We start from the raw sequence: 115,343 nt of genomic DNA, 5'->3' as shown, positions 1-115,343 counted from the left end.
GACGAGCGGGCCGTGATGGAGAGCCAAGCATTGCTATTTTGTTATGTAGCCCGCTTGATCATGATTTGCCGCTCTCCATTATTGAAGAAGAATTACCAAATGAACAACAAATTCGTTTTTTATTTTCCTTATTACGGGAAACAACGTTACAAAACAAAGTGTTATCGTTAGAAGATGTAGAAGAAATTTGCTATAATGCAGCGGGATTGAATGAACAATACTGGAGATTTATTCGATATCATTTCGAAAAGATGAAAATCATACAACGTAGGAAATTGATAATTGAATCCTTGTCAGATGAAGCGGAGCAGAAATTAATTACAGAAGTAAGAACGCGGCTTTGTAATAAATACGGTCAACTAGAAACGATGAAAGAATGGATATGGCGAACAGATTGTAAAAGAGAAGCAATTCTTTCTGAATTTGGATATACAAAGGAAATGCAACCGGAAAATTGTTGTACTTATTGTGGGATTCATATGGAAGATTATAAAAAAAAGAAAGCGAGACAATCTGTTTTCGACTATAATTGGGAAACAGAGTTACAATTGCTCTTCGGATTTAGAGGGAAGGAATGATGGATATACGCAAGAAAAGTATTGAAGACATGAACCCAAAAGAAATCCGATTGAATTTATATATTACACAAGTAATCGTTATATGTATGGGAATACTATTAGCGTATATATTCTTTCCAAGCATGGATACATTTCTATCTTTGTGGAACTGGGATTTTTCATCTATTTTTTTTATAGGTGGCGGAGTAGCTTGTATGATTGTTCTATTGGATTATATTGCGATGCATCTCTTTCCTGAATCATGGTTTGATGATGGTGGGATAAATAATCGTATGTTTCAAGGCATGTCTGTTATTCATGTGTTGGTTGTTACTGTTTTAATAGGAACAGCAGAAGAATTTCTATTTCGTGGTGTGATACAAACGTATTTTGGTCTAATTTTTGCGAGTGTGGTATTTGCGATTTTACATATTCGCTATATTACTAAGCCGTTTTTATTTTGTTTTGTATTGCTAATTAGTATTGTATTTGGTTATGTGTTTCAATATACAGGGAATTTATTAATTACAATTTTTGCGCATTTTTTAGTCGATTTCATAATGGGATTACAATTAAGAAATCAAATGAAAGATGGTGGTGACCGAGATGACGACGAGGCAGACAACAGAGTTTGAAGAGAATATGGAAGAGTCAACGCAAACAGAAGAGGGTTTACCGCCACGTAGTGAAGTTCATAAAGACAAACAAAAGAAAAAATCAAAATTTAAAATAAAGCACTTTTTTGTTCGAATTTTAACCGTATTATTTATCCTTCTTCCTGTTGGGGTTTTATGGTATACTGAGCATTACATTGTGGAAAAAAACAAGAAATCTGCTGCCGATTCTGAACAAAGTGCATTTGAAGTTATTTTTTTTAATTCAAAAAAGAAAACAAATCATGAACCAAAATCATCCTCATCAAAGACATTTCAGTTTCATACAGTGAAAGAAGGAGAAACTTTGGGAGAGATTGCAAAGAATTATTTTCCGGACGAAGATGGAATAGCGATTATAAAGAAATATAATGAGGTAGCAGAAGTATTAGAACCAGGACAGGTATTGAAAATTCCGAAGAAGACAGGATCAGAAACGAAAAAATAAAGTAAAGAGAAATTTTTATTCTGCAATTCGCTGACGGTAAGCCCCCTATCTTAAGATTGTGAGGAATTTGTGGAATAACTGCTGGCTCACATTAATCTTATTTTTACAGAGAGTAATTCCTCTCTCTTTATAAATTTGATGTAGGTCTTACTGCACGCAAATAACTTGATGAAGAAAAACCTTCTACTGATTGTAGAAGGTTTTTCTTCAAGATGTGTTATGATGTGATTATATAAATTCATTTTAATTTTTCGACATATAAGTTGCTGCTATGCAGAATACAACATGACCTGTACTTGCTTGCTCCCTTTAAACCTCGTATGTGGCAGGAAAGGGCCCTGACCGCTTCTATGCACGGCCAGATGCTCTTGTCCTCTCCTAAAAAGAAAGGGGTTTTTATGTCGTTTTTTTAACTTGTATATATAGATAGATTCTGTTAAGAAGAAAGTTGGGAAAAGTGTATGTCATGGGGAGTTTTAGGCTGTTTTATTTTATGTATTGTAATTGTTTGTTTTATTATGATGTATAGAGAAGCGATGCATGATACATTGTTAGAGCACACCATATCATTTGCGAATTTTCCAATTAGTTTTGGAGAAGTTCGAATTTTTTTTATTTCAGATATTCACAGAAGAACGGTCTCTCGATCTTTAATACAGCAAGTGAAAGGTAAAGTAGATCTTGTTATTATAGGTGGGGATCTAGCGGAACAAGGAGTACCTCTATCACGAGTAGCTGATAATATTAAACGGTTAAATGAAATTGGGCAAGTATATTTTGTTTGGGGAAATAATGATTATGAAATTGATTTTCACGAATTAGACGCGTTACTTCTTCAAAATGGTGTGAAAATTTTGGATAATACGGCGACTTTATTTGAATCGGAGCTTGGAGAAAAAATATGGTTACTAGGTGTTGACGATGTAGGTTTGAAGCGTGATCGATTAGATTTAGCATTAGCAGATTGTAAAGAAGAGGGTTTTCGCATCCTTGTGAGCCATAATCCTGATATTTTATATAAATTAAATGGAACCGAGCACATCTCCTGTATATTAAGTGGTCATACGCATGGTGGACAAATTCGATTGTTTCATGCTACACGTTTTTTGAAAGGTGGAATTTATGAATATCCACATACGACTTTGTTTGTAAGTAATGGTTATGGAACAACATTTGTACCATTGCGTTTTCGTGCGCCTGCACAAACGCATTTGATTACATTTCGAAGAAAAGATTGACGTTGTTTTTTTAAGGTGGGAAGATATATGCCAAGATCAACAGGTAAATATAATATTAAAGCAATTTCAAATATGCTCGGTATACATCCGGGAACATTGCGAGCTTGGGAAAGACGATATCAAATCATTACACCGAAACGTAATGATGCTGGACATCGTTTATATACGGAAGAACATGTTCAAATCTTTAAATGGCTTATTAACAAACTGGACCAAGGATTTACCATTGGACAAGCAGTTAGTTTATTAGAAAATAATCAATTACGAAATCACAATTTATTGGAAAAAGAATATAATAAAGTAGAACTTTTAGTAGACGATATCTTGTATTCTTTGTTAAAATTTGATGAAATACAAGCTCTTGAATTATTGGATGAAGCGTTTAGTATTTTTTCTATAGATAAAGTAATTGCAGATATATTCATAAAATTGTTGGTCAAGTTAAGAGAGAAACGCTTGAATGAAAAAATAACAAGCGCAGAGGAACAATATGCAATGTCCCTTTTACGATCACGTATGGGAGCGATTTACTATAGTATACCCACCAATACAGGAACATCAAAGGTGCTTTCAATATGTGTTCCAGGAGAATTACATGAACTCGAATTATTTATTTTTACAACATATTTACGACGAAAAGGTTATCCAACAATCTATATTGGGACAGGCATAGAAGAGGACAGCATTTATGATATAATCACACGAGTAAATCCTAAAATTTTGTTTATTTCTTGCACAATGCAGGAAAATATAATGGCAAGTGTTCAGCTTGCAAAGAGATTACGTGAGCAATATAAGAATCTTACTATCGGACTTTCTGGTGTTGCTTTTAGATTTGCTTCTAATGAAGAAAAAGAAGAGATTCATAACTTGTTTGTTGGCGATACGAGAGAAGAGTGGGATGAATGGTTAAAAATGTCAGAATAGTTGTTCGGAAAGAACCATCTATATTCTGTTTCATATAATAAAAATTAGATACAACGGTTGCGTAAGGAGGTTACGGGATGAGGCTGGAACGTTTAAATTATAATAAAATAAAAATCTTTCTAACGTTCGATGATTTGTCAGAACGTGGACTTACGAAGGAAGATTTATGGAAAAATGCTCCTAAAGTACAACAACTATTTCGAGATATGATGCAAGAAGCAAATAAAGAGCTCGGCTTTGAAGCTGATGGCCCAATTGCAGTAGAAGTGTTTTCATTGCAAGCACAAGGTATGGTTGTTATTGTTACAAAAGAAAATCAAGAGTTAGATACGGAAGAAGAATTTCAAGATGAATTTATTGAAATGCAAGTTACTCTTGACGAGAGTGAGCATATATTATACGAATTTACTTCATTAGACGATATAATTGCATTAGCTGGTCGTTTATATGGCCTAGGAATAACAGGTGGAAAGCTTTATGGATGGCAAGATCGTTTTTATTTATGGTTAGAAGAGGAAACGACTACGTTATTGAAAGAAGATATGATTGCTATTTTAGCGGAATTTGGTAACTCTTCCACAATTACAATTTATCGAATGATGGAATATGGAAAAGAACTGATGGCAAATGACGCAATTAAACAAATCTACAATTACTTTATCACAAAAGAAAACCTCAGCTAAGTGATATAGTTGAGGTTTTTCTTTATATAAAGCATTTAAACATTATATTATATAAAAAACGTTAATTTTTTAATCATTTTGCTTTTCTAAAAACAACAAAAAGACTATAATAACATTGAAAACGTTTGCAAAAATAAAAAAGGTTTGCATATATTTGTTAGCGTTTTCTCTTGCATTCCTATTTTAAGAGTGTATACTAGGCAATGAAGGTTTACTAAACAAGTGAAATTACAGGGGGTTTACTTACTATGGTAGCCGAAAAGGGAGCTCAAACACAAACACAACAAAGAGAACAACATTTTGAACTGTTGAATTCGACGCAAATTGTTATTAAAGAAGCCTTAGAAAAATTGGGTTATCCAAACGAAGTATATGAATTACTTAAAGAACCGATTCGTATGATGACAGTAAAGATTCCAGTTCGTATGGATGATGGAACTGTTAAAATATTTACAGGATATCGTGCTCAGCATAATGATGCTGTTGGCCCAACAAAGGGTGGTATTCGCTTCCATCCAAATGTAACGGAAAATGAAGTGAAAGCACTTTCGATTTGGATGAGCTTAAAATGTGGTATTGTTGATTTACCATACGGTGGAGGTAAAGGTGGTATCGTTTGTGACCCACGTGAAATGTCTTTCCGTGAGTTAGAAAGATTAAGTCGTGGCTATGTAAGAGCAATTAGCCAAATCGTAGGGCCGACAAAAGATATTCCAGCTCCAGACGTATTTACAAATTCACAAATTATGGCATGGATGATGGATGAATATAGCCGCATTGACGAATTTAACTCACCTGGATTTATTACAGGGAAGCCTCTTGTATTAGGTGGATCTCATGGTCGTGAAACAGCGACTGCAAAAGGTGTAACAATTTGTATTCGTGAAGCAGCGAAAAAGCGTAATATTGATATTAAAGGTGCGCGTGTTGTTGTACAAGGATTTGGAAATGCAGGTAGCTTCTTAGCTAAGTTTATGCACGATGCAGGAGCGAAGGTAATTGCGATTTCGGATGCTTACGGTGCACTTCATGATCCAAATGGTTTAGACATTGATTATTTATTAGACCGTCGTGATAGCTTCGGAACAGTAACAAAATTGTTCAATAATACGATTTCAAATAAAGAATTATTAGAACTAGATTGTGATATTTTAGTGCCAGCTGCCATTGAAAATCAAATTACAGAAGAAAATGCAGCAAATATTAAAGCGAAAATTGTTGTAGAGGCAGCAAACGGTCCTACAACATTAGAAGCAACGAAAATTTTAACAGAACGTGGCATTTTACTTGTTCCAGACGTATTAGCAAGTGCTGGCGGCGTAACAGTTTCTTACTTTGAGTGGGTACAAAACAACCAAGGTTACTATTGGACAGAAGAAGAAGTAGAAGCTCGTTTAGAAAAAGTAATGGTAAGCTCGTTTGATTCTATTTACGAAACATCGCAAGTTCGTAAAGTGGATATGCGTTTAGCAGCTTATATGGTTGGGGTTCGTAAAATGGCAGAAGCAAGTCGCTTCAGAGGCTGGGTATAAACCGATTATTGATTATGAAAACCGCAATTTCCTTGAAGGAAGTTGCGGTTTTTTGTCGTAATTAGATTGAAAGATTAAGTGGAGTTTCCATTCGTATTTTTACTGATGGTAAGTTGAAGGAATATATATAAGTTACAAAACTGACATAAAACCCCTTTCTTTTTTATGTGAGGACGAGAGCGTCTGGTCGTGCATAGTAGCGATCAGGGCCTTTTTCTGCCACATGCTTGGTTTAAAACAAAGGGAGCAAGCAAGTGTAGGTCGTGATGTATTCTGCATAGCAGCGACTTATAAAGAACAGCGGAGCCGACTGTTTAAGCCCGTTGGATAAGCTTCTTTCACACAGAAGGTGTTTTTTACCTTCTCGTGTGGAAGGTTCTTAGACATGAGGGCTTAGGAGGCAGAGCTAGACAAAGATGTCGGAACATTAAAACAGATTTATACAGAAAAGTGCTGAAGGAAAGGCGGAGAAACATGCAAATAGATTTAATGAAACGAGTGATTGAATTAGAACAACGAATTATGAATTTAGAAAAGAAATTAGAGGAAAAACAACCGAGAAAAATACCACCTATTCGGTTGTTAGGAATATGTATTATTGGTCCACTCATTACAGGTGTATGTGCATTAGTTGTATTGCTTATGAGTTACATGAATTTATAAAAAGTAAAAAAAGAACAGTTGTTCTGGTAGAACGTTTGTACTATACTCTCCTTAGATAGAAAAACAGAAATAAAGTGAAATTTCCATGGTGAGGAGTTTAGTCGGCATTCATTGATGGAAAGCATTCGCTAATTATAAAGGAGAGATTTTAATGAAAACGACTGCAGAACAACGTTTTATGATGCCAGCACATGTAATGGAGCGAGTTGGAGTTTTATGTAAGAAGAACGTGAAAGGTTCTTCCTTCCTGCGTACAGTGAGTCGTTTTTTTGGTTTAGAAACGAAACAAGATGAGATTTGGTTTTATGGCTTTTATACGGTGGCGGTAAGTGTACTATTGTTTATGGTGTTTGTTTCGAATAGGATGGATTTTCTGTTTTTATAATAATGTTTGCGATAGGGACACATCATCTGAATACATATAAGATTAGAGAGATTATTCTATAAGAGCGGAGATGATGTTAATGGCGAAGTTTCCTATACAGCGAAATTACATTAAACATGGAAGCTCAAGGTCTGGCCTTCCACTTTCAAAAGTTCGTTTTATTGTCAGTCATGACACAGGGAATCCAGGTAGTAATGCAATTGGAAATCGAGACTATTTCAATGAAGTGCAACCGAAAGCCTCAGCTCATACATTTATTGATGATACAACCATACTCGAGATTATTCCAATCAATGAGGTAGCCTACCATGTTCGGTACAACGTTCCAACAGATAATGATATGTATGGTTACAATGCTAATAGCGCAGCGATTGGCGTTGAACTTTGCTATGGTGGGAATGTGAATTTTTGGGATGCATATACACGTTTTACTTGGTATCATGCCTATTTGTGTCATAATTTTGGGTTGAATCCAAGGTCGGATATTGTTTCACATAAAAAGCTTGATCCTGCTCGTAAAATTGATCCAGAACGCGTATTAAATAATCAAGGTATACCTTTTAAACAGTTTTTAGCGGACGTCTATCGCATGTACGTATCGTATAGATGACAAATATATGAAAAATGAATACAATAAAGATAGGTGCCTACTGCTGAAAGTAGGTTTTTTCTTGTTTTTAATTGTTTATTTGGATAGAGAGTAGAAGACTAGGAGTTGAGCCTTACATGGAAAAGGAAACAGCAATTATCATCGGAGGCGGGCCGTGTGGATTAGCGGCAGCGATTGCGATGCAAAATGTTGGAATTAATCCACTTGTGATTGAAAAAGGGAATATTGTTAATGCAATCTATAATTATCCAACACACCAAACGTTTTTTTCATCTAGTGAAAAACTAGAAATTGGTGGAGTGGCCTTTATTACAGAAAACCGTAAGCCTGTTCGGAATCAAGCATTAGCATATTATCGGGAAGTAGTGAAACGGAAACATGTACGTGTGAACGCGTTTGAACGAGTAGAAGAAGTAAGGAAAGAAGAAGATATCTTCCTTGTTCAAACAATAAAAGATGATGGAGAACAAAAGAAGTACAATGCAAGATATGTTATTATCGCAACTGGATATTATGACAATCCTAATTATATGAATGTTCCTGGAGAAGAGTTAGAAAAAGTAGCGCATTATTTTAAAGAAGGGCATCCCTATTTTAATCGGGACGTTATCGTCATAGGTGGAAAGAATTCAAGTGTAGACGCGGCGTTAGAGCTTGTAAAATGCGGAGCACGTGTGACAGTTTTATATCGTGGTCAAGTATATTCTCCAAGTATTAAGCCGTGGATTTTACCAGAATTTGAAGCGTTAGTTCGGCAGGGAACGATAAAAATGGAATTTGGTGCACATGTAAAAGAAATTACAGAACATACAGTCACATATACAGTGGGAAACGAAGAATATACGGTTTCAAATGATTTTGTCTTTGCCATGACAGGTTATCATCCAGATCATAGTTTTTTAACAAAAATGGGTGTAGAAATTGACTCTGAAACAGGAAGACCGCTGTATAAAGAAGAGACGATGGAAACGAATGTGGAAGGGATTTTTATTGCAGGTGTAATTGCTGCTGGTAATAACGCAAATGAAATTTTTATAGAAAATGGTCGATTCCATGGAGATGCAATTGCGAAAATTATTGCAGCTCGAGAACAGAAAAATGAATAATGGAATAGTGACAAATGAAAAACACCTCCGTCTAATTCGTAAGTTTAAGAATTAGACGGAGGTGTTTTTGTTACAATCAAATTTTAATGTCTAAACATAGCCTGAATTTCTGTTTGTTCTTTTGTTCCTTCTAGTGCAACAAGTAGCTTAATACGAGCCTTTTGAGCATTTAAACCATATGTGAAGATAATGCCCATATTTTTCAATTGTTTGCCGCCGCCCTCGTAAGAATATACATCTTGGACAATTCCGTTAAAACAACGAGAAACAAGAACAACTGGAATATCTTTATCTATCAAACGTTGCAGAGCAGGAAGTGTACGCGGTGGTAAGTTTCCTTGTCCGAGTGCTTCGATAATGATTCCATCAATTGGCAATTGTTCAATTGCCGCCAATAATGTTTCATCCATACCAGCATACGCTTTTAATATGACAACATTTTTTGTAATTTGTGTGACAGCATATTTTTCATGATGTACTAATGCGTGATGGAAGACGACACCGCGCTTTGTTACCATTCCAATTGGTCCGTATTGTGGACTTTGGAATGTTGCTACGTTACTTGTATGTGTTTTTGTCACATTCGTTGCACAGTGAATTTCATCGTTTAATACGACAAGAACGCCTTTTCCTTTTGCCTCTTCACTACTCGCAACTTTTACTGCTGACAAAAAGTTATATAAACCATCCGCCCCTAACTCATTACTTGAACGCATTGCTCCTGTAACGACAATTGGAACATCAGCTTGTACAGTTAAGTCAAGAAAATAAGCTGTTTCTTCCAGTGTGTCTGTTCCGTGTGTAATGACAACACCTTGCATGTTATCGTTCTTAACCTTCTCGTTAATCATGACTTGCAATTGCAACATTTCATTTGGTGTCATGTGAGGAGATGGAAGATGAAAGACATCTTCAACAATTAAATCGATATCTTCTTCTAAATTTGGAATGAATTTTAAAAGTGGATTTTGTGCGCCTGGTTGAACAACTCCAGTTTCTTTATCTTCCTCCATCGCAATTGTTCCACCTGTGTGTAAAACAAGAATTTTTTTCAATGCCTTTACCCCTCTCCAATCAATGAAAATACATTAAAAACATAACATGATTTGATTGAATTCGACAATGAAAAAAGTATAAAACTTATAAGCGAATATCACAATGAAAATAAAGTGAAAATTCTATCAGAAGGGAGAGCTTTATTCTGCCTGTTAACAGTTATCTATTTTGTAATTTAAAGGCGGACGTTTTAGCGTCTGCTAGAGCGAAATGATGAGTAAAAGGAGATGTAGGTTTTGAAAACGATAGAGAAAATTTTAATTTGGTTACTTATTGGACAATGCCTTTGTTTGTGTATTGTTCAATTGCTTTTAACAGAAGAGAACATAGCGAAATATGTATCAAAAGTTGTCTATTATGAGGGAGTCACAAAAGGGGTTATAACAAATATTTTAGAGGTCAATCAATAGTTTTTTCGTTTGCTTCTAAGAAAGAGTGTGCTACAATAGTTGAGGACTTGAAACGGGGTAAAGTGAAACGGTTATTAGTGTAAAAATCCAATCGTTAATGGAATCAATCGGATTTTTACTTCCTGTTAATGTAAAATGAAACAATGATGAGGGAAGCAGGGAATACCTGCTTTTCCTTCTGTTCTTATAAGTGAAAAATGGGGTGTTACAATGGAGAAACGAATTTCAATTGCAATTGATGGCCCGGCAGCTGCAGGGAAAAGTACGGTTGCTAAAATTATTGCTAAAAAATTATCTTATGTTTATATTGATACGGGTGCAATGTATCGTACTGTAACATATGCGGCACTAGAGCAAGGTATTGATATTGAAAATGAAGAAAAGTTAATGAAAATAATTAGGGATATAGACATTTCATTTCAGCATGGAGAAAATGCGCAGCTTGTCTTTTTAAACGGAAAAGATGTATCGGAAGTGATTCGTACACCAGAAGTAACAAATCGCGTATCAATTGTGGCAAGACATCGCCTTGTACGTGAAGAAATGGTACGTCGTCAGGAAGCTTTAGCGGAAAAAGGCGGCGTTGTTATGGATGGTCGTGATATTGGGACGCATGTATTGCCGAATGCGGAAGTGAAAATTTTTATGCTAGCTTCCGTTGAAGAACGAGCGGAAAGAAGACATTTAGAAAACACACAAAAAGGATTTCCTTCTAACTTAGAACAACTAAAAGAAGAAATTGCGCGCCGTGATAAATTAGATTCGGAACGTGAAGTGTCTCCATTAAAGAAAGCTGAGGATGCAATTGAATTAGATACAACGTCTTTATCTATTGAAGAGGTAGTTCAAAAGATAATGGATATTGTATCTGCAACATTCGTAAAATAAAGGAAGGGGGTAACCTCTTCCTTTATTTTTGTTTCTGTTTGTTAATAAGGAGACAATTTCCTTGACAAATTCATCAATTTGTTAGAAGTTAGTAAAAGAGGGTATTTTCTAAATATTTTACATACATGCAAATGGAAGCTATTGTTTCCATTTCGTATATACATAAAGATGCTTTGCCATTTCAGTAGGGAGGTATTTCCATGGTAGAAAAAATGAATGAAGAAGTTGTAAACACAAAGGCATTACAAGTAGGTGATATTGTTACAGGTACAGTAACAAAAGTTGAAGAAAAGCAAGTATTTGTAAATGTCGGGTACAAAACTGACGGTGTCATTCCAATTAGTGAATTGGCAAATGTTCATATTGAAAAAGCAAGCGATGTTGTAGAAGTAGAACAAACTCTTGAATTGAAAGTAATTAAATTGGAAGATGATGATTTAGTGTTGTCTAAGCGTGCAGTAGATGCAGAAAAAGCATGGGAAGTATTGCAAGGGCAGTTTACATCAGGTGAAGTATTTGATGTAACAATTAAAGATATCGTTAACGGAGGTCTAGTTGTTGACCTTGGTGTTCGTGGCTTTATTCCGGCTTCGCTTGTAGAGATGCATTATGTAGAAGATTTTACTGATTATAAAGGAAAAACATTGGCAGTAAAAATTGTAGAATTAGACCGTGAGAAAAATCGCGTTATTCTTTCTCATAAGGCAGTTGTAGAGCAAGAGCTAGACAAGAAGAAAAAAGAAGCGGTTTCTTCTTTACAAGCAGGTGATGTTGTAGAGGGAACGGTTCAACGTTTAACTGACTTCGGAGCATTTGTAAATGTTGGCGGTGTGGATGGCTTAGTTCATATTTCTCAAATTTCTCATGATCGTGTAGAACAACCATCTGATGTATTAACAGAGGGACAAACTGTAAAAGTAAAAGTGTTATCTGTTGATGCTGATACGCAGCGTATTTCTTTATCTATGAAAGCGGTGCAGCCAGGTCCATGGTCGAATGTATCAAATCAAGTAAAAGTAGGCGATATATTAGATGGGAAAGTAAAACGCCTTGTTACTTTTGGAGCGTTCGTTGAGATTTTTCCAAGTGTAGAAGGACTTGTTCACGTTTCACAAATTGCAAACCGTCATGTGAAAAATCCGAATGAAGTATTAAACATCGGGCAAGATGTGAAAGTAAAAGTATTAGAAGTTCATTCAGAAGAAAAACGTATTTCTTTAAGTATAAAAGAAGCACTTGAAGAAAATAATGAAACAGAAGATTATAGTAAATATGAACCAACTGCTGATTCTGCAACATTCCAATTAGGTGATATTATTGGAGAACAGCTAAAAAATTTAAAGAAATAATGAGGGATGTGTGTGGTAAGAGCAAAACGTAAATTAGAACACATTGAGTATGCTCTTTCTACTGGACAGTCTCGTACACATGGCTTTTGTGACGTTGCTTTTGTTCATCAAAGCTTACCGAATATAAGTTATGAAAGTATATCATTTCAAACAGAAATCGGCGAACTTGCTTTAAGTTCGCCGATTTTTATCAATGCGATGACTGGTGGTGGCGGAGAGCACACACTACATATTAATGCACAACTAGCACAAGCTGCACAGCAGTATCAGCTTGCGATGGCTGTCGGTTCACAAATGGCGGCGTTAAAAGACTCTAATGAAGCTGCATCTTATAAAATTGTGAGAAAAGTGAATCCGAATGGAATTGTTATTGCAAACTTAGGAAGTGAAGCAACAGTAGAACAAGCGAAGCGAGCTGTTGATATGATTGAAGCGAATGCATTACAAATTCATTTGAATGTCATTCAAGAATTGACAATGCCAGAAGGTGATCGAGATTTTACTGGTGCATTAAAGAGAATTGAACAAATTGTCAAGCATTCTTCTGTTCCTGTTATAGTAAAAGAAGTTGGTTTTGGTATGAGTAAAGAGGCAGCGGAGGATTTAGCTAGTGTTGGGGTTTCGACTATAGATATTGGTGGATATGGCGGTACAAACTTTGCGGTGGTTGAAAATGAAAGAAGACAGCGAGTACTTTCCTATTTCAATGAGTGGGGCATTTCGACTACTTCCTCTTTAATTGAAGTATCCTCTACACAAAACCCTCTCTCTATTATTGCATCAGGTGGTATTCAAACAGCACATGATGTAGCGAAAGCATTGGCCTTAGGAGCGTCAGCGGCTGCATTTGCCGGGCATTTTTTGCGAATTTTGATGCAAGAAGGTATAGAGAAACTGATGGAAGAAATTGGATTACTACATACAGATTTACAGTTTATCATGACGGCGCTTGGAGTGCGAACAATCACCGAGCTTAGGCAAGTACCACTTGTTATTAAAGGTGATACATACCATTGGCTTAATGAGCGCGGGATTGATACAACAATATATAGTAGGCGTTAAATAAAATGCATCTTAGGAAACATTTTGGTGGAGTTAATGTAAAGTGAATCCTAAACGCTGCATTTTTTATTTCACACTGGTTACAATCCTTTATTATTTGTTTAGGCTAGGATATAGTAAAACTTCCATTAGTGGGGTTTTACTGTAAACGAATAGCGAGATAAAAATCAACCATTCGGTTGATTTTTTTTATTTATAAAATCTATACAATGAAGGAGAAAGGAGAGGATGATATGAAACAGCTAATTGAAGTGAGAGCATTAGAAAAATGTTACGGCCATTATAAAGCGTTAAAAGGCATTTCGTTTGATGTGAGAGAAGGGGAAATTTTATGTTTTCTTGGTCCAAATGGTGCTGGGAAAAGTACGACTATTCATATTTTGTCGACCGTTTTACAGTACGACGGGGGAAAAATTTTATTTGAAGGGAAAGATGTAAAAAAACATGCACGATATGTAAAGCGTAACCTCGGTATTGTGCCGCAGGATTTAGCAATTTATGAAGATGTATCAGCGGAAAAAAATGTAGCGTTTTTTGCTGCTCTTTACGGTTTGAAAGGAGCGCAATTGCAGCAATCTGTAAAAGAAGCGTTGCAATTTGTTGGACTGCTTGATAAGAAAAATGAAAAACCAAAAACTTTTTCAGGCGGAATGAAAAGAAGGCTGAATATAGCATGTGCGATTGCACATAAACCAAAAGTTATTATTATGGATGAACCGACAGTTGGGATTGATCCGCAATCTCGAAATCATATTTTACAGTCGATTCAACAATTACAAGAACAAGGATCTACGATTATTTATACAACTCATTATATGGAGGAGGTGGAAGAAATATCAACAAGGATTATCATCATGGATCATGGTGAGATTATTACAGAAGGAACGAAAGAAGAACTTAAGAAGCATATTGCGGATGAAAAACGTTATTTTATAGAGTGTGAACATATAACAGCAGGTGTAGAAGAAAGCTTTTTTAAAATTGAAGGGATGAAAGAAGTAACAATAAAAGACGGAGTAATAGAAGTTGTCGTATTAAAAGGTGTGGAAAATTTAGATAAAATCATTACACTCCTTGTAAATGAAGGAATGAAAGTAAAAAATATTATGAGCGAAAGTGCGAGTTTAGAAACAGTATTTTTACAGTTAACAGGAAGGAAATTAAGAGATTGAAGGTGAAAATGATGGGTTTCTTTGTGTTATATAAACGTGATGTAGTTAATATTGTTATGAATCCAGTGCTTTTACTAACAAATACAATTTCTCCAATTTTATTTATATTAATTTTTGGTTATTTGAGCAATGGTAGATACGGAGAAAGTGAGATTACCTCCTATGATTATTATGGCGTTACAATTTTGATATATGGCATTTTGAATGTATCTATGACAGCTTCTAATAGTTTTATGGAGAAAAGGTTGAAAAATAGTAATTTACGAGTTATGTATAGCCCAATTCGTGTTTCTTATCTGTATTTGTCGAAAATATTAGCTACATTTACTTTTACATCTGTTTGTTATTTATTTGTCATGTATGTAGCTCATATAGGCCTGCATGTAGCATTCGGAGGAAGGAATGTTGGCTATATCATTATCATTATGTTGTTGTTTAATTTTTTATCAGCGGTTATTGGTGTATTGTTTTGCTGTATGTTTAAAAGTGAAGAGGTAACGAATAAAATATTAAGTTTGTTAAATAATGCTTTAGCAATTTTAGGAGGAGTATTCTTTTCTCTTGATGGATTGGGGGACACTGTTCGGACAATATCATATATTTCACCAGTAAAGTGGATTGTAGAATGTGTGATGAAGATCATATATGATCAAGATTTTAGCCTTTTCCTTACAACAGGCAGTGTGTTAGTTTTGTTAACTTGTTTTGGGTTAGTTGGTTGTAAATTTCTATTTAAGGTGGAGGATTATATATGAACGAGATTTTAATTGTTTTTCGTCATAATATCCGGCGAGCTATTAGTAAAAAGAATTATATACTGTTAACGATTCTCCTTACGTTTATTTCTATATCACTTGCCATCTACTTTACTTCCAAATTTGAAATGAAAGGGAATATCGCTTATGTAACACAAGAGGGTAAGAATGATATACATGTAGACGGGTTTCATATTAAAAGCATAAATAAAATTCCAAGTATGTCTGAATTTGTAATGAAAAAATACGATGCAGCAGTTATTCCGAAAGAAAACGGACAAATAGAGGTAAAGACAATTAAAGAACATGATTTCAAGGAAAAAATCGAGAGGGCATTTCAACAAAAAAGTATTGGTTCGTTTCATCAAAATGAAGTTAGGAAGGTAGGTACGAATATTTTGGGTTATCTCTGTATGTTTGTATTACTAGAGAGTATCATGTTTATGAGTTTTTTTACAGAAGATAAGGAAAATCGTACCTTTACTCGTATTGTATCTTCTCCTATACGTATTCATCATTATTTATTTGCACATTTCCTTTTTACATTCCTTATTGTATATATTCCAATATTGCTTATTTTAATCGTCGAGAAGATCATGTTTCAGGTAAATATAGGGTTCAGTTATTTAGAATATAGTTATTTATTGGCTATCCTTGTTATGATTGCAACATCTTTTTCGTTATTTATGAGTACGATTATAGAAACTACTGACAATACAATGATGTTGTCTTCTTCCATTATTGTTTTTACTTCTATTCTGTCAGGGTCCTTCTTTGCTTTAAAGCAAAATGACGGGATAGTTGATTGGTTTGTGCAAATTTTGCCGCAAAAGCAGTATCTTTCGATTATTGATGGTGTTGAAAATGGTTATAATATAGCACGGTATGGAGGCGCAATTACGTATATAAGCTTTATTATCTTGTTATTCTTTATGCTCAGTATAATTATTTGTAAAAAAAGAGTACAGGAAGGTCGATATTGATATTTGCTATGTTAACCATATAAAATGGTTCATCAGCGTAACATGGGGTTGATTTTTTGAAAATAAATTATTTTTCATACACGGAACGGAGAGTGGCGACTCCTGCGGGAATAGCGAGGAAAGTGAGACCCCGCAGGCTTGCCGAGGAGGCCCGCTCTCGCCTGCGGAAAGCGTCCACTCGGAGTGGAGTGTACATCTCTATATGTCCCCCGTCTTTTGGTGATGAACCAATAAAACGCATAAAGAAAATAATAAGGTGATGAAATGAAGAGAGAAGTTCAAATCATTTCTACAAAATTAATGACTCCAACGCCAAGGAAAAATTATGTACGTAGAGAAAAACTATTAAAAAAATTAGAAACATTGTGCGATTATAAGCTTGTAGTTGTGAAAGGATCGGCCGGTAGTGGAAAAACGACTATATGCTCTTCTTTTGTCAAAGAAAACCCAGAATTTGCAATTACCTGGATTACTCTAGATAAAGAGAATAATAATGTATTTTCTTTTTGGTACTATATGTTAGAAAGTATGCGTGTATATATTGAAGAAATAGAAGACATTATTTCTTTATTTCAAATGATTATGCATAAAGATGATATGAAACGTATTATTGTATCTTTGATTAATCTACTAAATAAAAAAGATGATATTACGATTATTATTGATGATTTTCACTATATAACGGATGTTGATGTTAATAAGACAATAGAATATTTTTTAAAGTATTCCTCAGAAAATGTTCGCATTGTTTTATTAACGAGAGAAGAACCTAAATTTTATGTAGGTGATTTTCTCATTTCAGGAAGATTATTAGAAATTGGAGAAGAAGAACTAAAGCTATCAGCAGACGAAGGTTTTCAGTTTATTAGACATACATTGCAGATGGATATAAAACATGAAATAGTTCATGGCATGAATATGCTGGCAGAAGGATGGATTGGTGGTCTTCAGTTAATCGCTCTTGCACGTTCTTATCATAAATATGATTGTATGCAACATGTGAAAGTATTGAATAAATATATGATTGCTTATTTGTCAAAAGAAATTTTAGAGGCATTGGAAGAAGAAGAGAAAGATTTCCTCGTAAAGACATCTATTTTGAGTTATTTTAATGAGGAGATTTGTAATGAATTGTTGGGAAAACAAGATACAAAAGAGATGATTATACGTCTATTTCAAAAACATTTATTTATAATTAATCTTGATGAAGATCGTGGAATATATCGTTATCACGCTATTTTTCAACAGTTTTTACAACATTCTTTTGAGCGGTTAGAAGTGGAGATGCAAAAGAAGTTACGTTTACGAGCGGCAGAAGTATACGAACAATGCGGTGATTTTGAGGAATGTATAAAGCAATTATTAGAGATGCAATGTTATGAGGCTGCTTTGAGAAAAATTGAAATACACGGGCAAAACCCGCAAGGCTGGAGCTATTTGCGACATATTCCGTTAACGTGTATTGTGCAAAATAAAGAGATGGCATTTCAACTCATTTTTTACCATTATTGTAATATGGAGTTTGAGCAGTGCACAGAAATATTAAATACCGTGTACGAAGGGGAAGGTGGTCATCATCCTTGGGAGGTATTCGTATTTTGCAAGGCTTTAATTGAGGAAGAAAATTTACAATTAGATGTTTTGTTTATAGATGAAATTGAAGACATGGATATAAGTGATGTAACCAAGGCAATTATTTATGTAGAATTATCATTTTTTCTGTGGTTTCAGGAGCGAATCAAGGATGCACTATATGTGCTTGATAAAGCGTCTATGCTTGAGAAGAGAATGAAAAATCCATATGTCAAAATGGGCATTTTAAGTTCTTTATGCCAGATTAAAGAGGATTTAGGAGATTTAAAAGAGTGTGAGCGATTATATAATCAGCTTTTTCAGGTGGTTGAACAACATCCATTTTTATCAGCTCTCAAAGTAACTTGTCATATTGGAATTACGGGTATTTATTTAAAGCGTTTACAATTAGATGAGGCTGAAAAATCATTACAACATGTACAAAATGACGAAGCTGCATTAGGAAAACCTTATTTATATAATTTAATGGAACTTCAATTTCTGAAAGGTAATAAACAGCAAGCGAAAGAAACGATCCAGAAATTACAAACATTTGATACATATCAAAATGAAGCATTTCTATCTTCTTTGTTAAAATATGCAATACATGTTGATGAAGAGTATGTACAGCAATTAGATCAATTTGTTCCCATATATCAACAAAAAAACGAAAAAAAGAAATTACGAACTGAAGATAAATTGTTATATGCTCAGATTTTATTGCGGAAAGGGCATATACAAGAATCATTACAATTACTTGATGACATTGCGGAATTTACAAGGAAATATAAAATGAAGATATTATTAATAGAAGCACTGTTATTAAAAGTGACTATTTTAGGAAATGAGTTGCAAAAATATAAACGAGAGCTTTTAAATTTATTAAGAGAAGCAATACATTATAGTTATGAAAATCATATTTTATTACCTTATAAAAGGCTAGATAAACAGACGCAAGTATTATTGATGTTATTGAAAGAAGAACGATTACAAGATTTAAATGAGGGAGAGAGGGAATTTTTATATGTGTTATTACAGTTAGGAAATCATGATAAAGAGAATGTTCTTTTAAGTAATAGAGAATTAGAAGTATTGAAGGTTCTTGCGACTGGGGCATCAAATAAAAAGATTGGTGAACAATTGTGCATATCTCTTTCGACAGTTAAGACACACATTATTAACATATATTCGAAGCTTCATGTATCTAACCGTGTTGAAGCAATAAAGAAAGCCACAGAAGAAGGGATTATACAGTAAGTATTTATATGTATGAATATAAATTAAAAAACGAACACAAACTCCTTTTTTTAGGCGGACGAGAGTATCTTGCCATGCATAGAAGCGGCCTAGGCTTTTTCCTGCCACATGCAAGGTTTAAAACAAAGGGATAAAGCGAGTGTAGGTCACTTTTTGCTCTGCATAACAGCGATTTACATGTTGAAAAATAAAAATGGATTTATATATAAACAAAGAAACAGCCAACGATATGTTGACTGTTTCTTTGTTTTAATGTTGATTTTGTCTTCTTGCTTGCTCCGGTGTATCGAGTCCTGTTGCACCTGGATATTGTAATGATTGGCTGCGGTCAGATTCTACGCGTCGCGATTGTTTCAATTTCTTTTCTTGACGATCTTTACCCATGGTGTTCCCACCTCCTTAGTACAAAGTGTTGCTGTTATTTTTAAAAATATGCAGTGATAGAAGACGATTATTTTTCATGAAATATCCCCATAATGGAAATAATAGGAGGTGTTAACTTGGAAGGTGGTTATTTTTATTTTTTGGCGTGGATGGGCTGGGTTGTTACGACGTTTTTTTGGAGAAAAGATACAGTTAGACTCAGGCTTAGTGCGGTCATTTTATTATTGATTATTTGTTCGCAAACAGTGATTTCAGTTGCTTCTATTACAATATCGGTAAATGCCCTTTTGTTAGGCGGAATCTCTTTTATTGGGATTGCGGCATATTCAGTATGGAAAAAGATCTACACTTTACTATGTGCACTTATAATCGCGATGTTATATGCAAGTTTTTCCTTAATTGAATTATATGATCCGATTTGGATTGTAGTAGATCGTACATTGATGTTAAGTAGTATTCTCGTTTATACATCTGTTTTATTACATAGGGACCGTCTATTACGTATATGGGGCTTATATGTAGGGGCGTTGCAAGGTGAGTTGTTTGTAGCTTTTATTTTAAAGACATTCAATTTTCCGTATCAATTAGGGAGTTTACAATTTTTTAATATGATTGCTGTGTCTACAATGTTCTTTAGTCTTTTGTACGGAATTGGAAAAATAATTACATATACAGGGCAATTTAAGCAAAAGCAAGTGAAGGAGGGGCAAGGTTAATTTATGAACTCGTATACATCAGCTATGTTGCTTGGAGTAACTGTTGGAACTGTCACACGAATTTTAATGCTTCAAACTGATACAAGGCAGTATCCAACTCGTTTACATGGCAAGATTATTCATATTGCCATGGGAATTATTGCGGCTGCTCTTGGGGCGGTTGCCATTCCAGCTATTTTGAAAAAGGATTTCTCTGCTATTACATTTTTGACATTAGCAGCATCACAGTTTCGTGATGTACGTAATATGGAGCGGAATACACTGCAGCAATTAGACGGGTATGAACTTGTCCCTAGAGGGAACACATATATTGAGGGAATTGCAATTGTATTTGAGAGTCGTAATTATTTAGCTATGTTAACATCTTTCGTAGCTACTTTTGCTTATTTAGGATTTAAATCATGGTATGCCGGTATTTTAGCTGGAATCATAAGTTTCTTTTTCGCGAAAAAGTTGATGTCTGGTAAACGGCTGCGCGATCTTGTTGAAGTTGAGCATGCTCCATTGCATTTTGAAGGAGCAGGTCTTTATGTTGATAATATTTATATTATGAATATTGGTTTACCGGCAAGGCAAAAAGAAATTATGAAATATGGTATGGGATTTATTTTAAAACCAAAATCAATTGATGCAAGGGTGACATTGGCAAACCTTGGTCAAAGACAAGCGATTTTGCATGATATATCTGTTGCGCTTGGTGTATATCGAGATTCTGGAACACCAGCACTTGTACCTCTTGCGAAACGTGACTTAAATGATGGAAGAATAGGCATATTTGTTTTGCCGCAAGATCAAGATGTAAATAAAGCTATTCAGGTCATTGGAAATGTTCCAACATTAGAAAGTGCGATTCATATGTCTTCTGAGGCCCCAAAAGGAAGGGGAGATAAAGGATGATATTAGAAAAATGTATTCTTGCTGTTATTACAACAATTCCGGAAAAGTTTGCTGGCGGGGCGCCGTTATTTGTATGTGAGACAGTAGAGGAAATGGAGTTTGTTGCTAGCAATTTAGAGGCGATTTTAGATGGAATTGCACACCGCTTGCAAGAGAATTTATATATTATTGTGAAACATTCTTGAAATGTGTTATAATATGAGATGTTTTGATATGAAGAGAAATATTCTGGAATGCAAATCCCTTCTTGCACAAAGAAGGGTTTTTTACATAATAACAGAAGCAAATAGAAAGGATGAAAGTATATGCCAAAACCGGTAGTGGCAATAGTAGGGCGCCCAAATGTGGGGAAATCTACGATTTTCAATAGAATTGTTGGAGAAAGAGTGTCGATTGTTGAAGATATCCCTGGTGTAACAAGGGATCGTATTTATAGTGCAGGAGAATGGTTAAATCATGAGTTTAACATTATTGATACGGGTGGAATTGATATTGGAGACGAGCCATTTTTGACACAAATTCGTCAACAAGCAGAAGTTGCGATTGATGAGGCTGATGTTATCATCTTTATGACAAATGGTCGCGACGGTGTAACAGCTGCGGATGAAGAAGTTGCAAAGATTTTATATCGTTCTAAAAAGCCAGTTGTATTAGCTGTGAATAAAGTAGATAATCCAGAGATGCGCAGCGAAATTTATGATTTTTATGCGTTAGGATTTGGGGAGCCGTTTCCTATATCTGGAACACACGGCTTAGGTTTAGGGGACTTATTAGATGAAGTAGCAAAACATTTTCCACAAATTGAAGAAGAACCATACGATGATGAAACGATTAAATTCTGTTTAATTGGTCGCCCGAACGTTGGAAAATCATCAATGGTAAATGCGTTGCTTGGACAAGAACGTGTAATCGTTAGTAATGTAGCAGGTACTACACGTGATGCGGTTGATACGCCGTACAGTAAAGATGGACAAGATTACGTTATCATTGATACAGCAGGAATGCGCAAAAAAGGAAAAGTATATGAAAGCACAGAAAAATATAGTGTACTTCGTGCACTTCGAGCAATTGAACGCTCTGATGTTGTTTTAGTTGTTTTAGATGGTGAAGAAGGAATCATTGAACAAGATAAAAAAATTGCTGGATATGCCCATGATTCAGGTCGTGCTGTTATTATTGTTGTGAATAAATGGGATGCGGTTGAGAAAGATGAGAAAACGATGAAGGAATTCGAAGAGAATATTCGTGCTCATTTCCAATTTTTGGATTACGCACCAATCGTATTCTTATCTGCAAAAACGAGAAAACGTACACACACACTGCTTCCTGTTATTAATGAGGTAAATGCAAGTCATAGTATTCGTGTACAAACAAATGTATTAAACGATGTAATTATGGATGCTGTTGCAATGAATCCAACACCAACGCATAATGGACAACGTTTGAAAATTTTCTATGCAACACAAGTCGCGGTGAAACCACCGACATTTGTTGTGTTCGTAAACGATCCAGAATTACTGCACTTCTCTTATGAGCGTTTCTTGAAAAATCGTCTGCGCGATTCGTTTGGTTTCGTAGGAACACCGATTAAAGTTATTGCAAGAGCACGAGACTAATGGAGAGGGTGTGATTTTATGAAAAAAATCACAGTAGTAGGAGCAGGTAGCTGGGGAACGGCGTTAGCGATGGTATTAGCTGACAACGGCCATGATGTACGTCTTTGGGGTAACCGAGCAGAACTTATGGATGAAATAAATGAAAAACATGAGAATAGTCGTTATCTTCCGGGAATTACACTGCCAACCGGTATCGTTGCTTACTCTTCCTTAGAAGAGGCATTAGTAGGAGTAGATACAGTACTTCTCGTTGTACCTACAAAAGCATATCGAGAAGTATTGCAAAATATGAAAAAAATTGTTTCGCAGCCAATTACATGGATTCATGCGAGTAAAGGGATTGAACCAGGAACTTCAAAGCGTATTTCAGAAGTGATTGAAGAAGAAATTCCGGCACATCTCATTCGAGATGTGGTTGTCTTATCAGGACCGAGTCATGCAGAAGAAGTTGGGTTGCGTCAAGCTACAACAGTTACATCAGCTGCAAAGCGTATGGAAGCAGCTGAAGAGGTTCAGGACTTATTTATGAATAGCTATTTCCGTGTATATACAAACCCAGATATTATTGGAGTTGAACTTGGCGGGGCGTTAAAAAATATTATTGCCCTTGCGGCGGGGATTACTGATGGACTTGGTTTAGGTGATAATGCAAAGGCAGCGCTTATGACGCGAGGATTAACAGAAATTGCTCGTTTAGGAAGTGAAATGGGTGGGAACCCATTAACGTTTGCTGGTCTGACAGGTATGGGTGACCTAATTGTAACATGTACGAGCGTTCATAGCCGAAATTGGCGTGCTGGTAACATGCTTGGTAAAGGTTGCTCATTAGAAGAAGTATTAGATAATATGGGAATGGTTGTTGAAGGTGTGCGGACAACGAAAGCAGCATATGAGATGGCTAGGAAAATGGATGTAGAAATGCCAATTACAACCGTTTTATATGATGTATTATTTAATGAGAAAAACGTAAAGGATGCTGTTGGAACGTTGATGGGACGTGTGCGTAAACACGAAGTAGAAGCGATTCCAGACTTGCTGTAAAAAAAGCTGTACAAATGTGAAAAGACATTTGTGCAGCTTTTTCTTTTGGGTTTTTTCACCATTCTTTATTTTCTGCATACAATGAAGTGTAGCTTACATGAGAGGGTGAACAAGGTGGATAACAATTTATTCAACAATATTGAAAAGGAAGCGAAAGTAAATAAAGATGATATTTTTAAATTAGCCTCTTCGGTTCAAAATGCAAATTTACGAGATGAGAAAGTATTACGTCAGTTAATTCATCAGGTTGCAACAATGGCGGGAAGAGATGTATCAAAAGAAAAAGAAGATCAAATTATAAATGCAATTATTAATAATAACATGCCAGCTGATTTTAGTTCATTGAGTAAAATGTTTAAAAAATAAAGTACGAGAAACCACTGTTATATATATTGCATACGATACTATGAAGGAATGAATATGAGCTGTTTGTGGGAGTGTTTGGTCAAACGAAGCGAAGAAGTCCCGTTCGCTTCGTTTTTTATTCGTTTTCATATAAGTGAATGTATACCGCTCAGTATTTTAAGATGAAGTATCATCTTATTGTTAAATATATATCCATTTTAATTTTTCGACCTCTTTGTCTAGCTCTGCCCCCTCTTGTTCTGAGCGAGCCGCTTCCGCTTTTCTTTATAAGTCGTTGTTATGCAGAATACAACATGACCGCTACTTGCTTTCTCTTTTTGTTTTAAACTTTGCATGTGGTAGGAAAAGGCCCTGACCGTTTCTATGCGCAGCTAGATGCTCTTGTCCACCCTAAAAGAAAAGGGGTTTTTAACTTGTATATATAAATGGAATATTTCTATTTGTTTAAAAGTTATAATTTGTTAAAATAATAGAAAAATATATTAAGATAAAGGGGGGTATATATGTCTGTTGGACTTATAAAGATGTGGTTTGCTTTGGGCGCAATGGTTCTTATGTTTATTTCTGTTGTTTTCATTTTGCTAAGTCGCCATAAAATAAAGAATGCATTTTTGAAAGGGTTTACAGCTTTGTTTGCATATGCATGTATGATTGTATCAGGACTTATTATTTTTCTTGTTGTATTTAGCGGACCGATTGAACAATAGAAACTAAAGGACGGATTTTTGATGAAGAAAACGCTACTGATTTTCGCATTGTGTTGTACGAGTATATTATCTGGGTGTCTATACCCGAAAGAAAAGATGCAACAACACGTCATACCATATGAAGACCAATTACAAGCGGTGCAAACAGCAGTTAATACATATAGAGAACAAAATGGTCATATATTGCCTATTAAAACACGTGATATGAATACACCAATCTATCAAAAATATCCGATTGATTTTCAAAAAATTACCCCTAGATTGATGCAAGAACCTCCTGGAAATGCTTTTGAAAGCGGAGGCATTTATCAATATGTATTAGTTGATGTAGAAACAAATCCCACTGTGAAATTAATTGATGTTCGAACAGCTGAGCGAGTTCAAGATTTAAAGTTAAAACTAAAAATCTATCGTGATGAGCATCAATATCCACCGTTTAAAAAAGTAATTACAGATGGTGTGTATGAGCTTGATTATACTAAAATGGGATATAAAGAAATTCCTCAAGTGGAAAGCCCCTATTCTGGTAAAAACTTACCTTTTGTTGTTGATGAGAAAGGTGAGGTGTATATTGATTATCGTATTGATTTATACGATATGTTACAAAAATATGGTGATGAAGTAAAAGAAGGAGAAGATATTCGTCAGTTGCTTGTGAAACATACTCCATTTGTACCGGCGTATTCTTTGCCGTATACAGTGAAGAATAAAGAACCAATTTTTTTTAAGTGATAAGTCATGAACCTTTCTTTTAGCGAATAAGTTCTAGAAGAAGGGTTTTTTACTTCTTGAAATATTTGCATCGCAAATAAAAAGTTTTTTTAAAATAGTCATATGAAATTGGGACAAAATCATATGCTGTATTGTCCAAACTACAAGAATAATCATGATTTATTCCCAAAAATTTTGAGGGAGGGAATCACTTGGAAAAGGTTGATATTTTTAAAGATATTGCTGAGCGCACAGGCGGTGATATTTATCTTGGGGTTGTAGGGGCTGTTCGGACAGGGAAATCCACTTTTATTAAGAAATTTATGGAGCTAGTTGTTATTCCAAACATTGAAAATGACTCGGATCGCCAGCGCGCACAAGATGAACTGCCGCAAAGCGCAGCAGGGCGTACAATTATGACGACAGAACCAAAGTTTGTTCCAAACCAAGCGGTTTCTATCCATGTTGAAGAAGGGCTTGATGTAAATATTCGCTTAGTAGATTGTGTGGGCTATACTGTTCCAGGAGCGAAAGGGTATGAAGATGAAAATGGGCCACGCATGATTAATACACCGTGGTATGAAGAGCCGATTCCATTTCATGAAGCAGCGGAAATTGGAACGCGCAAAGTAATTCAAGAGCATTCTACAATTGGGGTAGTTATTACAACTGATGGAACAATTGGAGAAATTCCACGCCGCGATTATATTGAAGCAGAGGGACGGGTTGTAAATGAATTAAAAGAAGTAGGAAAACCATTTATTATGATCATTAATACAGTACAGCCATATCATCCTGATGCAGAACAACTTCGTCAAAGTTTAGTAGAAGAATATGATATTCCAGTGTTGGCAATGAGTGTAGAAGGGTTAAGAGAAGGTGATGTATATAACGTATTACGAGAGGCGTTATATGAATTTCCGGTTCTCGAAGTAAATGTAAATCTCCCAAGTTGGGTAATGGTGTTACATGACAACCACTGGCTTCGTCAAAGCTATCAAGAGGCTGTTCAAGAAACAGTGAAAGATATTAAACGTCTTCGTGATGTTGATCGCGTTGTATGGCAATTTAGTCAATATGAATTCATCGATCGTGCAAGTCTTGCAGGAATTGATATGGGGCAAGGTGTTGCTGAGATTGATTTATATGCACCGGATGAATTGTACGATCAAATTTTAAAAGAAGTGGTAGGTGTTGAAATTCGGGGCCGAGATCATTTGTTAAAATTAATGCTCGACTTTGCTCATGCGAAAACGGAATATGATCAAGTTGCGGATGCACTAAAAATGGTAAAACAAACAGGATACGGTGTTGCAGCACCAGCCCTAGCAGATATGAGCTTGGATGAACCGGAAATTATCCGTCATGGGTCACGATTTGGTGTGAAATTGAAAGCTGTCGCCCCGTCAATTCATATGATTAAAGTTGATGTAGAATCAACATTTGAACCGATTATTGGAACGGAAAAGCAAAGTGAGGAGCTTGTTCGCTATTTAATGCAAGATTTTGAAGACGATCCACTTTCTATTTGGAATTCCGATATTTTTGGGCGGTCACTTAGCTCTATCGTTCGAGAAGGAATTCAGGCAAAATTATCATTAATGCCAGAAAATGCCCGCTATAAATTAAAAGAAACGTTAGAACGAATTATAAATGAAGGATCAGGCGGCTTAATAGCAATTATTTTATAATCAAAAGACTCCTTATTTTGGGGTCTTTTTTCATTTTTCATAGAAAAACAAAATGCCATTATCTAATACTTTATAGTCGATTGTCAAGTTTTATCAGTTTTTCGTATTTTCATGGCAACATTTTCTTTAAAAATATTGAATTATAAAGGAGAATCGTATAATATAGGCCTTGATAATGATTTATCTACATCTTTGTAGTATAGAATTTGTAAAAATTGCCTACAAATGAAGGTAAGACTCATTTTATGATCATTATACAGTCGTATCTTTGGGAGGAGGTGAATGGCATGAACAAAACAGATTTAATCAATGCTGTTGCAGAAGCAAGTTCCCTTTCTAAAAAGGACGCAACAAAAGCAGTTGACGCTGTTTTTGATTCCATCTTAGAAGCTTTAAAGCAAGGTGATAAAGTACAACTTATCGGATTTGGTAACTTCGAAGTTCGTGAGCGTGCGGCTCGTAAAGGACGTAACCCACAAACTGGTGAGGAAATTGAAATCGCGGCAAGCAAAGTACCTGCATTCAAACCTGGTAAAGCGCTAAAAGATGCGGTTAAATAATCCTTACATATTACGGGGAAGAAGAGTTTCCTTACTTGGAAACTCTTCTTTTTGCTTTTAAAAACATATATATGCTAGAATGTGTTCGTAGCATTTTTAGGTTTTATTCGGGAGGGCTAGTGGATGGCAAATGTAAACTTAGAGCAAATCGAACATGCAGTACGCCTTATTTTAGAAGCAATTGGGGACGATCCAAAGCGCGAAGGCGTATTAGATACACCAAAACGTGTTGCGAAGATGTATGCAGAAGTATTTTCTGGTATGCATGAAGATCCGAAAGAACATTTACATAAAGTGTTTGGTGAAGATCATGAAGAACTTGTATTGGTAAAGGACATTCCGTTCTTTTCTATGTGTGAGCATCATCTCGTTCCATTTTATGGCGTTGCTCATGTTGCATATATTCCACGTGGTGGAAAAGTAACTGGATTAAGTAAATTGGCACGTACAGTAGATACAGTCGCACGTCGACCACAACTACAAGAACGAATTACATCAACAGTAGCGGATTCTATTATGGAAGTGTTAGAGCCGCATGGTGTAATGGTTGTTGTAGAAGCGGAACATATGTGTATGACAATGCGCGGTGTGAAAAAACCTGGTGCAAAAACTGTAACAACTGCAGTGCGTGGTACGCTCGAAGCAGACGCAGCAGCACGTGCGGAAATTTTATCTTTTATTAAAATGAATTAGTAGGAAAGCAGGAAACTGCTTTTCTTTTTTTATCTCGCTACTTTAAGAGTAGCAAGACCTCCACTGGTGGAAGTTTCACTTTGTAACGATTTTATGCTCAAGATAAGGTGAATGAAAGGTCAATTTTTTGCTTTGGTTTGTTTCGTCAAGTTTTTTTTATAGAAAAATGAATGAATGTGTTATAATAGGTTTTATGAATTAGAAAACAAGGGTGATTTTTGTGGGTGAAATCTACGGAGGGTTTACGGATATAAAAGAGCAGCTATATAAAAAACTACGCCATCCTTATTTTATAAAATATATTGAAGAACCAGTTGTTGATGAAAAAAAAATAGCGTTCTTATATTCCATTTTAAAAAGTGCAAACTTACATAGAAAAGAAATTGAACATTACGTAGTAACGATTATGCTTGTACAAATTGCTTTGGACACGCATGAAAAAGTATCAAATAAAGAGGAGACCGATGCGTTTCATAAGCGGCGCCAATTAACAGTATTGGCAGGGGATTATTACAGCGGATTATATTATTATTTACTTTCAATGAATCATGATATCACATTGATTCGTGCCCTAGCAGAAGGCATTAAAGAGATTAATGAACAAAAAATTATGCTATATCAGCAAACGTATGAAACGATAGAAGAAATGTTAAACAGTGTAGGAATGATTGAATCGGCTCTTTTACAGAAAACGTGTGACCATTTTCAAGTGACACATGTAAAGTCTGCAATTACTAACATGTTAACAATAGATCGTTTGCAAACTGAGTATCAAATATACATGAAGAAAGAATTGTCACCTGTGTTTGCTGCATTTCAAAAGATTTTATCTTATGATGAAATAAAAGTAGAAAACGTATACAGTGAATTGATAAGGAAAATGAGAAGTCAGATCAATACTTTGGTCCAAAATAATACAGGAATTGAAACGTTTTTTTCCACATTGAAAGAAGCCACTTGAACATTTTGAATTTACAGTTGGAAGAAGGGTAAAGCATGCAACAATCAAAAGAAGAAAGAGTACATGACGTATTTGAGAAGATATATAATAAATACGATGTAATGAATTCGGTTATTAGCTTTCAAAGACATAAAGCATGGCGCAAAGAAACAATGCGAATTATGGATGTTCAACCGGGCAGCATAGCGCTTGATGTATGTTGTGGAACGGCTGACTGGACGATTGGGCTTGCTGATGCAGTCGGTTCTAGCGGGAAGGTATATGGATTAGATTTTAGTAAAAATATGCTTTCTGTTGGAAAAGAGAAAGTGGCTGCTTTACAATTAAATCAAGTAGAATTACTTCATGGTAATGCGATGGAATTGCCATTTGAGGATAATATGTTTGATTATGTCACAATTGGATTTGGGCTCCGGAACGTACCAGATTATATGCAGGTTTTAAAGGAAATGACGCGTGTTGTAAAACCAGGTGGAAAGGTTATTTGTTTAGAAACATCTCAACCGACAATGATTGGAATCCGCCAAGGCTATTTGTTATATTTTAAATTTATCATGCCGTTATTTGGAAAGTTATTTGCCAAAAGTTACAAAGAATATTCATGGCTACAAGAATCTGCAAGTACATTTCCAGGGATGAAAGAATTGGCTCGTATGTTTGAAGAAGCTGGATTAGAAAAAGTACAAGTAAAGCCGTTTACTTTTGGAGTAGCAGCAATGCATTTAGGATATAAACCGAAGTAAACGAGGGAATGTATTCTTTGTTGATGGAAAGCCTTCAGCAATCGGGAGCATATTAGAAGTTATCTCCCACCTTCCTTTTTTATTTTCTAATAATTTTAAGATGGAAGTTTTGTTATTGATTAGAGCGGGATAAAATAGAAAAGAAGTTTTAGGTTAAGGTGAACGATATGAAGTTACAACTTATGTATTCTTTTTTACGATCGGATATTGGTAAAATTGAGAAAGAACTAAAAATGGTTGTTGCTTCTGAGCAACAATTGCTGGAAGAAGCAGCGTTGCAATTGATTGAGGCCGGTGGAAAACGAATCCGACCTGTTTTCGTTTTGCTTGCAGGGAAATTCGGCGATTATAAGCTTGATGTGATTAAACATGTTGCGGTTGCATTAGAGCTTATCCATATGGCTTCTCTTGTGCATGATGATGTAATTGATGCCGCTCTTTTAAGAAGAGGAAGTGCGACTGTAAATGCCAATTGGGGTGATCGCATTGCAATGTATACAGGTGACTATTTATTTGCAAAGTCTCTGGAATGTATTACAAATTTAGAAAATCCAGAAGTGCATAAAGCATTATCAAATACAATTCTTGAAGTGTGTAAAGGTGAAATTGAGCAAATTAAAGATAAGTATGATTTTGGGCAAAATTTACGAACATATTTACGCCGTATAAAGCGGAAAACAGCATTGTTAATTGCAGCTAGCTGTCAATTGGGTGCAATTGCATCTGGAGCTTGTCGTGATACTGTAAATCGTTTGTTTTGGTATGGGTACTTTGTCGGTATGTCATATCAAATTATTGATGATATTTTAGATTTTGTGTCCACAGAAGAAAAGCTTGGAAAGCCAGCGGGTGGAGATTTATTACAAGGTAATATCACACTTCCTGCTTTATATGCAATGGAAGATCGTAAACTTCGTGAGAGAATTATTTGCGTAAATGAAAATACGTCTTCAGATGAAATGAAAGAAATTATTGAAGCAGTCAAAAATAGTGATGCAATTGATCGAGCTTTTGCATTTAGCGAAAGATATTTACATAAGGCATTAGAAGTTATTAAGCCGTTGCCTCGTGGACAGGCAAAACTGGCGTTGCAAAATGTTGCGAAGTATATTGGAAAACGTAAATTTTAAATGTTTTTCGAAAAAAATAATAATCTCTCCATTTCAAAACTATTGCACAATTCTGATAAGGGTGATACTATGTGTTTGGGGATATACAATCATATACATAATGAGAAGTGGAGAGATTTATTATGGAAAAAACGTTCTTAATGGTAAAACCAGATGGTGTACAGCGTGCAATCATTGGGGAGGTTGTTGCTAGATTTGAAAGAAAGGGCTTTCAATTAGTTGGTGCTAAGCTTATGCAAATCACACCAGAGATTGCTGGAGAGCACTACGCTGAACATAAAGAAAAACCATTCTTCGGCGAATTAGTAGATTTCATTACATCTGGACCTGTTTTTGCAATGGTATGGCAAGGTGAAGGTGTTGTTGAAACAGCTCGTAATATGATGGGGAAAACAAAACCAAGTGAAGCTGCACCTGGTACAATTCGCGGTGATTTTGGACTAACAGTTGGAAAAAATATTATTCACGGTTCAGATTCTCTTGAAAGTGCAGAACGTGAAATTGGTATTTTCTTTAAAAAAGAAGAGCTAGTTGAATACTCTAGAGTAATGAATGAGTGGATTTACTAATTATTTTGAAATAATTTGTAATCGCTTTAAAAATAGTAGATATAATGGAAAAGGCGCAAGAAAGGATGGTCACATTCCTTCTTGCGCTTTTTTATTTCATTTTGATGTTTCAATATCTTTGTCTAGCTCTGCCTCCTAAGCCCTCATGTCTAAGAACCTTCCACACGAGAAGATAAAAAGCACCTTCTGTGTGAAAGAACCTTAGCCAACGGGCCTAAACAGTCGGCTCTGCTTCTCTTTATAAGTCACTGCCATGCAGAACAAAAAGGAACTTGCACTTGTTTTTTCTCTTTTTTTTAACCTCGCATGTGGCAGAAAAAGGTCCTGACCGCTTCTATGCATGGCCAGATGCTCTTGTCCCCCCTAAGAAGAAAGGGTTTTTTATGTCGGTTTTCAATTTGTATATATATAAATCCATTTTGATTTTTCAACATATAAGTCGCTGCTATGCAGAATACAACATGACCGCTACTTGCTTTCTCTCTTTGTTTTAACCTCGCATGTGGCAGGAAAAGGCCCTGATCGCTTCTATGCACGGCCAGATGCTCTCGTCCTCCCTACGAAGAAAGAGGATTTTTAGGTCGTTTCTTCAATTCGTACTTATATAGTTACGAAACAATAAAGGTTATGATATAGTGTTACATAAATACTGAAGTAAAGGGGAGTAACCGATGCGATATATAACAGCTGGTGAATCTCACGGACCGCAACTAACGACAATATTAGAGGGGATTCCGGCAGGTTTATCTTTAGTAGCAAATGATATTAATACGGAGTTAGAAAGAAGACAAAAAGGCTACGGACGTGGACGCCGCATGCAAATTGAAAAAGATCAAGTTCAAATTTTAAGCGGTGTTCGCCATGGATATACAATTGGTGCACCCATTACGCTTGTTGTCGAAAATCGTGATTTTGCACATTGGACAAAAATTATGGGTGCAGAACCGTTAACAGATGAAGAATCAAAAGAAATAAAACGGCAAATTACACGACCACGTCCAGGACATGCAGATTTAAACGGGGCAATTAAATATGGACATCGTGATATGCGAAATGTATTAGAGCGATCTTCTGCTAGAGAAACGACGGTTCGTGTTGCTGCTGGAGCTGTTGCAAAGCGTATTTTAGAAGAATTAGGGATAAAAGTAGCAGGACATGTCATTGAAATTGGAGGAGTAAAAGCAGAAAAGCAGTCGTATACCTCTATTGAAGAACTACAAACGATTACAGAGGCATCTCCTGTTCGTTGTTTAGATGAAGATGCAGGAAAGAAAATGATGCAAGCAATTGATGATGCGAAAGCAAACGGGGATTCTATCGGAGGAATCGTTGAAGTTGTTGTCGAAGGGATGCCGATTGGTGTCGGAAGTTATGTGCATTACGACTGTAAATTAGATGCAAAACTTGCAGCTGCGATCATGAGTATTAATGCATTTAAAGGTGTGGAGATTGGAATTGGTTTTGAAGCAGCTCATAAGCCTGGAAGCCTTGTTCATGACGAGATTTTATGGGACAAGGATCTTGGGTATACAAGACGTACAAATAACGCAGGTGGATTAGAGGGCGGTATGACGACTGGGATGCCAGTTATTGTTCGCGGGGTTATGAAACCAATTCCAACTTTGTATAAACCGTTGCAAAGTATAGATATTGATACGAAAGAAGTGTTTCAAGCAAGTATTGAACGTTCAGATAGCTGTGCAGTGCCAGCAGCTAGTGTTGTAGCAGAGGCCGTTGTAGCTTGGGAACTTGCTGCAGCTGTAATCAAACAATTTGGAACAGATCGCATCGATTTAATTCGTGAAAATATAAAGAAACATAACGAATATGCGAGGGAGTTTTAATGGAGACAATACAGATTCAAACAAGTTCTAAACAATATAATGTGTATGTCGGAAATGATGCATTATCACAACTAGCAACGCTTATAGAAAATATGAAACCAGCTGTTTCGAATATTTTACTGATTTCTGATGAAACGGTAGCATCATTTCATTTAGACGAAGTGATAAATACTTTGCAGTTAGAAAAAGACGTATTTTCATTTGTGGTTCCAAGTGGTGAGAAAGAAAAGTCGTTTGAAAATTATTATGCTGCTCAAACGTTTGCGCTTGAAAAAGGTTTAGATCGTCATTCGCTTATTCTTGCGCTTGGCGGTGGGATGATTGGGGATTTAGCAGGGTTTGTTGCAGCGACGTTTATGAGAGGGATTCGATTTATCCAAATACCAACAACTTTACTTGCGCATGATAGTGCAGTTGGAGGGAAAGTGGCAATTAATCATCCACTTGGGAAAAATATGATTGGCGCATTTCATCAGCCAGAAGCGGTGATTTATCATACCCCGTTTTTAAATTCGCTTTCAGAAAAAGAATGGCGCTCTGGTTTTGGGGAGGTCATTAAACATTCGCTTATTGGAGATGTAGAATTATATCATTGGCTTCGTAAAGAAGTGAAACAGCTGACTGATTTAAGAGATGATAGATTAATTTATACACTGCAACGAGCGATTCCAGTAAAGGCAAAAATTGTAGCAGAGGATGAAACTGAAAAAGGTATTCGTGCTCACTTAAATTTTGGGCATACACTTGGACATGCACTTGAAAAAGAGATGGGATATGGAAACATAACACATGGTGATGGCGTTGCGATTGGCATGTTATTTGCTATCTTTTTAAGTGAACAAATATATGGAAAAGACCTTCAATATAAGGAAATCAAGCGTTGGTTTACGGCATATGGCTATCCAAGTATGCCAAATACACTTGATGTGAACCGCCTTGTTCAAGTAATGAAACAAGACAAAAAAGCGAACGGTGGAACAATTCGTATGGTTATTATGCAGGAGATTGGGGTAGTAGATGTCGTATCTATTTCAGATGAGACCGTCCGAACGGCTTTAGAAGCATTTCAAAGAGAGGGGGAGTCTATTTGATTCGCGCAATTCGCGGCGCGATTACAGTCAATTGTAATGAAAGCGAACAAATATTGACTGCAACAGAGCGTTTAGTGAAAGAAATAGCAAAGAATAATAGAATTTCGCCTAGTGATATTGTATCTGTACTCATTTCAACAACAGCAGATATAAATGCATGTTTCCCAGCGGCTGCATTAAGACGTATTGAAGGCTGGTCATATGTACCGGTTATGTGCATGCAAGAAATAGAAGTACCAGATGCTCTTGAGAAATGCATTCGTGTTATGATGACGGTTATGACAAATAAACGACAGCATGAAATTCAGCATGTCTATTTAGAGAAAGCGGTACAACTAAGGCCCGATTTATAAAAATGACAGGGGGAATTCGAATGAAAGTAAAAGAGCAATTATTGTCGCTTAAAGCGTATGTGCCAGGGAGAAATATTGAAGAAGTAAAGAGACAATATGGACTATCTAAAATTGTGAAACTAGCGTCAAATGAAAATCCATTTGGATGTTCAAAACGTGTAGATGAAGCGTTGGCATCGTTAGCTGGGCAATATGCGCTCTATCCGGATGGCGGGGCGTATGCTCTTCGTGAAAAATTAGCAGCACATCTTCGTGTAAAAGGAGAACAAATTTTATTTGGTAGCGGCTTAGATGAAGTAATTCAAATGATTAGCCGTGCTCTTTTACAAGAAGGAACAAATGTTGTTATGGCAAAGCCGACATTTTCACAATATCGTCATCATGCCGTAATTGAAAAAGCGGAAGTACGTGAAGTGCCTTTAAAAGATGGTACACATGATTTAGAGGCAATGCTTGCGCAAGTTGATGAGCATACGCGAATTGTATGGATTTGTAACCCAAATAATCCGACCGGAACATATGTAGCAGAAAAACAATTACTTTCATTCTTAGAGGCAGTTCCGAAAACAACACTTGTTATTATGGATGAAGCATACTATGAGTATGCTGGAGCGCGAGATTATCCGCAAACATTACCATTCCTAGAGACATATGAAAATCTTATGGTATTGCGCACATTTTCAAAAGCATACGGATTAGCGTCATTCCGCATTGGTTATGCAGTCGGAAATGAAAAGTTAATGCGTTCGTTAGAAATTGCTAGATTACCATTTAATACGTCATCAATTGCACAGGTAGTTGCGCAAGCTGCTATTGAAGATCGAGCGTTTTTACAAGAGTGTGTGACAGTGAATAATGAAGGATTACAGCAATATTATGATTTTTGTGAGAATTATCAAGTATTTTACTATCCATCACAGACGAATTTTATCTTTTTAGATCTTGGACTCTCAGGTGATGAAGTATTTGAAAGGTTATTGCAAAAAGGATACATCGTTCGTTCTGGTGGACCACTTGGTTTACCGAATGGTATTCGTATTACAGTTGGAACGAAAGAAGAGAATGCAGAAATTATAGAAGTGCTTACTGAACTTATAGAGGAGAACGTGAAAAAAGAAGAAACATATTCATAAGAAAAGAAACGGCTCCATGACTAGGAGTCGTTTCTTTCATCTTATTTGCGTAAAGAAGAAGGAAAGAAGTACAATAAAGAAACAAATACATAATTCTACATGATATAGAGGTGATAGAGGTGAAACGATTAACAAAGCTTAAGAATGGATTAAACGGAACGATTTTTGTTCCTGGAGATAAGTCTATTTCGCATCGTGCTGTCATGTTTGGGGCGATTGCAGAAGGGGTAACAAGGATTACAAATTTTCTTCAAGGTGAAGATTGCTTAAGTACAATTGCTTGTTTTCAAAAGTTAGGCATCACGATTGAACAAAATGGTACCGATGTCACTGTATATGGAAAAGGATTACAAGGATTAGTAGAACCAACAGAAGTACTAGATGTTGGGAATTCAGGAACGACAATTCGGTTAATGCTTGGTATACTTGCAAATGCACCGTTTCATTGTACAGTTATTGGAGATGCTTCAATTGGAAAACGTCCGATGAAACGTGTTACAGAACCCCTTCGTCAAATGGGTGCTAAAATCGATGGAAGAGAAGATGGACAGTTTACTCCTCTTTCGATTCGAGGAGGGAATATAAAAGGTATGCATTATTCTTCTCCTGTAGCAAGTGCGCAAGTGAAATCAGCTGTTCTCCTTGCAGGACTACAAGGGAAAGGCGTGACAACTGTGACAGAACCATTACAATCTCGTGATCATACAGAGCGTATGTTACGTGCATTTGGTTGCGATGTTACTGTTGACGGATTAACTGTATCATTACAGGGTGAACAAACGCTCTCTAGCGCAAATGTTGAGGTGCCAGGAGATATTTCTTCAGCTGCCTTTTTCTTAGCGGCAGGTGCGATTGTACCAAATAGTAAAATTGTCCTGAAAAATGTAGGATTAAATCCAACAAGAACGGGGATTCTTGATGTACTATCCCAAATGGGTGCCAATTTGTTAATAGATAATATTCGGAATGAAGAGTTTGAACCATGCGGTGATATTACAGTTGAAACCTCACAGCTAAGAGGGATAGAGATTGGTGGTACGCTTATCCCAAGACTCATTGATGAAATTCCAATTATAGCATTGTTAGCAACGCAAGCTGAAGGGATAACTGTAATTAAGGATGCAGAGGAATTAAAAGTAAAAGAAACGAATCGTATTGATACAGTTGTTAATGAATTGAAGAAATTAGGAGCAAATATTGAAGCGACAGAAGATGGTATGATTGTGCGTGGTAAAATGCAATTACACGGAAATGTGGTAAATAGTTATGGGGACCATCGGATTGGTATGATGTTAGGAATTGCAGCGTGTATAGCAGATGGAGAAGTTATCATTGAAAATAGTGAGGCGGTAGCTGTGTCATATCCAAATTTCTTTCAACAGTTACACATGCTACAAAGCTAAAAGAATCTTTTCTTTTTGAGAAGGTTCTTTTCGTCATCATTACGGTTGATTACACAGAAGCAGTTGTTTATTATGGAATTTACATAAGTATTTATTTAAAGGAGCGAGTTATGCAAAAGTTTGAACAAGCTGTTACATATATTGAAAATGGGGAAGTAGAGAAAGGGTTACAACTATTAGCAGAACAAGTAAAACAAAGTACGGATGAAGAAAAGTACGATATTGCTCGTTATTACTATACACTAGGATTTATAGATCAAGCGCTAGAAATAACAGAAGATCTACGTTTGCTATATCCAGAAGAAAGTGAATTTACGCTATTTTTAGCAGAGTTATATATTGATTTAGATAAAGAGGATGAAGCGATTGAAGTACTTCACGATATTCCAGAGAATGATGAATTATATGTTCAATCTCTATTACTTGCATCTGATTTATATCAAATGCAAGGTTTTGATGAAGTAGCGGAACAAAAATTATTAAAAGCGAAAACGATGATGCCAGATGAGCCAGTAGTTGCTTTCGGACTTGGCGAATTGTATAGCAGTAAAGGAGAAGATAGTAAAGCAATTCCATATTATGAATCATTACTTCCAGAACACAAAGTGATGGGCGGTGTCGTTGTTCCGCTTCGTTTAGCTGAAAATTTAAGTGCACTTGGGCAATGGGATGAAGCGATTTTTTACTATGAGGAAGGTTTAGAAGAACAGAAGGACATTCATTCCTTATTTGGATTTGCGTTTACGCTATATCAAGGAGAACAGTATCAAAGAGCAATCAGTGTATGGGAAGAATTAAAAGAGTTAGATCCAGAGTATGCCTCTTTATATATGTATTTGGCGAAATGCTATGAAAAAGAAGGAATGCTTCAGGAGAGTTATGAAACGCTTCAAGAAGGAATAAAAATTGATGAATTATCGATACCGTTTTATGTAGAATTTGCTAACATCGCAGTGAAACTAGGGAGAAGAAATGAAGCGGAAGATGCGCTAAAAAAAGCGTTAGAGCTTGATCCTGCACATCTAGGTGCTACATTAAAATATTCATACATCTTAAAGGAAGAAGAAAGGTATGAAGAGATTATTACTGTTGTAGAAAAAGCTATTGATAACGGAGAAATGGACACGCAATTACTTTGGGATATTGCTTATGCGAAAAAACAATTAGAATTGTATTCAGATGCATTAAAACATTACCAAAGTGCATATACTTCTTTTAAGAATCATCCAGACTTCTTAGAGGAGTACGGCTACTTCTTGTTAGAAGAGGGATTGCGAAAAGAGGCGAAAGAAGTATTTATACGTTTATTACAACTAGATCCAACGCAAACGCATATCGAAGAATTATTATATAATTTAGAAGATTTTTCTTAAGTTGGAAGGAAACTTAATGCTGCTTCTTGAATGTAAAAAGAAAAAAGAAGGGCAGAGGAGGGATTAAGTGCGATGAATACCCCTGTTTCTGTGAACGAAAAGAAAGATTTCGTAAAATGGTTTTTAAATAATTATCAACTGAAACAGCGAGAATGTGTTTGGATTTTAAATTATTTAATGAGTCACGATCAATTAATGGATAAGGTGCATTTTGTAGAGCATGCGAAATATTGTCCGCGTGGGCTGGTGATGTCAGCAAATTGTGTGAAAGATTTACCGTTTCATTTTTATAAACAAAATGTAATGACGACTGATGCGGAAAAATCCTTTCATGATATTCGCTTAAACAGAGATGAAGATATTTATATTCAGCTTAACTTCAAGTCATCTTTTCAAAATGCGAACTATGTTGCGGTGTTAGAAGAAAATCCATATTTACCGAAGAATATCGAAGTAAATGAAAAAGATCGTTTATTAGCAGAGCGATTCTTAGAGGAAAGTGTATATTCATTTCGGAAAGAACGACTTTTGAAACGAATTGACGAGGCACTTGATACTCAAGATGAAGAAGCATTTCGCAGGTTAACAGGCGAGTTAAAACGCTTATAAACTTCTCTGTGAAAGTTAATTTTGACAATTTTTAGACTATTCCAAAGAAAAACCGTCTTTTATAGATGGTTTTTCTTTTTTTACCTTTATCTGTATGGTTTAATAGAAATAAAGTAAACTGTTTTGTAATCATATGTTTTCATTTCAATTTTTTAACATATAAGTCATATAGTTTGTTAGAGTAGGAATAAGAGGAAAAGGGGGCTATTGAGTGTGCAATGGGCTGTAGCAGATGTAGTACAATACGAAAAAACAAGAGAATATATTGATACAGGAATTATACCGCTGCTTTCAATTTCATTTGAAAAGGAAATGAAAGCAGCTGCTGTAGAAGGAGAATTTATTTCAGCTTTAACTAGAGAGCTAGAGAGGGAGTATAAAGGTAGAGTATTCTTATTACCAGCATTTACGTATGTAGAAGGAGCGTGTGCAAATGAGAGGCAACGTCTACTTGATTGGACGAACTATTTAAAAGAGAGAGGTTTGCAGCATATTGCGTTAATTACGGGTGACTTTTCTTGGAAAGAATTTGAATACGACTTAACAGAACAATTATTTTGTCTACCAGCACTACCGCTAGAACAGCTCAGTGATCAAGCGAAAAGAGAAATAATTCATACGCAAATAAAAAATATTATGGAAATATTAACTGAAAAATGGGAAAATAAATAATTAATAGAAGGTTTTAATAATTGGGATTAGTATGATATTGACCAATGTAGTAGGGTATTATATCATGATAGTGTCCTAGTCTTTATCTTTTATTTCAATTTTTCACGGGGGACAATTTCTGATAGAGGGGGGAAATTTTCGTGAGTGAGAGAGAACATAGGGTGTCAAGAAGACAGTTTTTAAACTACACTCTTACCGGTGTAGGAGGATTTATGGCGGCAGGGATTTTAATGCCGATGACGCGTTTTGCGCTTGACCCAGTTCTAAGGAAAGAAGCAGGGGGGGAGATGGTTGCAGTCGCGCAAGTGAAAGATATTACGGCTGAACCGAAACGCTTCGATTTTAAGGTAAAACAAGTTGACGGTTGGTATAAATCAGAAGAACCAAAGTCAGCGTGGGTACACAAAGAGGAAAGCGGAGACATTGTAGCATTCTCTCCAATTTGTAAGCATTTAGGATGTACAGTAAACTGGAATTCGGACAAGTCACATCCAAATCAATTTTATTGTCCGTGTCACGGGGGGCGTTATACGAAAGACGGAAAGAACGTAAAGGGAACACCACCACTTGCGCCGCTTGATGTGTATGAGTCAAAGGTGAAAGATGGAACGCTTTATTTAGGTAAAGCGAAGCCACAAGGGGGTGCAAAGTAGATGTTAAATAAAATTTATGATTGGGTAGATGAACGGCTTGATATTACGCCTTTGTGGCGCGATATTGCAGACCATGAAGTGCCGGAACATGTAAACCCAGCGCATCACTTTTCTGCCTTTGTTTACTGTTTTGGTGGTCTTACATTTTTTGTAACTGTCATTCAAATTTTATCAGGAATGTTTTTGACAATGTATTATGTACCAGATATTAAAAATGCGTGGGAATCTGTCTATTACTTACAAAATGAAGTGGCATATGGACAAATTGTTCGCGGTATGCATCACTGGGGAGCGAGTCTCGTTATCGTGATGATGTTTTTACATACACTTCGAGTTTTCTTTCAAGGTGCTTATAAAAAGCCTCGTGAATTAAACTGGATTGTCGGAGTTCTTATTTTCTTTGTTATGTTAGGATTAGGTTTTACAGGATATTTATTACCATGGGATATGAAGGCATTATTTGCAACAAAAGTAGGGATTCAAATTGCAGAACAAACACCACTTATTGGACCTTATGTAAAAACGTTGCTTGCCGGCCACTCCGAAATTGTCGGTGCCCAAACATTAACTCGCTTCTTTGCTATTCACGTATTCTTCTTGCCAGCTGCACTTCTAGGATTAATGGCAGTTCACTTCATCATGATTCGCAAACAAGGTATTTCTGGTCCACTATAAGATGTTATTTGATTTAAAGGGAGAACAGAACATAATTAAAGGAGGGAGACTATGCATCGCGGCAAAGGGATGAAGTTTGTCGGAGATTCTCGAGTACCTGCTGTTAGAAAACCGAATATTCCGAAAGATTATTCAGAATATCCAGGCAAAACAGAAGCATTTTGGCCAAACTTTTTATTAAAAGAGTGGATGGTTGGTGCCGTCTTTTTAATTGGTTATCTTTGTTTGACGGTAGCGCATCCATCGCCACTAGAAAGAATTGCAGATCCTACAGATACAGGATATATACCACTTCCAGATTGGTATTTCTTATTTCTGTATCAATTGTTAAAGTATTCTTATGCATCTGGTCCGTATACGGTCATTGGCGCATTTATTATGCCAGGCATCGCATTTGGCGCATTATTACTTGCTCCATTTCTTGACCGGGGGCCAGAACGCGGTCCGTTTAAACGTCCAGTTGCAACAGGATTTATGCTTTTAGCGTTGGCATCCATCGTTTTCCTAACGTGGGAATCTGTTGCTACGCATGACTGGGCAGCAGCGAAAAAGCAAGGTGCAATTGTAAAAACAGTACAAGTTGATAAGAATGATGACGGTTATAAAATTATGCAAAAAAATACATGTTTAACATGTCACGGTGAAAACTTGCAAGGGGGAGCAGCTGCACCAGCATTGCAAAACTTGACATTAAAGCCAGAAGAAATTGCGAAAATTGCAAAAGATGGAAAAGGTTCAATGCCAAAAGGTGTTTTTAAAGGAACAGATGAAGAGTTGAAGAAACTATCGGCATTTATTGAGAAATATAACAAAAAATAAAGTGAAACTTCCATTAGTGGGGGTCTTACTGTTCAAAATAGAAAAACTGACTACAACTTTGTAGTCAGTTTTTCTATTTTGAGCAAGGAATTTGCTATAATAAAGTAAAGCTTTTATCAGTGTGGGATTGTAGCCCGATGCATTCTTGTTACGATTCATGCATCAAAGTGATGTTCATTTTTGGAAAGTTGAGGTATTTACATTTTGGCGTTTATATATTTGTTATTAAGACAACGTTCTTTTCTATGGCTTTTGCTTATTATTAATATTTTGGGGACGATTTACGGATACATTTGGTATAAAAGCCAATTGATAGAAACGCCGGCTATTTTTTGGCCGTTTGTTCCAGATAGTCCGACTGCAAGTTTGTTTTTTGTTTTTGTATTAATTGCATTTATACAAAAGAAAAATTGGGGTCTAATGGAAGCGTTAGCAGTTGTGACATTGGTCAAATATGGGATTTGGGCAGTTGTAGTAAATGTATTAACTCTTATTATAACCGGTTATATTGGAATAGAAGGATATATACTCATTGTTTTTCATCTTGCAATGGCTGTACAAGGACTTTTATACGCACCATTTTATCGAATGAAATATTGGCATTTTATGATTGCAGTTATATGGACATTGCATAATGATGTTGTGGATTATTTATGGGGACAAATGCCGAAATACAGTGTCATGTATATGTATGACCGACAAATTGGCTATTTTACATTTTGGCTTAGTATCGTTGTTTTAGCTACTACATATTATTTTTGTCTAAGAGAGAAAAGACTAACGTTTTCTTTATAAAGTGAAACTTCTATCAGTGGGGGTCGGGTTATCCCCTACTGATGGTTAGTTGAACCAATCGAGCTTTTATGGGCAGTTACCCCTCCCAACTATCTTCTTTGTTTCCCTTTGTATCTTGAGGTGGGGTTCTTACTGCCCGTTAAAGCGGGATAAATAAAAAATAGGGAATGGGGAAGATGAATGAGTTCACATAGCGTATATTCAAAAATTTGGAATGGAGTTTTATTATGCATTGTTCCTTTTTGTATCGCCTTTTGTATTTTTTCAATAGCAGTCATGTGTGTTGTATATGGGAAAGAAATTTATTACATAGAGATTGATATGTTAAATATTCCTGAAACAGCAAGTATGACAAAAGAAGTAATTATTCAAAATTATAATGCGCTTATTACTTATTTTTCTCCTTTTTATAATAAACCATTACATTTCCCAACTTTAGATATGTCCGAGAAGGGAAGAATTCATTTTGTTGATGTGAAAAATATTCTTGTTGCAATTCAATATGCTATGTATATAAGTATTTGTATCTCTTTTAGCGGGGGAGTCTATCTTATACGGAAACAAAAGGAAAAGTTTTTGTTGTATGCAGGGGTTCTTACAATTGTATTTCCAATCGTACTCATACTCCCAATCGCAATCAATTTTGAAAAGAGTTTTGTATTTTTTCATAAACTTCTCTTTCAAAACGATTATTGGTTGTTTGATCCAGAGACTGATCCTATTATTCGTATGTTACCAGAGCAATTCTTTATGCATGCTGCCTGTATCATTTTATTACTTATTTTATTTGGGAGTGCTTGTTGTTATTTTCTATATCGTTTTTTTATGAAAAAGAGAGAATTGCATGTAGGAGGTTACAACAGCTAAAATAAAATTACCAAGAATCTATGGGAAATATTGTATATTAACTTTTGTTTGATAACATAAACCTCTCACTTTAACATATTTCCAAAAGAATTCCCCTTCCTCAAGGAATGAGAAGAGCGAAGCCTAATGAGTAGGGAGGGGATGAATTTTGATTGGCATAAGCCAAAGGAATGAAAAAGGAATTTTTTCAAATCAGATAGAATGTATGTAAAGAATATTTTTGGTCTCAAAGTTATTGTTTGCTGACTGTAGGCGGTGCACTATTAAAAGTTCTAAGACAATACATCGAAACACAAGGATAAAACTAGCGGGGGGTGATGACAATGTTGTTGAATCAAAAATATGAAATCTTTCCAACAGAAGTGCAAAAAGAAGTGTTAGACCGTTGGCTACAATATTGTCGTCAAACCTACAATTCTGCCTTGCTAGACAAAGAACGGAAATATAAGCAAAACAAAGAAAATTACGATCGTTATGATATGCAAAGACAACTTACATTGGACAAGAAGACGTATCCTTTTCTAAAAGAAATGCCTTCTCAGCCGCTACAAGAAGTTTTTGCACGTCTGAAAAAAGCATTTGATCATTTCTTTCGTAAAGATGCAAAATATCCAAAACAGAAAAAATATAAAGACTACAATAGTATGACGTTTCCACAATTCGGATTCAAACGAAACGAAAAGCATCGTTATGCTATGTCCTTCTCTGATAACGGTAAATTATACAATACAAAGCTAGGAGAAATAGATATCCTATCCACAGACCACTCTAAGGAATAATCAAGCAACTGATTCTCAAACGCCAAGGGAAAAGATGGTACGCTATTTTCTGTGTCGAAAGACAAGTGGTACCATCTGATATCGATACCAATCGTTCGATAGGAATTGACGTGGGATTACATAAGTATGCCGTTCTTTCTAATGGTTCAGAGTTTGAAAACCCTAGATTTCTCCGTGAAAAAGAAACACAACTACAGAAAGCACAGCGAAAACTTTCTAAGAAGAAAAAAGGTTCTGCAAACTTCATAAAACAGGCCGAGCGTGTTCGAAAGCTACATGAAAAAGTAGCGAACCAGCGCAGGGATTTTCTTCATAAACTTAGTTACAATCTTGCGAAAGAGTATTCCGTTATCGTTGTAGAAAATCTGAACATTCGTAACATGGTTAGAAACAGAAAATTATCGAAGTCTATTTCTGATGCGGGATGGGGTATGTTTCGAAACATGCTTGCTTACAAATGTGAAAATCATGGCGGTGTACTCATCAAAGTAGAACCAAAATATACTTCACAAGACTGTTCTGTTTGTGGGAATCGTGTAAAGAAGTCTCTATCTATTCGTACTCACATTTGTACAAAGTGCGGAATGATATTAGATAGAGACTATAATGCGAGCCTGAACATCCTACAAAAAGGATTAGAAGAACTGCTTATCACAAACTAAAGTCTACAAACTGTAGGGCAAGGTTATGTCCGAACAGTATAATCTACGCCTGTGGAGATTGTGTAAGACGTAGTGGGTTCCCCCCCACTACGCAATGGTCTATGAAACAGGAAGCCCCTTCTTCAATCAGGCCGTAAGGTGGATAAGGAGGGGTTATTCACTTGGGATAGGTTCAAGGTCTATTCTTGTCCACTAGTTCATATATTGAACTAGAAGCTATAGGGGGGACAAGAATGAAAAAAGTATTAGCTGGAATCATAGCGTTTATGTTTATATTGTTTCCTATTCGGATATATGCAGCTACATGGAATGAGCTAAATGGATTATTAGATGACTCGCTCCTATTTGTAAAACAAGAAGAGTATGACAAAGCGACGCAACTGTTAACATATTTTTCAAAGCAATTTTTAACGGTCAATCAAAAAAAGAAAATAGCACCGGAGCATATTCGCGTGATTTCTCTTGCTTATGATAGAGCATTACAATCATTAGAAGGACAAGGAACTGATAAACAAATTAAAATAGATGATGTGCTCGCACTTCGCCTTGTGTTAGATGCTGAAATATCAGAATATCAGCCGCTTTGGATGGAACGGGAAGAAAATATAATGAGTACATTTGGAAAAATGGAAAATGCAATGCAAAAGGAAGAACATGATCGTTTTCAACAAGCATTAAATGTATTTTTGCACGAATTTGATATTATTTATCCAAGTTTAATGATTGCCTTACCGGAGGAACAGTTGCAACGTGTGAATTCTCATTTGTCGTATCTAGATGAATTTCGTCATATGATGATCCGAAATAAGAGCGGCCAAACACAAGTGAAGATTATAAAAGATGACATAAAGAAAATTTTTCGCACGGCGAAAAAGGATGAGATAGATTCTTCGCTTATATGGTTTATGACTGTAACAGGAGGTATTATTATTTTTACATTAACGTATGTTGGTTGGAGAAAATATAAAGGGGAAAAAGAGAAACAAAAAAGTACACTGCATTCAAAAAATAGATAAGTTTGTTTTCAAACGAAGTGAAATATAGAAACGATGTTGTAAGGTTTCTTTGTTGACAATGTTATGGGAAGAAAATAGAATGGTTATTACTATACAACAAAATTTTATGGGAGGTTCATGATGGGTTTTTACTTGATTTACTTTGCTATCATCATGATCATACCGATGTATGCACAATCTAGAGTACGCAGCGCATATAGTAAATACTCACAAGTGTATTCAACTTCTGGTATGACCGGAGCGGAAGTGGCTCGTAAGATTTTAGATGAGAATGGTTTGTACAATGTAGCGGTAGAAGAAACGCCAGGGCATTTATCGGACCACTATGACCCAAGATCGAAAACAGTTCGTTTATCGACGAACAACTATTATAGTCATTCTGTTGCTGGTACAGCGGTAGCTGCACACGAAGTTGGGCATGCGATTCAAGATGCAAAAGATTATAACTTTATGCGTTTCCGTCATGCACTTGTTCCTGTCGCAAATTTTGGCTCAAACATGTCGTGGGTTTTTATTATGATTGGTATGTTTGCGCATATGGCAAATTTGTTGTTATTAGGAATTATTTTGATAGCAGGCGGGGTATTATTCCAGCTTGTTACATTACCAGTTGAATTTGATGCATCAAAACGGGCAATGAAGCAAATTGAAGCGCTTGGTATTGTAACAACGGATGAATATGGTCAAGCTCGTAAAGTATTAAATGCAGCAGCTCTTACGTATGTCGCAGCAGCGGCCGTTGCAGTATTTGAACTGCTTCGTCTTGTATTAATTTATACAGGAATGCAACGTAATGATGATTAAAGGCTATCGAATTTGATAGCCTTTTTATTTTGTATTTTTGTTTTCATGATTATAACAGGATAAAAGATGAAAGTATAACATGCAAGAGGTGATAAACATGAAATATCCAGAGCTATTAGTAAAGCAAGCGAGAGAGCGAATGTCTCCCTATCCTGTTGAAGGCTTTTTATATGGACAAGGACCACAAAATCCCAAAATGATGCTTGTAGGAGAAGCGCCGGGTGAAACAGAAATTCATAACGGGATACCTTTTAGCGGAAGAGCTGGTAAGCAGCTTATGGATTTTTTAAAACGGATTAATGTAACAAGAGAAGAAGTATACATTACGAGTGCAGTGCGTAGCCGGCCATATAAATGGGGGGAGAAACGAGAACGGAACGGAGAAATCGTGAAGCGTAAATATAATCGTACGCCAAATCAGCAGGAAATACTTGCTCATGCTTCGATTTTAGATTACGAAATTGAGCATATTCATGCACCTATTATTGTTACACTAGGAAACATTGCACTAAAACGTTTAGCTGGTTCAGACAAAAAGGTGTCAGAGATGCATGGTCAAATGTTTACGCAACCTGTTCGGCGACTAGCAGATCCTAATAGCACAACCTATACGTGGACAGAGAAAACCTATACAATTTTCCCGACATTTCACCCCGCTTCCATTTTTTATAATCGCAGTTTATTGGATTTGATTTATGAGGATTTAGAAAAGTTGAGGGAGCATATTTAGTTTCATTTTTCGATATCTAAGTCGCTACTATGCAAAATACAATAGAATCTACATTCACTTTCTCCTTTTTTTAAAACATGGCATGTGGCAGGAAAAGGCTCTGGCCGCTTCTATGCACGGCCAGATGCTCTCTCCCCCTAAAAAGAGAGGGGGGTCTTGGTTTTTTTATTGGCATTTATATGTTAAGCTACCTCCTTTATCGTTATGCTATTGTTTCATAATCCAATATTATTGTCTTCTTTCTTTTCTTGTAAGTTTAGTATTTGTTTTACGTTGAGAATTAAAGGAATCTAACTTGTTTTGTTGCTTTTTTAGGTCAAAATAAAAATAAAGATATACACCATATATACCAAACACAACAGCCAATAAAGAAAAGACTAAAATTAAGAGGATTGCTAAACCATTTTGCGATAATGAACCTATACATATCTGTCCAATAATATATCCTAGTCCTGAAAAATAAACAATTGGAGAAATTTTTATGTTGTTTGTTTCTTCATTGTTTAATCGTCTTAAAAAACTTGTTATCCCAAGAGAGATTAGTTTATAAATTGTAAAAATGTAAAGCGAAAAAGTAACAATAAAAAAAAGCGGTGTTTCAATCTTAATAAAAGTATAAGCAAACTTTTGAATCACTATAAAACTTCCAAAAGAAAAAGTTGCTCCCATGAATCCATTATATAATATATGTACTAATCTTAACTCATGTGGTTTATAAAAAAATACCCAAATACCCCATATATTAGATATCAAAAGAAAAGGTAAAATTATATATAAATATATGGTAAAGGTCGGAGGAAATAAAAATGGTGTTGAGATCATAAAGTTAATAACAACCCACACCATAATGACACTTGATCTAACACTAAAGGGCATCAATGTTTGAATAATTTGTTCTGTGCTTTTTCCGTGATATTTTTCCATATTCATCTCCCAAGAAAATTAAAAGATTTTATCTAATATAATTTCGATTCCAGATTTAATTCGACCTTTTACCGAATCCTGTTTGCTATCATGATTCCAATCATTGTTTCATGATTAAACATACTAGTTAATACATATATTTCTTTACTTGATAACATAAGAGTCTCAGTAGTCAAATAGTCCCACTCCCTAACTTAATATATAATCTCCAGGAAATATAATGCAATAAAAAAATAGTTCAATATAGTAATAATTAGTTTTTGAAATCATAAGAATTCTAAAAGTACGACGGGTAAAGTAACTCAATGAAGGCTTTTTAGGATAACAAAAAACAAAATTTTTCTTTTAAAATTCAAAAAGACAAGAAAAGCTCTCATATTCGAAAGCTTTTCTTGTCTTTTGTTTAGAAAAAAATGAGCGATTTCGAAGAATCTTCTTCATTAATTATGTAACGGGTTTTTATTCTCATCCAGCGTAAATCCTTCACCAACTACGTCATGTACGTCACTTACTGCAACGAAAGCATGAGGATCAACAGATGTAATAATACTTTTCAGTTTTACAATTTCATTTTTTGCAACCACGCAATATAAAACGTGTCGTTCCATTTTTGTATATGTACCGATTCCTTTTAAGAAAGTTGCTCCGCGGTCCATCTCTGATAAAATTTTTTCGGCAATTTCATCATTTTTCTCAGATATAATTGTTGCTCCTTTTGCAGCGTAGGCTCCTTCTTGCATAAAATCAATGACTTTTGCACCGATAAAGACAGCAACTAATGTATACATTCCTTCTCGGTATGATAAATATGTAAGGATTGATAAGATAATGACAACGGCATCAAACATAAACATCGTTTTTCCCATACTCCAGCCGATATATTTATGTGCTAACCGTGCAATAATATCAACACCACCTGTTGTGCCGCCATACTTGAAAATAATCCCTAATCCAACCCCGATAAATAAACCAGCAAACAAAGCGGCAAGTGTCATATCATTTTGTAAGTTTAAATGTAAATTTAACGCATCATAACGCTGGAAAACCCAAAGAAATAATGAAACACTAAACGTCCCAATTAATGTGTACAAAAATGTTGTACGACCGAGCATTTTCCAACCGATAAAAAAGATTGGTATATTTAAGAGCAAGTTTGTATAGGAAGGATCAAGTGAAAATAGAAAGTAAAGCAGCAATGTAATCCCAGTAAAACCGCCTTCTGCTAAATGGTTTTCAATATTAATATTGACGATGCCAAATGAGAAAATAGCAGAACCAACTAGAATGAAAAGAATGTTTTCAATTTTTAAATTTAATTTCATGCGAATCCCCCTAGTATGTAGTAATGATCTTAGCTTGTTCTTATGGATAGTATACGTAATATATAGAAAAATTGGCAAGAAAACTTCACACATAGTAAGCATGGAGAAAGAGGGAATCGTCCTTTCAAAGTCAGAAGGGAATCAGTATCCTCAAAAATGCGATAAATAAGCGATAACATTTGTCAAATCGTTATGAATTGGCTAACATGATAATGGAAGGATTAGAGGTGAATAACATGGAACAAAAAACAATGAAAGATATGCAAAAGGAAGTAGATGCATATATTGGTCAATTTAAAGAAGGATACTTTAGTCCGTTGGCGATGCTAGCTCGTTTGACAGAAGAGATGGGAGAGCTTGCGAGAGAAATTAATCATTATTATGGTGAAAAGCCAAAGAAAAGCACAGAAAAAGAGCGTACAATTGAAGAAGAGCTTGGCGATGTGTTATTTGTGATGATTTGCATGGCAAATAGTTTAAACATTGATTTAGAAACGGCTCATAATATAGTTATGGAAAAGTTTAATACGCGTGATAAAGATCGCTGGACGCGTAAAGAAGAGGGAGAGAAAGAGAAATGAAAGAGATTAAAGTAATTATTGCAGGGCCAAGAGGACGTATGGGCCAAGAGGCGGTACTTCTTATGGAAAGAACACCGCATTTCAATTTAGTTGCTGCTGTTGATTATAAACATGGTGGAAAGAAAATTTCTGATATTGCTGGATTACCTAACATAGATGCTCCAATTTATACAGATTTACATACTTGTTTAGATGAAGTAGAAGCCGATGTTTTACTAGATTTAACAACACCGGAAATTGGAAAAAAACATGTAACACTTGCAGTAGAGCGAGGCATTCGTTCTGTTATCGGAACAACAGGTTTTACAGAAGAAGAATTACAACATTTAACAGAAAATGCAAAAGAAAAACAAGTTGGTACGATCATTGCGCCAAACTTTGCAGTTGGAGCTGTTTTAATGATGAAATTCTCGCAAATGGCAGCGAAATATTTCCAAGATGTTGAGGTTATTGAATTACATCACGACCAAAAATTAGATGCTCCGTCTGGCACAGCTGTGAAAACAGTGGATTTAATTCGTCAAAATCGTGAGCCAAAACAGCAAGGGCATCCAAATGAAACAGAACAACTAGAAGGTGCACGCGGTGCAAATGTTGATGGTATCCATATTCATAGCGTACGTTTACCAGGATTAATTGCGCATCAAGAAGTACTATTTGGCGGAGATGGACAAATGTTAACAATTCGCCATGATTCCTTTAACCGTGCATCATTTATGTCAGGAGTAAAACTTTCTATTGAAACAGTGATGAACTTAGATCATCTTGTATATGGTTTAGAAAATATTATTGACTAAAGGAGAAAGTGAAGATGAAGATTGCCTTAATTGCCCATGATAAAAAGAAAAATGATATGGTCTCGTTTACGTATGCCTACCAGCCTATTTTAGAGAAACATATGTTGTTTGCAACAGGAACGACAGGTCTTCGAATTATGGAGGCAACAGGTATGTCTGTGACAAGATATCAATCTGGTCCGCTTGGTGGAGATCAAGAAATTGGTGCAATGATTGCAAAAAACGATTTAGACATGGTGATCTTCTTCCGTGATCCGTTGACATCACAGCCACATGAACCTGATGTGAATGCACTTCTTCGTTTATGTGATGTGTATTCCATTCCACTTGCAACGAATATGGCAAGTGCGGAGCTTTTAATGCATGCATTAGAGCGCGGTGATTTAGATTATCGAAAGCTATGAAAACGAGGGGAATAACATGAGCGGATTACATATTTTAGCTTTCGGCGCCCATGCCGATGATGTTGAAATCGGTATGGCGGGCACGATTGCAAAATATACGAAACAAGGATATAAAGTGGGGATTTGTGATTTAACCGAGGCAAATCTTTCTTCCAATGGAACGGTGGAACTGAGAAAACAGGAAGCGATGAAAGCAGCTCGCATACTTGGTGTACAGGAACGTTTGAACTTAGCGATACCAGACCGAGGTCTTTATATGAAGGAAGAGTATATTCAAGAGATTGTGAAGATCATCCGTACATATAAACCGCAGCTTGTCTTCGTACCATTTTATGAAGATCGGCATCCAGATCATGCAAACTGTGCAAAACTTGTAGAAGAAGCTATATTTTCAGCAGGAATTCGTAAATATATGCCGGAATTTCCTGCGCATCGGATACAATCACTCTATTTCTACATGATTAATGGTTTTCATAAACCGGATTTTTGTATTAATATCAGTTCTTATATTTCTGATAAGATTGCTGCTCTAGAAGCGTATGAAAGTCAGTTTACAAAAGGACCAGACGGTGTGATTACTCCGTTGACGGAAGGATATGTAGAGACAGTTGTAGCACGGGAGAAAATGTTTGGAAAAGAAGTTGGCGTGAAGTATGCAGAAGGGTTTATGAGCAAAAAATCAATTCTATTAGATGAAGATTTAATAGGGGGAGAAAAATGAAATTAAAAATAGGGATTACTTGTTATCCTTCTGTTGGCGGTTCTGGAGTGGTTGGAACGGAATTAGGGAAATTATTAGCGGAGCGCGGACATGAAATTCATTTTATTACATCAGGATTGCCATTTCGTTTAAATAAAGTGTATCCGAATATTTATTTTCATGAAGTGACAGTGAATCAATATTCTGTTTTTCAATACCCTCCGTATGACTTAGCGTTAGCGAGTAAAATGGCAGAAGTAGCGCAGAGAGAAAAGTTAGATATAGTGCATGTACATTACGCAATTCCACATGCGATTTGTGCATATTTGGCGAAGCAAATGATTGGAGAGAACGTTAAAATTGTCACGACATTGCATGGAACAGACATTACCATATTAGGATCTGATCCTTCTCTCAATAATTTAATTCGTTTTGGCATTGAACAATCTGATGTTGTGACGGCTGTATCACATTCACTTATTGAAGAAACGTATGATTTAATAAGAACACAAAAAGAAATTCAAACAGTTTATAATTTTATTGACGAGCGTGTGTATTTTCAGCGAGATATGTCACAGTTACGAAAAGAATATGGTATACAAGAAGACGAAAAAGTATTAATTCATATTTCGAACTTTCGTAAGGTAAAGCGTGTTCATGATGTCGTGAAATCATTTGCGCTCATTGTAAAACAAGTAAAAGCGAAATTATTACTTGTTGGTGATGGTCCTGAGTTTTGTACGATTGTTCAGCTTGTGAAGCATTTAGGAATTGAGGACAGGGTCTTATTTCTAGGAAAACAAGATAATGTAGCAGAACTCCTGGCAATGAGCGAACTCATGCTGCTGTTGTCTGAAAAAGAAAGTTTTGGACTCGTATTACTGGAAGCAATGGCGTGCGGTGTCCCTTGTATTGGTACACGTACTGGGGGAATCCCTGAAGTCATTCAGCATGGAGAAACGGGATACATATGTGAAGTAGGAGATGCAGAAGGCGCCTCGCAGCAAGCAATACAGCTTCTTCAAGATGATGCATTACATGCTAAAATGGCCAAGCGTTCCATGCAAGTGGCGTATGAGCAATTTGGCTCAGAAAAGATTGTTTCGCAATATGAAGCAATTTATTATGACATATTAAGGGATGACAAACATGAAACGATTTAAACAAGCGTCTTCAGTTATTAAGACGTTAACAGAGAACGGCTTTGAAGCATATTTTGTAGGTGGGAGCGTGCGCGATTCTATCATTGGTAGACCAATTGGTGATATCGATATTGCGACATCTGCTTTGCCAGAAGATGTAATGCGTCTATTTCCGCGGCACGTTCCTGTTGGAATTGAACACGGGACGGTTATTGTTTTACATGAAGATATTCCATATGAAGTAACAACGTTTCGAACAGAAGGTGACTATGAAGATTTTCGGCGTCCAACGAGCGTACAATTTGTTCGCTCGTTGAATGAAGATTTGCAACGCAGGGATTTTACAATGAATGCAATTGCGATGAAAGAAACGGGAGAAATAGTTGATTTATTTGGCGGACAAGAAGCAATTGTTAAGAAGGAAATTGCAACTGTTGGAAACCCAGTCGACCGCTTTCAAGAGGATGCCCTTCGAATGATGCGCGGTATTCGCTTTGTTAGTACACTAGGTTTTACCTTAGAAGAAGGAACGAAACAAGCCATTATAGAATACGGACATTTACTGGAACATATCGCAATTGAAAGAATTGCAGTTGAATTTGAAAAGTTACTTGTCGGTACACATTGTGCAAAAGCGCTTCAGTTATTGGTAGAAACAAAATTATATGAGCACTTACCTTATTTACAAATGTGCGGGGACTTCATCTCAAAAGCAGCGGAACATGATTGGAGCTTTTTTAAAAATGACATTGAAGCATGGGCGTTCTTTCTATATTGCGTTAGGGAAGAACATCCATCTGTTTTTTTACGACAATGGAAATTTTCGAATAAAAAAATAAAGGAAATTGTATCCGTTTTATTATATGTAAAAGCGCGAGAAAAACAAGAGTGGGATGCATGTTTATTATATAAAGCTGGGAAAGATGTTGCCGTTATGGCAGAGCGCGTATATGAAGGAATCATGAATACATATTTACATTCGAATGTTGAGCATATAGGGAAAGTATATGATGATTTACCAATTTGTAATCGTCAACAATTGCAAGTCAGCGGGAATGATTTATTATCATGGTCAAAGGAACAGGCAGGACCGTGGGTTGCTAATGTACTGCAAAAAATTGAAGAAGAAGTCGTATATGGACGATTAAAAAATGAGAAAGAGTGTATAAAGGAGTGGCTGCATAGATGCAATCTGCTATAAGAAAACAGTTATTGCAAATCTTTTCTGAAGCTAATGGTGAATTTCTATCGGGACAAACGATTAGCGAGAAGCTTGGATGCTCAAGAACAGCCGTATGGAAACATATGGAGGTTCTTAGGGAAGAAGGATATGAGCTAGAGGCTGTACGACGCCTAGGTTATCGCATTGCAAGTAAACCGGACAAAGTAACGGCAAATGAAATTCAGCTTGGTTTACAAACAGAGTTTTTAGGCAGAACGGTATACTTTGAAGAGTCGGTAACATCTACACAGCAAATCGCAGCTCGTCTTGCTTATGAAGGAGCGGCTGAAGGAACGATTGTTGTTGCAGAGGAGCAAACAGCAGGTCGTGGCCGATTAAGCAGAAAATGGCATTCACCAAAAGGGACAGGAATTTGGATGAGTGTTATTTTACGCCCAACAGTTCCGATTCATCAAGCACCGCAATTAACATTGTTAGCTGCTGTTAGCGTAGCGCAGGCAATTGAAAAATGCACAAATCTTTCCGTCGGCATTAAATGGCCGAATGATATTTTAATTAATGGGAAGAAAGTTGTTGGCATTTTAACAGAAATGCAAGCAGATCCTGATAAAATTAATGCTGTTATTATTGGAATTGGCATTAATGTGAATCAAAAGCAAGAACATTTTTCTGAAGATATCCAGCACATTGCCACCTCTTTAGCAATTGAATCCGGAAAAACGATTGTACGAGCTGAACTTATGCAGCAAATTTTCTTACAGATGGAAAAGCTATATAAAGAATATTTAGAACGTGGTTTTTCAGTTATTAAGCTTCTTTGGGAGAGTTACGCTGTGAGTATCGGAAAAGAAATTACAGCGCGTACGATGACAAATACAATTATGGGAATTGCAAAAGGGATTACGGCTGATGGTGTCCTTATACTTGAAGATCAAGACGGGGTCGTACATCATATTCATTCCGCTGATATTGAAGTAAAGTAAAACGCTGAACAGCTATTTTTCACTTCTTTTCTTTGGTGATTATGAAAAACGAAGTCTCATTGTTCATTAAATTAGCATCAATATATAGCCCTTTGCTTAAAAAGAAGCGAAGGGCTATTGTATGTGAAAAAATGATTTTCTTTTTTAGAAAAGTATAGCAATTATGTTTTGCTATTTGTTATAATAAGGGCGAATATGGGCAGTATCAATAGGAACTGCACCGCTATGTGGGAAAATCAAAATAAACATGTGGTTCTGCCTTGATCCAAAATAGGACTGGGACAGAGGGATGAATATTGCCGAATGATACTACCCTTCTGCCTTTTTATGGTCAGAAGGGTTTTTTATATGTTTTTTCATCCGGTCATCTCCTCTCTCCAGGTACAGGAGGAGAAATTTGTGAAAACTGTGACGGATTTTTTGAAAATGAAAGAACAAAATGAGCCGATTGCGATGGTAACTGCGTATGATTATCCATCAGCAAAGTTTGCTGATGAAGCAGAAGTTGATATGATTTTAGTTGGAGACTCACTTGGAATGGTTGTGCTCGGCTATGACTCAACAATTCCAGTAACAGTTGATGATATGATTCATCATACAAAAGCAGTGCGCCGCGGTGCAAAAAATACATTTGTTGTAACGGATATGCCATTTATGTCTTATCATGTTTCACTGCAAGAAACGATGCATAACGCACGCCGCATTGTACAAGAAAGCGGGGCGCACGCTGTAAAAGTTGAAGGAGCAGATGAAGTTGTATCAATCATTCGTTTCCTTACGAATGCAGGTATTCCAGTTGTAGCTCATCTCGGATTAACTCCGCAATCTGTCGGTGTGCTAGGTGGCTACAAAGTGCAGGGGAAAGATGCAGAAAGTGCGAAAAAATTACTTGAAGATGCGAAAAAATGTGAAGAGGCAGGAGCAATTGCACTTGTATTAGAGTGTGTACCGATGCAATTAGCGGAACTTGTAACAAATCAACTATTGATTCCGACTATCGGTATTGGCGCTGGTAATAAAACAGATGGTCAAGTTCTTGTCTATCACGATCTGATTACGTATGGTGTGAATCGTGTTCCGAAATTTGTGAAGCAATATACGTCTGTACAAGAAGAAATTGTAAGAGGAATTGGACAATATGTTCATGAAGTGAAGCTGAGACAATTTCCAGAGAAAGCACATTCGTTTACGATGAAAGAAGAAGAATGCTTAGCGTTATACGGAGGAAAACAGTAATGAATATTCTTACAACAGTGCAAGAGATGCAGCAAATCGCAAGTGAGCTTCGTGCGAGCGGGAAAAAGGTTGGATTCGTTCCAACGATGGGATATTTGCATGAAGGGCATTTGACGTTACTGAGACAAGCGAAAAAAGAAAATGATATTGTCATGTTAAGTATATTTGTAAATCCGTTGCAATTTGGACCGAATGAAGATTTGGACCGTTATCCGCGTGATCTTGAGCGTGATGAGCGTTTAGCGCGTGAAGTAGAAGTAGATTATTTATTTTATCCAAGTGTCAAAGAAATGTATCCCACGCAGCGAACAACGAATATTGAAGTCATGAAGCGCACGGATGTTTTATGCGGAAAGCAGCGACCTGGTCATTTTGCTGGCGTTGTAACGGTATTGATGAAACTTTTCAATATTACAATGCCAAATCGTGCGTATTTTGGGATGAAAGACGCACAGCAAGTAGCAGTTATTGAGGGATTTGTTGCTGATTATAATATTCCTGTTACAATTGTGCCAGTTGATATTGTAAGGGAAGAAGATGGGGTAGCACGCAGTTCTCGTAACGTCTACTTATCAGAAAGGGAACGCCAAGAAGCACCGCATTTATATAAAAGTTTATGTATAGCGAAAGAGCAAATCGCTAAAGGAGAACGTAGTCCAGAAAAGATTACGCACTTTATTAAAGAATATATTGAAATGAATACGCATGGTGTTGTCGATTATGCTGATATATATGCGTATCCAGATTTAACTGAGGCCCAGCAAATAAACGGACGCACGATCATTGCAATCGCTGTAAAGTTTGAAAATGCACGACTAATTGATAATATAACATTTACGGTTCAATAAGGGGGAGCAACTATGTTTCGTACAATGATGAGAGCGAAGTTACACCGTGCTACAGTAACGGAAGCAAATTTAAATTATGTAGGAAGTATTACAATTGATGAAGATTTAATGGATGCAGTAGGGATTGTGGAAAATGAGAAAGTACAAATTGTGAACAATAATAATGGTGCACGTTTAGAAACATATGTTATAAAAGGAGAACGCGGTACGGGTGTTATTTGTTTAAATGGTGCAGCTGCCCGCCTTGTTCAACCGGGGGATAAAGTTATTATTATTTGTTACGGACTAGTTTCAGAAGAGAAGGTACTAACACATATCCCGAAAATTGCTGTTTTAGATGATAATAATCAAATTGTGGAAATGCTTGGAGCGGAAAAAGCAGGCACGATTTTATAATGTATAAGAAAAGCTATCTCTGCAAAAGGGATAGCTTTTCTTATGGGAAAGCAAAATCATTTCATTTTTCGTATCTTTCCATTAAGATGAGGGAAAACGTGGTATAGTAACACTATAGAAATTTTGTTGTGCAAAGGTAAGAAATTGAGGTGTCATTGATGAGTAAGCGTTATGTCGTAGTCGATTTAGAAACGACAGGGAATGCCTGGAAAGATGGGAAAGATAGAATTACTCAAATTGCAGCAGTTGTTGTAGAGGATGGAGAAATTCTTGAAATTTTCTCTTCTTTTGTAAACCCCGAACGGGACATTCCACCATTTATTACAGAATTGACGGGGATTGATGAAACACTTGTGAGACAAGCTCCGTTATTCCGAGATGTGGCGCCGATGATTATTGAACTATTACAAGGTGCGTACTTTGTTGCGCATAACGTTCATTTTGATTGGAATTTTTTGAAAGAAGAATTACGGCAAGCTGGATTCTCAGAAGTAACATGCTCGAAAATTGATACAGTTGAACTGGCACATATTTTATTGCCGACAGCTGACAGTTATAAATTACGTGATTTAGCAAAAAGATATGGTTTCGACCATGATCAGCCCCATCGTGCTGATAGTGATGCAATGGTGACAGCAGAGATATTTTTACAATTACTTTCTAAAATGGAAAGCTTGCCACTCGTTACGTTGCAATCGCTATATGAATTAAGTGATATGTTTCAAAGTAACATTGGAGATATTATGTCTGCATGTATTTTGAATAAAATGATACATGGGTCAGATGATGAGAAACAATATGACATTTATAGAAATATTGCTTTAGGTCAACGTAATTATACATTGCAAATTGGAGATGATTCTCCTACTGATTTTTCTTCTTTTCTAACTGAAACGATGCAGCGTTTGAGGGAAGTAATGCCGTCTTTTGAAAAAAGAGAAGGGCAGCAAATTATGATAAATGAGGTTTACGAAGCGCTTCGAGACTCTCGTTTTTCGTTAATTGAAGCGGGAACAGGTACGGGGAAAACATTAGCATATTTACTTCCTAGTATTTTTTATGCGAAAGAAAAAGAACAGCCAGTAGTCATAAGCACACAAACCGTGCAGTTGCAGCAACAAATTTTAGCAAAGGAAATTCCATTGCTGAAAACAATACTTCCGTTTCCGTTTGAAGTAGCAATGTTAAAAGGAAGAAAGCATTATTTGTGTCTACATAAATTTGAGCATGCATTGGGTGAAATTGAAAACAATTATGATAATGCATTAACGAAAGCGAAAATTTTAGTATGGCTCCTTGATACAGAAACAGGAGATCGAGATGAGTTGAATATTCCAGCTGGCGGGAAGCTATTGTGGGAGCGAATTTGCAGTGATGCTCATAGTCCAAGTAGGATGCAAAGTGCGTGGTTTAGCCGCTGTTTTTATCAACGTGCAAAAAATAAAGCATTGTTTGCAGATGTTGTAGTCACAAATCACACTTTGTTATTTCAGGATTTTGTAAGTGAAGAACCATTGCTTGCTTCATGTGAACATATTATTTTTGATGAAGCGCACCATCTTGAAGAAACGGCAAGTAGGGCGTTAGGAGAGCAATTTTCTTGCATGTATTTTCAACTCGTTTTATCACGATTTGGTACGTTAGAAACACCTAATGTGTTAACTAAAGTGTATGACATGATGAAACAATCGCAAATTGCTGTACGCTCTACTTTTCAAACGATTAATCATATGTTAAAAGAAATAAAATTTGATGCAGATGAGCTCTTTCATATGCTGCGTACGTTTATATTTCAAAAAACAAAGCAGGAACATGCCACTGGAAATATACCGCTTATGTATCGTTATCATGCGAATAAAGAAAGAGGAAAGCTTTGGCGTAGTATTGTTGAATTAACAGACCGTTTTGTACACCAGTTAGGGCGAGTACTTACGTTATTGGAAAAACAAGGTGAGATGTTGCAAAAGCAAAGTGAATGGGACATGCATATGATTACGGGAGAGTTTGTGCGTCTTACTGAAATGCTTTCTAAAATGACCCAATCTTTACGGACGCTTATTTTAGAAGAAACGAGTCATGTGACATGGATGGAGGCTGAAACGAAAGGAACCATTCATTCGACTATTCTATACGCACAGCCAGTTCATATTAGTGATTTATTTGCTGATCAATTTTTGGCACGAAAACGAAGCGTTATTTTTACTTCAGCCACTTTAACTGTAAATGATACGTTTGATTATATAGAAGCAGAGCTTGGGTTAGAGGACTTTACACCAAATACAGTAACGATTCCATCACCATTTCATTATGAAGAGAAAGTAAAGTTAATGGTTTCAACAGATGTTCCTCATATTAAACATGTAAGTGAAGAAGAGTATGTAAGAGCAGTTTCTAAGCATATTATGAAAATTGCGGAAACTACAGATGGCCGAATGCTTGTTTTATTTACATCATATGAAATGTTAAAAGAGGTATTTGAAGTGTTGAAGAAGGCAGATGAATTAGAAGAATTTCTTTTACTAACACAAAGTGTTCATAACCGTAGTCGCAGCCGAATGATTAGAAAGTTTCAAGAGTTTGAAAAGGCCATTTTATTAGGGACAAGCAGCTTTTGGGAAGGGATTGACATACCAGGAGAAGCGTTAAGTTGTCTTGTCATTGTGCGGCTTCCGTTCACATCACCGCATCATCCAATGATGCAAGCAAAAAGTGAACGATTAAAAGAAAAGGGAGAAGATCCATTTACACAGCTTGCTCTTCCGCAAGCAATTCTTCGTTTTAAACAGGGGTTCGGACGTCTTATTCGTACAACAGCGGATACAGGAACAGTGTTTGTGTTAGATCGTCGTCTTACTGCATCTTTTTATGGAAGACGATTTCTTCAGTCGATTCCAAGCATTCCATTGTATGAAGGACCATTAGACGAATTAATCGAAAAAATGGTGTAAGAGTGAAATTTTCATCATGGGATAAAGTGATTAGTAAAAGTTAACGCCTGAAGCAAATTTGCTTCAGGCGTAACATGTGGGTAGGAGGAATTTTTATTTTTTCTTACATTAGATGTAGAAATACAATGGTTTTCTACTTCAAACCTTTTTTTGAAGAACATGTCCTGCTATAATAGATGGGTGATGAAGCAGGGTTTGTAAAGAATGTACCCTTATTGTAACCGCAATGCGTTCTTCTATAATTAGAAATTTTGTGTAACGGAGGAGTTTTCATGGAGAAGAAAATTGAAGTATTATCAACGACGCGTCTGACATACTCGTCGGATTTATATAAGGTTGTTGATAGTTTAAATCGAACACTAAAAGAAAAAGATCTCATGTTCGGATTAGCATTAGACGAGAATGAAAAAGAGACAGCAATATTTACGATTTACAGAACGTAGTGATACAATGAAAAAGTGGATTTTGGCAATTTTTATTGTAATCGTTGCAGTTGTTTTATACGGGGGGCACATTTATAATACGACTATGGAGAAGAAAATTCCGAAAGAATCGAAAACAGTTGAGATTGCAAAGGAAAAAGCAAAACTCACAAAAGTGACAAAAATCGATTATTATAACGGTCAAACTCCATATGAAGTTGTACAAGGTGTGAATGAAAAAGGAGAACAATATATCGTTTGGGTGCCTGAGAAAAAAGGAGATATTCTAGTGCGAAAAGCAAGCGAAGGTATCTCTGAAAAAGAAGCATTGCAAATTGTTGCGAAGGAGCGAAAGCCAAAGCAATTTGTCAAAGCAAAATTAGGCGCTGAAAACAATGTTCCATTATGGGAAGTTACATATATTGATGATGAAAATCGTTATACTTACTATTATCTTGCATTTCAAGATGGTAAGTTTTTAAAGCGATATAGTATTGAAAAATAAGTGCAGGGGGAACTCAGGATGAGATTAGCAAAGCGAGTAGCTGCTCTAACACCATCTTCAACGTTAGAAATTACAGCAAAGGCACAAGCGTTAAAAGCGGAAGGACATGATGTGATTGGCTTAGGAGCAGGGGAGCCTGACTTTAATACGCCAGCACATATTATAGATGCTGCTTATAAAGCAATGTTAGAAGGTTATACAAAATATACACCAACAGGTGGATTAGCTGCGCTAAAACAAGAAATTATTAAAAAATTCGAGCGTGACCAAGGCTTATCTTATGAACCATCTCAAATTATTGTTTGTAACGGTGCAAAACACGCTTTATATACATTGTTTCAAGTATTACTTGATGAAGGTGATGAAGTTATTATTCCAACTCCGTATTGGGTAAGCTATCCAGAGCAAGTGAAGCTTGCAGGTGGTGAGCCGATATATGTAGATGGTTTGGAAGAAAATCATTACAAAATTACACCGGAGCAATTACGTCAAGTAATTACGGAGAAAACGAAAGCTGTAATTATTAACTCACCTAGCAACCCAACAGGGATGATTTATAGTAAAGAAGAGTTGCAGCAGCTTGGGAAAGTATGCTTAGAACATGACATTTTAATCGTTTCTGATGAAATTTATGAGAAATTAATTTATGGCGAGGCAGAGTATACATCAATTGCTCAGCTTTCTAACGAATTACAAGAACAGACGCTGATTATTAACGGTGTATCAAAATCGCATTCGATGACAGGATGGCGCATTGGCTATGCAGCAGGTAATAAAGAACTCATTAAGGCAATGACGAACTTAGCGAGTCACAGTACGTCAAACCCTACTTCAATTGCGCAGTACGGAACGATTGCTGCTTATGCTGGAGATCAACAACCTGTAGAAATGATGCGCAGAGCATTTGAAGAGCGATTAAATATCGTGTATGATAAGTTGATTCAAATTCCTGGGTTCTCTTGTATTAAACCACAAGGAGCGTTCTATTTGTTCCCAAATGTAAAAGAAGCAGTCGCATTAGCTGGTTATGAGACAGTTGATGAATGGGCAAAAGCATTGTTAGAAGAAGAAAAAGTTGCTCTCGTTCCAGGAACAGGATTCGGAGCACCGAACAATGTTCGTTTATCATATGCAACTTCACTTGAACAATTGGAGAAAGCATTAGAACGTATCCATACATTTATGAATAGCAAAATGAAAGGCTAAGTGTAGTTCTTTCATTTCAACTTCTGCCAACTGTTTACTTGATAAGAGTAGGCAGTTCAAATGATACCTCCCTATATGAAAGGGAGGTTTTTTTGACGAATTGTGTCAAAAAGAAATATAAGAAGGTGTGTTATACTAGAAAGCGAGGTGTTTAAGTATGAAGAAGAAAATCATGTTGGAGTGGTTTGAACAAGGTAGTATTGCAATTCCAAAATTATTAATGATGCATTACAAAAAACTTGGTTTAAATGAAATTGAGTTTATGGTATTGTTGCATGTCCATACATTTTTAGAATCGGGAAACTCTTTCCCCACACCAGGAGAAATTGCAGAGCGGATGACCATTACACAAACAAAGTGTATGGAAATTATTCAAACGTTAATTCAAAAAGGTTTTTTAGCGTTAGAAGGAGGACGGAAATCTGCAGAAATGATTTGTGAAAGTTACTCACTACAGCCTCTTTGGGAAAAAATATTACATTTTTTAATGAATGAAAACATTGAAGAGGAAGAGCGAGAACAAAAACAATTACAAATAAACTTATATACAGTATTTGAGCATGAATTTGGCAGACCCTTATCTCCGTTTGAGTGTGAGACGTTAGCGATGTGGCAAGATCAAGATCATCATGATCCACTTTTAATTCAAACTGCCCTTCGTGAAGCCGTTATGAGCGGAAAATTGAACTTTCGTTATATTGATCGTATATTGTTTGAATGGAAGAAGAACGGAATTAAAACGGTGGATCAAGCACAGAATCAAGGGCGGAAATTTAGAGAAAATCAACAGCGGAATCAGCAAGTATCACGTCAAGAAACGAAGTATACTGGAAAAGTGCCATTTTATAATTGGCTAGAGCAGTAATGGTAGGAGGAAATAATGCTAAATAAAACACAAATTAGACATTGTCTTGATGTAATGGGAGAGATGTACCCAGAAGCGCATTGTGAACTGAATCATGACAACGCATTTGAACTTGTTATTGCGGTTGCCCTATCTGCACAGTGCACAGATGTTCTTGTAAATAAAGTAACAAAAAGTTTATTTCAGAAATATAAAACACCAGAAGATTATTTAAAGGTATCTTTAGAAGAATTGCAGCAAGATATTCGCTCTATTGGTTTGTACAGAAATAAAGCAAAAAATATTCAAAAGCTATGTCGTATGCTGATCGATGAATATGACGGAGAGGTGCCGCAAGATAGAGATGAATTAACGAAGTTACCAGGTGTAGGAAGAAAAACAGCAAACGTCGTTGTCTCTGTTGCATTTGGAGTTCCAGCAATTGCAGTTGATACGCACGTAGAGCGCGTTAGTAAACGACTTGCTTTTTGTAAATGGAAAGATTCTGTACTAGAAGTAGAGAAGACGCTCATGAAGAAAGTCCCGATGGAAGAGTGGGGCGTGACACATCATCGCATGATTTTCTTTGGACGTTATCATTGTAAAGCTCAGCGTCCTCAGTGCGAAGAATGCAAGTTGCTAGATTTATGTCGTGAAGGTAAGAAGCGCATGAGAGAGAAGGAAAAGAAATGAAGAAAGTACTTGAAATACCGAATCATTTTCAGTGCATCCCTTTCTTTGAAGAAGAGACTGTTATTGAATACAATGCAGAGAAATCATTTGGAGAGCTTTTAGAAGAGACGTGTTTTTTCTTTGATATTGAGCAGGGATATAAGCCATGGAATGAGATAGAAATGAGCATTCCTACTGTATTAGGCTTATGGAAAGAACAAAAAGAAGAGATTTCTATGTTATTTCGAAATCGAAACAAAAAAGAAGCGAAAGATCCGATGGTGCGGTTTGCAGGACATCTTTTATCTATTTTACACTGGATGAATGGAACACCTGTTGGCAGTTTACAGGATATGAAGGAACAAATGGAAAGGCTAGAACAAAAGCCAGTTAACTTTATGGAGCGCTTTTTGTTTATTATGAAACAGCCAGATCATTATCATTCTTTTATTCAACTGACACAGTTATATGAAGAATTGGAAAAATTATATGTAAGAGTACTCATTATGCAAAAGAAGCCATCTTCTCGGTAGAGAAAATGGCTTCTTTTTTATTAATGTGTAGGTGATGGATTCGGACTCGGATTTGGGTTCGGGTTCGGAGGATTTGGAGTGGTTCCTCCGCCCGGTGTGGTATTTCCGTTATTTTGATTTTGGTTTTGGTTTTGGTCTTGATTTTGTTTATCTTGTTCAGCTTTCTTCTTAGCATCATCTTCAGCTTTTTTCCTAGCGTCATCTTCAGCTTTCTTAGCATCATCTTCAGCTTTTTTCTTAGCGTCATCTTCAGCTTTCTTCTTAGCTGCGTCTTCCTCAGTGTTTTTCTTAGTATCACCACCAGGCACTACTACTGTTGCAGTTGTTGCGTCACTAGAACTACCGCTCTTTTTCGCAACAAGAGTGATGGTATAAGTAACACCAGGTTTTACGCCGCTAATTGTTGCGCTCGTACCACTCATTTTTGGACTGCCACTAGACCCGTCACTACCTTTATAGCTTAGAGAGTATGATACGTCTGAATCAGATGAAGCGGCCCAACTTAATGCAATAGCCTGCGATGCAGCATCATATGATGCATTTAGTCCAGCTGGTGCATCTACATTAATTTTTGGAACATCATCTTTTTTCGCACCTTTAACATAAAGTTCGTTATTAATCCGTTCTACACTACTTGGCATTTCAAAACGAGCTGTATCACTTCCAAATTCACTCATCATCGCTTTAAACATACGCTGTGCGATAGGTGATGAATTTTTGTCAATATAGCCTTCGCTTTGTTTATTATATCCTGTCCATACAGCCATTGTATATTGTGGTGTATAGCCTGCAAACCAACTATCAGGACTTGCGGAAGCAGGGAAATCATACTTAAGTAAATCTTTAGCGTCATAGTTTGTTGTCCCTGTTTTACCAGCAACGTCTAATGAAGGAATATTTGCTGCTTTACCAGTACCATTATTCACAACACTACGCATCATATCAGTAACCATATATGCCGTAGAATCTTTCATTACTCGTTTTCCTTTTGGTGTAAAGTTTACTTCTTTTCCATCAGGATAGACAACTTTTGTGATGAAGTGTGGTTTATGATATACACCGCCACTTGCGAATGATGCATATGCTCCTGCAACTGTAAGAGGAGAAGAGTGATTACTACCAATTGCTGTTGATTCTACCGCACCATCTGATCCAAATGTAAAGCCAAGTCCTTCTGAAAAAGCTTGTGCTTTATCTTTTCCGACTGCATTCGCAATTTTTACAGCTGGAACGTTACGTGATTGTGCTAATGCATCACGCATTGACATCATGCCTTTATGACCGTTGTCAAAATTTCGAACCTCTTGTCCTGTTGAATATTTATAAGGTGAATCGTCAACTTGATGATATGTGGACCACTGCTTATATTCAACAGCAGGACCGTAGTCAAAGATTGGTTTCATTGTTGAACCAACTTGACGCTGCATGTCAATAGCCATATTTTGGCCTTTAAATGTTGCTTTATTTTCACCGCGTCCGCTACCGAGTGCACGAACTTCACCAGTTTCCGTATCCATAAATACGAATGCACCCTGGAATTTTTCATCCGGGTAATTAATGATTTCTTCTGTGTTCAACATTTTATCTGCAAAATCTTGAGCTTTTGTATCTAATGTTAGATGGATACTAAGACCATCAGAACCAATGTTCACATCTTTATCTTCTGCTTCAAGTTCTTTTATGGCAGCATCTATAAATCCTTGATAAGGCATTTGCGTTGCTTCTTGAGCTGGCTTAAGACCTTCTGTTACCGGAATTTTCTTTGCATCTTCCATCTCTTGTTTTGTAATATAGCCATGTCTATTCATTAAATATAATACAGTGTTGCGTCGTTCTGTAGCAGCTTTCACATTTTGTGGCTTTGTAGGATCATAATTATTAGGACCTTGTGGTAATCCCGCCAGCATTGCTGCTTCGTTTAATTTTAAATCTTTTAAATCTTTCCCGTAATAATTTTGCGCAGCAGCTGCAATTCCGTAAGAACGGTTACCTAAGTTAATTTTGTTTAAGTACATTTCTAAAATTTCATGTTTTGAATATTGCTGCTCTAGTTTGTAAGCTAAATACCATTCTTGTACTTTACGCTTCGTTGTTTTTTGCATTGTTAAGAAATAGTTTTTAATAACTTGCTGTGTAATGGTACTACCACCTTGAGAACCAAAATCACCTGTTACGTTTTCGAAGATCGCTTTGGCAGTCCGCTTAAAATCAATCCCATTGTGCTCGTAAAAGCGAGAATCCTCTGTAGCTAGGAAGGCACTTTCTACTACTTTTGGAATTTGATCATATGTGACATTTGTTCGCTTCTCAGCACCATATTCATATATGAATTTTCCGTCTTTATCATAAAATTTTGTTGATAATGGATTTACAAGTTTTGCTTTATCTAGTTTTGGAGCATCTTTTACCATAACAAAGAAAGCAGAAACTCCCGCTACTAGTGTCACAATACCGATTAATAAGCAAGCGATTAGAAATTTACGTAGAAAAGAACTCTTTTTCTTTGGTTGCTCTTTTTTAGAATGTTCTTTTTTCTGTTTTTGAACTTGTTTTCGTTCTTCACGAGAACGATAATTTTCTGACATTATACTTTCTCCTACCTTTCATTTTCTCCCCAAAAGTCGAAAAATGAGCCTTATTGTTGACTCTATCATGAAAAATAAAGTGTGTCTAGTGTATGAATATAATCAATGCGAGGGTGATAACCGCATTGTAATAAATATCCATATTCTTCTATTTCTTCTTTTGTAATGGATTTACGCCCACCAGCTTCTTGTCGATCCCAAAATGTAATGATATGTTTTGCTTCCAATAAATAAAATTCATCGTAAAGAGTAAATTTAATAATAACAAATGCAATTCCGCTATGAGCTAATACTTCCTTCATATGCTTGATTTGATGAAGGTGAAAGTTTTGCAAAGGAAAGCTCGTTTTATTTCTCGTTTCTTTCGCTTCAAAATCAATGTACTTGCCTTTGTATACACCGTTGTAATCAGTTGTAGAAGGTTGTTTAAAGTACGCTTCTTTAATTACGGCAGCGCTTCGTTTTGGATAATCGACTTTTACGATTTGAAGAGGGGTCGGCTTTTTATGCACACAAGCAATATTGTGAGTTAAATAGTATTGATTTGTTTCATTCAGCTCCTCTTCAAGGGACATTCCCCTGTTACTATAAGTATGTTTTCTGATAGGTGACAGGTTGTGAGTTGGTTGAGTTTGCGTATACTTTCTTCCGTTTGGGTAACGAATGGTCATATTTTGTCCACTCCAAATTGCATAGAATCACTTACAAAGGTGATTATATCAAAAAAAATAAAAAATAGGCTATTTTTTTAAATAGATACGAGGTGAGATTATTTTGTGTGCACAAAGTACATATGAAAAAATAAAACAAGAAAGGAAAGTTTCTTCTTATACGAATGAAGAAAAAGAGCTTATCAGCCATATTCAGCAACAGACGATTCTTGCGAATGCTGATAACATTTCACGTACGAAAGCTTATCAGAGGTATTATGAATGTAATAAAGAAATTCGTTGGTCGTTTTTAGCGAGTATGGTGTCTCGAAATGCAGGCTGGAATATGACAGATTTAGAAGGAAAATATTATCCAAAAGTTTTATCTAAGGAGATACGTAAACAATTATTTCTTACATATGAACGTGCCAATTGGCTTATTTTTTTAGATGCGTACCCACAGTTGTTATTGTACGAATATAGTAAACGAATGAAAAAGTCCTTGTTTCATTTATTACAAATGTTTTCTGTTTCGGTATTTATGGAAGGAGAATGGTCTCGCTTTTGGCATCAAAAAAATGAAGAAAGACTTATGACAGCTCTTATTATTAATGAACAATGTATCATTCAAAAACCTATAATTGAGCATCCTTTTTATCAAAAGCACATTTTTCAAACATTAATGTTTAAATTTCAGGAGTTATTTCATTTTAGTGCAGTAATATTTCCGACAATAACTGGGGAATTATACGGTTTTTCTGTACATCAATTTGAAACATTAACAAAGAGAATTGAGTTAGGAAAACGATTATCATGGTTGTTGTTTCATCCAACTTATAAGGAGTTCTTTTATACATTTTCTTCTCAAACAGTTCACACGGGATCAAGATTCGATTATGAACAATATTTTATTTTATCTAAGGAACAAAATACGCCGCAGCTTCGTGATGTATTTTCTGTTGTTTTTCATCACCGTAAGGCAGAGAAAGATTGGTTTCAGACAGGAGTTGATGTAGAAAAGCTGTTTTTATTTGAAGAACCGAAAGAAGAAGTTGAAATGACAGAATGGTTTTTACATAAACAGAAGCAATTACATTTCTTTGCCTCATTAAATAGCCTCTTTTAGCATGGGATATTTAGAAAAGAGAGAGCAGAATGTCTGTATTTCAATAAAGTAAGGTTATGATATAATAAAAAAATCCCGCTTTGTGGAAAGCGGGATTTAAACCAACTGTAAGAGCCCGGTTGATAAGAAGTGTGAGCGGGAAGGAAAGCAAACCACCCGTAAAAGCCCGATTGGTTCAACTAACCTTTCATGGGAAAAGCGTCCATGAAAGGAAGTTTCACTTTACCCCGCTCAAACGGTTGGTAAGAAGTATGAGCGGGAAGGAAAGCAAACCAAACCACCCGTAAGAGCCCGATTGGTTCAACTAACCTTTCATGGGAAAGGCGTCCATGAAAGGAAGTTTCACTTTACCCCGCTCAAACGGTTGGTAAGAAGTGTGAGCGGAAAGCAAACCACCCGTAAGAGCGATTGGTTCAACTAACCTTTCATGGGAAAGACGTCCATGAAAGGAAGTTTCACTTTATGTCGCAGGGAAATTTGGACCGTCTAATTTTGGATTTCCTGTTTCTGGTTTATTTTGTTTGTTTTGAGGTTGTTTTTTATTGTTTTCATTTTTGTTTTTAGCCAATGTCGACACCTCCCTTTCGTATTGTTGCCACTTTCATAAACTTCATACAAAAAATCACTTTCTTTGCCGAATTACAACTAGTTTTGTCAAGCACGCAGGAGTAAAAACAGGGCTGGCGAATTAACATGACAAAGAAAAAGCAAAGAGGGAGGCGTATTGAAGATGAAAATGGTTCAGAAAGAAGATGTAATGAAAAAGATGGATCAGATGTTAAATACTCTTGATTTGCTTGAAATGAACGTGTCGCTTAGGGTTGATCATGCGCTTAAGGATAAAAGAGAATTTATAGTTAATAAAGTAGAGGTAATGGAAATGCATATGAAGCATATGGAAACGAAATTATTGAATCATAAAGAGAAAGGTAACTGGGTACAAACGTTTCAAGTAGTAGCCGTTAGTATATAAGTGGGTGGGAATAGTGGAAGATATAATATTGATTGAATTAACAAAAAAACTAATTGAGTATAATGACGAAACCATTATAAAAAAAAGAGCAAGTGAAGAATGTGAACTTGACTTTTATCAGGATATAAAGCCATTCGTATCTATAGTGGATCAAAACTTAGAAGAGTGGAAACAACTTGCTTCGGATTGGTTGCAGCGTACAAGGCCTAAATACATACATGTACAGCAAATTGAACAAGTATGTACAAATTTACAAAATAATTCTTTACAGTGCTTTGCCAAGAAAATGAATGGAAAACGTTTTTTTGAAACGCATCAAGCAATTCATTATACATTACAAAATATTTTAGAACAATGTAAGTAATAAGAGGGGAAAGCCCCTCTTATTTTTATGCTTCTGTTATAATATCTTTTTCTGTTTCGTAAGTTGGTTTTGTAGCCCCTATTGCTTCTAATTCACGTATTACACTTCTATACTGTGATAAACAAATTCTCCCTTGTAGGTAAGAATGTCTTGCAAAATCAAGTAACTCATTCAAATCTTCAGGTTCATACCCCTTTTTTACGATGAATTCTTGTTTTAAATCCCCTAATACCATGTTGATTCCTCCCCCATAAGAATCTTTTCTATTTAATGGTAGCATACAAACGCTTACTTTTTTATTTTTCGAAAATTTAAATTTCTTCAAAATTATGGTTTGTATTACATTATCTCGCTATTCGTGGTAGTAAGCACCGTATTTCAAACTTTTAGTGAAAGAAAAAAGCAGAGGATAACTGCTAACATGTTGAGATCCTCTCAGTGGTAGATAACGCACTTCCCATCAAATTTTTCAACTTATAGGATAATTACACATTTTCTTTTTGATTTCATATTCTAACTATATAGAAAACCGTTAGAGGAGGGAGAATGCATGTTTCAACATTCTAACATGTATCAGAATGAGCAAGACCCATACTTACGCTATAACATGTATCAGAATGAACAAGACCCATACTTACGTTATAATATGTATCCTTTTATGCCTTACTATATGAATTACAATAATTATTTTCAACCTTTTCAACTTCCGCATATGAATCAGCCGATGTTTTATCCACCGAAACAACCTATTCAATCTTCTTTTCATCCACATACACCATATCCAATGATGAATAAACAAAACTATACCAAACAACAGCCAAGTCAATTTTCTAGTTTGATGTCGCAGTTTAAAACATCTGATGGAAACTATGACATTAATAAAATGATGGGTACTGCAGGCCAAATGATGAATACAATGAACCAAATTACCGGTATCGTTAAACAAGTAGGGGGCTTTTTTATGAAATGAAATTAATCTGTCATAGACGCTTTTTCCATGAAAGGTTAGTTGAACAAATAGAGCTCATACGGGGAGTTTTTTTGAGTCCTTTATATAGGAAGATATGTGTAAAAGGTTAAAGGAGAATGTTTTAAAACATTTTAATATATGGAGATTAACAAATGTAAAATTTTGCATATGAAATGTCGTAAAAAATAGTTGTTCGGACCTCCTATCCATTTTACAATGACAGTAGCATTAAAAATATAATGTATGGAGAGGGCGAATGTGAAGAAAGTTATCTTACTTTTGTTTTTTGTCATGATTACATTAACTGTTTTTATTTTCACAAACTTCAAACAATTTTTATAGACAAATTTCCAGTATACAAATAGGTGTTTGTAACAAACGGCTTTTACTCTTTTCACATATTGTAAAATGTAAGGTTATTTTCAATTTGTGAGAGGGGAGAAACACTATGTATCATTGTCATCCTTGTTTTGGAGGACTGAGCCCAGTTACAACAACACCTCCAGTTGTGTGTCCGACAAAATGTTGTGAAACACACACATTTTCAAAAACGGTTGTACCTTATATCCATCCAACGCATATGAAACACGTTCACCATCAAGTAGTACAGGCGCAACATTATTTTCCACAAACACAATCTAACGTGAATGTTATACAACCTGCTCCTCCAACTTTTGTTGGAGGGTTTGGTGGACCTGGCCCTGGAGTTGGAGGGTTTGGCGGACCTGGCCCTGGAGTTGGAGGATTTGGTGGACCTGGTCCTGGAGTTGGAGGATTTGGCGGACCTGGCCCTGGAGTTGGAGGATTCGGCGGATGTGCCCCATGCGGTCCACAAATATCACCATTTGGTCCGAATGTGAGCCCAGCTGTATCACCAGCACCTAACATGGGACCAAATGTAGGTGGCATGTTTAAAAAGTAAGTGCTATGCTAGAACTAGCAAATTGCTAGTTCTTTTTTTTGAAAGGAAAAGGGGCGTTTTATATTGAAAGTTGTAGCTGTTACAGGATATAAACCATTTGAACTGGGTCTTTTTTCAAATGAACATCCCGGTGTGGAATACATAAAAAAAGCGGTGCAAAAAAGATTACTTTCTTTGTTAGAAGAAGGATTAGAATGGGTAATTATTAGTGGGCAATTAGGAGTAGAGTTATGGACAGCTGAAGTAGTCTTTGATTTGCAATTGGAATACCCAGATTTAAAATTAGCTATATTTACCCCTTTTTTAGAGCAGGAAGAAAATTGGAAAGAAAATAATAGGGAATATTACGAATTCATTCTTTCGCAAGCGGATCATGTAGATAGTATAACAAAGCGAAAGTATGAAAGCCCGGAGCAATTCCGTTTAAAAAATCAATTTTTTATTGAAAAAAGTGATGCCCTGCTTGCTATGTATGATGAAGAAAAACCAGGAAGTCCTAAATATATGGTGGAAATAGGAAGGAAAAAAGCAGAAACACAAAATTATCAATGTTATTTCATACTTTTTTCTGATTTACAAGATATAATAGAAGAAGAGCAGTGGAATAAAGATATATGATTGACAAAATGGACTGTTTCTGAAAAAATTTAAGTAATGAAAGTTTTGGTAAAGAGACTTGAGGTGGAATGAATGATTTCTGATAAAATTAAGTTAACAGCAAAAGATATTTTAGAAAAAGAGTTTAAAACGGGAATGCGAGGATATCAACAAGAAGAAGTTGATAAGTTTTTAGATCTAATTATTAAGGACTATGAAGCATTTCATAAGGAAGTTGAGCAATTAAAGCAACAGAATGCTCGTTTACAACAAGAATTGGAAGAACAAAAACAAAAAGCATTGAGTGTACAAGTACAACCAACGCCATCTCCAATTTCTACTCCACAACCAGTATATAACAATACAAATACAGACATTTTAAAACGTCTGTCGAATTTGGAGAAAGCTGTATTTGGAAGTAAATTGTACGAGTAATGGAAGAGAATAAATAAGTTCGCAGCATTTTCCGTATAAAAAATGTTGCAAAATATTTATGTTTCCACTATACTAATCCATGTCATAACGTTTGGGTAATCGCTGCAACGTTTTGTTGTAGAGGAAAGTCCATGCTCGCACGACCTGAGATGGTCGTAGTGTTCGTGCCTAGCGAAGTCATAAGCTAGGGTAATTTGGCGTAAAGCTGGATTAACGGCAGGGAAAAAACCTAAGTCCATGGGATATGGTTTGACTACCTTTAAAGTGCCACAGTGACGAAGTCCCGGAAGAAATGACGGGAGTGGAACGAGGTAAACCCCACGAGCGAGAAACCCAAATATTGGTAGGGGAACTTTTCCTAAGGAAATGAACGATGGGAAAGGACAGATGCAATTTTGCTCTGTAGATAGATGATTGCCACCGGAGTACGAGGCGTGGGCCGTTTGCAGTACAAAGGTACAGAACATGGCTTACAGAACGTTATGAACCAATCATGAGTTTGTTCAGCTCTCCTTTGTAAGAGGAGAGCTTTTTATTTGTATGAAGTGTTCTAATATGAGTTAAAATGGTAAAGAAGTTTTATCCGCTCAAATAGGCGGTATTTTTTGTATCTTATGAAACCTTCTATAAGAGCCCGATTGGTCAACTAACTTTTCGTGAGAAGAGCGCTCACGAAAGGAAGTTTCACTTTACTTAATGAGGAGAATGAAGATGGGAAAAGTTACTTTAATTGCAACTGCTGCAATGGGGATTGAAGCGCTTGTTGCAAGGGAAGTTCGCAGTCTCGGTTATGAATGCCAGGTAGATAATGGGAAAGTAATATTTGAAGCGGACGAAAAAGCAATTTGTCGCAGTAATCTATGGCTCCGTACAGCGGATCGTGTGAAAATTAAAGTTGGTGAATTTAAGGCAACAACATTTGATGAGTTATTTGAAAAAACAAAGGCGTTAAATTGGGGCGATTACATTCCGGAAAATGGAGAATTTCCTGTTATCGGTAAATCGATCAAATCTACTTTATTTAGTGTACCGGACTGTCAAAGTATCGTAAAAAAAGCAGTCGTTGAAAAATTGAAAAGTACATATAAACGTACAACATGGTTCGAAGAGAACGGCCCGCTATTTCGAATTGAAGTCGCATTATTAAAAGATGTGGCAACGTTGACAATTGATGCAAGTGGTGTTGGTCTTCATAAGCGTGGATACCGCGTTGGACAAGGGGATGCACCGTTAAAAGAAACGTTGGCAGCTTCGTTAGTTATGCTAACAAACTGGAAGCCAGATCGCCCATTTGTAGATCCTTTTTGCGGTTCTGGAACAATTCCACTGGAAGCAGCGTTAATTGGTCAAAATATTGCTCCAGGCTTTAACCGTGACTTTGCTTCTGATGGTTGGGGTTGGGTTGGTAAAGACAACTGGCGCATAGCTCGTGAAGAAGTAGAAGACTTAGCAAACTACGATCAACCACTTCAAATTATCGGATCAGACATTGATCATCGTATGGTACAAGTTGCTCAGGATAATGCTGATGAAGTAGGACTTGGTGATCTTATTACATTTAAGCAAATGCAAGTAAAAGATTTTGGGACAAAAGAGGAATATGGTTACGTGGTGACGAATCCTCCATACGGAGAGCGTTTAAGTGAAAAGCCTCTTGTTGAAAAAATGTATGCGGAGATGGGACAGGCATTTAAGCCGTTAGATACTTGGTCTTTATATGTATTAACAAGCCATCCGGAGTTTGAGAAATGGTACGGTAAAGATGCATCAAAGAAACGAAAGTTATTTAATGGATTTATTCGTACTGATTACTATCAGTATTTTGGTAAACGTCCGCCGCGTGATTAGTATAAAACTTCTTTAGAACGCATATACTTGCTATTATGCGATAATCTAAAGGAGGAAGCGCTAATGGATGGTTTGCAATTTTCTATGATTCAAAAGGCTATTCATCGAACGCATGATGAATTAGAAAAAGAAGTAAACCTTCACGGCGTAGCGGATCATGAATTCCAAAGAGCACGTGAAGAGTTTTTATCAGCTTTATCACATGAAACTTTAATTGATAAACGGTATTTAAAATCATTGATAGGGTGAAAAGTTTTCCTGCATCTAGGAAAACTTTTTTCAATCATTTGTTATGCAAGCAACAAGAAAACAGCAACTACTCTTTTTATGAGTGGTTGCTCTGTCTTTTTATATAGAAATTATGTAGTTGGAGGAATAGCATGTTTACGAAGCAGAAGCTGCCATTTGAAGTGGGGAAACAAGATAATTTTTTCGACAAGTTAAATGAATGGATTGGAGACGTTTTTTACGACGTTTTACCAGAAAAGGGATTTGAAGAGCGTGACGAGCAAATTTTTATGGCGTTTCAATTAGAACGAGCATTTCAAGAGAAGAAAGTAATGTTTGCTGAAGCGGGTGTTGGAACAGGAAAAACAATTGTATATCTTCTATATGCAATTTGTTATGCACGCTATACAGGGAAACCAGCTATTATTGCTTGTGCAGACGAAACATTAATTGAACAGCTAGTAAAAGAAGAAGGGGACATTGCGAAATTATCAGAAGCATTAGGGTTATCAGTTGATGTACGGCTAGCTAAATCAATGGATAATTATTTATGTTTACGTAAACTTGAAGATGTAATGAGTGGACGAGCTCCGGAAGTAATTGAAGATTTATATTATGAATTGCCACAATTTGTATTTGATCATGGAACGATGCAAAACTTTACTCATTACGGCGATCGAAAAGAATTTCCGCTATTAAACGATGAAGAATGGTCTAAAGTATCGTGGGATTATTTCCAAGATTGTTTTACATGTGAATCCCGTCATCGCTGCGGACAAACATTATCTCGTGAACATTATCGTAAAGCAGCAGATTTAATTATTTGTTCGCAAGATTTCTATATGGATCATATTTGGACATATGAAGCACGTAAACGTGAAGGGCAAATGCCATTGTTGCCAGAAAGTAGCTGCGTTGTCTTTGATGAAGGTCATCTTGTAGAATATGCAGCGCAAAAAGCATTGACATATCGCTTAAAACAAACGATGATGGAACAACTTTTAACAAGATTACTGCAAAATGATGTTCGCGAAGAGTTTGCTTATTTAGTAGAAGAAACAATTTGGCAAACAGAACAGTTTTTTGAAACACTCAAAGAAAGTAAGAAGGAAATTGCTGGTTCTGATCGTTTAGAAATTCAATTAACAGAAAAAGTCATGAAAGAAGCAAAACGTCTATATGCAAAAATCTCTGAAGTCGGCGATGCGCTAGTTTTTGAAAGTGAAATGTACACAGTAAACACATATGATTTAAATATTGTTGATGAGCATTTAGATGTATTAGAGCACTCATTACGTTTGTTTATGCATGAGAAAAATGTAATTACGTGGGGAGAAGAAAGCGATGGCGACTTTACACTTGTGATTATGCCGCGTGCTGTAGAGGAAGTACTACAAGAAAAAGTATTCTCCAAAAAAATTCCGTACATCTTCTCGTCTGCAACATTATCAGAAAATAATTCATTTGCATTTACTGCAAATAGTTTAGGGGTAAAAGATTATTTATCATTTTCAGTTGCTTCTCCGTTCGAATATGAAGAGCAGATGAAAGTGTACTTACCAACATATGCAAAAGAGAACGAATGGGAAAAAAAATGTCAGTATGCATTAGAAGAAATCCAAAAAACAAATGGACGCACATTGATTTTATTCCGTACAAAACAAGAGTTATTAGCATTTAAAGAATATGTAGGGAAAGAACAAATGTCAGTACCGTTTTTATATGAAGGAGATCAAGAGATTAGTCAGCTTGTTTCTCGTTTCCAAAATGAAGAAGAAACGGTATTATGTGCAGTTCATTTATGGGAAGGTCTAGACATTCCAGGTTCTTCACTATCTCACGTTATGATTTGGTCGCTTCCGTTCCCTCCAAATGATCCTGTATTTGAAGCGAAGCGTAAGCACGTAAATGATCCGTTCTGGGAGGTTGATGTACCGTATATGATTTTACGTCTTCGTCAAGGAATTGGTCGTTTAATTCGTACGAGTGAAGATAAGGGTACGATTTCGTTATTCTTGTCAGATAATGAAAATGAAAAAGTGATAGAGGCTGTGAAAAAAGTACTTCCAGTAGAAGGTACAGTGCTATAGCTTGGCGATTGCCAAGCTTTTTTTCTATTTGAAAAGGGATTTCTATGTTTATGTCGAAATAAGGTTGAGGTAGAAAAAGGAGGTTTTTATAATATGACGATTACTGCATATGAAGTAGAAAAAGAATTTTTAGCATATGTGAAAAAGATAGAAAATTATGGGGAAGCGTTAAGTCTAATATTTTGGGATTTACGAACAGGGGCACCAAAGAAAGGTGTCGATCAGCGCTCTGAAGTAATCGGGACGCTTTCATCAGAAGTATTCGCATTATCAACTTCTGATGAAATGGGCAATTATTTAAATGAATTAGAGACTTTAATTTCTGAAAATAAAATTTGTGAAACTACAAAAAAAATTGTAGAAGAGTGCCGTAAAGAATATGATCGAAATAAAAAAATTCCACAGGCTGAATATGAAGCTTATGTGAAATTAGAAGCAAAAGCAGAGAGTGTATGGGAAGAAGCACGTGAAAAATCTGATTTTGAAATGTTCCGTCCATATTTAGAAAAAATTGTTGAATATAAAAAGAAATTCATTTCATATTGGGGTTATGATACATACAAATACAATACATTATTAGATATATATGAACCAGGTGTTACAGTAGAAGTATTAGATCGTGTGTTTGGACAACTGCGTGAGCGTATTGTTCCGCTTGTGAAAAAAATTTCTGAGTCTAAAAAAGAGTTAAAAACAAATGGTTTATTTGAGCATTTTTCAAAAGAACAACAAGAGAATTTTACTGTAGAGTTATTAAAGCAATTAAACTATAATTTTGAAGCTGGTCGTCTTGACGAAACGGTACATCCTTTTGAAGTTACATTAAATAGAGGCGATGTTCGGATTACGACTCGTTATGATGAGAATGACTTCCGCATGGCAGTTTTCGGAACGATTCATGAATGTGGACATGCTGTATATGAACAAAATATTTCAGAAAAATTGGAAGGAACGCCACTTTGTGAAGGGACATCGATGGGGATTCATGAGTCACAGTCTCTATTTTTCGAAAATTTTATTGGCCGGAATAAATCATTCTGGAAGAAAAATTATGATCTATTGAAACAATTTAGTAATGGCCAATTTGAAGATGTATCAGTAGATGAATTCTACGATGCAATCAATGAGTCAAAACCTTCTTTTATTCGAATTGAAGCGGATGAACTTACATATCCACTCCATGTTATGGTGCGTTATGAATTGGAGAAAGAATTGTTTGATGGCACATTACAAGTAAAAGACTTACCAGCAGCATGGAATGACAAGATGGAGAATTATTTAGGTATTCGCACGGCAAATGATGCACAAGGTGTATTGCAAGATGTTCACTGGTCTGGTGGCTCATTTGGATATTTCCCGTCCTATGCACTTGGCTATATGTATGCAGCGCAATTTAAACATAAGATGTTAGAAGAGATTCCGAACTTTGATGCATTACTAGAGGAAGGGAACGTGACACCAATTCGTGAATGGTTAACAAAAAACATTCACCAATATGGAAAGATGAAGAAGCCTTTAGAAATTTTACAAGATGTAACGGGTGAAGGATTGAATGCGAACTATTTAGCGGATTATTTAGAGGCGAAGTATAAAGAAATTTATGAATTATAAAAAGGAAAAGGAGCTGCATATATGTGGCTCCTTTTTATGAATTAACATTTTACTGTATGTGTGTTGCTTTGAGTTTCTTAGAATGATTTATTTGACCTCATGTTCATCAAGTTAAAAAATAAAAAGATAGTAAAATAAATAACGGCTTCTTTAACGTACAGGGAACTAGTTTACATATATCGAATATGCTTCTAAATGTACAATTAAAATAAAACAGGAAAACTCGTAAAGTACTTTCAATATGATTTGTGCTTGAGCGTGATGAAGGGATTGTGTGATAAATTGAGTAAATCAAGTGAAAAAAGTAGATTTGAGAAAAAATTCACAGAAAATGTTATTGAGGTGGCAGCTGTCACAGGGGCATCGGGAATTGGTGCGGGAAAAGCAGGTAGCGACATTTTATGGACTGCGTCAATTAATTTGATTGCATGGAAAGATTTATATAACAATGAAACTGTTATAAAAGAAGAGCTACGACTTGAATGGTTAGTTGATGATGAAGAATTGAAACAATCAAGAGAAGTTTTAAAAGAGAATGCAGTTGTGAGATTACAGGTGCGTAGAGCAGAAAATTCGATGATGCTTGTCAAGGTTCTGGAAACTCTATATAGAGATGATGAGTTGGAGATAATATTACAAGATTCGATGAAGCCGGTTTACTATAATGATGAGATGTTCGGCGAATTTTTCCTAAATAAAAGAGTTAAAGTTTTTGAAAAGAGAATTTCTTGGGCTGGTGAAGAATGCAATTTGTATTTTGATTGGGATGAAGACCAGAATAATATGAAGTCTGCGTTGGAAACAGCATATGTACTTTTCAAGGAGCAAGATGAATGGAACAAGAAAATTAAAATGTATGCTTCAGAAGAACTAGTGGAATTAGCAAATGATTGGCTACAGGATTATGATGAAGAAGAGATCAATGAGATTACAAAAGAAATGTTTATGGATTTAATGAAACTAGACAGCATAAGTGTTTATCCGGAAGGTGATTTTGAGATGTTCTTCTTTGATGGAGATATGTTTTTGGGACATTGTATCATTGTAGATGGAAATATTAATGGGATTCTTAATTCGGCTGATATTGCAGGATAAATGTGTGAAGTGAATGATTGGTGAGAAATAAAAAAATGAATGACTTATCATTTGTAGTTGAGTTAATTCATAATCAGGTACATTTTTTCTAAATAGAAGCAAATTTTTTAACATAAGATGAATTCGATTTAAGTCTGCAGGTGCATGGATGAAATCGTTACGCTTGAAATGAAGCAGAGGGGTACCCCTCTGCTTTTTACTTACCACAATTTAAACCCTTTCGAACCAGGCGGAGCATTTTGAATCATATCTATAAACGGAATCGTGTACGCGAATAAAATAAGCAGTGCTGTAATGCCGAGCCATAGTTTCCAATTCTCGAAGACAATTGGTGGTTGATCAGATGCATCAGATACTTCTGTAACCGGAAATTCAGTATGGCCTTTTGGAGCGAAGAAAGCAAGGTCTAAGAAAATAATGATAGCTAAAATAATGCCGACAAATAAAATCGTGCCGCCAACTGCTTGGGCAATTTGATATGGTATCCATTCAACTGCTTGCGGTGCATTGCCGTATGTGGAAAAAGAAGAGCGGCGCGGAGCTCCTAATAATCCAGCGAAGTGCATCCCAGCGGACATGAATAGCATTCCAAGTGTCCATATGCAAGTTTGAATCATTGCAAGGCGATTCATTTCTTTTGTCATAACACGTCCTGTTAAGTGGGGAATCAGCCAATAGCCAATGCCGAAGAATGTTAGTACGACAGATGTAGCCAACGTTAAATGAAAATGTCCTGTTATCCAAATTGTATTGTGAACCACTTGGTTTAATTGATGACTTGCATTCACTAGCCCGCCTGCTCCTGCTGGAATAAACATAAGCATTCCAACGAACGGTGCAAAGAACCTTGCGTCGGACCATGGAAGCATACGTAGCCAGCCGAATAGGCCAGTTGCTCCTTTTGAACGTCCATATTGTTCAAATGATGCAAATAGAGAGAATGCAGTCATTAATGATGGGATGATAACCATGAATGTTAAGACAACTTGTAAGTATTTCCACCCTGGGTCAATACCTGGTTCTGTTAATTGGTGATGGAATCCAACTGGAACGGAAAACAATAAGAATAAAATAAATGATAAACGAGCGAGAGAATCACTAAAAATTTTTCCACCAATAATTTTTGGGATAATGACATACCATGCCATGTAGGCAGGAAGAAGCCAAAAATAGACAAGTGGATGGCCGAAGTACCAGAATAATGTTCGGCTAACAAGAACATCAATTTTATCAACAATGCCTAAGCTCCAAGGAATGAATTGTACGAGTGCTGTTGCAGCAACGCCAAGAGTTGCAACGAGCCAAAGTAGCATTGTAATAACAGCCATAAAGCTCAGTAAGGGACCAACTTTTCCTTTATTGTGTTTTTTCCATGTGTGATAGTGAGCAAACATTGCAAAACCGCTAAACCAACTGCCGACAATAACGAGGGTAAGACCGATGTAAAAACCAGGATGAGCTTTTAACGGAGCATAAAATGTATAGAGAACGGTAGCCTTATTTAATAGTATAAAAATAGCAGTAATGGCGGTCCCAATTGTCATAAGCCAAAAACCAATCCAACCTGTCCTGCGCACTCCTTTTGAAAACGTTCCTGTTGTTTTGCTCATACAAGCAAATAAAAAGCCGATAATAAAAAATGTTGTTAATACGAGTCCTAGTAATACGCCGTGTGTTGTTAACACTTGATAATAACCGATTCCAGCTGGAAGATTAAACTTTCCAGATCGGACAAGTACTTGTAATAGCCCGCATACCCCTCCTAAGAATAGAGCGATAAATGCAACATGTATATGAGCCATTGCTAAATTTGCATCTCGTTTACTTATTTTATCTTGCAGTGCAATCATTTGTCAGTCACCTCTACTTTCGCACTCATCATATGATGGCCTGTTCCGCAATATTCATTACATACGATTAAATACTCACCAGCTTTTTGAAACACTTGAGAAGCTGTGCTCACATAGCCGGGCTCAACCATCATATTCACATTTGTTCCCGCGATTTCAAAGCCATGTACAACATCTTTCGTCGCGACAACAAAGTCAACTTTGGCTCCTTTTGGGACTTTAATGACATTTGGTGTAAAGGAAAATGCTTGTGAGACAATTGTTACTTGATAATGATCTTTACCAACTTGCTTTACACCAGGATGATCAAAGGGAGCAGTCGCATTTACTTTTTCTGGATCGATTGTCGTTAAGCAGCTAGGTGGCTGGTTTCCCATATAAAATGCGCTTACTCCAATTACAGCTAAAAATACAAATAATGAACCAACACCAAAAATGAGCCAAATTTTTTCATACTTATGCAAGTGCATATCCCATCTCCCCCTTGTTTCTGAGTAACACTACAATCGATTTAAAAAAATTTGATATACACTAAACCATGTGAAGATTAAAAAGAAACCAAGTAAAAAAACAAAAATTAATGTACCTTTGAGTGAACTCTCCTTTTGTTTTCTCTTCACTGATTGTTGTAAATTACGTTCTCCCATGTGCTCTCCCTCCTTGAGAAAGTGAATCTTATATTTTTATCATACGAAAGATTCCGACAATTTCCATATCGCCAGCGTGGCTTTCAAAAATTGTTCATTGATATAATTAAAACTATGTTCATGATGAAAAGTTGATAAATCATGATTTATTACCGATTTTGTGATGGTTAAATGTGAAAAAAATGTGAAGTGAATGTTGGATTTGCGATTTTATTAAGGAAATTATAGAAATGCAAATTAAAAAATCGACATAAAAATCCTCTTTCCTTTTAGGCGGACGAGAGCATCTGGCCATGCATAGAAACGATCAGGGCTTTTTTTTACCACATGCAAGGTTTCAAACAAAAGGAGAAAGTAAGTAGCGGTCATGTTGTATTCTGCGTAGCAGCGACTTATAAAGAAAAGCGGAAGCGGCTCGCTCAGAACAAGACGCGAAGCCACCGAATGTTCTAGCCGCTGGAGCTAGACAAAGATGTCGAAAATGGTGAATGATTATCATGGAATGGAAGGGGTTACAAAAAACGAACAAAATTGGTCGGTAACGAATTTTTGTACGTGTTTTTTAAAGAAATGCTTTTCAAAGTGAAAAATGTACGTTATAATCCTTCTATAAAATGAAATAAGTTAGCAACACTCATATAATCGCAGGGATATGGCCTGCAAGTTTCTACCGAGGTACCGTAAATGCTTCGACTATGAGTGAGGACGAATATACTGCTATAGTTGCATTCTTTTTTTGCGAGGCTCCAAAAGCACGTCTCTCACTTGTATTGGGTGAAGGCTGCTTTTGGAGTTTTTTATTTGCATAAGAGGAGGAACAAACTATGAAATTATTACAAGAGAAAATTATGCGTGAAGGAAAAGTATTATCAGATGATGTGTTAAAAGTAGATGCATTTTTAAATCATCAAATTGATCCAGTGCTTATGCAAGAAATCGGAAAAGAGTTTGCAAGGCGTTTTAAAGACGATAAGATTACAAAAATCGTGACGATTGAGTCTTCAGGAATTGCTCCAGCTGTGATGGCTGCATTACAATTTGGTGTAACGGTTGTTTTTGCGAGAAAGCGTAAATCGTTAACATTACAAGATAATATGTATACTGCAAAAGTATATTCCTATACAAAGCAAGAAACGAACGAAATCTCTATATCGAAACAATATATAAATGAAGACGATCGCGTTCTTATTATTGATGACTTTTTAGCAAATGGTCAGGCAGCACTTGGTTTAATGAGTCTAGTAGAACAAGCTGGAGCAACGATAGCAGGTATCGGAATTGTAATTGAAAAAGCATTTCAAGATGGAGGAAGTAAATTACGTGAGAGCGGTGTTCGCATAGAATCGCTTGCGGAAATTGCATCGCTTGATAACGGGACAGTTCGTTTTGTGGAACGCGTGGTAGCGGAGGTAGAATGATGAAACAACATCCTTTTAAAATTGCGTCTCTTGGTATTCAACATATGCTGGCGATGTATGCCGGGGCAATTATCGTACCGCTTATTGTTGGCGGAGGACTTGGATTGAATCAGCGTGAGCTTACGTATTTAGTATCAATTGATTTATTAATGTGCGGAATTGCGACGATTTTACAAGCGTTAACAAATCGTTTCTTTGGTATTGGACTTCCAGTAGTGTTAGGCTGCACTTTCACGGCAGTTGGACCAATGATTGCAATTGGTAAGCAGTACGGGGTATCTGCTGTGTACGGTTCTATTATTGCAGCAGGACTTTTCGTTGTGTTATTTGCTCGTGTGTTTGGAAAGCTTGTAAAACTGTTTCCGCCAGTTGTTACCGGTTCAGTTGTAACCGTTATTGGAGTTACATTAGTTCCAGTTGCGATTAACGATATGGCTGGCGGTGTAGGAAGTAAAGACTTCGGTAGTGTATCTAATTTAGCATTAGCATTCGGAGTATTGTTATTTATTATCATCATGTACCGTTTTTTTGATGGTTTCATTCGTTCTATTTCTATCTTATTAGGATTATTATTTGGTACAGCAATTGCTGCGTTAATGGGAAAGGTAAGCTTACAAGCTGTAGCAGAAGCGGATTGGTTTCATGGCGTGCAGCCATTTTACTTTGGTACACCAACATTCGAATTAACACCGGTCATTACAATGATTCTCGTTGCTTGCGTAGGAATTGTTGAAGCAACAGGTGTGTATTTTGCACTATCTGATATTTGCAACAAAGAAATTGGTGAAAAAGAATTAGCGAAGGGATACCGCGCAGAAGGGATTGCAATGGTGTTAGGTGGCATTTTTAACGCATTTCCGTATACGACATATTCACAAAATGTAGGTCTTGTCCAACTAACTGGTGTGCGCAATCGTGTTGTCATTTACACATGCGGCGGTATGCTGATTGTACTTGGATTTATTCCAAAGATTGCAGCAGTAACAACAATTATTCCAAAGCCAGTATTAGGCGGTGCTATGCTCGCTATGTTCGGAATGGTTATGGCATATGGGATTAAAATGTTAAGCAATGTTAATTTTGCGAAGCAGGAAAACTTATTAATTGTTGCGTGTTCTGTTGGAATGGGGCTCGGCGTAACAGTTGTACCAACATTATTCTCACAGTTTCCAGAGAGTATTCGTATTTTAACAGATAACGGAATTGTATTAGGAAGTGCATCAGCAGTGCTTTTAAATATTGTGTTTCATATGATTCCGCAAAGGCAAATGAAAGTAAAAGAGGAACAAGTTGCTAAGGGAGAAGAAAGCGTAGCAAATTTTGCAGGTTGAACGGATTAAATAATATATCTTTATCCAACATATTACCGTCTAAAATATGTTAAAACGTCGTCTATATTTTCTTTCCTTTTGGAATGAATTTAGAGGTAGTGTTTTTTATGAAAAGAAAAAGAATTAGTGTTCGTGTTGTTGAACTAACAGGTGCGTTTCTACAATAAGTGGAGACGCATTTTTCTTATTGTGCTAATGTGGCAGGTTGGTGGAAGAAAGACAAAGGATAATTCAAGTGTAAAATAGAAAACAGGGATATGATAACAGAGGTGGGATATAGTGATGGAAAGACATTTTAAAGAGGCACATCATTTTTGCAGTAAGAATAGAAAAGATTTAGAAAAGGATATCATATGTGGTTGCTTTTATTGTTTAAAAATATTTATTCCCACTGAAATTGATGAGTGGTGGGATGATGAAGATACAGCAGTTTGCCCTTATTGTGGAATTGATTCTGTTATAGGGGAGAGTTCTGGATTTCCAATCACAAAATTGTTTTTAAAAGGAATGCATAAGGAGTGGTTTTAGTATACAGGCTTGTTAACTACTAACAGCTGATTGTTGCTTAGAAGCTATTATTTCACTAACGGGTGCAAGAGTTGAACAACAAATCTTAAAGGACTTGATACTCTCCAAGTCCTTTTTCCTGTCTATTAGAACCACTTCGGAAGCATAGCGGAGGTCAATAAAGCACACACGCCCACAGATGCTCAAAATGGCTCGTGGAGGCGTTTTAAGAGGTATCTCCTCTCTTTATATAAGTTATGCTTAGCATCATGTAAGCCTAAATCATTGCTTATATAATGCTGTTAATCTACTATTTATTGAGTAATTCAAGTTCATATAAACAAAAAAGGTAAATAAACCCCGTTTTAAATATATAGTATGAAAGAATATACTTAAATTAATGAGCAAGATAGTTGAATAAGAAATATTAACTTATATGATATGTTAATTTTAAATAAATTGATAATCAAATTCAGATAAGTACTACCACCAATTAAGATGTAGGGGCGATTGAAAATGGATAACTGGAGAAATAATACGATTTGGTTTGAGCAAATACCAGATAATCTTCACGCTTACTTAAACTTAAAAGAAGTTAAATTTAATGAGATGAATCATGAAAATATTGAATATTTAACTCTTTGGTATCACAAAAGTAAATTACATAATTTAGTTGATTTATCTATTCCAGAAAGTCTTCTCTATCTCGATTTAACTTGGGCGAATATACATAATTTCATCGGAATAGAAAAATTGACTAATTTAAAAAGGCTAGAATTACACTATTGTACTAAATTACAAAATGATTTTGGTTTGTCTGGATTAGCAGATACTTTAGAACATTTACATATTAATCAATCAAAAAAATTCGTCCCAAATGAGGAATTATTCTCTTTGAAAAACCTTCGAGTTCTTTGCCTTAATTCTTGCGGTAATCTGGAGAATTTGCATTTTTTAAATCAATTTCCTAAGCTAATTGAATTTCGATTTGTTGATACTAATGTGTTAGATGGAGACTTATCACCGATATTAGACCATCCAACAATCCGAAGTGTAGGTTTTCTAAACAAGAGACATTACAATATTAAAGATGATAAGATGGATGCTATGTTAAAAGATAAAAATGGTGGGGAAAAATTTGAAACTGCTATCAAGTTTGGAAAATATGAGACTTTTAGATATATTTATTAACTAAATTTGTTATTGGACTAACGGGGCAGTTGAAGAAGAAATGCTATAATTAATTTAATTAAAAGGAATATAAAGGTGGTCATTCAAATTAAAAATTGGATTGAGTTATCTAATAAAGAGTACGAAATTATATGGGATAGAATATATAAAGAATTCAAGTTTAAACCGAGTGTTTCCCAATTCCCATCTTTTAACGTACCAAGTCCATTTATTACTTATGATATTTCAAAATATCTCAATTGGTCTGGTAATTTGAATGAGTATGATGATATTTATAATGACCTAGAGGAAAAAGCACTGCTGGCTTTTCAAGAAGTTACACAAAAAAACGAATATATTTACGCATTAGATTGGCAACATGATTGTTATTGGGTAAATCCATATTTAGAATTCACGAAAGATGAATTCGGTGAATGGACAATACCTATTTTTCCTAATGGGGATTACTATTTCTTTATTCATAAAAATCTTGAATGGGCATATTTGGGAAACCCTTGGGAAAGTACTATAGCTGTTTTCGGGGTAGAACTGTTACAGGCTTTTGATAAACATAAACCTAGAATGTTTAATACGATATTACGAAAGGGATAGTACTGAACTTTATTAAGCTAATGGTTTGCTTTAGTGCTATTACAAAGGTGATTTCTCTGAGTAATTCTGTTTTGTACCCTAAAACTGAACCTGTTAATTGGAAGTTTAGAGAGTTCATAAAGCACACACGCTCACAGACGCTCAAAATGGCTCGTGGTGGTGTTTTGAGAAGTCTCTCCTCCCGTTTTCCCTTTTAATCTAGTTTGTATTTGGTATTCAATCTGAGTGCATTATATAAGCCTCTTATGACCACTCAGTTAGTTATCGACAACTAAAAAAGGAGTTTGGTTTACAAATTCCTTCTACAGTTAATCTGCTTTTCCTACTTCTTTGTATATAGTTCCATCGGTATCCATTATCACAATGTTCGATTTTAACCTATTCAGACCAATCATAATCCAAGGATTTTTCTCATTTGATTGATTATAAAAGGTTCTTATTTTGATTATTGTTGTATTTGCTTTCTCCTTTACATCTAAAACCTCAATGTTGTTTCCAGCCATTTTTTCACCTAAAGAAAGTACAATTGCTTTATCCCCCTCAGAAACTGTAAAGGTTTTATACCCTTTAATATTTGTGTGTTTTTGCAGTTGTTGTGAATATAAGTCCACTTCATCACCATAGTTTACTTTTTTTCCTACCCAATAATCTACCTTATTTAGGTAATCAAAAGAAACAAATAATACAACACAAGAAATAATGATAGTATAGATTGCCTTTTTCCATAATGAATTCCCCCCAAAAAAAGCCAATAAAATAGATACAGTAAAAATTCCTACACTTAGAACACCAAAAGGCATCCCTGCAAATCCGCCAATGATGATAAGACTCCCTAATAAACATATCGCTCCAATTATAAAAACGACTATAACTCTTCTCGAATTATCAGTGTCTTTTGCAAAAAGATATGTAAGTGAATAACATCCAAGTCCTACTAATAATCCAATTAGGTACATGTAAATAAACAAACCTTATCTCCTCCCTTTTTATCAAATTATACCAATTTTAGTCTGAGTTGTAAGGTGTTTTGACATTCTTTAGGGATACTTTGTCAATATGATGTAAACCTTCATGGAGTTACGTGTTAGTGAATTGGTCTAATACAGAAACCACTCTCATCCACAAACAAGCATTCAGTAAATTTCCGACACGACTCAAATAAATGGTGTGTTTTAGTGCGATAAAGCGATGAAATCTGTAGTAATAAGCTGATGTAGTTCGAAGAGGATATCCGAAAATAGCTTGCAACCTAAGTGTGTTATCTAAGGAATATATGTCTCTGCTTTTATCATGTTGTTTTCGATAATTTATACGTTTCAAAAGGTGCACCTTTTGAAGTATCGAGATATCTATGAAAAACATTGCTTCAAAACATTGAAAACTAAACATTCGAAGTACTTCTAAAAGATAAACACCTTTTGAAGTAAATTTGTTATAATAAATTTATAGAAAGGATAAAGGAGTTATTAAAATATGAATGTTAGAAAATTTGGGTACATACGTGTAAGTAGTAGAGATCAAAACGAAAACCGACAGCTTGAAATTATGAAGCAATATATAGAAGATGAACGGGACATTTTTATCGATAAACAAAGTGGTAGAGATTTTAATCGAGAACAATATCAACTTTTAAAACGAATGCTAAGAAAAGGGGATATTTTATATGTTCATTCACTTGATCGTTTTGGAAGAAATAAAGAAGCCATCCTTCAGGAGTGGAAAGACATCACAAAAAATATTCAAGCACACATTATTGTCTTGGATATGCCTTTGCTTGATACGACACAATACAAGGATAGTTTAGGGAATTTGATTACAGACCTTGTATTACAAATTCTTTCTTGGCTTGCTGAAGAGGAACGAACAAAAATTAAGACTCGTCAACGAGAAGGAATTGAAATCGCTAAGAAACAAGGGAAACATTTAGGAAGACCTAGAACTGAAATTACTGAAGAATTTATTGCAGCTTACACAGAGTGGAAAAAAGGCGAAATTTCAGCATTAGAAGCAATGAGAAGATGTAATATGACTAGCCCGACATTCTATAGGGTAGTCAAAAGATATGAAAATAGAAAATAATCTTATTTACAAACAAATTACTTTTTCCCTGGTTACAGCAACGCTGGTATTGGGCCTATAAGTAGGCATCTCTACAGTAGACAATTATTTATTATACTTGCAAGAGGGGGGATATAAATGAAAAAATTTCTTTCAGATTACTTTCCGAATGTTAGTAAAGAGTGGCATCCAACAAAAAACGGTGAATTAAAGCCTTCAGATGTTACCTATGGTTCAGGAAAAAGAGTGTGGTGGGTTTGTTCGGAAGGGCATGAATGGGAAACTGTTGTATCTCAACGAACAAATAAAAAAGCTACAGGTTGCCCTTATTGTAGTGGGAAAAAAGTAAATAATGAAAACTCCTTTAAAGTTAAATATCCCGAATTAGTGAAAGAATGGCATTCAACAAAAAATGGTGATTTATTGCCAAATAATTTTACAGCTGGTTCAAAAAAAAGGGTTTGGTGGACATGTTCCAAGGGACATGAATGGCAAACAACAATTTCCGAACGATCAAGAGGAAGGAACTGCCCGTATTGTACGGGAAGGAAGCTTACAAAGGAAAATAGCCTTTATGAAAAATATCCAGAAATAGCTAATCAGTGGCATCCAAATAAAAATGATAAATTAAGACCACAGGATGTTTCAGCTAAATCATCTAAAAAAATATGGTGGTTATGTAAGCGTAGACATGAATGGCAAACTGCAGTGTCAGAAAGGACTCGTGGTTACGGGTGTCCCTATTGTTCTGGTAAGTATATTTCTGAAGATAACAATCTTAAAGCTGTTTATCCTGAGATAGCAAAAGAGTGGAATTATACTAAAAACGTAGGTCTTTTTCCAGAAGAAGTATATTGCAATTCATCAAAAAGAGTTTGGTGGAAATGTAAAAAAGGACATGAATGGGAAATACCTGTTAGAAATCGAACAAAGTCTAAAACTAACTGTCCATATTGTGCAGGGAAAAAGGCTTCTGCTGACTATAACCTTCAAAAGTTTTATCCATTAATAGCAGCGGAGTGGGATGTCGGGAAAAATTCCAATTTAAGACCATCAGAATTTACACCATCATCTGGGAAAAGCGTTTGGTGGATTGGAACTTGTGGTCACACTTACAAAAGTCAAATTGCGAGTAGAATAAGAGGTCAAGGATGCCCATATTGTGCAGGGAAAAAGGTACTGATTGAAAACTCTTTATTAATTAAGTTCCCTGAAGTTGCAAATGAGTGGGATTATCAAAAAAATAAAGCCAAAAAACCAGAGCAGTTCCTCCCTGGATCGATGGAGATCGTGTGGTGGAAATGTAACAAAGCCCATAGTTGGAGAGCATCAATTAATAATCGAACTTACAAAAGTTCCAAGTGTCCTAAATGCTTTGGAGCTACTTCATTCCCTGAACAAGCTATCTTTTTTTACATAAAACAATTATTTCCTGACGCTGTAAATCGTTATTTATTTGAAAATAAATTAGAAATAGATGTTTTTATACCTTCTAGACGTGTAGCTATCGAATATGATGGACTTTACTTTCATAGTAAAGAGGAAAATGTAAAAAGAGATATTTCAAAAAATAAAAAACTGTATGATGCGAGGATTCAATTAATTAGAATTAGAAATCCTGAAGCACCTAAAATAGAAAAATACAATTGCTTATTAATCGATATTGAAGATGATAAGGATATTTTAAATATTGAGGTCTCTCTCCATAAATTATTAAGACATCTTAATGTAGAAAATAAAATAGAAATAAACCTTAATAAAGATTATGGTTCGATTGTTAAACAAATGGGAAATTTACCTATAGAAAAAACAGTAGCTTCAGAAATTGAGATAGTAATGGAATGGCACCCTTATAAAAATGGTGACTTGCTTCCACACATGATATTAAAAGGGTCAAAAAAGAAAGTATGGTGGAAATGTACAAAAGACCATGAATGGGAAGCTGCTGTGGATAGTAGAGTAAATAGAAAAACACGTTGCCCTTATTGCATAAATAAAAAAACAAGTCCAGAAAACTCCTTAGTATTTACTTATCCAGAAATTGCTACTGAGTGGGATTATGATAAAAATGGAAGCCTTAGCCCTAAAGATGTTGTGGCAGGTTCATCACGTAGAATATGGTGGAAATGTAAAAAGGGGCATGAATGGAAAAATAGAGTTGTCCACAGAACAGCGAGAAATCAGAAATGCCCGTACTGTTTAGGTTTAAAAGCTAGTCCAGAAAATAATCTTTTTATCACACATCCTGATCTCGTTAAAGAATGGGATTATAATAAAAACATAAATATAACCCCTTACGAAGTTACCTATGGAAGTATAAAGAAAGTATGGTGGAAGTGTAAAAAAGGACATGAATGGGAAACGTCTGTGAATAGTAGGACTACTCACAAACAAGGCTGTCCATACTGTTCTAATCGAAAAGTTTGTTCAGATAATTGCCTTACAACAACTAAACCATTACTTTCAAAAGAATGGCATCCTATAAAAAATTCGCCATTAACACCTAGTAATGTTCTAGCAGGTTCAACAAAAAAAGTTTGGTGGGTGTGTCAAAAAGGGCACGAATGGGAAGCAACTATTAATTCCAGATCTAGAGGAAGTGGTTGCCCACATTGTTATAAATTGCGCAGAAAAAAAGGTGAACATAGCTAGAAAAGATTGATGGATGTATTTTTGATGAATTATAGGCAGCAAGGTATTTGGGGTCTGTGTAGCAATGGAACCAAATTATGCACTAGGGCCCAGTACCAGCGTTGCTATGGGAGGATACTGTGAAAGGAAATAAGAAACAAGAAGCACAATATATAAGAGAATATACATTGAGAAATAACAGTGTAAAATCTATAAAAGTTGAGTCTTGGCGTACGATGAAAGATGAAATGAGGGTTTTGGGTATAAAAGAAACGGATATTTTTCAAATTCAATTAATAAGACAAAAATATAATTAAAGGGGTCGTAAAAAACAAACTCTCATAACAGAGAGCTTGTTCTCGCAAATTTGGAGGGTATCTAGTTGTCGATAAATTAATACTACCATATATTCAACATTGTGATATTGAGAAATAAAAATACTATTTTGTTAAGGTTAAAATAAAATTTTCTCACTTCGCAAAGCTGCTAGATCCATAGTAAAATGTACTTGACTACTAGTCATTCTGTCATTCCTTATTGCAACTCTGTGTGTACAGGGTTGTTTTTTTGTAAATGGGTGTTTTCTTAAAAGAACTTGTGGTGATTACTACAAGTTCTTTTTGTTAAACTGCAGTAACTTTCAATTTTCTATATGGGTAAAAACACCTTGATTAGAATTTAAGATCTTGATGTAATGTACTGACTCGTTCACAGCCATATTTAATAAAAATTGACCCTCTTTTTGGTTAACTTTAGGTACTAAGTTATGACACCTAATTATCTATTGATAATACAACACCTTAAAAGCGGAATCATTACTTTTAAGTTATGACATCGAATAATAAAATTCTTCAACTACATCATATGTAATACATACTAAATAAATCTTCTAGTGAAATAACAGAATTATTTATGTTATCAAGATTTAATCCGTATAAGAGAATATTAAAATGTTATATTATTAGTAGTGACAGAAATATATTACATTTTAGGTGTGATTTTGTATTTTTGTTAATTTAATAGAAGGAGTAATAAGATGGGAATACATACGAAATGGGGATGGGTTAAGAAGTGCACCAGCATGTTCCTTGCGATAACATTAACCATTCCAGCTTTAAACGGGTATGCAGCAACTAATGATACGTATGAACAAAAAGGTGGTGAAGTACATTATAATTGGGGGTCTGGGGCGCCTTCAGGTTTAAAAAATGATAATTTCACAGCTAAGTTTGATCAATCAAGAACATTAAATGTAGGTGACTATTTTGTACAGACACTAGCAGATGATCGTGTTCGGGTTACGTTTGACGGAAAAAATGTAATTGACCGTTGGAATGACGCGGGTGGACAGATAGACCGTTCTTTAATTACTAATGTAAAACAAGGCAATCATACAATACAAACAGATTTTTATGAAAACACGGGAAATGCTGCTATTTTTTCTGATATTGTCCCATTTGACCACTGGTTAGCTTATTATTACCCTAATAAGAATCTAGCAGACTATCCAGTTGATGCAAAAGTTATAACACCACAAGGCGATGAGAAAGCGCTTGTGGAAAATAACAAAGAAGGATCGCCAACTCCGAAGGTACCAACAAATGATTTTTCATCTCGATATACTACAGTAAAACGGTTACCTGCAGGTGAATATATTATTCGTGGAAAAGCGGATGATGGTATGCGTGTATATATAGATGGAAAACTTGTTATAGATGAATGGGATACCGGAAAATGGGATAAAGAACATGCTAAAAAAATTACAATTCAGGATAACACAGCCGCTTTTGGTAATACCAATGAAAAGGACACTCACTTGGTAGAAGTACAGTATTTAGAATTAGGTGGGGGAAGCAACGTTCAGTTCAACATCCAACCGTATAGCCAAGCCATACAGTGTAATACTTGGACTGCAGAGTACTACAACAATAAAGAACTAAAAGGTGATGCCATTGTTGTAGCTGGTAAAAACTCGCAAAATAAAATTGAAAATATCGACTTTGACTGGAAAGGTGAATCTCCAAGTACAAATATTCCAAATGACAACTTTTCAGCACGTTATACTAAATATGATGAATTTTCTCAGGGAGATTACATATTTGAAGCGAAGACTGATGATGGGGTTCGCGTATATGTTGATAATATGAAAGTTATTGATTCCTGGATAGGAAGTGCTGGAGATACTCGTAAAGCTACTGTTCCTATGACTGCGGGTACTCATAAAGTAGTGATAGAATATTTAGAACTTAGTGGTAATGCACTAATACAAGCGAAATATTATAAAAGTAAAGAGCAACCGAAAGAAGATCAAGATCCCTCTTATAAAGAGTTTGTAGTACAGACTCCTACTAAATTATATGATGAGCCTTCTTTTCTTAAGAAAACGAATGATATTTTATATCCACGGACAGTCGTGGTAACAGAAGAGCGCCCAGATGGATGGAAAAAAATTAAAACGTCTACCCTCGAAAAATGGATAGCTCCAGAAGGTATAAAGTACAACTTACAACGAAAGGTAAAACAATATTTTACACCTTCTTTTGAAGAAAAAGATGAAGGAACCGTTTCTCCACAAATGGTAACAGTGTTAGATGAACAGCAAGATGGATGGAAGAAAATTTTAACAAATCAGGGAACAAGATGGATAGCTCCTGAAGGGATAAACTATGAAATTAAGAATAAGCAAACACTCTATTCTTCTCCTAATCTGAATAAAAAAACTCAAGAAATTCTTAATCCACAAATTGTAAAAGCTATAGAATTTCAACAAGATGGTTGGTTTAAAATCAGGATTAATAAAGGAGAATATTGGATAGCTCCTAAAGATATTACGTATGACTTAAAACAAAATGTAGCTTTGTATAAAGAAGCATCGTTTCTTTCTGATAAAGAAGAGTATGGATTAATGCCACAAAAAGTTATTTTAGTAGATGAAAAACCAGAAGGTTGGAAACTAATTAAGACTCCTTATGGAAATCGTTGGATAGCTCCTGAGGGAATATCTTATGAAGTAAAAAATAGTATTAAGTTATACAAACACTACGGTTTTCTAGAGTTACAAGATGTAATTTCTTCGGGCAAGGTAGCCATTATTGGTGAACTACCTAGTGGATGGTATCAGATTAAAAGTGAAAAGGGGATTCATTGGATAGCTCCAAATGGTGTGAAATATAAGGTAACAAAAGATATTGACTACACTGCATCTAATGATATGTTTAGCCCTAAAAGTGGAACCATTCCTACTGGTACAATTGTTACTATCGTGGATGAAAGTGAAAAAATTTTGTTTAACGATAGATATGTATATGGATTTTTAAGCATCCTTTCAATGGAACCTGTTGAGCCAACAGATAACAAGTACATTCGACAGCCACTTATATATGCAACATTAGGACAAATTAGTAATATTGTTACCAAAGGTCATGATGATGAGATTACCGAACAAATATTTAAAAACTTAAATGATATAAAAATACCAGATATAAAAATACCAGATATAAATATGTCAGATATATTTATATCAGATATAAATATACCAGATATAAAAATTGATACAGATTGGTCCGAATTTAAGAAGATAACCAAAAAAATGGAAGAAACGAATAAAAAGTTGGAACAGAATAACATAAAGTTAAAAAAGGACTTGGGAGATATTAATAAGTTAATTGCTCAAGTACAACAAGGCATGGATCAAATGAATGGCGCATTATACGGAAAAAATGGGCTAATTAATACATTTGATGGAATGAATAAAGCGATTGCTCAAGCCAATGAGGGCATGGATCAAATGAATGAGGCACTAAACGGTCCCAATGGTCTAAATGAGACAGTAAAAGGAATGAATAAAGCAATTGCTCAAGCCAATGAAGGCATGCAAATAATGAATGAGGCATTAAATGGTCCAAATGGTATGATAGTTGGAATAAATCAAGCACTTGCTAAATCAAACGAAGGCATGCAAGAGATGTTAGATGCAACTAATCAAATGAATCAAAGCATGGACCGAACTATTAATAGTATCGATAGAATGGTTAAACAAGTCAATGGAAGACTGGATGCGCCTAAGAATACAACACCATCATCGGATTTAAAGACAATTCATTTTGATTTTGATTTTTCAGAAGTTTTTCCAACGAGTTCACCTGAAGAAAAGTTACGTAAACAACAACGTGATGAAGCTATGTATAACTTGTTAAGTGGCGCACCGTTCACGGGGAATTTTTATGCCCTTGGTGAATTAATATCAGGTAAGAATTTATGTACTGAGGAAGATCTTCAGGCTTCAGATTATGCTCTAAATATGTTAGCTGTCATTGGTGGCGGAGAAGTTAAAATTGGAGGGGCCTTTATAGGCTCAATAAGTAAGGTAACAAGGAAGCTAAAACTATCTAGTACAAAAATAAATTTAAAATGGATAGAGGAATTTGGTGACAAGTATCGGGCTGTAGAAGTATCTGGTACAGCAAAAGTAAAAGGAAGCGAGCGCATATTAGATAGACGTGTGTATCAAATGAACAATATTGATTGGGATTATGTTTCTTCTAACCCTAAAGCAAATGGATTATCGAATTTAGAGTTAGCTAAAAAAGGGAGACCTCCTTTTTATAAAGATGATACTCAGATTCAGCTTCATCATACAATTCAAAAAGAACCTGGTTCGATGGTTGAATTACCAGCAAGTAAACACGAGAAATATTATAAAAAGCTACATGGTATAATTGACGATGGAGAGAGTTTTAGAAATGATGAAGTTTTAAAAGCGCAATATAAAAGTTTTAGATCTCATTATTGGAAAATGAGAGTTGCAGAATATGAACAATCTAGTACAAGGAAGGGATAAATAAATGAAAGAATGGATTTCGAAAGTTTTTAGTGAATTCGAAGAAGAACGTGATTTTCACGGTAGTGTTGACGAATCTCTTATTAATGAAATCGAAAAGAAATTACAATGTACATTTCCAGAAAGTTACCGCTGGTTTTTAAAAAATTACGGTGGTGGTGGAGTATTAGGAATAGACTTAACATGCGTGGGTTCTTTAGATAATTCACCAATCATCTTAGAGACTGAAGCTTATCGTAAAATGGATATGCCAAAAGAGTATGTTGTTATATGGGACTTAGGTGAATATATGTACTGTTTAGATACCACCAATTTAGAAAATGGAGAATGCCCGGTTGTAACGTGGGATTTTATAAGTAAGAAGACAATGTTTGAAGATAAAAATTTTTATGAATTCTTATCTAAACAATTAGAAGAGGCTATTGAGGATTATGAGGATTAAGTTATTATAGCTCCGCGTTTGCGGGGCTCATTTTTTTAGGGTTATCCATCAAGTTAAGAAATTTATTGTTCCCTAAAACGAAAAACGGTAGTCTTTTTATCTAAGATTTCGGTTATATTGAATTATCTTTTTGGAGTTAACATAACTTCACTTATTAGTAGTCTAAGTGTGTAGAAACCTAAAAAAGGGTTCTGGTGCAAAAATACTTTACCAGAAACATAGAACGGCAATGTTCTGTTAACTGAGAGGTTAAACAGCTGATCCAAACACTTTATGAATGAATTCAGCTTCATTTCGGGCAGACTTCACTCTTTGGTGAAGTTGCCCTTTTCTCATCATATGCATAGCTTCGACGCCACTTAAAATGCAATTAGCTGTACGAAGTGATTTCAGTCCTAACATAGAGCGAACTCGTTTCTTGATAAAACGATGATCTTGTTCCACGATGTTATTAAGATATTTCACTTGCCTTATTTGGATGCCTGCAGGCATCTTTTTCTCATTCCTTAACTCTTCAATTGCTACAGGATAGGCGGGATTCTTATCAATAGTTATCACACGAGGGTGTGAAACATGAAAAGACCGCAAAGCTTTCTTGAAGAAGCGCTTTGCAGCCTTTGTGTCTCTTGTTTCACTGAGATAAAAATCAATCGTGTTTCCTTTGGAATCCACTGCACGATATAGATACATCCATTAACCTTTTACTTTGATATATGTTTCATCGACTCTCCAGGAGTCATTCGTTTGTTTAAGATAGCGCCGAATTCGTTTATCTAACTCAGGACCATATTGATGTACCCACCGCATAATGGTTGTGTGAGAAATAGATAAGCCTCGTTCTTCCATCATTTCCACTAAATCACGAAAGCTTAGGCTGTACTGTAGGTACCATCTGACTGTTAATATAATCACATCAGGTTGATAATGTTTCCACTTAAATAAATTTTGCTTTTTCATACTGATCACGTCCTTTTGTAGATTGATAATATCAGTATGTCCAAGTTTTATAGATTTTTTGCACCAGAACCCTTTTTAATAAAAAGATTTACAAAAATAGGTTGTTTTACTAATATTAAGAAGTTAAATAGAAAAGGAGGAAATTCATGAAAAAAAGCAAATGGATATACCTTTCTCTAGTAATAGGGAGCATTCTAATTGTAACAAGTGTGTGTTTCTTATTTTTTAAAAGTGGATTTGATATAACGATTAAAAATGAAACAAATCAAAATATAACAGGACTTACAATTTCTGATGCCCGTGAAATTCAAAATTTTATAGTTCCTACTCTTCATTCAAATGAAGAATATAAGACTAAAATTAAACTAAAAGATATGGGAGAAAATGCTCTCAAATTACATTACAAAGATAAAAATGGAAAAAAACATGAAGAATTTATTTTTGGTTATTTTGAAGGAGAAGGAAAAGGAACAGCAAAGATTATTATTCAAACTGTTCAAGAAGACGGAACTTTAGATATAAAAGTAAACTGAGATATACCAAATTTCTAATTTTACTTTTATAAAATGATTCGAATTATATATATTAAAATATCCATATGTTGTCAATACACGGAACGAGAGGACCTTTAATGAATAAGAAAAAAATAGGTTTATTAATTTTAGTAATCATTATTCTTTGGTTTGTATTTCCTCTTTCACCTTATTTAGCAGATTTAAATCGAAAAGAAGAAAAATTATATAGTGAACTACAAAAATCACAGGACATTTATACACTCAAAGGTCAAAATCCTAAAACGGTAGTAAGATTATATTTACATTCAATACACGAAGGCGATTATGAAACTACTTATCTTTTTTATAAAAACGATGCCAAGATGACTGAGGAAAAGAAGCAATTTTTAAAACAAGCACCTGAGTTTCATGGGAAAATTTTCTCCTCCTTCAGATTTGTAAGATCATCTGTAATAATAAACGAAGATTACAAGGATTCCGCAGTTATTAACATGTCGCCATGGACCGATAAAGAATTTCAATTTCATATGTACCAAAAAGATGGAACATGGTTTATATACGACGTTCCTTTTCAATAATTAAATAACATATCTTATTGATTTATCAAAAAGAATGCTGGAATCCCAGGATTCCTTTTATATTTTTGAAAGTAAACTTTTAAATATTAGTTTACTTTCAAATCCTCACAAACATTGACCTCACGTAAGTTACCCCTACATAAATTATTAAAAGTTTTATTATGTTTATTTGTTTTGTCTATTTTTAGTACAGTCGTAGAAATTTAAAAGAATAAGCCTTACATATACTTTCTTAGCATTCTAAAGTTGATGGCGATGTGTCCCCTATTAACTTATGTTGTAAAAAACAATAGACGTATGGAAAAAATTGTACAATAAACCGAATAATAGTATATTTAAAAGGAAAGGGGATTTAAAAATGAAGCAACTATTTTATTATTTCTTTGCAAGTATACTAATTTTTAGTTTAATTGGTTGTTCTTCGCATACTTCAAAAACAGAATTGATGATATTTAAAGATAATGAAATAGAACATATAAAATTATTAAAATCACAAAACGATGATGGTCATTTAATAACTAGTAATGCTCAAACTACAAATGAATCATTAATTAAAGCTATTGTCAAAACAATAAAAGATGGTTCACCAATTAAATCTCGTTTAGATGAAAAGGAAAAAAAATCTTTACACGGAGAAATGGAAATTAACTTTAAAAATGGTTCAAAAGAAATTCTTTCTGTTTTAATTAATGATAAAAATGAGATTTCTGTATTAAAAGAATCTGGTGAAGGTTATAAACTTAAAGATAATGTTTCTAAATTAGTAACTGGGTTCTTCTTAGGATCCCGTGAATTGGAAAAAAACTAAGCTAAGCAAAAAATACAATGAGCTGTCCATATGGACAGCTCATTGACATAATTCTTGTTATTGGAAGTTACTGATTTATTCAGATAGAGGGACTTGTACATCATTTTGAAAACCATTTGCTCTTGATTCGTTTAACGGCTAAAACTAACAAAAGAATAAACCCTATCAGTATAACAATACCGATTGGATTGACATTTCCCATGACTATATTCCTCCCTACTTTTTATGTTACAGCAAACCCCTCCCTATCAGAAAGGGTGGTATAGTGGTCTTAAAATAATGTATAAGAGATAAAGTCCAAGAAGTATGGGAGTAATTATACGTGATGCTACCATCAATTTTTGGTTTTCGTACAATCTATTCAAGAAAAAGAAGAATAGGACTATCCAAATTCCCTTTGAAAAAAACGTATACAGCATATTAAATGTAACATCGACAGTTTGCATAAGAATATTCATTGTGTTTTCCTCCTTTTTTTATTGTATCATTTGGTAAAAATTATATGTTATGTAATTTGGATTGTATATCCTATACATGTTCTGTTAACATAACGCATCATTATCGGTAGCGAGAAAAAGGCGAATTCCCTTTGAAAGTAGGGATTCGCCCTTTTTCTTTTTCTATAATCCTATTCATCTTTTTATACATTCCTATCCTGGCGTGGGTTCAGGGCTCTTGTTTGTTACTGGATTAGCCAAAAAACTGTATAAAATCTTGCATACTCTTAGCGTGTTTTTTTCCGAAATGCTGGTGGTACCCCGGGAAGCATAACATTACAAAAATTTTCATTATATGCATCATCATCCTATAATATAATTATCAATCTAACAGATGTATCAATTATGTATATTTTGAGCGTTAATCCTATTCTGAAAGGAAAGAGAAACTTGAAACCTATAAATTTATTATCTTTGATAAATGCAAAAGAAACGTTAGAAAAAACTGTCTTCGATTCATACACTAATAATTTTAATGTTCAAATTAAAGATGCAGAATTAGTGGACCTAAAATCACTAGCAATAGAGCTGCTTTCAGTATTTAAAAGCGTGAGTATTACAGAAGGCTTTTATATAGGTTATACAATTAATCAAATAGGAAAGGAATTTGACCTTTTACGTTTTGGTGAGAACACGATTATAAATATAGAATTAAAAAAAGTGAACACAGGAATTAAAATGAAAGAGCAGTTGATAAAGAATAAGTATTATCTTGGCTTCTCAGGTAAAGAAGTTTTAAATTTCACGTATGTTGCATCAGAAAAGGAAGTTTATTTTCTAAATGATAATGAAGATTTTATAGAAGTGGAAATATCTTTTTTAATTGAACAACTTGAAAAACAAAAGTTAATAGATATTGGAAACATACATAATTATTTCAATCCCTCTAATTATCTAGTTTCTCCATTCAATTCTACAGAGGATTTTCTAGCAGGTAGATATTTTTTGACCGAGCATCAAGGTAATGTTAAAAAACAAATTTTAAGATTACCTACAAAAACTGGTCCTAATTTTATTTCAGTTGAAGGTTATGCTGGAACAGGTAAAACACTACTTACATATGACATTGCTAAAGAATATATAAATCATTCACAGCGAGTTCTGATTTTTCACTGCGGCTCTTTGAATGATGGGCATAGAGAATTAATAAATAACCACAACTGGACAATTGCGCCTGTTAAGAACTACAGATTATACAATCTTCAAAACTTTGATCTTATAATTTTTGATGAGGTTCAGCGAATATCTAAAATCCAATTAGAGGATTTACTATCAAAAATTAAAGAAACTAAAGCGAAATGTGTTTTTTCATACGATCCTGCACAATGTCTCGCAAAATGGGAAACTGATAACAATATTCCTGAATTTATAAAAGAACAGGTCTCCCCTACTCATTATAAGCTGACAGATAAGATTAGAACTAATAAAGAATTGGCAGCGTTCATAAAAAACTTGTTTGATTTGTCTAAAAGAGATTCAAATCAAGATTACTCTAATGTTGATATCCATTACTTTAAATCAAATGTTGGGGCACTTAGTTATATGGAAGTACTAAGAGAACAAGAATGGAAAATAATAAGATATACACCTTCCCAATACGATAATTTTCCATATGATAAATTTCAAAGTTCAATTGATGAAAGTGCACATAATGTAGTGGGACAGGAATATGATAATGTAGTTGCTGTGATAGATGAGTACTTTTTCTACAACGAAAACGGACAGTTAACAACTAGAGGGATTAAGTATTATTATGATGTAACAAAAATGCTCTTTCAAATGGTTACAAGAGCTCGAAAAAAACTCCGTATTATTATTATTAATAATGAAGATGTTTTAAATAAATGTTTAGGTATCTTAAATACTAATAGATAGTAATTACTTTTAGTGCTGGGGTTAGAACCAACAAAACGCGAAATATCGTTTATGGAACCTTCTTAACGTACGGCGAAATCTATTTTTCGCCTTGAAAATTCCTTAGCGTACGAAATTCGCGTTTTGTTAGTAATACGCCTATATGGCATACGGCAACGATTCGTACATTGACCCGCCACATCTGAAAATTTTTCCAATTAAACTTTTGGGACAAGTCATATGGGATGCTTTTATCTTAGGAAAATCAACAAATAGTCTAATATTCCAATTAAGTACACTCTATTGGGATAAATTTAAAAATATATATCGTTAAAAAATAATTTAAATATCGTATTTCGGGCTCTAAAAAGTAAAAAATACACAGAAATTCTATTTTTTACAGATGTGGCGGGTTATTCTTTGAATCGTTTCCGTACCCCTTTTATAAAATCATTTGAAACGATAAACTAAGTATAGTACTTTACAAAACAAAGAATCAGATTTCAAGAGAACTGATAAACTTACTAAGGAGGGCATGAATTGGAAAAATCGTATTTCTTAAAAGACTCTGCACTAGAAAACAAAGGAGATGATTCATTTCATCATCATGATTATGTGAAAAATATTAAGAGAATTATTATGGAACATAATCCTCCTTTTAATATTGCTTTAATTGGTAAATGGGGTGTAGGTAAGTCATCTATTATAAATCTATTAACGAAAGAACTGCATGGTAAAGATGAGTACAAGGTTTTTGAAATTAATGCATGGAAATATGAAAATGACTCTCTAAAAAAAGCCTTTCTGAAGAGTCTTTGGAGAAAATTGAATGAAGACAAAAATGCGAGTGTTCTTAAACAATATCAAGAGATGTTTCGGGAATTCAGAGCAGGTGCTGTCATTGGAGATAAAACACATAATATCAAGGGATTAATTAAGGAACTAAAACCTTTACTTGTGTTATTAGGTTTCCTCTGTTTAACTTCATCAGCCGCATTTGCAGGAGCTCTTTTAATTTTGGATATAATTAATGCCTTTTTCACCGAAAACACCCTTAAGGGAAACATGGCAAATTCATTTGAATATTTTAAGAAAAATATATGGATGCCTATTATCATTGCACCTTTGGCTGCGATGTTAAAAGATTTTGTAAAATCTTCTACGCAGCAGAAAACAGCAGATATACAATTAGTTAAACCAGTTGAAACTGCTGATGAATATGAAGAGCTGTTTAAAGAAGAGATTGAAAAATACAAGACGAAAAATCCAAAGTTCCGTAAGCTTATTGTTATAGTAGATGATTTAGATCGTTTGAGCCCGAAAAAGGTAGTAGCTGCTTTGGATGCTATCAAAGCTTTTGTGGATGTAGATGAGTGCATCTTCATTGTAGCTTGCGATGAGAATATTTTAATTCAAGCTTTGGAAAAGGAGAAATTGAATAGATCTACCGAACACATTGATGGGGAGCTATTCTTGGATAAGTTGTTCCACTTTAGAATTCCTTTACCACCAATCATTGAAAGTGATATGGCGCAATATGCTATAGAATTGACGAGACAAGAAGCTGAGGGATTGGTCGAATTATGTGGGAGCAGATTCGATGAGATTGTAACAGATATTCTTATCCATACCGAAGTAACTACGCCTAGACAGGTGAAAAAGCTACTCAATACATTTGCCAATAATCTTCTTATAGCAAAGGCACGGGAGACTGAAGGAAGGAAGTTGGAAGAAAAACTTCTAACGAGTGAACGAGGATTACGATTCTTAGCTAAGTTATCGGTTATCCAATCGGATTATAACGAAGTATATATGAATGTTTCGAAAGATTTTAATTTTCTAGATGACCTTCTTACTTTTTATTACAGTGAAGAAAAGGAAACAATGACGGTAAAACCAACGATTAAAAGGCTGTTTGAAAAGAAAGGTTCGGCGTATAAATTGAAATCTGATTATGAGGGCTTGATGAATTTTTTAATTGCACAACAACACATTACAGTCGATAATATGGCGCCATTTATCTATTTGGCACAAGATGCAGTTGGACTAATGGCTGGTGATGAGAAGCAACGTAACATTCAAAAAAGTCTTGTAAGCGGAAATGATAAAGGGGTACTTTCCATATTAGGACAAGCAACGCATGCAGAACACGTTGTACTAGTTGTTATTGATACAGTAAAAAATTGTAAAACGAAGGACTTGCCATCTGTATTAAAGGCAGCATATCAGCTTATTGAGCACATATCAATTGAACAAAGAACAGAGCTTGCAAATATTATTGTTCAGAGGTTAAGGGTAATAGGTATCACTAATATGCGACTTTGGCAAATTGAATTGAAAAATTTGTTTAGTGTCTACGTATTAGCTGAGAGCAAGGCTATTGCAGAAGAACCTTTATTGTATGTCATGGACCAACTTTTTAGCCAGAGTAGTAATTGGAAAACAACCTTGGGAAAAGATATGACTGATAAGGACTATATTCAACAAATTACAAATGCTATAGACTATTTCCTCAATCATGAAACGGATCTATCTGAAGGCTTGAGAAACAAAATAAAAACATTTATTGCAGCACGGGATAAGGATTATATTTTTTATCCGTTTGCTGAACTGCTCAATCTTTACCAACGAAATCGCAATATGTTTGCTGATTACTTCAACCTTAATTTTTATCAACAACTCCTTGTACATATGGAAGAGAGTGAGGAACCTTGGGAAGAATGTGTTGAGGTATTTTTAGAGATTTCTCCTTTCATAAGAGAAAAATATAAGAAGGAATTTGTTCAAACGATACATCGTTTGAGCAGTATTACTAATGCACCGTTCTTGTTTGAGATTTTGGACTTAGTAGAGCCAGCTATCTCTGAAATAGATGAGAAAACAGGGGCTAAGATTATACATGGAATAGCTGATAACAAATTCGAAAAATCGAAAGATGTAGTACGGTTATCCCAATTTATGAGGATGATTTCCTTTGATTTAGATGTCATTGAGGGGTTAGCTGAAAGACTAGATGAATTTATCATAAATGAATTAGAAAAAGATAATGAGCAGATTGCAGAGGAGATGTCGCTGCTTATTGAACATATTGCTGCATTACAAGAGAATAACTTGGATAATTTAAGTAAAACCTCCAACTTCTTGATTAGTCATGCAGCTAATTCTTCCCTATACGATAGACCATTGGAAACAGCAAGTCTGTATTTTACTAGTACACAAAGGGAGGAACTCTTCAGTAACTTGATGCCACCGATTAATAACAATAGTGCTAGTATACATGAATTTGATAGAATAAACACAGCATATGCTATGTTAGGTCGAGAAGCAAAGAATCATATTTATATCAGAAAAAATATTGAACAGGGTATTGAATATTTTACTAATCATTTGTGGTACCAATATCAAAGCTGGGCAAACGGATTTCTAAAGTTATTGAAGGTAAACGCACCACTCATTGATGAGGCATATTTGGAGCGTCTCTTGAGTTTACTTCTTAATATTATACCAAATTATCCAGACGTAGCCTTAAAAGGTCTAATGTGTATGGGAACAAATTTGCCAGAGGGAAGAGCAGAAGAAGTAATTAATGTAGTGATGCAAAGAGTTGATACGGATGCTGATAAACTTGATGCGCTGTATTTCTTAAAATCTGTTAGAGAGCGTTTTACTCAAGATAATCTTAATGTATATGCTGATTTTCTAATCAAGAATATTCACATAGATATAAATGAATACCTAAATGAACTATATTCAAGATTTCCTGAAATTAGCGTGAGAAGTTTTGTGGCTTTAGTTCAAAATGTTACAGCCTTAAATGGCAGTGTATATCAGGATAATATAGATGTTATTCACAGAACTGTAGGGAAATTCTTCATAGCGTATAAGAGCAAGGGTGTTGAAAAACAATATGAAGCACTAGACGCATTGCTACAAAGTAATGTAAGTGCAGAGGAAATAGAAGAAGTTTTTCTAAAATCAATAGATAAAAGTATTGTTGCTGGGATTTTAAACTATGCAATTAATCCTGCTTTAGATTATGGAGAGAGAAGTCAACAAATGAAATTATTGAATTTATGTACAGGGTATCATCAGGCGCTTAATAAAACTCATCTAACCAATTTAATCGTGGATATGATGAGAGAGAGTGATGATGATTATATAATAGAACTTTGTGATGTACTTGTAACAAAACTAAAAGATTTTAAATTTGGACATGATAAGCGTCATGTATCCTCGCAAATCGTTCCAATGTTCAGAAGTGTGAATATGTCTGCGAAGGAACAGGTGCTAAGTTTAGCTAAGTTGTATGGTATGACGAAGGAATTTGAGCAGGCGATCGATAAAGATGTAATTAATGAAACCGAAAAGGTTTTGATTAATGATAAGTTGTTTTCAAGGAAGAAGAGAAAGGCAATTTCAAATTAAAAAACATAGTGTTTGGTTAATAAGAAAAGGACCCTTCAAGGCATACGGAAATAATTCAAAGAATAACCCGCCACATAGGAAAATTTTTCTAGATAGATATTTGGGACATTTATTTATAAAAAGTAAAACTAATTTCATACCTTTTTATAATTTGTAAAATTGAGTGTTAAATATCCATACAAAAAACCAGTGATATCAGTACGTGTACATGAAATCACTGGTTTTTTTGAGTTTAACATTTTTTATATTTTGTAAAACTCATTTTTTCTATCTTTATCTCCACCTACTATTGGAACTAATGTACAATTATGGTATTCATAATAATTTGGAATCAATTTATTTTAGTTATAAAAGAGGTGTTTTAATGGCTATGCAGCGTGCTATGAATCAAAATGGTGAAGATTCCTATATTTGGATAGCTGAAAGAGGAGATGGCAATACATATTTCTGTCCACATTGTAAAGCACAAGTCAATCCCAGAAAAGGAAATGAAAGGATTCATCATTTTGCGCATGTACCAGGTAGTGCTTGTGCGTTTAGTACCACAGGTGAATCTAAAAAACATGCAGATATGAAAGAGAACTTTTTTAAACATTTAAAAAAATATCGACCGGAACTTAAAGTTGATATGGAAGCAATCCTTATTCCAGGAAGACGAGCTGATATGGTTATCTATGAAAATGGTCAACCATTTGTGGTCGAATTTCAAGCATCAAAAATAGAACGTGAAGAGTTAATAACTCGGACAAAAGACTATAGTAAAGCAAAAATTCCTGTGCTATGGATTTTTCATATCAGCCGAGTGAAACTTGATGATTTCAAGAAAAATCAAACCGAACGTATTTCCAATGAACTAGTATATTTAAATAAGGCTGATTCACTTTATATTTTAAACGACAAAGGTTTTATACAAAAATGCTCTTTAATAAAGAAAGCAGGTCGAAAAGAAACTTTTTATATAAATTTTTATAATGCAAAAAGAATTTTCAAATTCAATAAAGTAGTTATGAATCCACCAGATAAACAAACTTTGTATTTATGCCAGCTTGAAAAAGATTCCATACAAAGTGAAAAATTTTATTATTATGGTTATTTATTTAAGACGAATATAGACAGCGTTCCTAATTACTATAATGTAAAGTTAGAATTAGAGCGCTTTATTAAAAATGGGAATCTATACATATATGACAATAAAGATCACAACAATGAAGGCGTATACATGTTTAATTGCTTTATTCGTTTAGAAGGCTCTTTTGAAAATAGATATCATTTAAATGATGGGATTTGTTATATGTTTCAAAAACCTTTAACCACAGACGAGATTATAAATTTACAACAAGTACAGAGTTCTAAAAAAACTCTTTCTGACAAAACGAAAGAAGACCATTCAGCATATCGTGTAAAAGAAATTACTATTGAATCAACTATAACACCAAGAATAAACGGAGACAAAATTAATTGTCCTTATCCTCAGAAAAAAAATATTCAACAAAAAAAAGTTAATTCCAAAGCGCAAAATTTTAAAACACCATATTTAGTAAAGAAAAAAGATGTATCTAAGTTGACTATTTCAAACGAAGTCAAAAAAACTAGTACACTACAACAAATAGCAGCAACTACTAATGAAACAGATGAAAATCTAAATAAGAAGATACAAACCTCTAAGCATCATACTTCGCAAAATAATCCTATAAAAAATAGACATCATGATACCAAACATCAAAATAAGAAATTAACTATTTTTCAAAAGTTGAAAAACCTTATAAATAATCTTTTTAAATAAATATACAATTTTTAGGAAGAGAGATGTGATTTGAAAAAGATTAAGAAAGATGACAACTCATTTCATTATGGCCCAATACCAGCGTAGCTGCAATTAGGGAAAAGTAATCTGATTTGTAACAAAAATGAACGTTTATGTTACAAATCTAACAACTAAGGCTGAACCTTAAATTCTTCTACAACTAATATTGAATATTTTGTATTAATCCCCCTTTTCGGGGGATGGACAAAGAAACCCAATTTGCAATACTTATATCAAGTTATATTTTAGGATTTTAATTCAAAAAAATTTGAAACGGAAGGAATTTTTATCAATGCGTGACGTATATCCAACCAAATACTACAGTAATGAAGGTTTTGTTGAGCGAAAATTAGAGATTAATGAAGAAGACTTACAGAAAATTATTGAAGATTATTTGAGAAGACATGCTGATTTTGACTTTGATGAAGTTGAAATTGTTAATAATCGTCCAATGAACATATGGATGTATGCAAAATGTCGGACATATCTTGATCCTGATAATCCAGAACAAGATGAAGCACTTCTTGATGCAGAAGTTGAAATTGCAGGAGATTATGATGGAAATCTGTGATTTGAAACGTTATCATTGAGTCAATTCATTTTCATTGCTCCCACAATCAAGTTTTATATGATAAAAAAGAGCAAGGAAAATAGACACCTTTTATGCGGATTACAAATAAAAAATGTCCCTTGGAAAAATTAACTATACTAAAATGATAATAGGATAGCATGTTCAATATAGAATATATATCCTATTTTTTTATACAAAATAGATATAATAACCAGATATTCAAAAAAATTGTCTATTATGTATATAATGTCATTAATGAAATGTGTTTTTTATTAGTTAGAGAACAAAGCCCACAGCGGGAGGCGTAGCGTGGTCGGTAAACCGAGCGTAAAAGGGTTTAGGAGGTAAAGGTCTATGCGTGTACAAGAGGTGATCCTAGAGAATGGAAAGAGATACATATTAGTAGATAATGAAGGCATTCCTGTAATTCCTGTGATGAAGTACCTCAAGTATTTGGATGTTACAGGAAAAAGCAACAATACACAGAAAACGTACTGTTATGCACTAAAACAGTATTTCCTGTACTTACAAGAAACAGAGAAAGATTACAAGAGTATTAGATTAGAGGACTTGGTGGAGTTTGTGGGGTGGCTTCGGAATCCGTATGAGAGCACCAAAGTAACGTCCCTTCGATCTGTGCAGGCAAAGAAAACAGAGAGAACGGTAAATCTTACGATCACCGCTGTCACAAACTTCTATGACTATTTGTACCGAAATGAAGAGTTACCGCGTGATATGGAAGAGAAATTGATACGTCAGGTCTTTACAGGCGGGAGAACGCGGTATAAGAGTTTCCTTCATCACGTCAACAAGGACAAGCCATCTATGCGGAATGTGTTGAAGGTAAAAGAACCTCGCAAGAGGGTGCAGACGCTTACAAAAGAACAGGTGAAACAGGTCTTAGCGGCAGCAACGAATATACGGGACACCTTTCTCATCCAGCTCCTGTTTGAGACGGGATTAAGAATTGGAGAGACTCTTTCATTATTTTTAGAGGATTTCAAGTTTAGTCATCAAAAAGGGCATCGCATTCGCTTGACGGATCGTGGGGAATTAGAGAACGGTGCGAAACTGAAAACAGGAGAACGGGAAATCTTTGTTTCACAGGATCTCATGGACTTATATGATGACTACCTGTACGAAGTCATTGACGAATTGGACGTCGAAACCAACTTTGTGTTCGTCAAACTGCGCGGTAAGAATACGGGTAAACCAATGACCTATGGGGATGTAGAAGCTCTGTTCAAACGGTTGCGGCAGAAAACAGGAATCAATGTCCACCCTCACCTGTTTCGTCATACGCACGCTACAATGTACTATCAGGAGACGAAGGATATTAAACAGGTGCAAGAACGCCTTGGTCATTCACAAATCCAAACGACCATGAACCTTTACCTTCATCCTTCGGACGAAGACATCCGTAAGGATTGGGAAAAGGCACAGGACGCATTTCAAATCAATCAACAGAATGTCGTGAGAGAATGAAACAAACTTATCAGATTGATACAGAACAACTTGGATTTCATGAACGATTGAAGTGCGAGCTGTCGAGTTATCCCGTGAAGATCATAGAGAAAGATGGCTCTGTTGCCACCCAGCACGTGAAAGACCCCTATTTTTTGGTTCACGATGTTTGGAATCCCAGCTTTTTAGAAAACATTTCGCAATTTCAGGAGGTGGCGAAGAATTATAGAGGAAGACAGAATATGTCTTTTCAAATTAATAGTGCGACTGTTAATCTAGAAATAAAATATGTGTGGTATCAGAAATTATTTAAGGAAGAATGGACATTAAACAGCGTATTTAATGGGCAACCAACGTACTTGCGAAGGTTAACGGCATTTCTCAACGAAAAGTATCCTGCCCTTCCCTCTCTTCTTAATTTAGACATCGACCAAACAGAACGGGAATGGTGGTTTTGGCTTGAACAGCAAGGTGTTCCAACACAACAAAATGTAAGAGACATAACATATGGTGTTCTCACACAAAAAACACCCACAGCAAACTTTTTACGAGTTATTCATTCCTATCTTTTTCCGCTGACCGATACGCGTGAAGAATGGGAGAAAGATCGATGGGATGTGCGGGTCTTGTATGACAAATATGGAGTTACCTATAACAAAAGCCAGAATAACTATTACATTAATTTCACCAAAATTGAACAAGTGGAAATGCGTCAGCATATTAAAAAATATATTAAACAACGCTTACTTAGTAAGAATCATTTCTCATGGAGTACAGCTCAAAGTTATCTAGCTTATTTACCAAAGTTCTTGTCACTTATATTTTCCTTAGAACCTTCATGGACGAATTTAAAAGGATTGAAACGATCACATATGGAACGGTATATTCAATGGTTACATGATTATGCAAGAAATAATTTGACTCGAAAAATTGCGAGCCCTGAACAATATATATTAATGATACTGACCGTCATAAGAAAGTTCTTGGAAGACATCCAGCGATACGAATACGATATTGCTCCTGAAACCAATATACGATTGTTACTCTTTCCTGAAGACAAGCCGAAACGAAAAAAGAAGTCTGTTGATCAAATTGATTACATTCCTGACTTTGTGTTAGAACAATTCTTTATGCACATCGATGACTTACACAAAGAGGCCATTCCTGTGGTATGGGTTGCTTTTAAAACAGGATTACGTATTTCAGATGTATTGGGACTCACATCTAATTGTTTAGAGTGTCTGAACGGGAAATACTCCATTGTCACGAATATTGAGAAGACCTACGTACAAGGACACCGAATCCCAATTGACGAAGATTTGGCAAATATCCTCGCTGTTTTCATTCACAAATCCAAAGAGAACAGCAACCAGGAGAATAACCCCGAAGGGTTAATTTTCGTTCATTATCGTGGCTCTCGAAAAGGCAATCCTTATTATCAAAAATGGATTCAACGAGAATTAAACAAACTAGCAAAACAAAAGAACATTCTAGATGAGAATGGAAAACTGTTCCACTTTAAACTGCATCAATTTCGACATACCTACGCCATCAAAATGTTAAATGGCGGTGCAGATATTCTAACTGTACAGGAACTGTTGGCGCATGCCTCGCCCGAAATGACCTTACGGTATGCCAAACTGTTGGATGAAACGAAGCGAAAAGCATTTGAATCGGTTATCAACCAAGGTGTGTTCAGTTTTGACCTAAATGGCGAGGTGCAAGAAGTTAAATCGGACGAAGACATCCCAGAGGACATTCTGCGCTCTCTTTGGCAGGATCATAAGTTGAACGCGATGGACAACCCGTACGGGACGTGTCATGCCCGATTGAAAGGGAATTGTCCTCATATGGAAGCACCTCCTTGTCTTACGTGTAATGGTGGAAGTCCATGTAAGGACTTGGCAATCGGTTTTTCAGAATATGATGTACAAAAGTATGCGCTTCACGTAAAAACAACATCTAAATCCATTGAGGTCGCAAAACAGCACGGTCGGGATGATATGGTAGAAAAACAGGAGAGAAACCTACAACGTTATCATGACATTTTAAACAATATCCGCGAAGGTAATATTATCTTTGGAAGACAAGATCGGATGAAAAGAAAGCAAGGTGTGAAAAAATGACTAATTATGACCGTAAAGAACATTTAAAAGCAATTCATGCATCAAGAAAAGCGACTACTTCGCAAAAGGTGGATAAAGCCATCCAAAGGCTCGTGCGAGCCAATGATCCTATCAATTTTAATAGTGTGGCAAGCGAGGCTGGCGTAGCAAAAGCCACGCTATACAATAACCGTGAACTGCGTGAACGGATTGAGAGCCTGCGCCAGCAACAAGCGGAAACTCCTACGCCAAAACAAATCAAGTGTGAGCTAGATGAAAACAATAAAGATGCAATTATCGCCTCTTTGAAACGTAAGATTAAGAAGTTAGAAGAAGAGAAAAAGCAACTGCGTGAGCAGTTAAAATTTGCATACGCGGATGTATACAAACAGATATAAGGAAATATTGTGGCTTTAAAACAAAGTTTGATAATTTATAAAAAAGTCTGATCGTTTAAAATAAAGATTGATAATATGTAAAAAAGTTTGATCAAAATCCTGTGTTGATGTGCAGGATTTTTTCTTATTCAGCAATCGGTCCATATTCTGGAATATCTGATTGTATAAATGATTAAATCTTGAGATAATTGTTATTAAGGAGAAGGGAGTTAAATGGAATAAGATTGCTTAATAAAAGAAGTAATGAAAATATGACTTACAAGGGGAAGAGTTATGAAGCATAAAACATCAGAAAGATTATTTAGAATAGATTGCGGAGATATCTATCTCCAAGAGTTTTCCATTAAAGATG

The 115,343-nt window shown here is 35.4% G+C and carries 111 protein-coding genes, 1 other RNA gene, 3 pseudogenes and 1 riboswitch (1 of these 116 running past the window's edge); of the genes and pseudogenes, 102 read left to right on the top strand and 13 right to left on the bottom strand.

Features of this window, described 5'->3' with window-relative positions; all coding sequences use genetic code 11:
- From ACIGHG_RS00575 to ACIGHG_RS00525, 11 genes are all read left to right on the top strand, one after another.
- Positions 1-578 carry the final stretch of a RecQ family ATP-dependent DNA helicase gene (locus tag ACIGHG_RS00575; protein ID WP_336471608.1) on the top strand. Its footprint begins 949 nt before the window's first position, so the window shows 578 of its 1,527 coding nt (coding positions 950-1,527); its start codon lies off the left edge, out of view; it ends in the stop codon at positions 576-578.
- Positions 578-1,192: a CPBP family intramembrane glutamic endopeptidase gene (locus tag ACIGHG_RS00570; RefSeq protein WP_336471807.1), complete on the top strand. Its 615-nt coding sequence runs from the start codon at positions 578-580 to the stop codon at positions 1,190-1,192. The genes ACIGHG_RS00575 and ACIGHG_RS00570 overlap by 1 nt, the downstream gene beginning before the upstream one ends.
- Positions 1,164-1,658: a LysM peptidoglycan-binding domain-containing protein gene (locus ACIGHG_RS00565; protein ID WP_336471609.1), complete on the top strand. Its 495-nt coding sequence runs from the start codon at positions 1,164-1,166 to the stop codon at positions 1,656-1,658. Before ACIGHG_RS00570 ends, ACIGHG_RS00565 begins: the two co-directional genes overlap by 29 nt.
- Positions 1,659-2,119: 461 nt before the next feature.
- On the top strand, positions 2,120-2,896 hold the full coding sequence (locus tag ACIGHG_RS00560; RefSeq protein ID WP_336471610.1) for a metallophosphoesterase: 777 nt from the start codon (positions 2,120-2,122) through the stop codon (positions 2,894-2,896).
- A gap of 27 nt (positions 2,897-2,923) precedes the next feature.
- On the top strand, positions 2,924-3,823 hold the full coding sequence (locus tag ACIGHG_RS00555; protein ID WP_336471611.1) for a MerR family transcriptional regulator: 900 nt from the start codon (positions 2,924-2,926) through the stop codon (positions 3,821-3,823).
- 77 nt (positions 3,824-3,900) lie between these two features.
- Complete coding sequence (locus ACIGHG_RS00550) at positions 3,901-4,506, top strand: genetic competence negative regulator (protein ID WP_336471612.1); 606 nt, start codon at positions 3,901-3,903, stop codon at positions 4,504-4,506.
- Between the two features lie 248 nt (positions 4,507-4,754).
- Positions 4,755-6,038: an NAD-specific glutamate dehydrogenase gene (gene gudB, locus ACIGHG_RS00545; protein ID WP_336471613.1), complete on the top strand. Its 1,284-nt coding sequence runs from the start codon at positions 4,755-4,757 to the stop codon at positions 6,036-6,038.
- Between the two features lie 474 nt (positions 6,039-6,512).
- The gene (locus ACIGHG_RS00540; RefSeq protein WP_396546667.1) at positions 6,513-6,701 is read left to right on the top strand and encodes a hypothetical protein; all 189 of its coding nucleotides are present in this window, start codon (positions 6,513-6,515) and stop codon (positions 6,699-6,701) included.
- A gap of 151 nt (positions 6,702-6,852) precedes the next feature.
- Complete coding sequence (locus tag ACIGHG_RS00535) at positions 6,853-7,086, top strand: DUF3961 domain-containing protein (RefSeq protein WP_336471615.1); 234 nt, start codon at positions 6,853-6,855, stop codon at positions 7,084-7,086.
- Positions 7,087-7,165: 79 nt separating this feature from the next.
- Positions 7,166-7,696 carry a peptidoglycan recognition protein family protein gene (locus tag ACIGHG_RS00530; RefSeq protein ID WP_090915547.1) on the top strand — a complete coding sequence of 177 codons (531 nt, stop codon included), beginning with the start codon at positions 7,166-7,168 and terminating at the stop codon, positions 7,694-7,696.
- A 116-nt stretch (positions 7,697-7,812) separates the two neighbouring features.
- On the top strand, positions 7,813-8,802 hold the full coding sequence (locus tag ACIGHG_RS00525) for a YpdA family putative bacillithiol disulfide reductase (RefSeq protein ID WP_336471616.1): 990 nt from the start codon (positions 7,813-7,815) through the stop codon (positions 8,800-8,802).
- Positions 8,803-8,885: 83 nt separating this feature from the next.
- Here ACIGHG_RS00525 and ACIGHG_RS00520 read toward each other — a convergent pair whose 3' ends face one another.
- Positions 8,886-9,857: an asparaginase gene (locus ACIGHG_RS00520; RefSeq protein ID WP_090915551.1), complete on the bottom strand. Its 972-nt coding sequence runs from the start codon at positions 9,855-9,857 to the stop codon at positions 8,886-8,888.
- A gap of 237 nt (positions 9,858-10,094) precedes the next feature.
- Here ACIGHG_RS00520 and ACIGHG_RS00515 point away from each other — a divergent pair, with 237 nt between their 5' ends.
- From ACIGHG_RS00515 to ACIGHG_RS00480, 8 genes are all read left to right on the top strand, one after another.
- Positions 10,095-10,268, top strand: coding sequence for a DUF5359 family protein (locus ACIGHG_RS00515; protein WP_336471618.1), 174 nt, complete (start codon positions 10,095-10,097; stop codon positions 10,266-10,268).
- Between the two features lie 210 nt (positions 10,269-10,478).
- Entirely contained in the window at positions 10,479-11,156 is a 678-nt protein-coding gene (gene cmk / locus ACIGHG_RS00510) for a (d)CMP kinase (protein ID WP_396546661.1), read from the top strand.
- Between the two features lie 200 nt (positions 11,157-11,356).
- Positions 11,357-12,505 (top strand): 30S ribosomal protein S1, encoded by a 1,149-nt coding sequence (gene rpsA, locus ACIGHG_RS00505; RefSeq protein WP_336471620.1) that lies wholly within the window; start codon positions 11,357-11,359, stop codon positions 12,503-12,505.
- A gap of 12 nt (positions 12,506-12,517) precedes the next feature.
- The gene (gene fni, locus ACIGHG_RS00500) at positions 12,518-13,567 is read left to right on the top strand and encodes a type 2 isopentenyl-diphosphate Delta-isomerase (RefSeq protein WP_336471621.1); all 1,050 of its coding nucleotides are present in this window, start codon (positions 12,518-12,520) and stop codon (positions 13,565-13,567) included.
- A 233-nt stretch (positions 13,568-13,800) separates the two neighbouring features.
- Entirely contained in the window at positions 13,801-14,739 is a 939-nt protein-coding gene (locus tag ACIGHG_RS00495) for an ABC transporter ATP-binding protein (RefSeq protein ID WP_336471622.1), read from the top strand.
- Between the two features lie 23 nt (positions 14,740-14,762).
- The gene (locus ACIGHG_RS00490) at positions 14,763-15,494 is read left to right on the top strand and encodes an ABC transporter permease (RefSeq protein ID WP_396546658.1); all 732 of its coding nucleotides are present in this window, start codon (positions 14,763-14,765) and stop codon (positions 15,492-15,494) included.
- Entirely contained in the window at positions 15,491-16,477 is a 987-nt protein-coding gene (locus tag ACIGHG_RS00485) for an ABC transporter permease (RefSeq protein WP_336471623.1), read from the top strand. Before ACIGHG_RS00490 ends, ACIGHG_RS00485 begins: the two co-directional genes overlap by 4 nt.
- Before the next feature lie 264 nt (positions 16,478-16,741).
- A complete protein-coding gene (locus ACIGHG_RS00480) occupies positions 16,742-19,306 on the top strand; it encodes a winged helix-turn-helix domain-containing protein (protein WP_396546656.1) in 2,565 nt (854 codons plus the stop codon).
- 249 nt (positions 19,307-19,555) lie between these two features.
- On the opposite strand, the gene ACIGHG_RS00475 is transcribed toward ACIGHG_RS00480, so the two are convergent.
- Positions 19,556-19,690 (bottom strand): YpzI family protein, encoded by a 135-nt coding sequence (locus ACIGHG_RS00475; protein ID WP_090915567.1) that lies wholly within the window; start codon positions 19,688-19,690, stop codon positions 19,556-19,558.
- A 116-nt stretch (positions 19,691-19,806) separates the two neighbouring features.
- Here ACIGHG_RS00475 and ACIGHG_RS00470 point away from each other — a divergent pair, with 116 nt between their 5' ends.
- The 33 genes and pseudogenes from ACIGHG_RS00470 to ACIGHG_RS00310 all read left to right on the top strand — a co-directional run bounded on the left by ACIGHG_RS00470 (position 19,807) and on the right by ACIGHG_RS00310 (position 48,369).
- Positions 19,807-20,406: a YphA family membrane protein gene (locus ACIGHG_RS00470; protein ID WP_396546654.1), complete on the top strand. Its 600-nt coding sequence runs from the start codon at positions 19,807-19,809 to the stop codon at positions 20,404-20,406.
- A gap of 3 nt (positions 20,407-20,409) precedes the next feature.
- Positions 20,410-21,303: a YIEGIA family protein gene (locus ACIGHG_RS00465; protein WP_090915571.1), complete on the top strand. Its 894-nt coding sequence runs from the start codon at positions 20,410-20,412 to the stop codon at positions 21,301-21,303.
- Positions 21,300-21,488: a capping complex subunit for YIEGIA gene (locus ACIGHG_RS00460; RefSeq protein ID WP_090915573.1), complete on the top strand. Its 189-nt coding sequence runs from the start codon at positions 21,300-21,302 to the stop codon at positions 21,486-21,488. The genes ACIGHG_RS00465 and ACIGHG_RS00460 overlap by 4 nt, the downstream gene beginning before the upstream one ends.
- 120 nt (positions 21,489-21,608) lie before the next feature.
- Positions 21,609-22,919, top strand: a complete 1,311-nt coding sequence (der, locus tag ACIGHG_RS00455; protein WP_242217287.1) for a ribosome biogenesis GTPase Der — start codon at positions 21,609-21,611, stop codon at positions 22,917-22,919.
- A gap of 18 nt (positions 22,920-22,937) precedes the next feature.
- On the top strand, positions 22,938-23,960 hold the full coding sequence (locus ACIGHG_RS00450; protein ID WP_396546651.1) for an NAD(P)H-dependent glycerol-3-phosphate dehydrogenase: 1,023 nt from the start codon (positions 22,938-22,940) through the stop codon (positions 23,958-23,960).
- A gap of 114 nt (positions 23,961-24,074) precedes the next feature.
- Entirely contained in the window at positions 24,075-24,326 is a 252-nt protein-coding gene (locus ACIGHG_RS00445; RefSeq protein WP_336471628.1) for a stage VI sporulation protein F, read from the top strand.
- A gap of 503 nt (positions 24,327-24,829) precedes the next feature.
- Positions 24,830-25,033, top strand: coding sequence for a DUF2768 domain-containing protein (locus tag ACIGHG_RS00440; RefSeq protein ID WP_090912578.1), 204 nt, complete (start codon positions 24,830-24,832; stop codon positions 25,031-25,033).
- Positions 25,034-25,054: 21 nt separating this feature from the next.
- Entirely contained in the window at positions 25,055-25,765 is a 711-nt protein-coding gene (locus ACIGHG_RS00435; RefSeq protein ID WP_396546649.1) for a hypothetical protein, read from the top strand.
- Positions 25,766-25,956: 191 nt separating this feature from the next.
- Complete coding sequence (spoIVA, locus tag ACIGHG_RS00430; protein ID WP_396546647.1) at positions 25,957-27,435, top strand: stage IV sporulation protein A; 1,479 nt, start codon at positions 25,957-25,959, stop codon at positions 27,433-27,435.
- 287 nt (positions 27,436-27,722) lie between these two features.
- A complete protein-coding gene (locus ACIGHG_RS00425) occupies positions 27,723-27,995 on the top strand; it encodes an HU family DNA-binding protein (RefSeq protein WP_001043860.1) in 273 nt (90 codons plus the stop codon).
- A 123-nt stretch (positions 27,996-28,118) separates the two neighbouring features.
- Entirely contained in the window at positions 28,119-28,688 is a 570-nt protein-coding gene (folE, locus tag ACIGHG_RS00420) for a GTP cyclohydrolase I FolE (protein ID WP_336471631.1), read from the top strand.
- Positions 28,689-28,908: 220 nt separating this feature from the next.
- A complete protein-coding gene (locus ACIGHG_RS00415) occupies positions 28,909-29,649 on the top strand; it encodes a heptaprenyl diphosphate synthase component 1 (RefSeq protein WP_336471632.1) in 741 nt (246 codons plus the stop codon).
- A 35-nt stretch (positions 29,650-29,684) separates the two neighbouring features.
- On the top strand, positions 29,685-30,392 hold the full coding sequence (locus ACIGHG_RS00410) for a demethylmenaquinone methyltransferase (RefSeq protein ID WP_020059604.1): 708 nt from the start codon (positions 29,685-29,687) through the stop codon (positions 30,390-30,392).
- A gap of 167 nt (positions 30,393-30,559) precedes the next feature.
- On the top strand, positions 30,560-31,522 hold the full coding sequence (gene hepT / locus ACIGHG_RS00405; protein WP_336471634.1) for a heptaprenyl diphosphate synthase component II: 963 nt from the start codon (positions 30,560-30,562) through the stop codon (positions 31,520-31,522).
- Between the two features lie 122 nt (positions 31,523-31,644).
- A complete protein-coding gene (gene ndk / locus ACIGHG_RS00400; protein WP_396546644.1) occupies positions 31,645-32,091 on the top strand; it encodes a nucleoside-diphosphate kinase in 447 nt (148 codons plus the stop codon).
- A gap of 671 nt (positions 32,092-32,762) precedes the next feature.
- The gene (gene aroC, locus ACIGHG_RS00395) at positions 32,763-33,935 is read left to right on the top strand and encodes a chorismate synthase (protein ID WP_396546642.1); all 1,173 of its coding nucleotides are present in this window, start codon (positions 32,763-32,765) and stop codon (positions 33,933-33,935) included.
- Complete coding sequence (gene aroB / locus ACIGHG_RS00390; RefSeq protein ID WP_396546640.1) at positions 33,935-35,026, top strand: 3-dehydroquinate synthase; 1,092 nt, start codon at positions 33,935-33,937, stop codon at positions 35,024-35,026. Before aroC ends, aroB begins: the two co-directional genes overlap by 1 nt.
- Positions 35,023-35,379: a chorismate mutase gene (aroH, locus tag ACIGHG_RS00385; RefSeq protein ID WP_090912555.1), complete on the top strand. Its 357-nt coding sequence runs from the start codon at positions 35,023-35,025 to the stop codon at positions 35,377-35,379. Before aroB ends, aroH begins: the two co-directional genes overlap by 4 nt.
- A 20-nt stretch (positions 35,380-35,399) precedes the next feature.
- Positions 35,400-36,512, top strand: coding sequence for a histidinol-phosphate transaminase (hisC, locus tag ACIGHG_RS00380; RefSeq protein ID WP_396546638.1), 1,113 nt, complete (start codon positions 35,400-35,402; stop codon positions 36,510-36,512).
- A gap of 113 nt (positions 36,513-36,625) precedes the next feature.
- Positions 36,626-37,915, top strand: coding sequence for a 3-phosphoshikimate 1-carboxyvinyltransferase (aroA, locus tag ACIGHG_RS00375; RefSeq protein ID WP_396547167.1), 1,290 nt, complete (start codon positions 36,626-36,628; stop codon positions 37,913-37,915).
- A gap of 110 nt (positions 37,916-38,025) precedes the next feature.
- A complete protein-coding gene (locus ACIGHG_RS00370; protein WP_396546636.1) occupies positions 38,026-39,288 on the top strand; it encodes a tetratricopeptide repeat protein in 1,263 nt (420 codons plus the stop codon).
- Between the two features lie 72 nt (positions 39,289-39,360).
- Positions 39,361-39,897 carry a ReoY family proteolytic degradation factor gene (locus tag ACIGHG_RS00365; protein ID WP_090912547.1) on the top strand — a complete coding sequence of 179 codons (537 nt, stop codon included), beginning with the start codon at positions 39,361-39,363 and terminating at the stop codon, positions 39,895-39,897.
- A 213-nt stretch (positions 39,898-40,110) separates the two neighbouring features.
- Positions 40,111-40,569: a YpiF family protein gene (locus tag ACIGHG_RS00360; RefSeq protein WP_396546634.1), complete on the top strand. Its 459-nt coding sequence runs from the start codon at positions 40,111-40,113 to the stop codon at positions 40,567-40,569.
- A 140-nt stretch (positions 40,570-40,709) separates the two neighbouring features.
- Complete coding sequence (gene qcrA / locus ACIGHG_RS00355) at positions 40,710-41,222, top strand: menaquinol-cytochrome c reductase iron-sulfur subunit (RefSeq protein ID WP_090912543.1); 513 nt, start codon at positions 40,710-40,712, stop codon at positions 41,220-41,222.
- Positions 41,223-41,897, top strand: coding sequence for a menaquinol-cytochrome c reductase cytochrome b subunit (gene qcrB / locus ACIGHG_RS00350; RefSeq protein WP_020059592.1), 675 nt, complete (start codon positions 41,223-41,225; stop codon positions 41,895-41,897). It abuts the gene before it with no gap.
- 51 nt (positions 41,898-41,948) lie between these two features.
- Positions 41,949-42,716 (top strand): menaquinol-cytochrome c reductase cytochrome b/c subunit, encoded by a 768-nt coding sequence (locus ACIGHG_RS00345; RefSeq protein ID WP_336471640.1) that lies wholly within the window; start codon positions 41,949-41,951, stop codon positions 42,714-42,716.
- 204 nt (positions 42,717-42,920) lie between these two features.
- A complete protein-coding gene (lhaT, locus tag ACIGHG_RS00340) occupies positions 42,921-43,511 on the top strand; it encodes a lipoprotein heptaprenylglyceryl N-acetyltransferase LhaT (protein ID WP_336471641.1) in 591 nt (196 codons plus the stop codon).
- A gap of 180 nt (positions 43,512-43,691) precedes the next feature.
- Positions 43,692-44,378, top strand: coding sequence for a TIGR01906 family membrane protein (locus ACIGHG_RS00335; RefSeq protein ID WP_336471642.1), 687 nt, complete (start codon positions 43,692-43,694; stop codon positions 44,376-44,378).
- Between the two features lie 170 nt (positions 44,379-44,548).
- Positions 44,549-44,680 (top strand): annotated as a pseudogene (locus ACIGHG_RS00330) (transposase); the annotation flags it as partial.
- A gap of 15 nt (positions 44,681-44,695) precedes the next feature.
- Positions 44,696-45,819 (top strand): annotated as a pseudogene (locus tag ACIGHG_RS00325) (RNA-guided endonuclease InsQ/TnpB family protein).
- 233 nt (positions 45,820-46,052) lie between these two features.
- The gene (gene ypjB / locus ACIGHG_RS00320) at positions 46,053-46,835 is read left to right on the top strand and encodes a sporulation protein YpjB (protein ID WP_396546631.1); all 783 of its coding nucleotides are present in this window, start codon (positions 46,053-46,055) and stop codon (positions 46,833-46,835) included.
- A 120-nt stretch (positions 46,836-46,955) separates the two neighbouring features.
- Positions 46,956-47,639, top strand: coding sequence for a zinc metallopeptidase (locus tag ACIGHG_RS00315; RefSeq protein ID WP_090912533.1), 684 nt, complete (start codon positions 46,956-46,958; stop codon positions 47,637-47,639).
- Positions 47,640-47,718: 79 nt separating this feature from the next.
- Positions 47,719-48,369 carry a uracil-DNA glycosylase gene (locus tag ACIGHG_RS00310; protein WP_396546629.1) on the top strand — a complete coding sequence of 217 codons (651 nt, stop codon included), beginning with the start codon at positions 47,719-47,721 and terminating at the stop codon, positions 48,367-48,369.
- A 228-nt stretch (positions 48,370-48,597) separates the two neighbouring features.
- On the opposite strand, the gene ACIGHG_RS00305 is transcribed toward ACIGHG_RS00310, so the two are convergent.
- Positions 48,598-49,293 carry a hypothetical protein gene (locus ACIGHG_RS00305; protein WP_396546627.1) on the bottom strand — a complete coding sequence of 232 codons (696 nt, stop codon included), beginning with the start codon at positions 49,291-49,293 and terminating at the stop codon, positions 48,598-48,600.
- Between the two features lie 440 nt (positions 49,294-49,733).
- Positions 49,734-50,615 (bottom strand): YitT family protein, encoded by an 882-nt coding sequence (locus tag ACIGHG_RS00300; protein ID WP_336471646.1) that lies wholly within the window; start codon positions 50,613-50,615, stop codon positions 49,734-49,736.
- Positions 50,616-50,851: 236 nt separating this feature from the next.
- Between ACIGHG_RS00300 and ACIGHG_RS00295 the strand changes: the two genes are divergently transcribed.
- The 17 genes from ACIGHG_RS00295 to ACIGHG_RS00215 all read left to right on the top strand — a co-directional run bounded on the left by ACIGHG_RS00295 (position 50,852) and on the right by ACIGHG_RS00215 (position 66,015).
- Positions 50,852-51,196, top strand: coding sequence for a nucleotide pyrophosphohydrolase (locus tag ACIGHG_RS00295; protein WP_090912523.1), 345 nt, complete (start codon positions 50,852-50,854; stop codon positions 51,194-51,196).
- Positions 51,193-51,993 carry a 4-hydroxy-tetrahydrodipicolinate reductase gene (gene dapB, locus ACIGHG_RS00290; RefSeq protein ID WP_090912522.1) on the top strand — a complete coding sequence of 267 codons (801 nt, stop codon included), beginning with the start codon at positions 51,193-51,195 and terminating at the stop codon, positions 51,991-51,993. The genes ACIGHG_RS00295 and dapB overlap by 4 nt, the downstream gene beginning before the upstream one ends.
- A gap of 14 nt (positions 51,994-52,007) precedes the next feature.
- On the top strand, positions 52,008-52,397 hold the full coding sequence (gene mgsA, locus ACIGHG_RS00285) for a methylglyoxal synthase (protein ID WP_396546624.1): 390 nt from the start codon (positions 52,008-52,010) through the stop codon (positions 52,395-52,397).
- Positions 52,398-52,413: 16 nt separating this feature from the next.
- Positions 52,414-53,118 (top strand): bacillithiol biosynthesis deacetylase BshB1, encoded by a 705-nt coding sequence (gene bshB1, locus ACIGHG_RS00280; protein WP_396546622.1) that lies wholly within the window; start codon positions 52,414-52,416, stop codon positions 53,116-53,118.
- The gene (gene bshA, locus ACIGHG_RS00275) at positions 53,115-54,260 is read left to right on the top strand and encodes an N-acetyl-alpha-D-glucosaminyl L-malate synthase BshA (protein WP_396546620.1); all 1,146 of its coding nucleotides are present in this window, start codon (positions 53,115-53,117) and stop codon (positions 54,258-54,260) included. The genes bshB1 and bshA overlap by 4 nt, the downstream gene beginning before the upstream one ends.
- Positions 54,247-55,440 carry a CCA tRNA nucleotidyltransferase gene (locus ACIGHG_RS00270; protein ID WP_396546618.1) on the top strand — a complete coding sequence of 398 codons (1,194 nt, stop codon included), beginning with the start codon at positions 54,247-54,249 and terminating at the stop codon, positions 55,438-55,440. The genes bshA and ACIGHG_RS00270 overlap by 14 nt, the downstream gene beginning before the upstream one ends.
- Positions 55,425-56,405, top strand: coding sequence for a biotin--[acetyl-CoA-carboxylase] ligase (locus tag ACIGHG_RS00265; RefSeq protein ID WP_396546616.1), 981 nt, complete (start codon positions 55,425-55,427; stop codon positions 56,403-56,405). The genes ACIGHG_RS00270 and ACIGHG_RS00265 overlap by 16 nt, the downstream gene beginning before the upstream one ends.
- 399 nt (positions 56,406-56,804) lie before the next feature.
- Positions 56,805-57,641: a 3-methyl-2-oxobutanoate hydroxymethyltransferase gene (gene panB / locus ACIGHG_RS00260; RefSeq protein ID WP_336471652.1), complete on the top strand. Its 837-nt coding sequence runs from the start codon at positions 56,805-56,807 to the stop codon at positions 57,639-57,641.
- Positions 57,641-58,489 carry a pantoate--beta-alanine ligase gene (gene panC, locus ACIGHG_RS00255; RefSeq protein WP_396546614.1) on the top strand — a complete coding sequence of 283 codons (849 nt, stop codon included), beginning with the start codon at positions 57,641-57,643 and terminating at the stop codon, positions 58,487-58,489. The genes panB and panC overlap by 1 nt, the downstream gene beginning before the upstream one ends.
- A gap of 12 nt (positions 58,490-58,501) precedes the next feature.
- Positions 58,502-58,885, top strand: a complete 384-nt coding sequence (gene panD / locus ACIGHG_RS00250) for an aspartate 1-decarboxylase (protein WP_090912506.1) — start codon at positions 58,502-58,504, stop codon at positions 58,883-58,885.
- Positions 58,886-59,043: 158 nt separating this feature from the next.
- The gene (gene dinG / locus ACIGHG_RS00245; RefSeq protein WP_396546612.1) at positions 59,044-61,833 is read left to right on the top strand and encodes an ATP-dependent DNA helicase DinG; all 2,790 of its coding nucleotides are present in this window, start codon (positions 59,044-59,046) and stop codon (positions 61,831-61,833) included.
- 272 nt (positions 61,834-62,105) lie between these two features.
- On the top strand, positions 62,106-62,276 hold the full coding sequence (locus ACIGHG_RS00240) for a YpmA family protein (protein ID WP_081904925.1): 171 nt from the start codon (positions 62,106-62,108) through the stop codon (positions 62,274-62,276).
- Between the two features lie 7 nt (positions 62,277-62,283).
- Positions 62,284-62,760 carry a cell wall elongation regulator TseB-like domain-containing protein gene (locus ACIGHG_RS00235; RefSeq protein ID WP_336471811.1) on the top strand — a complete coding sequence of 159 codons (477 nt, stop codon included), beginning with the start codon at positions 62,284-62,286 and terminating at the stop codon, positions 62,758-62,760.
- Positions 62,761-62,778: 18 nt separating this feature from the next.
- Positions 62,779-63,966, top strand: coding sequence for a pyridoxal phosphate-dependent aminotransferase (locus ACIGHG_RS00230; protein WP_396546609.1), 1,188 nt, complete (start codon positions 62,779-62,781; stop codon positions 63,964-63,966).
- A 157-nt stretch (positions 63,967-64,123) separates the two neighbouring features.
- Complete coding sequence (gene dnaD, locus ACIGHG_RS00225; protein WP_396546607.1) at positions 64,124-64,831, top strand: DNA replication protein DnaD; 708 nt, start codon at positions 64,124-64,126, stop codon at positions 64,829-64,831.
- A 15-nt stretch (positions 64,832-64,846) separates the two neighbouring features.
- A complete protein-coding gene (gene nth / locus ACIGHG_RS00220) occupies positions 64,847-65,503 on the top strand; it encodes an endonuclease III (RefSeq protein WP_090912496.1) in 657 nt (218 codons plus the stop codon).
- Entirely contained in the window at positions 65,500-66,015 is a 516-nt protein-coding gene (locus tag ACIGHG_RS00215; protein WP_396546605.1) for a YpoC family protein, read from the top strand. Before nth ends, ACIGHG_RS00215 begins: the two co-directional genes overlap by 4 nt.
- Positions 66,016-66,035: 20 nt before the next feature.
- On the opposite strand, the gene ACIGHG_RS00210 is transcribed toward ACIGHG_RS00215, so the two are convergent.
- Positions 66,036-68,600: a PBP1A family penicillin-binding protein gene (locus ACIGHG_RS00210; RefSeq protein WP_396546603.1), complete on the bottom strand. Its 2,565-nt coding sequence runs from the start codon at positions 68,598-68,600 to the stop codon at positions 66,036-66,038.
- A gap of 65 nt (positions 68,601-68,665) precedes the next feature.
- On the bottom strand, positions 68,666-69,271 hold the full coding sequence (recU, locus tag ACIGHG_RS00205; RefSeq protein ID WP_090912490.1) for a Holliday junction resolvase RecU: 606 nt from the start codon (positions 69,269-69,271) through the stop codon (positions 68,666-68,668).
- 103 nt (positions 69,272-69,374) lie between these two features.
- Here recU and ACIGHG_RS00200 point away from each other — a divergent pair, with 103 nt between their 5' ends.
- From ACIGHG_RS00200 to ACIGHG_RS00190, 3 genes are all read left to right on the top strand, one after another.
- Complete coding sequence (locus ACIGHG_RS00200) at positions 69,375-70,376, top strand: DUF2515 domain-containing protein (RefSeq protein WP_396546601.1); 1,002 nt, start codon at positions 69,375-69,377, stop codon at positions 70,374-70,376.
- A gap of 730 nt (positions 70,377-71,106) precedes the next feature.
- Complete coding sequence (locus tag ACIGHG_RS00195; RefSeq protein ID WP_090912486.1) at positions 71,107-71,349, top strand: hypothetical protein; 243 nt, start codon at positions 71,107-71,109, stop codon at positions 71,347-71,349.
- Positions 71,350-71,362: 13 nt separating this feature from the next.
- Positions 71,363-71,713, top strand: coding sequence for a YppE family protein (locus tag ACIGHG_RS00190; protein WP_396546599.1), 351 nt, complete (start codon positions 71,363-71,365; stop codon positions 71,711-71,713).
- A gap of 25 nt (positions 71,714-71,738) precedes the next feature.
- On the opposite strand, the gene ACIGHG_RS00185 is transcribed toward ACIGHG_RS00190, so the two are convergent.
- Positions 71,739-71,948, bottom strand: a complete 210-nt coding sequence (locus tag ACIGHG_RS00185; protein WP_090912482.1) for a YppF family protein — start codon at positions 71,946-71,948, stop codon at positions 71,739-71,741.
- A gap of 315 nt (positions 71,949-72,263) precedes the next feature.
- Here ACIGHG_RS00185 and ACIGHG_RS00180 point away from each other — a divergent pair, with 315 nt between their 5' ends.
- From ACIGHG_RS00180 to ACIGHG_RS00135, 10 genes are all read left to right on the top strand, one after another.
- Positions 72,264-72,683, top strand: a complete 420-nt coding sequence (locus tag ACIGHG_RS00180; RefSeq protein WP_336471661.1) for a YppG family protein — start codon at positions 72,264-72,266, stop codon at positions 72,681-72,683.
- A 448-nt stretch (positions 72,684-73,131) separates the two neighbouring features.
- Complete coding sequence (locus ACIGHG_RS00175; protein ID WP_336471662.1) at positions 73,132-73,605, top strand: CotD family spore coat protein; 474 nt, start codon at positions 73,132-73,134, stop codon at positions 73,603-73,605.
- A gap of 63 nt (positions 73,606-73,668) precedes the next feature.
- Entirely contained in the window at positions 73,669-74,223 is a 555-nt protein-coding gene (locus ACIGHG_RS00170; protein ID WP_336471663.1) for an SLOG family protein, read from the top strand.
- 72 nt (positions 74,224-74,295) lie between these two features.
- Positions 74,296-74,637, top strand: a complete 342-nt coding sequence (gene gpsB, locus ACIGHG_RS00165; protein WP_090912474.1) for a cell division regulator GpsB — start codon at positions 74,296-74,298, stop codon at positions 74,635-74,637.
- Positions 74,638-74,724: 87 nt separating this feature from the next.
- An RNA gene (gene rnpB / locus ACIGHG_RS00160) (RNase P RNA component class B) lies at positions 74,725-75,115 on the top strand.
- 233 nt (positions 75,116-75,348) lie between these two features.
- Positions 75,349-76,485, top strand: a complete 1,137-nt coding sequence (locus tag ACIGHG_RS00155; protein WP_336471664.1) for a THUMP domain-containing class I SAM-dependent RNA methyltransferase — start codon at positions 75,349-75,351, stop codon at positions 76,483-76,485.
- Between the two features lie 63 nt (positions 76,486-76,548).
- A complete protein-coding gene (locus tag ACIGHG_RS00150) occupies positions 76,549-76,734 on the top strand; it encodes a DUF3921 family protein (protein WP_336471665.1) in 186 nt (61 codons plus the stop codon).
- A 131-nt stretch (positions 76,735-76,865) separates the two neighbouring features.
- Positions 76,866-78,803 (top strand): ATP-dependent DNA helicase, encoded by a 1,938-nt coding sequence (locus tag ACIGHG_RS00145; protein WP_090912468.1) that lies wholly within the window; start codon positions 76,866-76,868, stop codon positions 78,801-78,803.
- Positions 78,804-78,896: 93 nt separating this feature from the next.
- Entirely contained in the window at positions 78,897-80,414 is a 1,518-nt protein-coding gene (locus ACIGHG_RS00140) for a carboxypeptidase M32 (protein ID WP_396546594.1), read from the top strand.
- A 261-nt stretch (positions 80,415-80,675) separates the two neighbouring features.
- A complete protein-coding gene (locus tag ACIGHG_RS00135) occupies positions 80,676-81,509 on the top strand; it encodes a DUF2262 domain-containing protein (RefSeq protein ID WP_336471812.1) in 834 nt (277 codons plus the stop codon).
- 200 nt (positions 81,510-81,709) lie between these two features.
- Here the strand turns inward: ACIGHG_RS00135 and ACIGHG_RS00130 are convergent, their stop codons facing one another.
- Genes ACIGHG_RS00130 through ACIGHG_RS00120 form a run of 3 tightly spaced genes read right to left on the bottom strand, consistent with a single transcriptional unit; the run spans position 81,710 to position 84,006 of the window.
- Complete coding sequence (locus tag ACIGHG_RS00130; RefSeq protein WP_396546592.1) at positions 81,710-83,359, bottom strand: b(o/a)3-type cytochrome-c oxidase subunit 1; 1,650 nt, start codon at positions 83,357-83,359, stop codon at positions 81,710-81,712.
- The gene (locus ACIGHG_RS00125) at positions 83,356-83,829 is read right to left on the bottom strand and encodes a cytochrome c oxidase subunit II (RefSeq protein WP_336471668.1); all 474 of its coding nucleotides are present in this window, start codon (positions 83,827-83,829) and stop codon (positions 83,356-83,358) included. Before ACIGHG_RS00125 ends, ACIGHG_RS00130 begins: the two co-directional genes overlap by 4 nt.
- Positions 83,830-83,859: 30 nt before the next feature.
- Positions 83,860-84,006, bottom strand: coding sequence for a cytochrome c oxidase subunit 2A (locus ACIGHG_RS00120; RefSeq protein WP_090912460.1), 147 nt, complete (start codon positions 84,004-84,006; stop codon positions 83,860-83,862).
- A 614-nt stretch (positions 84,007-84,620) separates the two neighbouring features.
- Positions 84,621-84,722: riboswitch (purine riboswitch) on the top strand.
- Positions 84,723-84,830: 108 nt separating this feature from the next.
- Here ACIGHG_RS00120 and ACIGHG_RS00115 point away from each other — a divergent pair.
- From ACIGHG_RS00115 to ACIGHG_RS00095, 5 genes are all read left to right on the top strand, one after another.
- Entirely contained in the window at positions 84,831-85,424 is a 594-nt protein-coding gene (locus ACIGHG_RS00115) for a xanthine phosphoribosyltransferase (RefSeq protein WP_396546589.1), read from the top strand.
- Complete coding sequence (gene pbuX, locus ACIGHG_RS00110) at positions 85,424-86,755, top strand: xanthine permease PbuX (protein WP_336471813.1); 1,332 nt, start codon at positions 85,424-85,426, stop codon at positions 86,753-86,755. The genes ACIGHG_RS00115 and pbuX overlap by 1 nt, the downstream gene beginning before the upstream one ends.
- 282 nt (positions 86,756-87,037) lie before the next feature.
- Positions 87,038-87,283 (top strand): cytoplasmic protein, encoded by a 246-nt coding sequence (locus ACIGHG_RS00105; protein ID WP_090912454.1) that lies wholly within the window; start codon positions 87,038-87,040, stop codon positions 87,281-87,283.
- A 495-nt stretch (positions 87,284-87,778) separates the two neighbouring features.
- Positions 87,779-88,453, top strand: a complete 675-nt coding sequence (locus tag ACIGHG_RS00100) for a hypothetical protein (protein ID WP_396546587.1) — start codon at positions 87,779-87,781, stop codon at positions 88,451-88,453.
- An 87-nt stretch (positions 88,454-88,540) separates the two neighbouring features.
- Positions 88,541-89,044, top strand: coding sequence for a DUF2716 domain-containing protein (locus ACIGHG_RS00095; RefSeq protein ID WP_396547164.1), 504 nt, complete (start codon positions 88,541-88,543; stop codon positions 89,042-89,044).
- Positions 89,045-89,352: 308 nt separating this feature from the next.
- Here the strand turns inward: ACIGHG_RS00095 and ACIGHG_RS00090 are convergent, their stop codons facing one another.
- On the bottom strand, positions 89,353-90,000 hold the full coding sequence (locus ACIGHG_RS00090; RefSeq protein ID WP_396546585.1) for a hypothetical protein: 648 nt from the start codon (positions 89,998-90,000) through the stop codon (positions 89,353-89,355).
- A 517-nt stretch (positions 90,001-90,517) separates the two neighbouring features.
- Between ACIGHG_RS00090 and ACIGHG_RS00085 the strand changes: the two genes are divergently transcribed.
- The 5 genes from ACIGHG_RS00085 to ACIGHG_RS00065 all read left to right on the top strand — a co-directional run bounded on the left by ACIGHG_RS00085 (position 90,518) and on the right by ACIGHG_RS00065 (position 99,015).
- The gene (locus tag ACIGHG_RS00085; protein ID WP_336471673.1) at positions 90,518-91,123 is read left to right on the top strand and encodes a recombinase family protein; all 606 of its coding nucleotides are present in this window, start codon (positions 90,518-90,520) and stop codon (positions 91,121-91,123) included.
- A gap of 117 nt (positions 91,124-91,240) precedes the next feature.
- Positions 91,241-93,754 carry a zinc-ribbon domain-containing protein gene (locus ACIGHG_RS00080; protein ID WP_396546583.1) on the top strand — a complete coding sequence of 838 codons (2,514 nt, stop codon included), beginning with the start codon at positions 91,241-91,243 and terminating at the stop codon, positions 93,752-93,754.
- 119 nt (positions 93,755-93,873) lie between these two features.
- Positions 93,874-94,050: a hypothetical protein gene (locus ACIGHG_RS00075; RefSeq protein WP_396546581.1), complete on the top strand. Its 177-nt coding sequence runs from the start codon at positions 93,874-93,876 to the stop codon at positions 94,048-94,050.
- 764 nt (positions 94,051-94,814) lie between these two features.
- On the top strand, positions 94,815-98,573 hold the full coding sequence (locus ACIGHG_RS00070; protein WP_396546579.1) for a PA14 domain-containing protein: 3,759 nt from the start codon (positions 94,815-94,817) through the stop codon (positions 98,571-98,573).
- 4 nt (positions 98,574-98,577) lie between these two features.
- The gene (locus tag ACIGHG_RS00065) at positions 98,578-99,015 is read left to right on the top strand and encodes an SMI1/KNR4 family protein (protein WP_396546577.1); all 438 of its coding nucleotides are present in this window, start codon (positions 98,578-98,580) and stop codon (positions 99,013-99,015) included.
- A 249-nt stretch (positions 99,016-99,264) separates the two neighbouring features.
- Here ACIGHG_RS00065 and ACIGHG_RS00060 read toward each other — a convergent pair.
- Positions 99,265-99,972 (bottom strand): annotated as a pseudogene (locus ACIGHG_RS00060) (IS6 family transposase).
- A gap of 146 nt (positions 99,973-100,118) precedes the next feature.
- On the opposite strand from ACIGHG_RS00060, the gene ACIGHG_RS00055 reads away from it, so the two are divergent.
- The 3 genes from ACIGHG_RS00055 to ACIGHG_RS00045 all read left to right on the top strand — a co-directional run bounded on the left by ACIGHG_RS00055 (position 100,119) and on the right by ACIGHG_RS00045 (position 101,873).
- On the top strand, positions 100,119-100,505 hold the full coding sequence (locus tag ACIGHG_RS00055) for a hypothetical protein (RefSeq protein WP_396546575.1): 387 nt from the start codon (positions 100,119-100,121) through the stop codon (positions 100,503-100,505).
- A gap of 98 nt (positions 100,506-100,603) precedes the next feature.
- Positions 100,604-101,065 (top strand): hypothetical protein, encoded by a 462-nt coding sequence (locus tag ACIGHG_RS00050; protein WP_396546573.1) that lies wholly within the window; start codon positions 100,604-100,606, stop codon positions 101,063-101,065.
- Between the two features lie 358 nt (positions 101,066-101,423).
- Entirely contained in the window at positions 101,424-101,873 is a 450-nt protein-coding gene (locus ACIGHG_RS00045; protein WP_396546571.1) for a hypothetical protein, read from the top strand.
- A 248-nt stretch (positions 101,874-102,121) separates the two neighbouring features.
- Here the strand turns inward: ACIGHG_RS00045 and ACIGHG_RS00040 are convergent, their stop codons facing one another.
- Positions 102,122-102,331 (bottom strand): hypothetical protein, encoded by a 210-nt coding sequence (locus tag ACIGHG_RS00040; RefSeq protein WP_396546569.1) that lies wholly within the window; start codon positions 102,329-102,331, stop codon positions 102,122-102,124.
- Positions 102,332-102,784: 453 nt separating this feature from the next.
- Between ACIGHG_RS00040 and ACIGHG_RS00035 the strand changes: the two genes are divergently transcribed.
- The 7 genes from ACIGHG_RS00035 (at position 102,785) to ACIGHG_RS00005 (ending at position 114,991) form a co-directional block, all read left to right on the top strand.
- Positions 102,785-104,245, top strand: coding sequence for an ATP-binding protein (locus ACIGHG_RS00035; RefSeq protein WP_396546567.1), 1,461 nt, complete (start codon positions 102,785-102,787; stop codon positions 104,243-104,245).
- Between the two features lie 519 nt (positions 104,246-104,764).
- On the top strand, positions 104,765-108,649 hold the full coding sequence (locus ACIGHG_RS00030; RefSeq protein WP_396546565.1) for a KAP family P-loop NTPase fold protein: 3,885 nt from the start codon (positions 104,765-104,767) through the stop codon (positions 108,647-108,649).
- 364 nt (positions 108,650-109,013) lie between these two features.
- Positions 109,014-110,432: a competence protein CoiA gene (locus ACIGHG_RS00025; protein WP_396546563.1), complete on the top strand. Its 1,419-nt coding sequence runs from the start codon at positions 109,014-109,016 to the stop codon at positions 110,430-110,432.
- 313 nt (positions 110,433-110,745) lie between these two features.
- The gene (locus tag ACIGHG_RS00020; protein ID WP_396546561.1) at positions 110,746-111,024 is read left to right on the top strand and encodes a hypothetical protein; all 279 of its coding nucleotides are present in this window, start codon (positions 110,746-110,748) and stop codon (positions 111,022-111,024) included.
- A gap of 354 nt (positions 111,025-111,378) precedes the next feature.
- On the top strand, positions 111,379-112,509 hold the full coding sequence (locus tag ACIGHG_RS00015; RefSeq protein WP_396546559.1) for a tyrosine-type recombinase/integrase: 1,131 nt from the start codon (positions 111,379-111,381) through the stop codon (positions 112,507-112,509).
- Positions 112,506-114,614 (top strand): tyrosine-type recombinase/integrase, encoded by a 2,109-nt coding sequence (locus ACIGHG_RS00010; RefSeq protein WP_396547162.1) that lies wholly within the window; start codon positions 112,506-112,508, stop codon positions 114,612-114,614. The genes ACIGHG_RS00015 and ACIGHG_RS00010 overlap by 4 nt, the downstream gene beginning before the upstream one ends.
- On the top strand, positions 114,611-114,991 hold the full coding sequence (locus tag ACIGHG_RS00005; RefSeq protein WP_336471461.1) for a DUF6262 family protein: 381 nt from the start codon (positions 114,611-114,613) through the stop codon (positions 114,989-114,991). The genes ACIGHG_RS00010 and ACIGHG_RS00005 overlap by 4 nt, the downstream gene beginning before the upstream one ends.
- The last annotated feature ends 352 nt before the right edge of the window (positions 114,992-115,343 follow it).

It is taken from the genome of Bacillus sp. NPDC077411, assembly GCF_044543425.1.
Classification (GTDB): domain Bacteria; phylum Bacillota; class Bacilli; order Bacillales; family Bacillaceae_G; genus Bacillus_A; species Bacillus_A bruguierae.
The sequence above is the reverse complement of the archived record's forward strand: the minus strand, read 5'-3'. Positions and strand labels throughout refer to the sequence as shown.

Excerpts from the sequence above, each read along its gene's own strand:
- ACIGHG_RS00570 (WP_336471807.1), top strand. The coding sequence starts at position 578 with ATGGATATACGCAAGAAAAGTATTGAAGACATGAACCCAAAAGAAATC.
- ACIGHG_RS00565 (WP_336471609.1), top strand. The coding sequence starts at position 1,164 with ATGACGACGAGGCAGACAACAGAGTTTGAAGAGAATATGGAAGAGTCA.
- ACIGHG_RS00560 (WP_336471610.1), top strand. The coding sequence starts at position 2,120 with ATGTCATGGGGAGTTTTAGGCTGTTTTATTTTATGTATTGTAATTGTT.
- ACIGHG_RS00555 (WP_336471611.1), top strand. The coding sequence starts at position 2,924 with ATGCCAAGATCAACAGGTAAATATAATATTAAAGCAATTTCAAATATG.
- ACIGHG_RS00550 (WP_336471612.1), top strand. The coding sequence starts at position 3,901 with ATGAGGCTGGAACGTTTAAATTATAATAAAATAAAAATCTTTCTAACG.
- gudB (WP_336471613.1), top strand. The coding sequence starts at position 4,755 with ATGGTAGCCGAAAAGGGAGCTCAAACACAAACACAACAAAGAGAACAA.
- ACIGHG_RS00540 (WP_396546667.1), top strand. The coding sequence starts at position 6,513 with ATGCAAATAGATTTAATGAAACGAGTGATTGAATTAGAACAACGAATT.
- ACIGHG_RS00535 (WP_336471615.1), top strand. The coding sequence starts at position 6,853 with ATGAAAACGACTGCAGAACAACGTTTTATGATGCCAGCACATGTAATG.
- ACIGHG_RS00530 (WP_090915547.1), top strand. The coding sequence starts at position 7,166 with ATGGCGAAGTTTCCTATACAGCGAAATTACATTAAACATGGAAGCTCA.
- ACIGHG_RS00525 (WP_336471616.1), top strand. The coding sequence starts at position 7,813 with ATGGAAAAGGAAACAGCAATTATCATCGGAGGCGGGCCGTGTGGATTA.
- cmk (WP_396546661.1), top strand. The coding sequence starts at position 10,479 with ATGGAGAAACGAATTTCAATTGCAATTGATGGCCCGGCAGCTGCAGGG.
- rpsA (WP_336471620.1), top strand. The coding sequence starts at position 11,357 with ATGGTAGAAAAAATGAATGAAGAAGTTGTAAACACAAAGGCATTACAA.
- ACIGHG_RS00495 (WP_336471622.1), top strand. The coding sequence starts at position 13,801 with ATGAAACAGCTAATTGAAGTGAGAGCATTAGAAAAATGTTACGGCCAT.
- ACIGHG_RS00485 (WP_336471623.1), top strand. The coding sequence starts at position 15,491 with ATGAACGAGATTTTAATTGTTTTTCGTCATAATATCCGGCGAGCTATT.
- ACIGHG_RS00480 (WP_396546656.1), top strand. The coding sequence starts at position 16,742 with ATGAAGAGAGAAGTTCAAATCATTTCTACAAAATTAATGACTCCAACG.
- ACIGHG_RS00475 (WP_090915567.1), bottom strand. The coding sequence starts at position 19,690 with ATGGGTAAAGATCGTCAAGAAAAGAAATTGAAACAATCGCGACGCGTA.
- ACIGHG_RS00465 (WP_090915571.1), top strand. The coding sequence starts at position 20,410 with ATGAACTCGTATACATCAGCTATGTTGCTTGGAGTAACTGTTGGAACT.
- ACIGHG_RS00460 (WP_090915573.1), top strand. The coding sequence starts at position 21,300 with ATGATATTAGAAAAATGTATTCTTGCTGTTATTACAACAATTCCGGAA.
- der (WP_242217287.1), top strand. The coding sequence starts at position 21,609 with ATGCCAAAACCGGTAGTGGCAATAGTAGGGCGCCCAAATGTGGGGAAA.
- ACIGHG_RS00450 (WP_396546651.1), top strand. The coding sequence starts at position 22,938 with ATGAAAAAAATCACAGTAGTAGGAGCAGGTAGCTGGGGAACGGCGTTA.
- ACIGHG_RS00440 (WP_090912578.1), top strand. The coding sequence starts at position 24,830 with ATGTCTGTTGGACTTATAAAGATGTGGTTTGCTTTGGGCGCAATGGTT.
- ACIGHG_RS00435 (WP_396546649.1), top strand. The coding sequence starts at position 25,055 with ATGAAGAAAACGCTACTGATTTTCGCATTGTGTTGTACGAGTATATTA.
- ACIGHG_RS00425 (WP_001043860.1), top strand. The coding sequence starts at position 27,723 with ATGAACAAAACAGATTTAATCAATGCTGTTGCAGAAGCAAGTTCCCTT.
- folE (WP_336471631.1), top strand. The coding sequence starts at position 28,119 with ATGGCAAATGTAAACTTAGAGCAAATCGAACATGCAGTACGCCTTATT.
- ACIGHG_RS00410 (WP_020059604.1), top strand. The coding sequence starts at position 29,685 with ATGCAACAATCAAAAGAAGAAAGAGTACATGACGTATTTGAGAAGATA.
- hepT (WP_336471634.1), top strand. The coding sequence starts at position 30,560 with ATGAAGTTACAACTTATGTATTCTTTTTTACGATCGGATATTGGTAAA.
- ndk (WP_396546644.1), top strand. The coding sequence starts at position 31,645 with ATGGAAAAAACGTTCTTAATGGTAAAACCAGATGGTGTACAGCGTGCA.
- aroC (WP_396546642.1), top strand. The coding sequence starts at position 32,763 with ATGCGATATATAACAGCTGGTGAATCTCACGGACCGCAACTAACGACA.
- aroB (WP_396546640.1), top strand. The coding sequence starts at position 33,935 with ATGGAGACAATACAGATTCAAACAAGTTCTAAACAATATAATGTGTAT.
- hisC (WP_396546638.1), top strand. The coding sequence starts at position 35,400 with ATGAAAGTAAAAGAGCAATTATTGTCGCTTAAAGCGTATGTGCCAGGG.
- ACIGHG_RS00370 (WP_396546636.1), top strand. The coding sequence starts at position 38,026 with ATGCAAAAGTTTGAACAAGCTGTTACATATATTGAAAATGGGGAAGTA.
- ACIGHG_RS00365 (WP_090912547.1), top strand. The coding sequence starts at position 39,361 with ATGAATACCCCTGTTTCTGTGAACGAAAAGAAAGATTTCGTAAAATGG.
- qcrB (WP_020059592.1), top strand. The coding sequence starts at position 41,223 with ATGTTAAATAAAATTTATGATTGGGTAGATGAACGGCTTGATATTACG.
- ACIGHG_RS00345 (WP_336471640.1), top strand. The coding sequence starts at position 41,949 with ATGCATCGCGGCAAAGGGATGAAGTTTGTCGGAGATTCTCGAGTACCT.
- ACIGHG_RS00335 (WP_336471642.1), top strand. The coding sequence starts at position 43,692 with ATGAGTTCACATAGCGTATATTCAAAAATTTGGAATGGAGTTTTATTA.
- ypjB (WP_396546631.1), top strand. The coding sequence starts at position 46,053 with ATGAAAAAAGTATTAGCTGGAATCATAGCGTTTATGTTTATATTGTTT.
- ACIGHG_RS00315 (WP_090912533.1), top strand. The coding sequence starts at position 46,956 with ATGGGTTTTTACTTGATTTACTTTGCTATCATCATGATCATACCGATG.
- ACIGHG_RS00310 (WP_396546629.1), top strand. The coding sequence starts at position 47,719 with ATGCAAGAGGTGATAAACATGAAATATCCAGAGCTATTAGTAAAGCAA.
- ACIGHG_RS00305 (WP_396546627.1), bottom strand. The coding sequence starts at position 49,293 with ATGGAAAAATATCACGGAAAAAGCACAGAACAAATTATTCAAACATTG.
- ACIGHG_RS00300 (WP_336471646.1), bottom strand. The coding sequence starts at position 50,615 with ATGAAATTAAATTTAAAAATTGAAAACATTCTTTTCATTCTAGTTGGT.
- ACIGHG_RS00295 (WP_090912523.1), top strand. The coding sequence starts at position 50,852 with ATGGAACAAAAAACAATGAAAGATATGCAAAAGGAAGTAGATGCATAT.
- dapB (WP_090912522.1), top strand. The coding sequence starts at position 51,193 with ATGAAAGAGATTAAAGTAATTATTGCAGGGCCAAGAGGACGTATGGGC.
- mgsA (WP_396546624.1), top strand. The coding sequence starts at position 52,008 with ATGAAGATTGCCTTAATTGCCCATGATAAAAAGAAAAATGATATGGTC.
- bshB1 (WP_396546622.1), top strand. The coding sequence starts at position 52,414 with ATGAGCGGATTACATATTTTAGCTTTCGGCGCCCATGCCGATGATGTT.
- bshA (WP_396546620.1), top strand. The coding sequence starts at position 53,115 with ATGAAATTAAAAATAGGGATTACTTGTTATCCTTCTGTTGGCGGTTCT.
- ACIGHG_RS00270 (WP_396546618.1), top strand. The coding sequence starts at position 54,247 with ATGAAACGATTTAAACAAGCGTCTTCAGTTATTAAGACGTTAACAGAG.
- ACIGHG_RS00265 (WP_396546616.1), top strand. The coding sequence starts at position 55,425 with ATGCAATCTGCTATAAGAAAACAGTTATTGCAAATCTTTTCTGAAGCT.
- panC (WP_396546614.1), top strand. The coding sequence starts at position 57,641 with ATGAATATTCTTACAACAGTGCAAGAGATGCAGCAAATCGCAAGTGAG.
- panD (WP_090912506.1), top strand. The coding sequence starts at position 58,502 with ATGTTTCGTACAATGATGAGAGCGAAGTTACACCGTGCTACAGTAACG.
- dinG (WP_396546612.1), top strand. The coding sequence starts at position 59,044 with ATGAGTAAGCGTTATGTCGTAGTCGATTTAGAAACGACAGGGAATGCC.
- ACIGHG_RS00240 (WP_081904925.1), top strand. The coding sequence starts at position 62,106 with ATGGAGAAGAAAATTGAAGTATTATCAACGACGCGTCTGACATACTCG.
- ACIGHG_RS00235 (WP_336471811.1), top strand. The coding sequence starts at position 62,284 with ATGAAAAAGTGGATTTTGGCAATTTTTATTGTAATCGTTGCAGTTGTT.
- ACIGHG_RS00230 (WP_396546609.1), top strand. The coding sequence starts at position 62,779 with ATGAGATTAGCAAAGCGAGTAGCTGCTCTAACACCATCTTCAACGTTA.
- dnaD (WP_396546607.1), top strand. The coding sequence starts at position 64,124 with ATGAAGAAGAAAATCATGTTGGAGTGGTTTGAACAAGGTAGTATTGCA.
- nth (WP_090912496.1), top strand. The coding sequence starts at position 64,847 with ATGCTAAATAAAACACAAATTAGACATTGTCTTGATGTAATGGGAGAG.
- ACIGHG_RS00215 (WP_396546605.1), top strand. The coding sequence starts at position 65,500 with ATGAAGAAAGTACTTGAAATACCGAATCATTTTCAGTGCATCCCTTTC.
- ACIGHG_RS00210 (WP_396546603.1), bottom strand. The coding sequence starts at position 68,600 with ATGTCAGAAAATTATCGTTCTCGTGAAGAACGAAAACAAGTTCAAAAA.
- recU (WP_090912490.1), bottom strand. The coding sequence starts at position 69,271 with ATGACCATTCGTTACCCAAACGGAAGAAAGTATACGCAAACTCAACCA.
- ACIGHG_RS00195 (WP_090912486.1), top strand. The coding sequence starts at position 71,107 with ATGAAAATGGTTCAGAAAGAAGATGTAATGAAAAAGATGGATCAGATG.
- ACIGHG_RS00185 (WP_090912482.1), bottom strand. The coding sequence starts at position 71,948 with ATGGTATTAGGGGATTTAAAACAAGAATTCATCGTAAAAAAGGGGTAT.
- ACIGHG_RS00180 (WP_336471661.1), top strand. The coding sequence starts at position 72,264 with ATGTTTCAACATTCTAACATGTATCAGAATGAGCAAGACCCATACTTA.
- ACIGHG_RS00175 (WP_336471662.1), top strand. The coding sequence starts at position 73,132 with ATGTATCATTGTCATCCTTGTTTTGGAGGACTGAGCCCAGTTACAACA.
- gpsB (WP_090912474.1), top strand. The coding sequence starts at position 74,296 with ATGATTTCTGATAAAATTAAGTTAACAGCAAAAGATATTTTAGAAAAA.
- ACIGHG_RS00155 (WP_336471664.1), top strand. The coding sequence starts at position 75,349 with ATGGGAAAAGTTACTTTAATTGCAACTGCTGCAATGGGGATTGAAGCG.
- ACIGHG_RS00150 (WP_336471665.1), top strand. The coding sequence starts at position 76,549 with ATGGATGGTTTGCAATTTTCTATGATTCAAAAGGCTATTCATCGAACG.
- ACIGHG_RS00145 (WP_090912468.1), top strand. The coding sequence starts at position 76,866 with ATGTTTACGAAGCAGAAGCTGCCATTTGAAGTGGGGAAACAAGATAAT.
- ACIGHG_RS00140 (WP_396546594.1), top strand. The coding sequence starts at position 78,897 with ATGACGATTACTGCATATGAAGTAGAAAAAGAATTTTTAGCATATGTG.
- ACIGHG_RS00135 (WP_336471812.1), top strand. The coding sequence starts at position 80,676 with ATGAAGGGATTGTGTGATAAATTGAGTAAATCAAGTGAAAAAAGTAGA.
- ACIGHG_RS00130 (WP_396546592.1), bottom strand. The coding sequence starts at position 83,359 with ATGATTGCACTGCAAGATAAAATAAGTAAACGAGATGCAAATTTAGCA.
- ACIGHG_RS00125 (WP_336471668.1), bottom strand. The coding sequence starts at position 83,829 with ATGCACTTGCATAAGTATGAAAAAATTTGGCTCATTTTTGGTGTTGGT.
- ACIGHG_RS00120 (WP_090912460.1), bottom strand. The coding sequence starts at position 84,006 with ATGGGAGAACGTAATTTACAACAATCAGTGAAGAGAAAACAAAAGGAG.
- ACIGHG_RS00115 (WP_396546589.1), top strand. The coding sequence starts at position 84,831 with ATGAAATTATTACAAGAGAAAATTATGCGTGAAGGAAAAGTATTATCA.
- pbuX (WP_336471813.1), top strand. The coding sequence starts at position 85,424 with ATGAAACAACATCCTTTTAAAATTGCGTCTCTTGGTATTCAACATATG.
- ACIGHG_RS00105 (WP_090912454.1), top strand. The coding sequence starts at position 87,038 with ATGGAAAGACATTTTAAAGAGGCACATCATTTTTGCAGTAAGAATAGA.
- ACIGHG_RS00100 (WP_396546587.1), top strand. The coding sequence starts at position 87,779 with ATGGATAACTGGAGAAATAATACGATTTGGTTTGAGCAAATACCAGAT.
- ACIGHG_RS00090 (WP_396546585.1), bottom strand. The coding sequence starts at position 90,000 with ATGTACCTAATTGGATTATTAGTAGGACTTGGATGTTATTCACTTACA.
- ACIGHG_RS00085 (WP_336471673.1), top strand. The coding sequence starts at position 90,518 with ATGAATGTTAGAAAATTTGGGTACATACGTGTAAGTAGTAGAGATCAA.
- ACIGHG_RS00080 (WP_396546583.1), top strand. The coding sequence starts at position 91,241 with ATGAAAAAATTTCTTTCAGATTACTTTCCGAATGTTAGTAAAGAGTGG.
- ACIGHG_RS00070 (WP_396546579.1), top strand. The coding sequence starts at position 94,815 with ATGTTCCTTGCGATAACATTAACCATTCCAGCTTTAAACGGGTATGCA.
- ACIGHG_RS00065 (WP_396546577.1), top strand. The coding sequence starts at position 98,578 with ATGAAAGAATGGATTTCGAAAGTTTTTAGTGAATTCGAAGAAGAACGT.
- ACIGHG_RS00055 (WP_396546575.1), top strand. The coding sequence starts at position 100,119 with ATGAAAAAAAGCAAATGGATATACCTTTCTCTAGTAATAGGGAGCATT.
- ACIGHG_RS00050 (WP_396546573.1), top strand. The coding sequence starts at position 100,604 with ATGAATAAGAAAAAAATAGGTTTATTAATTTTAGTAATCATTATTCTT.
- ACIGHG_RS00045 (WP_396546571.1), top strand. The coding sequence starts at position 101,424 with ATGAAGCAACTATTTTATTATTTCTTTGCAAGTATACTAATTTTTAGT.
- ACIGHG_RS00040 (WP_396546569.1), bottom strand. The coding sequence starts at position 102,331 with ATGAATATTCTTATGCAAACTGTCGATGTTACATTTAATATGCTGTAT.
- ACIGHG_RS00025 (WP_396546563.1), top strand. The coding sequence starts at position 109,014 with ATGGCTATGCAGCGTGCTATGAATCAAAATGGTGAAGATTCCTATATT.
- ACIGHG_RS00020 (WP_396546561.1), top strand. The coding sequence starts at position 110,746 with ATGCGTGACGTATATCCAACCAAATACTACAGTAATGAAGGTTTTGTT.
- ACIGHG_RS00015 (WP_396546559.1), top strand. The coding sequence starts at position 111,379 with ATGCGTGTACAAGAGGTGATCCTAGAGAATGGAAAGAGATACATATTA.
- ACIGHG_RS00010 (WP_396547162.1), top strand. The coding sequence starts at position 112,506 with ATGAAACAAACTTATCAGATTGATACAGAACAACTTGGATTTCATGAA.
- ACIGHG_RS00005 (WP_336471461.1), top strand. The coding sequence starts at position 114,611 with ATGACTAATTATGACCGTAAAGAACATTTAAAAGCAATTCATGCATCA.